The organism is Winogradskyella sp. ABM4_392 (genome assembly GCF_056160445.1).
In genome coordinates this window covers 692,055-807,397 of the sequence record NZ_JBSWXE010000001.1, presented here as the reverse complement: position 1 = coordinate 807,397, position 115,343 = coordinate 692,055, and the positions used below count along the sequence as shown (strand labels likewise).

The 115,343-nt window shown below is 33.7% G+C and carries 110 protein-coding genes and 2 tRNA genes (2 of these 112 cut by a window edge); 56 read left to right on the top strand and 56 right to left on the bottom strand.

Features of this window, described 5'->3' with window-relative positions:
• On the bottom strand, positions 1-447 hold the 5' portion of the coding sequence (gene trmB / locus ACXAFS_RS03510; RefSeq protein ID WP_475305342.1) for a tRNA (guanosine(46)-N7)-methyltransferase TrmB. It extends 228 nt beyond the left edge of the window; the window shows 447 of its 675 coding nt (coding positions 1-447); it begins with the start codon at positions 445-447; the stop codon falls past the left edge of the window.
• A gap of 65 nt (positions 448-512) precedes the next feature.
• Between trmB and ACXAFS_RS03505 the strand changes: the two genes are divergently transcribed.
• Positions 513-1,556 (top strand): glycosyltransferase, encoded by a 1,044-nt coding sequence (locus ACXAFS_RS03505; RefSeq protein ID WP_475305340.1) that lies wholly within the window; start codon positions 513-515, stop codon positions 1,554-1,556.
• On the opposite strand, the gene ACXAFS_RS03500 is transcribed toward ACXAFS_RS03505, so the two are convergent.
• Together ACXAFS_RS03500 and ACXAFS_RS03495 are read right to left on the bottom strand one after the other, a co-directional pair.
• Positions 1,539-2,582 carry a sensor histidine kinase gene (locus ACXAFS_RS03500; protein WP_475305339.1) on the bottom strand — a complete coding sequence of 348 codons (1,044 nt, stop codon included), beginning with the start codon at positions 2,580-2,582 and terminating at the stop codon, positions 1,539-1,541. The genes ACXAFS_RS03505 and ACXAFS_RS03500 overlap by 18 nt on opposite strands.
• Positions 2,582-3,265, bottom strand: a complete 684-nt coding sequence (locus ACXAFS_RS03495) for a response regulator transcription factor (protein WP_475305338.1) — start codon at positions 3,263-3,265, stop codon at positions 2,582-2,584. The genes ACXAFS_RS03500 and ACXAFS_RS03495 overlap by 1 nt, the downstream gene beginning before the upstream one ends.
• Before the next feature lie 229 nt (positions 3,266-3,494).
• Here ACXAFS_RS03495 and ACXAFS_RS03490 point away from each other — a divergent pair, with 229 nt between their 5' ends.
• Entirely contained in the window at positions 3,495-5,687 is a 2,193-nt protein-coding gene (locus tag ACXAFS_RS03490) for a T9SS type A sorting domain-containing protein (protein ID WP_475305337.1), read from the top strand.
• Between the two features lie 73 nt (positions 5,688-5,760).
• Positions 5,761-6,741, top strand: coding sequence for a LuxE/PaaK family acyltransferase (locus ACXAFS_RS03485; protein ID WP_475305336.1), 981 nt, complete (start codon positions 5,761-5,763; stop codon positions 6,739-6,741).
• Between the two features lie 107 nt (positions 6,742-6,848).
• On the opposite strand, the gene tyrS is transcribed toward ACXAFS_RS03485, so the two are convergent.
• Entirely contained in the window at positions 6,849-8,144 is a 1,296-nt protein-coding gene (tyrS, locus tag ACXAFS_RS03480) for a tyrosine--tRNA ligase (RefSeq protein WP_475305335.1), read from the bottom strand.
• Positions 8,145-8,227: 83 nt separating this feature from the next.
• On the opposite strand from tyrS, the gene ACXAFS_RS03475 reads away from it, so the two are divergent.
• Positions 8,228-9,250 carry an NAD-dependent epimerase/dehydratase family protein gene (locus ACXAFS_RS03475; protein ID WP_475305333.1) on the top strand — a complete coding sequence of 341 codons (1,023 nt, stop codon included), beginning with the start codon at positions 8,228-8,230 and terminating at the stop codon, positions 9,248-9,250.
• A 1-nt stretch (position 9,251) separates the two neighbouring features.
• On the opposite strand, the gene ACXAFS_RS03470 is transcribed toward ACXAFS_RS03475, so the two are convergent.
• The 3 genes from ACXAFS_RS03470 to ACXAFS_RS03460 all read right to left on the bottom strand — a co-directional run bounded on the left by ACXAFS_RS03470 (position 9,252) and on the right by ACXAFS_RS03460 (position 11,886).
• Entirely contained in the window at positions 9,252-9,701 is a 450-nt protein-coding gene (locus ACXAFS_RS03470; protein WP_475305332.1) for a DUF4296 domain-containing protein, read from the bottom strand.
• Positions 9,702-9,811: 110 nt separating this feature from the next.
• The gene (locus tag ACXAFS_RS03465; protein WP_475305331.1) at positions 9,812-11,155 is read right to left on the bottom strand and encodes a dihydroorotase; all 1,344 of its coding nucleotides are present in this window, start codon (positions 11,153-11,155) and stop codon (positions 9,812-9,814) included.
• A 5-nt stretch (positions 11,156-11,160) separates the two neighbouring features.
• Positions 11,161-11,886 (bottom strand): polyprenol monophosphomannose synthase, encoded by a 726-nt coding sequence (locus ACXAFS_RS03460; protein WP_475305330.1) that lies wholly within the window; start codon positions 11,884-11,886, stop codon positions 11,161-11,163.
• Positions 11,887-12,023: 137 nt separating this feature from the next.
• Between ACXAFS_RS03460 and ACXAFS_RS03455 the strand changes: the two genes are divergently transcribed.
• Both ACXAFS_RS03455 and ACXAFS_RS03450 read left to right on the top strand, forming a co-directional pair.
• Positions 12,024-12,674, top strand: coding sequence for a DUF4271 domain-containing protein (locus ACXAFS_RS03455; protein ID WP_475305329.1), 651 nt, complete (start codon positions 12,024-12,026; stop codon positions 12,672-12,674).
• A gap of 16 nt (positions 12,675-12,690) precedes the next feature.
• Positions 12,691-13,440: a uroporphyrinogen-III synthase gene (locus tag ACXAFS_RS03450; protein WP_138432849.1), complete on the top strand. Its 750-nt coding sequence runs from the start codon at positions 12,691-12,693 to the stop codon at positions 13,438-13,440.
• Between the two features lie 72 nt (positions 13,441-13,512).
• Here the strand turns inward: ACXAFS_RS03450 and pckA are convergent, their stop codons facing one another.
• Complete coding sequence (gene pckA, locus ACXAFS_RS03445; RefSeq protein ID WP_475305327.1) at positions 13,513-15,132, bottom strand: phosphoenolpyruvate carboxykinase (ATP); 1,620 nt, start codon at positions 15,130-15,132, stop codon at positions 13,513-13,515.
• 64 nt (positions 15,133-15,196) lie between these two features.
• The gene (locus ACXAFS_RS03440) at positions 15,197-15,586 is read right to left on the bottom strand and encodes a DUF423 domain-containing protein (RefSeq protein WP_475305326.1); all 390 of its coding nucleotides are present in this window, start codon (positions 15,584-15,586) and stop codon (positions 15,197-15,199) included.
• 81 nt (positions 15,587-15,667) lie between these two features.
• Between ACXAFS_RS03440 and ACXAFS_RS03435 the strand changes: the two genes are divergently transcribed.
• Complete coding sequence (locus ACXAFS_RS03435) at positions 15,668-17,032, top strand: saccharopine dehydrogenase family protein (RefSeq protein ID WP_475305325.1); 1,365 nt, start codon at positions 15,668-15,670, stop codon at positions 17,030-17,032.
• A 50-nt stretch (positions 17,033-17,082) separates the two neighbouring features.
• Positions 17,083-17,553: an Lrp/AsnC ligand binding domain-containing protein gene (locus tag ACXAFS_RS03430; protein WP_475305324.1), complete on the top strand. Its 471-nt coding sequence runs from the start codon at positions 17,083-17,085 to the stop codon at positions 17,551-17,553.
• A 51-nt stretch (positions 17,554-17,604) separates the two neighbouring features.
• Here the strand turns inward: ACXAFS_RS03430 and ACXAFS_RS03425 are convergent, their stop codons facing one another.
• The 5 genes from ACXAFS_RS03425 to ACXAFS_RS03405 form a co-directional block, all read right to left on the bottom strand.
• A complete protein-coding gene (locus tag ACXAFS_RS03425; RefSeq protein ID WP_475305323.1) occupies positions 17,605-18,300 on the bottom strand; it encodes a zinc metallopeptidase in 696 nt (231 codons plus the stop codon).
• Positions 18,301-18,392: 92 nt separating this feature from the next.
• Positions 18,393-19,493, bottom strand: a complete 1,101-nt coding sequence (ald, locus tag ACXAFS_RS03420; protein WP_475305321.1) for an alanine dehydrogenase — start codon at positions 19,491-19,493, stop codon at positions 18,393-18,395.
• Between the two features lie 397 nt (positions 19,494-19,890).
• Positions 19,891-20,232 carry a hypothetical protein gene (locus ACXAFS_RS03415; RefSeq protein WP_475305320.1) on the bottom strand — a complete coding sequence of 114 codons (342 nt, stop codon included), beginning with the start codon at positions 20,230-20,232 and terminating at the stop codon, positions 19,891-19,893.
• Positions 20,233-20,261: 29 nt separating this feature from the next.
• Entirely contained in the window at positions 20,262-20,795 is a 534-nt protein-coding gene (locus ACXAFS_RS03410; RefSeq protein WP_475305319.1) for a hypothetical protein, read from the bottom strand.
• Positions 20,796-20,902: 107 nt separating this feature from the next.
• On the bottom strand, positions 20,903-23,908 hold the full coding sequence (locus ACXAFS_RS03405; RefSeq protein WP_475305317.1) for a leucine--tRNA ligase: 3,006 nt from the start codon (positions 23,906-23,908) through the stop codon (positions 20,903-20,905).
• Between the two features lie 123 nt (positions 23,909-24,031).
• Here ACXAFS_RS03405 and ACXAFS_RS03400 point away from each other — a divergent pair, with 123 nt between their 5' ends.
• The 7 genes from ACXAFS_RS03400 to ACXAFS_RS03370 all read left to right on the top strand — a co-directional run bounded on the left by ACXAFS_RS03400 (position 24,032) and on the right by ACXAFS_RS03370 (position 28,755).
• Entirely contained in the window at positions 24,032-24,910 is an 879-nt protein-coding gene (locus ACXAFS_RS03400) for a cell division protein FtsX (RefSeq protein WP_475305316.1), read from the top strand.
• Positions 24,911-24,915: 5 nt separating this feature from the next.
• Complete coding sequence (locus tag ACXAFS_RS03395) at positions 24,916-25,458, top strand: hypothetical protein (protein ID WP_475305315.1); 543 nt, start codon at positions 24,916-24,918, stop codon at positions 25,456-25,458.
• A gap of 103 nt (positions 25,459-25,561) precedes the next feature.
• Entirely contained in the window at positions 25,562-25,819 is a 258-nt protein-coding gene (locus ACXAFS_RS03390; RefSeq protein WP_475305313.1) for a DUF3098 domain-containing protein, read from the top strand.
• Between the two features lie 26 nt (positions 25,820-25,845).
• Entirely contained in the window at positions 25,846-26,382 is a 537-nt protein-coding gene (locus ACXAFS_RS03385; RefSeq protein ID WP_475305312.1) for an RDD family protein, read from the top strand.
• A gap of 56 nt (positions 26,383-26,438) precedes the next feature.
• Complete coding sequence (locus ACXAFS_RS03380) at positions 26,439-27,233, top strand: undecaprenyl-diphosphate phosphatase (RefSeq protein WP_475305311.1); 795 nt, start codon at positions 26,439-26,441, stop codon at positions 27,231-27,233.
• Positions 27,230-27,940 (top strand): tRNA pseudouridine(55) synthase TruB, encoded by a 711-nt coding sequence (gene truB / locus ACXAFS_RS03375; protein ID WP_475305309.1) that lies wholly within the window; start codon positions 27,230-27,232, stop codon positions 27,938-27,940. Before ACXAFS_RS03380 ends, truB begins: the two co-directional genes overlap by 4 nt.
• An 80-nt stretch (positions 27,941-28,020) precedes the next feature.
• Positions 28,021-28,755 (top strand): hypothetical protein, encoded by a 735-nt coding sequence (locus tag ACXAFS_RS03370; protein ID WP_475305308.1) that lies wholly within the window; start codon positions 28,021-28,023, stop codon positions 28,753-28,755.
• A 49-nt stretch (positions 28,756-28,804) separates the two neighbouring features.
• Here the strand turns inward: ACXAFS_RS03370 and ACXAFS_RS03365 are convergent, their stop codons facing one another.
• On the bottom strand, positions 28,805-29,422 hold the full coding sequence (locus ACXAFS_RS03365) for a thioredoxin family protein (protein ID WP_475305307.1): 618 nt from the start codon (positions 29,420-29,422) through the stop codon (positions 28,805-28,807).
• Between the two features lie 142 nt (positions 29,423-29,564).
• Between ACXAFS_RS03365 and ACXAFS_RS03360 the strand changes: the two genes are divergently transcribed.
• The 3 genes from ACXAFS_RS03360 to ACXAFS_RS03350 are packed head-to-tail and all read left to right on the top strand — an operon-like array spanning position 29,565 to position 31,380.
• Positions 29,565-30,128: a DNA-3-methyladenine glycosylase I gene (locus ACXAFS_RS03360; protein WP_475305305.1), complete on the top strand. Its 564-nt coding sequence runs from the start codon at positions 29,565-29,567 to the stop codon at positions 30,126-30,128.
• A gap of 3 nt (positions 30,129-30,131) precedes the next feature.
• Complete coding sequence (locus tag ACXAFS_RS03355) at positions 30,132-30,710, top strand: hypothetical protein (protein ID WP_475305304.1); 579 nt, start codon at positions 30,132-30,134, stop codon at positions 30,708-30,710.
• A complete protein-coding gene (locus tag ACXAFS_RS03350; protein ID WP_475305303.1) occupies positions 30,697-31,380 on the top strand; it encodes a DUF2490 domain-containing protein in 684 nt (227 codons plus the stop codon). The genes ACXAFS_RS03355 and ACXAFS_RS03350 overlap by 14 nt, the downstream gene beginning before the upstream one ends.
• Here ACXAFS_RS03350 and aat read toward each other — a convergent pair.
• The 3 genes from aat to ACXAFS_RS03335 form a co-directional block, all read right to left on the bottom strand.
• Positions 31,377-32,000, bottom strand: coding sequence for a leucyl/phenylalanyl-tRNA--protein transferase (gene aat / locus ACXAFS_RS03345; RefSeq protein ID WP_475305301.1), 624 nt, complete (start codon positions 31,998-32,000; stop codon positions 31,377-31,379). The two genes, ACXAFS_RS03350 and aat, sit on opposite strands and share 4 nt — an antisense overlap.
• A 259-nt stretch (positions 32,001-32,259) precedes the next feature.
• Positions 32,260-32,637 carry a DUF3127 domain-containing protein gene (locus ACXAFS_RS03340; RefSeq protein ID WP_475305300.1) on the bottom strand — a complete coding sequence of 126 codons (378 nt, stop codon included), beginning with the start codon at positions 32,635-32,637 and terminating at the stop codon, positions 32,260-32,262.
• Between the two features lie 43 nt (positions 32,638-32,680).
• The gene (locus ACXAFS_RS03335) at positions 32,681-33,550 is read right to left on the bottom strand and encodes a flavin reductase family protein (RefSeq protein ID WP_475305299.1); all 870 of its coding nucleotides are present in this window, start codon (positions 33,548-33,550) and stop codon (positions 32,681-32,683) included.
• Between the two features lie 123 nt (positions 33,551-33,673).
• Here ACXAFS_RS03335 and ACXAFS_RS03330 point away from each other — a divergent pair, with 123 nt between their 5' ends.
• Complete coding sequence (locus ACXAFS_RS03330; RefSeq protein ID WP_475305298.1) at positions 33,674-34,825, top strand: sensor histidine kinase; 1,152 nt, start codon at positions 33,674-33,676, stop codon at positions 34,823-34,825.
• A gap of 79 nt (positions 34,826-34,904) precedes the next feature.
• Positions 34,905-35,261 carry a hypothetical protein gene (locus ACXAFS_RS03325; protein ID WP_475305297.1) on the top strand — a complete coding sequence of 119 codons (357 nt, stop codon included), beginning with the start codon at positions 34,905-34,907 and terminating at the stop codon, positions 35,259-35,261.
• Here ACXAFS_RS03325 and ACXAFS_RS03320 read toward each other — a convergent pair.
• Entirely contained in the window at positions 35,258-35,650 is a 393-nt protein-coding gene (locus tag ACXAFS_RS03320) for an HIT family protein (RefSeq protein ID WP_475305296.1), read from the bottom strand. The genes ACXAFS_RS03325 and ACXAFS_RS03320 overlap by 4 nt on opposite strands.
• Positions 35,651-35,754: 104 nt before the next feature.
• The gene (gene greA / locus ACXAFS_RS03315) at positions 35,755-36,228 is read right to left on the bottom strand and encodes a transcription elongation factor GreA (protein ID WP_475305294.1); all 474 of its coding nucleotides are present in this window, start codon (positions 36,226-36,228) and stop codon (positions 35,755-35,757) included.
• A gap of 137 nt (positions 36,229-36,365) precedes the next feature.
• On the opposite strand from greA, the gene ACXAFS_RS03310 reads away from it, so the two are divergent.
• Positions 36,366-36,800, top strand: a complete 435-nt coding sequence (locus ACXAFS_RS03310; protein ID WP_475305293.1) for a hypothetical protein — start codon at positions 36,366-36,368, stop codon at positions 36,798-36,800.
• A gap of 73 nt (positions 36,801-36,873) precedes the next feature.
• On the opposite strand, the gene ACXAFS_RS03305 is transcribed toward ACXAFS_RS03310, so the two are convergent.
• The 8 genes from ACXAFS_RS03305 to ACXAFS_RS03270 form a co-directional block, all read right to left on the bottom strand.
• Entirely contained in the window at positions 36,874-39,318 is a 2,445-nt protein-coding gene (locus ACXAFS_RS03305; RefSeq protein ID WP_475305291.1) for a TonB-dependent receptor, read from the bottom strand.
• 297 nt (positions 39,319-39,615) lie between these two features.
• Positions 39,616-40,020, bottom strand: coding sequence for an alternative ribosome rescue aminoacyl-tRNA hydrolase ArfB (gene arfB / locus ACXAFS_RS03300; protein WP_475305290.1), 405 nt, complete (start codon positions 40,018-40,020; stop codon positions 39,616-39,618).
• A gap of 2 nt (positions 40,021-40,022) precedes the next feature.
• The gene (locus tag ACXAFS_RS03295; RefSeq protein ID WP_475305289.1) at positions 40,023-41,579 is read right to left on the bottom strand and encodes a DUF4301 family protein; all 1,557 of its coding nucleotides are present in this window, start codon (positions 41,577-41,579) and stop codon (positions 40,023-40,025) included.
• The gene (locus ACXAFS_RS03290) at positions 41,576-42,145 is read right to left on the bottom strand and encodes an AAA family ATPase (protein WP_475305287.1); all 570 of its coding nucleotides are present in this window, start codon (positions 42,143-42,145) and stop codon (positions 41,576-41,578) included. The genes ACXAFS_RS03295 and ACXAFS_RS03290 overlap by 4 nt, the downstream gene beginning before the upstream one ends.
• Positions 42,106-42,738 (bottom strand): nicotinamide riboside transporter PnuC, encoded by a 633-nt coding sequence (gene pnuC / locus ACXAFS_RS03285; protein ID WP_475305286.1) that lies wholly within the window; start codon positions 42,736-42,738, stop codon positions 42,106-42,108. The genes ACXAFS_RS03290 and pnuC overlap by 40 nt, the downstream gene beginning before the upstream one ends.
• Positions 42,722-42,982 (bottom strand): hypothetical protein, encoded by a 261-nt coding sequence (locus ACXAFS_RS03280; protein ID WP_475305284.1) that lies wholly within the window; start codon positions 42,980-42,982, stop codon positions 42,722-42,724. Before ACXAFS_RS03280 ends, pnuC begins: the two co-directional genes overlap by 17 nt.
• Positions 42,983-42,984: 2 nt before the next feature.
• Positions 42,985-43,707, bottom strand: a complete 723-nt coding sequence (locus ACXAFS_RS03275) for a phosphoglycerol geranylgeranyltransferase (protein WP_475305283.1) — start codon at positions 43,705-43,707, stop codon at positions 42,985-42,987.
• 10 nt (positions 43,708-43,717) lie between these two features.
• Positions 43,718-44,344 (bottom strand): 4'-phosphopantetheinyl transferase family protein, encoded by a 627-nt coding sequence (locus ACXAFS_RS03270; RefSeq protein WP_475305281.1) that lies wholly within the window; start codon positions 44,342-44,344, stop codon positions 43,718-43,720.
• A 133-nt stretch (positions 44,345-44,477) separates the two neighbouring features.
• Between ACXAFS_RS03270 and ahcY the strand changes: the two genes are divergently transcribed.
• Positions 44,478-45,794: an adenosylhomocysteinase gene (gene ahcY / locus ACXAFS_RS03265; RefSeq protein ID WP_475305279.1), complete on the top strand. Its 1,317-nt coding sequence runs from the start codon at positions 44,478-44,480 to the stop codon at positions 45,792-45,794.
• 296 nt (positions 45,795-46,090) lie between these two features.
• Here the strand turns inward: ahcY and ACXAFS_RS03260 are convergent, their stop codons facing one another.
• Positions 46,091-48,178, bottom strand: coding sequence for a S46 family peptidase (locus ACXAFS_RS03260; protein WP_475305278.1), 2,088 nt, complete (start codon positions 48,176-48,178; stop codon positions 46,091-46,093).
• Between the two features lie 82 nt (positions 48,179-48,260).
• On the opposite strand from ACXAFS_RS03260, the gene ACXAFS_RS03255 reads away from it, so the two are divergent.
• The 3 genes from ACXAFS_RS03255 to ACXAFS_RS03245 are packed head-to-tail and all read left to right on the top strand — an operon-like array spanning position 48,261 to position 50,727.
• Positions 48,261-49,403, top strand: coding sequence for a methionine aminotransferase (locus tag ACXAFS_RS03255; RefSeq protein ID WP_475305909.1), 1,143 nt, complete (start codon positions 48,261-48,263; stop codon positions 49,401-49,403).
• A 55-nt stretch (positions 49,404-49,458) separates the two neighbouring features.
• Positions 49,459-49,947, top strand: coding sequence for a hypothetical protein (locus ACXAFS_RS03250; protein ID WP_475305277.1), 489 nt, complete (start codon positions 49,459-49,461; stop codon positions 49,945-49,947).
• Positions 49,948-50,727: an amidohydrolase gene (locus ACXAFS_RS03245; RefSeq protein ID WP_475305275.1), complete on the top strand. Its 780-nt coding sequence runs from the start codon at positions 49,948-49,950 to the stop codon at positions 50,725-50,727.
• Here the strand turns inward: ACXAFS_RS03245 and ACXAFS_RS03240 are convergent.
• Both ACXAFS_RS03240 and ACXAFS_RS03235 read right to left on the bottom strand, forming a co-directional pair.
• A complete protein-coding gene (locus ACXAFS_RS03240) occupies positions 50,711-52,327 on the bottom strand; it encodes an Ig-like domain-containing domain (RefSeq protein ID WP_475305274.1) in 1,617 nt (538 codons plus the stop codon). The two genes, ACXAFS_RS03245 and ACXAFS_RS03240, sit on opposite strands and share 17 nt — an antisense overlap.
• Positions 52,328-52,383: 56 nt before the next feature.
• A complete protein-coding gene (locus tag ACXAFS_RS03235; RefSeq protein ID WP_475305272.1) occupies positions 52,384-53,064 on the bottom strand; it encodes a ComF family protein in 681 nt (226 codons plus the stop codon).
• A 65-nt stretch (positions 53,065-53,129) separates the two neighbouring features.
• Here ACXAFS_RS03235 and ACXAFS_RS03230 point away from each other — a divergent pair, with 65 nt between their 5' ends.
• Entirely contained in the window at positions 53,130-54,014 is an 885-nt protein-coding gene (locus tag ACXAFS_RS03230) for a hypothetical protein (RefSeq protein WP_475305271.1), read from the top strand.
• Positions 54,015-54,076: 62 nt separating this feature from the next.
• Complete coding sequence (locus ACXAFS_RS03225; RefSeq protein ID WP_475305269.1) at positions 54,077-55,618, top strand: glycine--tRNA ligase; 1,542 nt, start codon at positions 54,077-54,079, stop codon at positions 55,616-55,618.
• A gap of 67 nt (positions 55,619-55,685) precedes the next feature.
• Here ACXAFS_RS03225 and ACXAFS_RS03220 read toward each other — a convergent pair whose 3' ends face one another.
• Positions 55,686-59,114: a hypothetical protein gene (locus ACXAFS_RS03220; RefSeq protein WP_475305268.1), complete on the bottom strand. Its 3,429-nt coding sequence runs from the start codon at positions 59,112-59,114 to the stop codon at positions 55,686-55,688.
• A gap of 134 nt (positions 59,115-59,248) precedes the next feature.
• Between ACXAFS_RS03220 and ACXAFS_RS03215 the strand changes: the two genes are divergently transcribed.
• The 7 genes from ACXAFS_RS03215 (at position 59,249) to ACXAFS_RS03185 (ending at position 68,481) form a co-directional block, all read left to right on the top strand.
• Positions 59,249-60,010 (top strand): exodeoxyribonuclease III, encoded by a 762-nt coding sequence (locus ACXAFS_RS03215; RefSeq protein ID WP_475305267.1) that lies wholly within the window; start codon positions 59,249-59,251, stop codon positions 60,008-60,010.
• A gap of 23 nt (positions 60,011-60,033) precedes the next feature.
• Positions 60,034-60,993 (top strand): OmpA family protein, encoded by a 960-nt coding sequence (locus tag ACXAFS_RS03210; RefSeq protein WP_475305265.1) that lies wholly within the window; start codon positions 60,034-60,036, stop codon positions 60,991-60,993.
• Positions 60,994-61,228: 235 nt separating this feature from the next.
• The gene (locus ACXAFS_RS03205) at positions 61,229-62,266 is read left to right on the top strand and encodes an aldo/keto reductase (protein WP_475305264.1); all 1,038 of its coding nucleotides are present in this window, start codon (positions 61,229-61,231) and stop codon (positions 62,264-62,266) included.
• Positions 62,267-62,448: 182 nt separating this feature from the next.
• Positions 62,449-64,857 carry an efflux RND transporter permease subunit gene (locus ACXAFS_RS03200; RefSeq protein WP_475305263.1) on the top strand — a complete coding sequence of 803 codons (2,409 nt, stop codon included), beginning with the start codon at positions 62,449-62,451 and terminating at the stop codon, positions 64,855-64,857.
• A 34-nt stretch (positions 64,858-64,891) separates the two neighbouring features.
• Positions 64,892-66,325 carry an asparagine--tRNA ligase gene (gene asnS, locus ACXAFS_RS03195; RefSeq protein WP_475305261.1) on the top strand — a complete coding sequence of 478 codons (1,434 nt, stop codon included), beginning with the start codon at positions 64,892-64,894 and terminating at the stop codon, positions 66,323-66,325.
• A gap of 75 nt (positions 66,326-66,400) precedes the next feature.
• Entirely contained in the window at positions 66,401-67,864 is a 1,464-nt protein-coding gene (gene rpoN, locus ACXAFS_RS03190) for an RNA polymerase factor sigma-54 (protein ID WP_475305260.1), read from the top strand.
• A gap of 8 nt (positions 67,865-67,872) precedes the next feature.
• Entirely contained in the window at positions 67,873-68,481 is a 609-nt protein-coding gene (locus ACXAFS_RS03185) for a hypothetical protein (RefSeq protein ID WP_475305259.1), read from the top strand.
• Here the strand turns inward: ACXAFS_RS03185 and ACXAFS_RS03180 are convergent.
• The 8 genes from ACXAFS_RS03180 to ACXAFS_RS03145 form a co-directional block, all read right to left on the bottom strand.
• Complete coding sequence (locus tag ACXAFS_RS03180; RefSeq protein ID WP_475305258.1) at positions 68,476-69,174, bottom strand: porin family protein; 699 nt, start codon at positions 69,172-69,174, stop codon at positions 68,476-68,478. The two genes, ACXAFS_RS03185 and ACXAFS_RS03180, sit on opposite strands and share 6 nt — an antisense overlap.
• 89 nt (positions 69,175-69,263) lie before the next feature.
• Entirely contained in the window at positions 69,264-69,725 is a 462-nt protein-coding gene (locus ACXAFS_RS03175; RefSeq protein WP_475305256.1) for an ExbD/TolR family protein, read from the bottom strand.
• Between the two features lie 12 nt (positions 69,726-69,737).
• Positions 69,738-70,400 (bottom strand): ExbD/TolR family protein, encoded by a 663-nt coding sequence (locus ACXAFS_RS03170; RefSeq protein ID WP_475305255.1) that lies wholly within the window; start codon positions 70,398-70,400, stop codon positions 69,738-69,740.
• Between the two features lie 6 nt (positions 70,401-70,406).
• Entirely contained in the window at positions 70,407-70,847 is a 441-nt protein-coding gene (locus tag ACXAFS_RS03165) for a hypothetical protein (protein WP_475305254.1), read from the bottom strand.
• A 15-nt stretch (positions 70,848-70,862) separates the two neighbouring features.
• Positions 70,863-71,633: a MotA/TolQ/ExbB proton channel family protein gene (locus tag ACXAFS_RS03160; protein ID WP_475305252.1), complete on the bottom strand. Its 771-nt coding sequence runs from the start codon at positions 71,631-71,633 to the stop codon at positions 70,863-70,865.
• Between the two features lie 75 nt (positions 71,634-71,708).
• A tRNA-Ser gene (locus ACXAFS_RS03155) sits at positions 71,709-71,796 on the bottom strand.
• 75 nt (positions 71,797-71,871) lie between these two features.
• On the bottom strand, positions 71,872-72,897 hold the full coding sequence (locus ACXAFS_RS03150; RefSeq protein WP_475305250.1) for an asparaginase: 1,026 nt from the start codon (positions 72,895-72,897) through the stop codon (positions 71,872-71,874).
• A 1-nt stretch (position 72,898) separates the two neighbouring features.
• Positions 72,899-73,666, bottom strand: a complete 768-nt coding sequence (locus ACXAFS_RS03145; protein WP_475305248.1) for a TatD family hydrolase — start codon at positions 73,664-73,666, stop codon at positions 72,899-72,901.
• Between the two features lie 48 nt (positions 73,667-73,714).
• Between ACXAFS_RS03145 and ACXAFS_RS03140 the strand changes: the two genes are divergently transcribed.
• Both ACXAFS_RS03140 and ACXAFS_RS03135 read left to right on the top strand, forming a co-directional pair.
• The gene (locus tag ACXAFS_RS03140; RefSeq protein WP_475305246.1) at positions 73,715-74,167 is read left to right on the top strand and encodes a retropepsin-like aspartic protease family protein; all 453 of its coding nucleotides are present in this window, start codon (positions 73,715-73,717) and stop codon (positions 74,165-74,167) included.
• 48 nt (positions 74,168-74,215) lie between these two features.
• Complete coding sequence (locus tag ACXAFS_RS03135) at positions 74,216-74,842, top strand: response regulator (RefSeq protein WP_475305244.1); 627 nt, start codon at positions 74,216-74,218, stop codon at positions 74,840-74,842.
• A gap of 497 nt (positions 74,843-75,339) precedes the next feature.
• On the opposite strand, the gene odhB is transcribed toward ACXAFS_RS03135, so the two are convergent.
• Both odhB and ACXAFS_RS03125 read right to left on the bottom strand, forming a co-directional pair.
• Positions 75,340-76,557, bottom strand: a complete 1,218-nt coding sequence (gene odhB / locus ACXAFS_RS03130; RefSeq protein WP_475305243.1) for a 2-oxoglutarate dehydrogenase complex dihydrolipoyllysine-residue succinyltransferase — start codon at positions 76,555-76,557, stop codon at positions 75,340-75,342.
• A 39-nt stretch (positions 76,558-76,596) separates the two neighbouring features.
• A complete protein-coding gene (locus ACXAFS_RS03125; protein WP_475305241.1) occupies positions 76,597-79,359 on the bottom strand; it encodes a 2-oxoglutarate dehydrogenase E1 component in 2,763 nt (920 codons plus the stop codon).
• A 114-nt stretch (positions 79,360-79,473) separates the two neighbouring features.
• Between ACXAFS_RS03125 and ACXAFS_RS03120 the strand changes: the two genes are divergently transcribed.
• Positions 79,474-80,016, top strand: a complete 543-nt coding sequence (locus ACXAFS_RS03120; protein ID WP_475305240.1) for an alpha-ketoglutarate decarboxylase — start codon at positions 79,474-79,476, stop codon at positions 80,014-80,016.
• A gap of 8 nt (positions 80,017-80,024) precedes the next feature.
• On the opposite strand, the gene ACXAFS_RS03115 is transcribed toward ACXAFS_RS03120, so the two are convergent.
• Entirely contained in the window at positions 80,025-80,372 is a 348-nt protein-coding gene (locus tag ACXAFS_RS03115; protein WP_475305238.1) for a hypothetical protein, read from the bottom strand.
• On the bottom strand, positions 80,372-81,346 hold the full coding sequence (locus ACXAFS_RS03110) for a polyprenyl synthetase family protein (RefSeq protein ID WP_475305237.1): 975 nt from the start codon (positions 81,344-81,346) through the stop codon (positions 80,372-80,374). Before ACXAFS_RS03110 ends, ACXAFS_RS03115 begins: the two co-directional genes overlap by 1 nt.
• A gap of 153 nt (positions 81,347-81,499) precedes the next feature.
• Here ACXAFS_RS03110 and ACXAFS_RS03105 point away from each other — a divergent pair, with 153 nt between their 5' ends.
• The 8 genes from ACXAFS_RS03105 to ACXAFS_RS03070 all read left to right on the top strand — a co-directional run bounded on the left by ACXAFS_RS03105 (position 81,500) and on the right by ACXAFS_RS03070 (position 92,638).
• Positions 81,500-82,111: a TetR/AcrR family transcriptional regulator gene (locus ACXAFS_RS03105; protein ID WP_475305236.1), complete on the top strand. Its 612-nt coding sequence runs from the start codon at positions 81,500-81,502 to the stop codon at positions 82,109-82,111.
• 3 nt (positions 82,112-82,114) lie between these two features.
• Positions 82,115-83,527: a TolC family protein gene (locus ACXAFS_RS03100; protein WP_475305235.1), complete on the top strand. Its 1,413-nt coding sequence runs from the start codon at positions 82,115-82,117 to the stop codon at positions 83,525-83,527.
• A gap of 12 nt (positions 83,528-83,539) precedes the next feature.
• On the top strand, positions 83,540-84,712 hold the full coding sequence (locus tag ACXAFS_RS03095; RefSeq protein ID WP_475305233.1) for an efflux RND transporter periplasmic adaptor subunit: 1,173 nt from the start codon (positions 83,540-83,542) through the stop codon (positions 84,710-84,712).
• 34 nt (positions 84,713-84,746) lie between these two features.
• Positions 84,747-88,292 carry an efflux RND transporter permease subunit gene (locus ACXAFS_RS03090; RefSeq protein WP_475305232.1) on the top strand — a complete coding sequence of 1,182 codons (3,546 nt, stop codon included), beginning with the start codon at positions 84,747-84,749 and terminating at the stop codon, positions 88,290-88,292.
• A 115-nt stretch (positions 88,293-88,407) separates the two neighbouring features.
• The gene (aspS, locus tag ACXAFS_RS03085) at positions 88,408-90,162 is read left to right on the top strand and encodes an aspartate--tRNA ligase (protein ID WP_475305230.1); all 1,755 of its coding nucleotides are present in this window, start codon (positions 88,408-88,410) and stop codon (positions 90,160-90,162) included.
• A 45-nt stretch (positions 90,163-90,207) separates the two neighbouring features.
• Entirely contained in the window at positions 90,208-91,989 is a 1,782-nt protein-coding gene (locus ACXAFS_RS03080) for a chloride channel protein (protein ID WP_475305228.1), read from the top strand.
• 112 nt (positions 91,990-92,101) lie between these two features.
• Entirely contained in the window at positions 92,102-92,347 is a 246-nt protein-coding gene (locus ACXAFS_RS03075; protein WP_475305226.1) for a hypothetical protein, read from the top strand.
• A gap of 99 nt (positions 92,348-92,446) precedes the next feature.
• Complete coding sequence (locus ACXAFS_RS03070; RefSeq protein ID WP_262901999.1) at positions 92,447-92,638, top strand: cold-shock protein; 192 nt, start codon at positions 92,447-92,449, stop codon at positions 92,636-92,638.
• Positions 92,639-92,687: 49 nt separating this feature from the next.
• Here ACXAFS_RS03070 and ACXAFS_RS03065 read toward each other — a convergent pair whose 3' ends face one another.
• Both ACXAFS_RS03065 and ACXAFS_RS03060 read right to left on the bottom strand, forming a co-directional pair.
• Positions 92,688-93,140, bottom strand: a complete 453-nt coding sequence (locus tag ACXAFS_RS03065) for a protease complex subunit PrcB family protein (RefSeq protein WP_475305224.1) — start codon at positions 93,138-93,140, stop codon at positions 92,688-92,690.
• A gap of 11 nt (positions 93,141-93,151) precedes the next feature.
• The gene (locus ACXAFS_RS03060) at positions 93,152-93,601 is read right to left on the bottom strand and encodes a nucleoside deaminase (protein ID WP_475305223.1); all 450 of its coding nucleotides are present in this window, start codon (positions 93,599-93,601) and stop codon (positions 93,152-93,154) included.
• Between the two features lie 80 nt (positions 93,602-93,681).
• On the opposite strand from ACXAFS_RS03060, the gene ACXAFS_RS03055 reads away from it, so the two are divergent.
• Together ACXAFS_RS03055 and ACXAFS_RS03050 are read left to right on the top strand one after the other, a co-directional pair.
• Entirely contained in the window at positions 93,682-94,704 is a 1,023-nt protein-coding gene (locus tag ACXAFS_RS03055; protein ID WP_475305222.1) for an energy transducer TonB, read from the top strand.
• A gap of 21 nt (positions 94,705-94,725) precedes the next feature.
• The gene (locus ACXAFS_RS03050; RefSeq protein WP_475305220.1) at positions 94,726-96,498 is read left to right on the top strand and encodes a 1-deoxy-D-xylulose-5-phosphate synthase; all 1,773 of its coding nucleotides are present in this window, start codon (positions 94,726-94,728) and stop codon (positions 96,496-96,498) included.
• On the opposite strand, the gene ACXAFS_RS03045 is transcribed toward ACXAFS_RS03050, so the two are convergent.
• Both ACXAFS_RS03045 and ACXAFS_RS03040 read right to left on the bottom strand, forming a co-directional pair.
• A complete protein-coding gene (locus ACXAFS_RS03045) occupies positions 96,472-96,642 on the bottom strand; it encodes a hypothetical protein (RefSeq protein ID WP_475305219.1) in 171 nt (56 codons plus the stop codon). The two genes, ACXAFS_RS03050 and ACXAFS_RS03045, sit on opposite strands and share 27 nt — an antisense overlap.
• Before the next feature lie 84 nt (positions 96,643-96,726).
• Positions 96,727-98,067, bottom strand: a complete 1,341-nt coding sequence (locus ACXAFS_RS03040; RefSeq protein WP_475305218.1) for a deoxyguanosinetriphosphate triphosphohydrolase — start codon at positions 98,065-98,067, stop codon at positions 96,727-96,729.
• Between the two features lie 249 nt (positions 98,068-98,316).
• Between ACXAFS_RS03040 and ACXAFS_RS03035 the strand changes: the two genes are divergently transcribed.
• Together ACXAFS_RS03035 and ACXAFS_RS03030 are read left to right on the top strand one after the other, a co-directional pair.
• On the top strand, positions 98,317-99,594 hold the full coding sequence (locus ACXAFS_RS03035) for a hypothetical protein (RefSeq protein WP_475305216.1): 1,278 nt from the start codon (positions 98,317-98,319) through the stop codon (positions 99,592-99,594).
• 67 nt (positions 99,595-99,661) lie between these two features.
• Positions 99,662-102,505, top strand: coding sequence for a TonB-dependent receptor (locus ACXAFS_RS03030; RefSeq protein ID WP_475305215.1), 2,844 nt, complete (start codon positions 99,662-99,664; stop codon positions 102,503-102,505).
• A gap of 82 nt (positions 102,506-102,587) precedes the next feature.
• Here the strand turns inward: ACXAFS_RS03030 and ACXAFS_RS03025 are convergent, their stop codons facing one another.
• Positions 102,588-102,944: a toxin-antitoxin system YwqK family antitoxin gene (locus ACXAFS_RS03025; RefSeq protein WP_475305214.1), complete on the bottom strand. Its 357-nt coding sequence runs from the start codon at positions 102,942-102,944 to the stop codon at positions 102,588-102,590.
• Positions 102,945-103,231: 287 nt separating this feature from the next.
• Here ACXAFS_RS03025 and ACXAFS_RS03020 point away from each other — a divergent pair, with 287 nt between their 5' ends.
• Entirely contained in the window at positions 103,232-105,517 is a 2,286-nt protein-coding gene (locus ACXAFS_RS03020) for an inorganic phosphate transporter (RefSeq protein ID WP_475305212.1), read from the top strand.
• A 146-nt stretch (positions 105,518-105,663) separates the two neighbouring features.
• A complete protein-coding gene (locus ACXAFS_RS03015) occupies positions 105,664-106,515 on the top strand; it encodes an OmpA/MotB family protein (RefSeq protein ID WP_475305211.1) in 852 nt (283 codons plus the stop codon).
• A 94-nt stretch (positions 106,516-106,609) separates the two neighbouring features.
• Here ACXAFS_RS03015 and ACXAFS_RS03010 read toward each other — a convergent pair whose 3' ends face one another.
• On the bottom strand, positions 106,610-107,113 hold the full coding sequence (locus ACXAFS_RS03010; RefSeq protein ID WP_475305210.1) for an RDD family protein: 504 nt from the start codon (positions 107,111-107,113) through the stop codon (positions 106,610-106,612).
• Positions 107,114-107,225: 112 nt separating this feature from the next.
• On the opposite strand from ACXAFS_RS03010, the gene ACXAFS_RS03005 reads away from it, so the two are divergent.
• The gene (locus ACXAFS_RS03005) at positions 107,226-107,945 is read left to right on the top strand and encodes a DUF6503 family protein (protein ID WP_475305208.1); all 720 of its coding nucleotides are present in this window, start codon (positions 107,226-107,228) and stop codon (positions 107,943-107,945) included.
• A gap of 3 nt (positions 107,946-107,948) precedes the next feature.
• Here ACXAFS_RS03005 and ACXAFS_RS03000 read toward each other — a convergent pair whose 3' ends face one another.
• Entirely contained in the window at positions 107,949-108,518 is a 570-nt protein-coding gene (locus ACXAFS_RS03000; protein ID WP_475305207.1) for a DUF3109 family protein, read from the bottom strand.
• Between the two features lie 90 nt (positions 108,519-108,608).
• Between ACXAFS_RS03000 and ACXAFS_RS02995 the strand changes: the two genes are divergently transcribed.
• The 3 genes from ACXAFS_RS02995 to ACXAFS_RS02985 are packed head-to-tail and all read left to right on the top strand — an operon-like array spanning position 108,609 to position 110,013.
• On the top strand, positions 108,609-109,190 hold the full coding sequence (locus ACXAFS_RS02995) for a MarC family protein (RefSeq protein WP_475305206.1): 582 nt from the start codon (positions 108,609-108,611) through the stop codon (positions 109,188-109,190).
• A gap of 11 nt (positions 109,191-109,201) precedes the next feature.
• The gene (locus ACXAFS_RS02990; RefSeq protein WP_475305205.1) at positions 109,202-109,405 is read left to right on the top strand and encodes a hypothetical protein; all 204 of its coding nucleotides are present in this window, start codon (positions 109,202-109,204) and stop codon (positions 109,403-109,405) included.
• On the top strand, positions 109,402-110,013 hold the full coding sequence (locus tag ACXAFS_RS02985; protein WP_475305204.1) for an FAD-dependent oxidoreductase: 612 nt from the start codon (positions 109,402-109,404) through the stop codon (positions 110,011-110,013). The genes ACXAFS_RS02990 and ACXAFS_RS02985 overlap by 4 nt, the downstream gene beginning before the upstream one ends.
• On the opposite strand, the gene ACXAFS_RS02980 is transcribed toward ACXAFS_RS02985, so the two are convergent.
• The 5 genes from ACXAFS_RS02980 to ACXAFS_RS02960 form a co-directional block, all read right to left on the bottom strand.
• Positions 110,003-111,610: a S41 family peptidase gene (locus tag ACXAFS_RS02980; protein WP_475305202.1), complete on the bottom strand. Its 1,608-nt coding sequence runs from the start codon at positions 111,608-111,610 to the stop codon at positions 110,003-110,005. The two genes, ACXAFS_RS02985 and ACXAFS_RS02980, sit on opposite strands and share 11 nt — an antisense overlap.
• Positions 111,611-111,633: 23 nt before the next feature.
• A complete protein-coding gene (locus ACXAFS_RS02975; RefSeq protein ID WP_475305201.1) occupies positions 111,634-112,062 on the bottom strand; it encodes a deoxycytidylate deaminase in 429 nt (142 codons plus the stop codon).
• Between the two features lie 85 nt (positions 112,063-112,147).
• Positions 112,148-112,756, bottom strand: a complete 609-nt coding sequence (locus tag ACXAFS_RS02970) for a HupE/UreJ family protein (RefSeq protein ID WP_475305200.1) — start codon at positions 112,754-112,756, stop codon at positions 112,148-112,150.
• Between the two features lie 110 nt (positions 112,757-112,866).
• On the bottom strand, positions 112,867-114,255 hold the full coding sequence (locus ACXAFS_RS02965) for a tetratricopeptide repeat protein (RefSeq protein WP_475305198.1): 1,389 nt from the start codon (positions 114,253-114,255) through the stop codon (positions 112,867-112,869).
• Positions 114,256-114,371: 116 nt separating this feature from the next.
• Positions 114,372-114,453 (bottom strand) — tRNA-Leu (locus ACXAFS_RS02960).
• Between the two features lie 143 nt (positions 114,454-114,596).
• Here ACXAFS_RS02960 and ACXAFS_RS02955 point away from each other — a divergent pair.
• Positions 114,597-115,343: the 5' portion of a ribose-phosphate pyrophosphokinase gene (locus ACXAFS_RS02955; protein ID WP_475305197.1), read on the top strand. It continues 195 nt past the right edge of the window; 747 of the gene's 942 nt are visible here — the first part of the coding sequence; it begins with the start codon at positions 114,597-114,599; its stop codon lies beyond the right edge, outside the window.

Below are 115,343 nucleotides of genomic sequence, written 5' to 3'. Positions count from 1 at the left end.
TTTCTTATAACGCTCTAAAAACTGAATATTAGTTAATCTGTGCTTTGTTCTTTTGTATTTAATCTGTGGATCTGGAAATGTAATCCATATTTCATCAACTTCATTGGCCTCAAACACGTACTCTATAAGTTCTATTTGAGTTCTTATAAAGGCTGCATTGTTTATCTTTTCTTCAATCGCTGTTTTTGCTCCTCTCCAAAATCTAGCTCCTTTTATATCTATACCAATAAAATTTTTGTTTGGGTAACGCTGTGCCAAACCAACAGTATATTCTCCTTTGCCACAGCCTAATTCTAACACCAAAGGGTTTTCGTTTTTAAATACCTTTTCTCTCCATTTACCTTTTAAAACGAAATTACCACCTGTCAGTTCGTCTCTGGTTGGCTGAAATACGTTATCAAAGGTTTCGTTTTCTTTAAATCTCTTGAGCTTATTTTTACTTCCCACGTTTTACTGCTTATTAATAATTTGGTAAAATTAAGGAAACATTTTAAGCTTTATCTTTGCTTTTAATGAAAAGGATTTTAGTTGCTCCATTAAATTGGGGTTTAGGGCATGCAACCAGAAGCATTCCTATTATAAATGCTTTAATAGCAAATAATTTTGAACCTGTCATTGCCAGTGATGGTGAAGCTCTTAGATTATTGCAAAAAGAGTTTCCCAAACTTCAGGCGCTAGAACTTCCTTCGTACAATATTACATATTCTAAAAAAGCTAATAGTTTTAAACTAAAACTCATTAAAGATTCCCCAAGTCTATTAAAAACAATAAAAAGAGAAAAAAAAGTTACCGAAAGTCTTATAAAATCTGAAAATATTTCAGGAATTATTTCAGACAACAGATTTGGAGTTAGAGATAAAAGTATTCCTTCGGTATTTATCACACATCAATTACGTGTGTTAAGTGGAAATACAACATGGCTAAGCTCTAAGCTTCATCAAAAAATCATTTCAAAATTTGACGAATGCTGGGTACCAGATCATACAGGTACAAAAAACTTGAGTGGAGACTTGGGACATATTGAAGGATTTAATTCTACCATAAAATACTTAGGCCCTTTGAGTAGATTTGAAAAAAAAGATTTAGAGAAAAAGTATGATCTTCTAGTAGTTTTATCTGGACCAGAACCTCAACGCTCATTTTTAGAAATAAAACTTCTTGATGAATTACAGTTCTATGATGGTAAAATTTGTTTTGTAAAAGGCCTTATTGAAAACGAACAGCGTAAAACACAAATCAACCATATTACAACATACAATTTTATGACAAGCACTGAGCTTGCAAAAGCTTTGAATGAAAGTGAACTTGTTTTAAGTAGATCTGGCTATACATCCATTATGGATTATGCAAAACTTGAAAAGAAAGCGTTTTTAATACCTACTCCAGGGCAGTTTGAACAAGAATATTTAGCAAAGAAATTTGCAGAAGAACAAGTAGCTCCTACTTGTAAACAGAACGCGTTTAAAATTGAAATGCTAAATGAGATTGAAAATTATTCAGGATTTAAATATTTGCAGTACGATCTTAACTACAAAAAATTATTCGGCCTTTTCTAAAGTAAAAGAAAATTCACTACCTACTCCTAACTCACTCTCCACATACATCTTTTCCTCATGAGCCTCGATAATATGCTTTACAATGGACAAGCCTAAACCTGAGCCACCTTCTTTTCTAGATCCACTTTTATCAACTCTATAGAAACGCTCAAATAAACGAGGTACATTTTCCTTTTTTATACCTTCACCATTATCTGTTACTCGGATGATAGCTTTATTTTTTATAAGGTTTTCTATACTTACCTCAGTAGTTCCCTTTTTTCGTCCGTATTTTATAGAGTTTACTATTAAATTGGTAAGCACTTGCTGAATACGCTCCACATCTGCATAAACATAAATTGGATTGGGATAATCCATATCAAAAGTGAGAGTAATCTCTTTCTTTGCTGCTTTCATTTCAAACAGCTCAAAAACATTCTGAACGAGTTTAACAATATCAAATTTCTCTTTGTTAAGACTTAGATCACCTACTTCGAGCTTAGTAATCATATCTAAATCTTTTATAATATAAGTTAAACGCTCAACACCTTTACTTGCTCTTTGTAAGTACTTTTTTCTGATTTTTTCATCTTCAATACCACCATCTAAAAGTGTATCTATATAACCTTGAACGGTAAATAAAGGAGTTTTAAGTTCGTGTGAAACATTACCGATAAATTCTTTTCTGTATTCTTCTCTAACTTTTAAGGTTTCAATTTCAATCTTTTTATCTCTGGCGTATTTATCAATCTCTTTGGTTAACGTTCCCATATCTGTTGTTATAGGTTGTTGCCTCAGACTTGTTGATTCCAAGAGCGTTAAGTCATCATATATTTTTTTTACTCTTCTGTAGATGAAATGCTCAACTCGGTATTGAATAATTGTAAAACACAGCGGAAAACAGATTATTGGAAAGAATATAACCTGCCAATTAAATGTATGATAGTAATATAAAAAAACACTCACTAGGAGTGTTGCAAAAAACGTAACATACAATGATGTTCTAATAGCGAACTTGTATGTTTTTTTTAGGTTTTTTTTCTGCATTAGTCTACAAACTTGTACCCAACGCCTTTTACTGTTTTGAAAGACTTATCTCCAATCTTTTCGCGAAGTTTTCTAATATGTACATCTATTGTTCTTCCACCAACAACCACTTCATTACCCCAAACTTTGTCTAAAATTTCTTCGCGCTTAAAAACTTTACCAGGCTTTGTTGCTAACAAAGATAATAATTCAAACTCTTTTCTAGGAAGAATAATTTCTTCTCCCTTTTTTGTGATCTTGTATTCTTCTCTATTGATTACTAAATCTCCAATTTTAATAGATTCGTTTGGATTATCAGTGTCTTTTAGTCTTCTTAATAACGCTTTTACTTTACTAACAAGAACTTTTGGCTTTATAGGCTTTGTGATATAGTCATCAGCACCTGCATCGAAACCAGCAACTTGAGAATAGTCTTCACCTCTCGCAGTTAAAAATGTAATAATGGTATTGTTGAGTTTAGAATCTTGTCGAATACGTTCACAAGCCTCAATGCCATCCATCTCAGGCATCATAACATCTAATATAATTAAATGTGGTTTGTGCTTCTTAGCTTTTTCAATAGCCTCTACACCGTTTTCTCCTGTAATAACCTGGTAACCTTCTGAAGACAAGTTATAACCTACAATTTCTAAGATATCTGGTTCATCATCTACCAATAGTATCTTAATATCCTTTTTTTTCACTGTTAAGATAATTTTAAGCTAGCGTAAAGATAAAATATATCTTATTAAGTAAGCCCTTCATCCAAATTGATAACAATTCTCTAACATTGAATTTCAAGGCTATGATTTTAAAACAATTAACAAAAACCAGATGTTAACTTATTGTAAAAAAGCATGTTGTTGATAAAAACATCCTCCAAAACTCAGTATTTGTTAGTATATTTACAATCTAATTTTTTAAAAATCAATTATGAAAAAACTTTACTTTTTATTATTTGTATTTTCATTAACTACTTTGTCTTATGGACAAACTTCCGACTTATATTTCAGTATGGTCGCAGAAGGTTCATCAAACAACAAGTTTATTGAAATATACAATGGTACTGGTGCTGCAGTCAACTTAGACAATTATGCATTTCCAAATGTTTCTAACGAACCTTCTGTTCCTGGAGAATATGAATTTTGGAACACTTTCCCTGCTGGAACTATGTTAGCTGATGGTGATGTATTTGTTATTGCACATGGATCTGCTGATCAAGCAATTCTTGATGAAGCTGATATGACATTTAACTTCTTAAGTAATGGCGATGATGGTTTTGCTCTTGTAGCAAATGATGGTACGTGGAATGATGCTGATATGGATGGTAATATTGATGCTGGAGAAATGACTGGCTTTACAATCTTAGATTGGATTGGAGACTGGAATGGTGATCCAGGAAGTGGCTGGGAGGTTGCCGGTGTTGCAAATGGAACTCAAAATCATACACTGACCAGAAAAACATCTGTTTGTGGACCTAATAACGACTGGGCGGCTTCTGCTGGTACTGATGCAGCTTCTTCTGAGTGGATAGTAGGAGATATAGATACTGGATGGGATCAATTAGGTTCTTACACAGGCTGTGTTTCTGACCCTTCTTTAACTATTACTTCACCAAGTGATGGACAAGTAATAGACTCTGGTACAACTAGTGTTGATATAGCTATTGATGTTCAAAACTTTGTTGTGGGTAATCCTGGTACTGGTGATGGTCATATTCATTGGACTTTAAATAGCGTTATGCAACCAATGAAGTATAATACAGATCCTGAATCTATAATGGTAACTGATGGTGAATCTTATACTATTTACATGGAATTAGTAGATGATTCTCACCAACCTATTGTTCCTGCTGTAAACCAAACTATTACATTTTCTGTAGCTTATCCTTGCGATTTACAGATCGGTACTATCGTTGAAACTTGCGACAATATTACACCTGCTACAACTGATACTTATAATGTAACTTTAGATTTTACAGGTGGTGGAACAACCACTTACACTATTGATACTGGTGGTGTTGGTACAGTTGGTGGTGACAACCCAACCTCTATGGCAATGGGTACCATTACTATTTCAAATATTACTGAAGGTACTGATTTTACAGTAACTTTTACAGGAGACCCAATGAATAGTGGTTGTAACTTTACAAGAAACATAAACAGTCCAGACTGTGACCCTGAGTTAACTTTACCGCTTTATGAAGGTTTTGACTATACTGTTTCTTCTAATCTAATTGATGCTCCTAATTGGAGTAACATATCAAGCAGCACAGACGAAATATTAATAAACGGACCAGGTGGTTTAACATATCCTAACTTAGCATCATCTAGTCAAACAGGAAATCATGCAACATTTGATGGTGGTGGTAGCGATTCCGCAATTGAGTTTGCGGCTGTTTCTACTGGTACTGTCTATGCTTCATTCTTAATGAATGTTACAGACAACTCTTCTGTAACTACTCCAGGATACTTCGCTTTATTAGGAAGCTTTGATGCTAGATTATGGGCTGTACCTGTGGTTCCACCTAGTGCACAAGGTGGTGGAGGTCAATACCAAATAGGAATTTCTAATGTTAATACAGCTCCAACTGGTGCTGCTTTAGACCCTACGGTATTATCTACAGGATCTACTGTTTTAATAGTAATGAGTTATGACACTGATACTGGTGTTATGAATGCATGGGTAAACCCAAGTGATGCAACATTTGGTTCTGCTTCTGCTCCATCTGCTGGTGCTACTGACACTGATGCATCTCCTCAAACAAATATGAATCAATTTGCTTTGAGACAAGATTCTACTTCGGAAACACCATTTATATTGTTTGATGAATTGAGAATTGGAACATCTTGGGCAGACGTTACACCTGTAACATTATCAAATAACGAGTTTAATTTAGATTCGCTTACTATTTACCCTAACCCAACTAATACAGGGTTTGTAAATATTAAATCTACTAACACTGATGCAATGAGTGTACAAGTATTTGACATTCTTGGTAAGCAGGTTAAGAATGAAACTTTAACTGACAATACGTTAAATGTTTCAAATTTAAATACTGGTGTATACATTTTAAAGATTACTCAAAACAATGCTACTACGACTAAAAAATTAGTTATTAAATAATCATTGTTTTTAATCATAAAGAAAGCGCAGCTAAGATTTAGCTGCGCTTTTTTATTTTCAATACTTTTGCAAAATGATTTCTAAAGACACTATTTTTAATATTAAGACCAATGCCGAATTTGAGGCATTAGCACTTGATATCTTTAGATTTCAATTTGAAAACAATGCGATTTATCGCTCTTTTTGTGATTTATTATACAAACATCCATCTGATGTAAATAGTCTTACAGAGATTCCCTTTTTACCAATTCAATTCTTTAAAACACATGAGGTTTTAAGTTCTCAAAATAAGGTTGAAAAAATATTTACCAGCTCTGGTACTACAGGAAGTACAACCAGCAAACACATAGTAACTAATCTAAATATTTATGAAGAAAGCTATCTAAAAGGCTTTCAACATTTTTATAATAATATTGAAGATTATGCGGTATTGGCTTTGTTGCCTTCTTACTTAGAACGAGATGGCTCATCACTTATCTACATGGTAGATGATTTAATACAGAAATCTAAACATCCAGAAAGTGGCTTTTACCTCAATAATCTAGAAGACTTATCAAAGACACTTAATAAGCTTGAAGCAAATGGCCAAAAAACACTTTTAATAGGTGTTTCTTTTGCTTTATTGGATTTGGTTGAACAGTTTCAATTCAACTTAAAACATACTATTGTAATGGAAACTGGTGGCATGAAAGGCAGAAGAAAGGAAATCATTCGTTACGAACTTCACGATAGACTTAAATCAGGATTTGGCGTAGACCAAATCCATAGCGAATATGGTATGACAGAACTTTTGAGTCAGGCATATTCTAAAGGTAATGGGATTTTTGAGTGTCCTCCTTGGATGAAAATTTTAACCAGAGATACAGAGGATGCTTTAACAATATTACCTTCAAATAAAACTGGTGGTATCAATATTATAGACTTAGCCAACATTAATTCCTGTTCCTTTATTGCCGCCCAAGATTTAGGTAAAACTTCTGAAAATGGACAGTTTGAAATCATCGGCAGATTCGACAACTCTGATATTAGAGGCTGTAATTTAATGGCTTTGTAAGGTTTTCTAATCCATTACGACTATATAAGTGCTATCGAAAAGAAAGATTTTTTCAATAGTTGATTGATTGGTTAGATGGTGCCCAAAAGAGATTTTGGGCACTTTTATTATTCAACCTTTATTATGTAAGTGTTTTTCTTCCCTTTATTAAGTATAATGTAGGTATCGTTAATTAAGTCTTCTGAAGTTAACTGATAATCTTCTTTTACTTTTTCTTTATTAACTGAGATAGAATTTTCTTTTAAAGCACGTCTTGCTTCTCCATTAGAGTTTAAAAAATTGGTTTTTGCAGCCAATGCGCCAATCATGTCTAAACCTTCATCAAATTCTGCTTTAGAAATATACGCTTGAGGCACTCCTTCAAAAACATCTAAAAATGTAGCTTCATCTAAAGTCTTAATATCTTCCTTAAACGTCTTACTAAACAAGATGTTTGAAGCTTTAGCTGCATTTTCATAATCTTCTTTAGAATGTACCATAGTGGTTATTTCTTCAGCTAACTTCTTTTGTAATGCTCTTAAATGTGGAGCTTCACTATGAGTTTCCACAACTGCATTAATGTCTTCCTCCGTTAAGAAAGTGAAAATCTTAATATATTTTTCAGCATCCTCATCACTTGAGTTTAACCAATATTGGTAGAATTTATAAGGCGAAGTTCTTTTAGCATCTAACCAAACATTTCCACCTTCAGACTTACCAAATTTAGAACCATCGCTCTTTGTAATTAATGGACAAGTAATTGCAAAACCTTTACCATTACCTATACGACGTATTAGCTCTGTACCTGTAGTTATATTTCCCCATTGGTCACTTCCACCCATTTGTATTGTACAGTTATTCTCTCTATACAAATGCAAAAAATCATAACCTTGTACCAGTTGGTACGTAAACTCCGTAAAACTCATACCATCATTAGAAGATTCTCCTGAAATTCTACTTTTTACAGAGTCTTTAGCCATCATGTAATTTACAGTAATATGCTTACCAACATCTCTGATAAATTCTAGGAATGAAAATTCTTTCATCCAATCATAATTGTTTACCAAAACTGCCGAATTAGTAGCATCACTTTCAAAATCTAAGAAGTGAGATAATTGCTTTTTTATGGATTCCTGATTGTGTCGTAGCGTTTTTTCATCTAACAAATTACGCTCACTGGATTTACCAGAAGGATCACCAATCATACCTGTTGCACCTCCAACCAAAGCAACTGGTTTATGTCCACAACGCTGGTAATGCGCCAACAACATAATTGGCACCAAATTACCGATATGTAAAGAATCTGCTGTTGGGTCAAAACCAACATATGCACTTCGCATAGTTTCTAGCAAATGTTCTTCTACTCCAGGCATACTTTGGTGTAACATGCCTCTCCATTTTAATTCTTCGACAAAATTTTTCATTCTTAAACTCGTGTAATTTGATGTTGGCAAAGATATGTTTCCACTTTAAAAGACAAAAGACAATTTTAACGTAATTTAGCCTTATGATTTTAGTTACAGGAGGAACAGGGTTAGTAGGCTCACATTTGTTGTTTAAGTTGGTCTCTAATGGGCAAAGTGTTCGAGCAATCTACAGACGTGAAAAAACATTAAAACGTGTTGCTCATGTTTTTAGTTATTTTTCGGATAATGTGGAAAATCTATTTAATACTATCGATTGGGTAGAAGCTGATCTCAATGACATCCCAAAACTTCAAAAGGCTTTTGAAGGCATTACACATGTTTATCATTGTGCAGCTTTTGTTTCTTTTGAACCCGACAAATACCATCAATTACGTAAAATAAATATTCAAGGCACTGCAAACATTGTTAATCTGTGTATTAGTTATTCTGTTAAAAAACTATGTTATGTAAGTTCTATTGCTGCTATTGGACATCATGAAGATGCATCAAAACTTATCACTGAGCAAACGGCTTGGAATCCTGAAGAGGATAACAGCGTTTATGCCATTACCAAATATGGTGCAGAACTCGAGGTTTGGCGAGGCACACAAGAAGGGATTGATGCTGTTATTGTAAATCCTGGAATTATACTAGGTGCTGGTTATTGGAAAGGTGGCAGCAGTGGTAATTTATTCAGAAAAATACATGAAGGCATGACATATTATGTAAACGGAGTTGTTGGGTATGTTGATGTATTTGATGTAGTAAATACTATGATTTCCTTAATGGAGAGTAACATTAAAAATGAAAATTACATTTTAATTGCTGAAAACCTCAGTTTTAAAGATTTTCAACACAAAGTGGCACAAAGTCTAGATGTAAACCCTCCTAAGAAAGAAGCTAAGCCTTGGCTTTTAAATATTGCTTGGCGTTTGGATTGGTTAAGACACAAATTAACAGGTTCTAGAAGAAGTTTTACAAAGCAAACTGCCAAATCTGCTACAAGCATTACCAAATACGATAACTCTAAAATTAAAAATGCAATAGGTTTTGAGTTTAAGTCTATTGGCCAATCAATTAAAGAAGTTTGTGAGTTGTATCTAAAAGATTTAAAACTGAAGTAAATTAATTACTGACCTCTTTTTTTAAAGCTTTTTTTATAGAGTCTTTTTGTTTGTCATTTACCCTACTAATAGAATCTCTTCTACGCTTGGCTTTTTTACTTTTCTTTTTCTCTAAATCTTCAAACCTTTCTTTATCTTTCTGTAATCTGCTTTTTACCTTTTCTACCATAGACTTATACAAATCCGTATCAAAAGCATAGTAAGCATTACTCTCAGCAAACTGAGCACTATCGATTTTGTGTTTATTTAAAACATATGACTCTGGCACAATACCTTTATCTTCTAATAGCTTTCTATTAACTCCTTTAGCCGCATTAATGACATATAGATCATAAAGAATATTTTCCATCTTATCTGTAGAAATGAGATTATTTGGCTTTGGAGGCTTACTTTTATTATCACAAGACACTGCAAAGACAAAAATAACTAGTATGTAAAGGAATTGTTTCATGTCTTAATCTTTATTGTTTTCAATGATCACACTCAGACTGCGCTCAGTGCAGGTTATGGAACATCCTATCTTCATTTTCGCTGGGCAGTTTAAGATTAATCATGGATGTTTTATCTATTGAAAGTTAATCGCTTTGCAGCTTTAACGTTTAATACTTTAAAATTGTTGTATACCAACTTACCATTTAAAATAGTATGTGTTATTCTGCTTTTAAAGGTATTACCTTCAAAAGGAGACCAACCACATTTGTACAAAATATTTCCTTTATTAACCGTCCACGGACTATTGGCATCTACTATGACTAAATCTGCGTAATAGCCTTCTCTAATGTAGCCTCGCTTCTCAACATCAAAAAGAATAGCTGGATTATGACATGCTTTTTCTACAATCTTTTCGATTGATATTTTTCCTTGATGGTGCATTTCTAATAATGCCACCAAGGCATGTTGTACTAATGGTCCACCAGAAGGAGCACTTGTATAAGGGTTACTTTTTTCTTCAATAGTGTGAGGCGCATGATCTGTTGCTATAACATCTATTCTACCATCTAGCAGTGCTTTAAGCAACTGTTCTCTATCCTTAGCTGTCTTAACAGCTGGATTCCATTTTATATGACTACCTTTTTTCGCATAATCTTCATCAGAAAACCATAGATGATGGATGCATACCTCTGCGGTTATCTTTTTATCTTTTAGAGGAATTTTATTTGTAAACAAATTGGTTTCTTTTCCTGTAGACAAATGAAACACATGTAATCTAGCTCCTGTCTTTTTTGCCAATTCAATAGCTTTAAAAGATGACAAATAACAAGCTTCTTCACTTCTTATGATTGGATGCATTTCCATAGGAATGTCATCGCCATATTCCGCTTTATACTTCTCAAGGTTTTGTCTAATAGTACCTTCATCCTCGCAGTGCACTGAGATAACCATATTTGTACTCGAGAATATTTTCTCTAAAACTTCTGGGTCATCAACTAACATATTTCCGGTAGAAGATCCGAGAAATAATTTTAATCCTGCAACGGTTTTAGGATCTACTTTTAATATTTCGTCTAAATTATCATTGGTTCCTCCAAACATAAAGGAATAGTTAGCGTAAGAAGTCTCTGCGGCAATAGCAAATTTTTCTTCTAACTTTTCTACAGTCGTCGTTTGAGGCTTAGTGTTTGGCATTTCTATAAAAGATGTAATACCACCAGCCAATGCAGCCTTAGATTCGGACTCTATATTAGCTTTATGTGTTAAGCCAGGCTCTCTAAAATGCACCTGATCGTCAATCATACCAGGCAAAACGTAGTTGCCCTCAGCATCAATAACAGTTATATCAGCAGATTTAACACTAATAGAACTGTCTATTTCTTTTATAATTTGGTCTTCAATAAGTATATCACCTTCAACTATTTTGCCTTCGTTGACAATTTTAGCATTTTTTATGAGGGTTTGTTTTTTCATGCTTCTTATGACTTAGTGAATAAGCTTTTTAATTTTAAACTAATGACCCCAAAAATGGCTTCAGAAATAATACTTCCGCTCATTTTAGATTTCCCTTTAATTCTATCTTTAAAAATAACAGGAATTTCAACAATTTTAAAACCTTTTTTATAGGCTTTGAATTTCATTTCTATCTGAAAAGCATAGCCAATAAATTTTACTTTGTTTAAGTTGATGGATTCTAAGACTTTTCTCTTATAACAAATAAAACCTGCTGTAGAATCCTTTACTTTCATACCAGTTATTAACCTTACATAACGTGAGGCTCCATAAGACAACAATATTCTGGATAACGGCCAATTAACAACCGTAATCCCTTTAACATATCTTGAACCAACAGCAATATCGGCACCGTTTGCGACACAAGCATTGTACAGCTTTCCTAGATCATCTGGATTATGAGAAAAATCGGCATCCATTTCAAAAATAAACTCATACTTACCTTGTAATGCCCATTTAAAACCTGAAATATAAGCTGCTCCTAAACCACTTTTTTTATCTCTTTGTAGCAAGTGGAGTTGAGTTATGTACTCTTGCTGTATAGACTTTACCTTATCTGCAGTACCATCTGGTGAATTGTCATCTACAACTAAAACGTGAAAAGACTTGTCTTGTGAAAACACAGCATTTAAAATAGCTTCAATATTTTCAATTTCATTATATGTTGGGATTATGACAAGTGCGTCAGACATTTATATACTTTTAAAACACGTTTTTGTTTTGCCGATAGAATTTTGACAAATGTAAAGTTTTTAGTGGATTAAAAACTGTTATAAGTTTATTAAGATTTTAATTATGGTTACCTTTAATTTCTTTATAACTTAGCACCATGAGGAATTTTATAACTCACGAATGGTTTACAATTTTCACTGTTTTTGGAATCTTTGCACTTGCTGTTGCTAAATTTCTAAACGCACTACGTTTTAGTGATTTTATAGCTATTGTAGGGAATTCAAAATACCTCAAAATCTACAGTAAAGATCAGAAGTTTATAGATCCTTTTGATGGTTTGTTATTTATCAATCTCGCTTTTTCAGGAAGCATATTTTTATTTTTCAGCTATTCTACTTTTGTTTCACCATTAACATTTGAGTTAATTTCTTTTTTAAAATTACTGTTAGCCGTCGCAACTGTTGTGATAATTAAGACCTTATTAGAACGACTTATTGCTAGTCTTTTTGAAATTGACAGTATTATTGATGCATACTTATTTCAAAAAATCACTTTTCTTAATTATTCTGGCTTGGTTTTAATTATTACTAACTTACTGTTGCTCTATACAGTTACAAATCCTAAAATTGTAATAATTACATCTTTTATTGTGATTTTCTTAATAAATCTCATTGGTTTTATAACTTCATTTAAAAACTATCAAAAATTAATAAATCCCAACTTTTTCTATTTTTTATTGTATCTTTGCGCTCTCGAAATTGCGCCTTATGTGCTTTTATATAAGGTAATTAGCGAGTATAACTTATAAACAAAGGGGTTTACATATGAAAGTGAAGACGATTTTAGTATCGCAACCAGAGCCTAAAATAGAGAACTCTCCGTACTTTGATTTGCAAGAAAAGCAAAAAGTTAAGGTTGACTTTAGACCTTTTATACATGTAGAAGGTGTTTCAGCAAAAGATATCAGACAACAAAAAATAGATCTTAGTAAGTTCACTGCTATTATACTTACTAGTAGAAATTCTGTAGATCATTTCTTTAGAGTAGCTGATGAAATGCGCTTTAAAGTACCTGATACTATGAAATACTTCTGCCAGTCTGAAGCTGTTGCCTACTATTTGCAAAAATATGTAGTTTATAGAAAGCGTAAAATCTATGTTGGTAAGCGTACTTTTGAGGACTTAACTCCTTTAATCAAGAAGTACAAAGATGAATCGTTTCTATTACCTACAACAGATAAAGTAAAACCGATTATACCTGAAAATTTAGATAGCTTAGGTGTTAACTGGAAACAAGCTACATTTTATAAAACTGTAATTAGTGATTTATCTGATTTGGCTAACGTTTACTATGATATTTTGGTATTCTTTAGCCCATCTGGTATTGAATCTTTATTTCATAATTTCCCTGACTTTAAGCAAAACGATACGCGTATTGCTGTTTTCGGAAATACAACAATAAAAGCTGTTAAAGAAAAAGGATTACGTGTAGACATTGCTGCACCAACTCCTGAAACTCCATCTATGACAATGGCTTTACAGAAGTACATCGACAGCGTTAATAAAGGAAAATAAGTATTAAAATATTTATATTAAAAAAAGCGATTCTAAATTAGAATCGCTTTTTTTATTTATAATTCTTGAATTTTAATATCCATATCGTTGAGGACCTCCTCTTCTTATTTCTTCTGAAGCATCTGACTCAAATTGCTTAAAGTTTTCCCTAAAAGAGTTAGCTAATTTAAAAGCCATTTTATAATATGCCTCATCATCATTCCATGTAGTTCTTGGACTTAATACTTCTGTTGGTACGCCAGGACAAGACCTTGGCTGTGCTACACCAAATACAGAGTGAATATGATAATCTTCATAAGTATAATTACCCAATTCACCATTTAATGCTGCAGTAATCATTGCTCTGGTATACTTCAGTTTCATACGTGTTCCTACACCATAAGGACCACCTGTCCAACCTGTATTAACCAACCAAACGTTTACACCAGCCTCTTTCATTTTCTTACTTAACATATCTGCATACTCTGCAGGATGCAATGGCATAAATGGAGCTCCAAAACAGGCAGAAAACGATGGTTGCGGCTCTACAACACCAGCTTCAGTACCAGCTACCTTTGCAGTATATCCAGATATAAAATGGTAAGCTGCTTGCGCAGGAGTTAACTTAGAAATTGGAGGTAATACACCAAAAGCATCTGCTGTTAAAAAGAAAATATTCTTAGGATTAGATGCGTAAGAAGGAGTTTTAATATTATCTATGTGATAAATAGGATAACTTACCCTTGTGTTTTGTGTGATTGAGCTATCGAAATAATCGACTTCACCATTTTCTTTAAAAATTACATTTTCAAGGATTGCTCCTGGTTTAATTGCTCTATAAATGTCTGGCTCTTTTTCTTCAGACAAGTCAATAACTTTTGCATAGCAACCACCTTCAAAATTAAAGATAGTGTTTTCTGCTGTCCAGCCATGCTCATCATCACCAATTAATTTTCTATTAGGATCTGTAGACAACGTTGTTTTACCTGTACCTGAGAGTCCAAAGAATATAGCAGTTTCACCATTATCACCAACATTTGCTGAACAGTGCATTGGTAAAACATTTTTTTCTACTGGCAGTATAAAGTTTAAGGCAGTGAAAATACCTTTTTTCATTTCACCTGTATAAGCAGAGCCTCCTACTAAGGCTATCTTTTTTGTGAAATTTAATATTGAAAAGTTACCTTGTCTTAACCCATGATTTTCAGGATCTGGACACGAATATCCTGGAGCACAAAGCACTAACCACTCTTCTTCAAAATTCTCTAATTCTTCTGCTGTAGGTCTTAAAAACATGTTGTAAATAAACATATTAGACCATGGATATTCTGTTACAGTTCTTACATTCATTTTGTATTGAGGATCAGCACAAACGTAACCATCTCTAACAAAAATCTCTTTGCCGCTTAGATAATTTTCAATTTCATTTTGTAAATAATCAAAATGCTCTGGCGTAATGGCCTTATTAGATTTTCCCCACCAAATTCTGTCTTTGGTATAATCGTCTTGCACTAAAAAACGATCTTCAGGAGAACGGCCAGTAAACTTACCAGTATTTACGGCCAAAGTACCATTAAGTGTTTCTTTACCCATTCCATTTTCTACGGTAATGGCTTGTAATTTTTTTGGTTCTAATTGATAGTGGATTGTGGCATCTTTAATGCCATATTTTTCTAACGAAATCGTTTTCGTTGAAGGTGTATGGTTTACCATAATTTTTGTGTTGTTTAGGACGCAAAATTATAACTTTATTTTAAAAAGACGTTGTTAAAAGCCATTAATCGACCTTATTTCTTATAATACCGATTAACATCATTGCCCAAGCCAAAATTAACAATAACCCTCCTATAGGTGTAATCATTGCAATAGTCTTAAAATTAAAACTTGAAAGGTCGTTTGTTGCCAAACCATATATAGATCCAGAAAAGAATAAAAGACCAACGAGCACCAAGTAAAAAACTATTTTTTTAGTCTTTAAATTAACAAAGGAAGTACCACCAAGTATGAGAAGAAAAAAGGCATGGTAGATTTGATAACGTACTCCTGTTTCAAAAGTTTTTATTGCATCTGCATTGACTAATTTTTCTAAACCATGAGCTGCAAAAGCACCTAATATTATTCCTAATATTCCTAAAATTGAACCAGCTACTAATATCTTTTTGTTCATAAGTAAAGTTAGATTTTGGTTTCTTATACTTGCCGTATTTATTACATTCGTGTTTTACAAAATTAGTCATATAAAGCTACTATGCGAAAGATTTTAATCATTGGTGCAGGAAAATCTTCATCATACCTTATAAAATACTTACTAGACAAGTCCGAATCTGAAAACCTTCAGATAACTATAGGAGATTTAAATACAGATAATGCAAAAAAACTAGTAGGTGAAAACTCAAAAGTCAACATCATTCACTTAGATGTTTTTAAATCAGACTCAAGAAGCGAAGCTGTTAAAAACGCAGATATTGTTGTTTCTATGTTGCCTGCTCGATTTCATATTGAAGTAGCCAAAGATTGCATTACCTACAAAAAACATATGGTAACTGCATCTTATGTGAGTAAAGAAATGCAAGATCTAGATGAAGACGCCAAGGCAAACAACCTTATTTTTATGAATGAAATAGGTGTTGATCCTGGTATAGACCATATGAGCGCCATGCAAGTTATAGACCGCATTAGAGATAATGGTGGTAAAATGATTTTGTTTGAGTCGTTTACTGGAGGTTTAGTTGCTCCTGAAAGTGATGACAACCTATGGAACTATAAATTTACATGGAATCCACGAAATGTCGTAGTTGCAGGACAAGGTGGTGCTGCTAAATTTTTACAGGAAAATCAATTTAAATACATTCCGTATGGCAGGCTATTTAGGAGAACTGAATTTTTAGATATTGATGGTTATGGTCGTTTTGAAGCCTATGCTAATAGAGATTCTTTAAAATATCAACATGTTTATGGGTTAGATCATGCTCGTACGCTATATCGTGGTACCATGAGACGTGTTGGTTTTAGTAGAGCCTGGAATGTTTTTGTACAACTAGGTATGACTGACGATAGTTATACTATAGACGATAGTATTAATATGAGCTATCGCGACTTTGTAAATGCCTTTTTACCATATAGCCCAACAGATTCTGTTGAACTTAAATTTAGACATGCGCTTAAAATTGATCAAGACGATATTGTTTGGGATAAGTTTTTAGAACTCGATCTTTTTAGTGCTGATAAAATGGTAGAATTAGATAAAGCTACTCCAGCTCAGATTCTACAGAAAATTTTAATGGATAGCTGGACGCTAGATCCTGAGGATAAGGACATGATAGTAATGTACCACAAATTTGGGTACGAGATTAATGGAGAAAAGCGTCAAATAGATGCTACTATGGTTGTGGTCGGCGAAGACCAAACTTACACTGCCATGGCTAAAACGGTAGGCCTACCAGTAGCAATGGCTACAATGGATATCTTAAATGGAAAAATAAAGACACCTGGAGTACAAATTCCTATTTTTAAAGAAGTTTATACACCTATTTTAGAAGAACTAAAAACTTATGGTGTACAATTTAAAGAAAAGAAAGTACCATATTTAGGCTACAATCCTCTTAATCTTTAAAATTTATAATCCTTTTCTTATTTTTAACTTTCGATTTAAAAGAAGAAATCATGAAAGTTAATGACAAAGGCATATACATAGATGGTATTGACAAGAAGATTCTAAGAGCCTTAATGGAAGATGCCAGAACTCCAATTTTAGAAATTGCGCGAAATGTTGGCATCTCTGGAGCTGCTATACATCAACGACTCAAAAAACTAGAAAAATCTGGACTTTTGGCAGGTTCTAAGTTTATTATCAATCCAAAAGTTTTGGGCTACACTACTATGGCCTTTGTTGGTGTATATTTAGATAAAGCCGTAAGTAATCCTGAGGCTGTAAAACAACTTCAACGCGTACCAGAAGTTATAGAGTGCCATTACACTACTGGAGAATGGAGTATTTTCATTAAAATTCTCTCCAAAGACAATGAACATTTAATGCATTTACTTAATACCGAAATACAAGGCATAAAAGGTGTTTCTAGAACCGAAACTTTTATTTCCCTTCAACAACAGATTAGCAGACAGATAAAAATATAGGCAATAAAAAAGCCCTGTTTTTCAGGGCTTTTATTTCTATTCATGATACAACTAGTCCCTCGCAAATACACGAAAAGCCCAATATAATAATGAGGCTAAAGCACCTATTGCAGCTACTAAATATGTTCTAGCAGCCCATTTAAGGGCATCTTCAGAACCTTTATATTCATCTGGAGTTACCATATTTTTAGCTTTTAACCAAGCTAATGCTCTGTTACTTGCGTCATACTCCACAGGAAGTGTAATAAAACTGAATAAGGTTGCAAATCCCATCATTCCTAATCCTGCTAATGCCACCCAATAACCAAGCCCTACTCCTGCTGCAGCACCAAGTCCTAATCCTATTATAACGACCCATTGAGACATACCTGATGTTACGCTAACAATTGGCACCAACTGAGAGCGCATTTGTAAATAACTATATGCTTGTGCATGTTGGACAGCATGACCAACTTCATGAGCAGCTACTGCAGCTGCAGCTGCATTTCTTTGATTATAAACAGCTTCGCTAAGGTTTACTGTCTTATTTTTTGGATTATAATGATCTGTCAACTGACCAGCTGTAGAAATAACCTCAACATCATAAATGCCGTTGTCGGCTAACATTTTTTCGGCAATTTCTCTACCACTCATCCCATTCCGCAACTGTACTTTGGAGTATTTCGCAAACTTTCTCTTAAGTGTGCTACTAACTAACCAACTTACTAGCATTATCGCTCCAATTAATAACAAATATCCTGTACCCATAGTATTTTTTTAAATTTAGTATTGTAAATGTACTAAATGAATAGCAAATAATACGCCAAACTATAGTTAAGAAATTTTGTCAGTAAAAGGTGCTACATCGCATCTACAGACCAATTGAAAGCTTCTGCAATCTCTTCGTAAATAATTTTACCGTTGGCTATGTTAATTCCTTTTCTTAGCGATTGGTCTTTAGCACAAGCTACTTCCCAACCTTGATTGGCTAATCTAAGCACATAAGGTAAGGTTACATTTGTTAACGCTAAAGTGGATGTGTAAGGTACAGCACCTGGCATATTTGCCACACAGTAATGCACAACATCATCTATTATATAAGTTGGATTTTCGTGAGTGGTTGGCTTTGTAGTTTCAACACAACCTCCTTGATCTACAGCAACGTCCACTATTACTGTTCCTGGTCGCATGTCTTTAAGCATATCTCTAGTGATTAAGTTTGGCGCTTTTGCTCCTTTTAATAATACACCACCAACTATTAAATCGTGATCTTTAATACGCTTTCTAATGTTGAATTCGCTAGAAAATTCCGTAACCACATGGTTTGGCATTACATCATTAACATAACGTAGTTGCTTCATATTAATATCCATTATAGTAACATGAGCACCCAAACCTGCAGCCATTTTAGCAGCTTGTATACCAACAGTACCAGCACCAAGCACTAATACTCGTCCTGGTGGCACTCCAGGTACTCCGCCAAGTAAGACACCTCGTCCTTTAATTGGTTTTTCTAAATATTTTGCACCTTGTTGAATCGCCATACGACCTGCCACTTCAGACATTGGTGTGAGCAATGGTAATGAGCCATCTTCGTCTTCAACTGTTTCATAAGCAATACAAACTGCCCTGCTTTTTAACATCGCCTTAGTTAAAGGTTCGCTAGACGCAAAATGAAAATAAGTGAATACCACATGATGCGGTTTAATAAAATCATATTCAACGGCAATAGGTTCCTTTACTTTTACAATCATTTCGGCAGAAGCGTAAACTTCCTCTATCGTATCCAGAATGGTAGCTCCAACCTCTTTGTAGTCTTCATCAAAAAAGCCACTGCCTAAACCAGCATTTTTTTGGACATAGACAGTGTGGTCATTTTTAATAAGTTCATAAACTCCTGCTGGTGTCATACCAACACGGTTTTCGTTGTTCTTGATTTCTTTTGGGACTCCGATTTTCATATGCTGTGTGTTGTGGTTAATAGCACTATGAAATACACTCAAAAAATCTAGCTATCCAAATATTAAGGTGAAATGAAAGTCATTTTTACGAAATTATTATTTTGAAGAACGAATTTTGAATTATTCGAAATAAAACACTGTTTTTCAACACAATACATCAATAGATGAAATTATTATTTTTTCGATGAAGGGGAATCAACAATGTCACATAAAGTATTTTCGAAGCAGAAAGAAAAAGTACATCCTCTGATAGTTCTCGATAGTTCTGCAGAGCTTGTCGAAGTGCAAAATCGCTTATAGCAATTTCACTCGAACTGACGAAAACGAAAAACAACAGAGCGTCACATCGAGTGTTTCTGAGGCACGAAGAAAAGTATCGAGATGTTAAAGACGAAACTTAATCAACAGCTAAAGAAACATCTTCAACACGTTCATTTTTAAAAACAATAAGTAAATACTCTTTTTGAGAAGAAAAGAAACTTGGTGGATTTCCGATGTTATAAATAAAAGCGTCTTTTGATGTATTTAGTTTTGAATCTGGCTGACCTAAAATTTCAATAATTTCACGCTTTGTTTTGCTTGATAAAATCTGAGATTCAATGATATCATCTACCATTTCGTAGCGTTGTAATGGTTCAGTTTTCCACACTTTTGCATCAAAAGGTTTCTCTAAAAGATTTATAAGAATAAAGGCTATAATAACAGCAGCCAGAAAAAAAAGACCAATGCGCTTAATCATGAATTAAAGATACTAAAAAGTCTTAGTTCTTATTCTTTAATTAAATGTGCAGATTGTACTACAGTAATAGGATAACTTACCACATCTATTGGGTCATCTCCTTCAGTTTTAGACTTGTTAGTTTGTGCTTTTCCTGAAAACGTAATTGTGAAATCCATTGACTCCTCGTTGAAGCGCTCTGTAGTAGTTAAGATATTTCCTTGCACTTCAAACATAGAATATAGCGTTCCATTAATAAACTTAGCATCCAGCAAAATACCATTGTTCTCGTCTACAACGTATTCCCCTTTTTCTGCATTCTTTTCTATCAAAGTATAATCGCGTTCCTGGCGATTTCCTTCCACAATATATACTAAGGTATATTTATACTTTCCAATAGAATCAGTTGGTTGCAAATGAAATTCCATCTGCAGTTTTTGTTCACCTGCTGAATTGGTAATCGTTAAATCTCCTTTGTAAATACCAAAATAATCTTGCGGAAATTCAAGTGCTTTTTCTTGTGCATTTAAATGCATACACAATAGAATTAATGCTACTTTAAGTATCATTCTTAGACCTTTCATGTTTTACTATTATTCGCTCTAACGCATTAGCACTTATTTTATCTCAATGTAGCTTTCCTTTGGCTGGTTTTAATTAATTATGAGATTCCTGCTTTCGCAGGAATTGGTTACCCAACAATATTCACAATCTTACCTGGAACCACGATGACCTTTTTAGGTGTGCGACCTTGTAATTGTTCTTGTGTTTTTTCGTTTTCTAAAACGGTTTTTTCTATCTCCTCCTTGCTCATATCTAATGGCAATTCTAACGTAAAACGCATTTTACCATTAAACGAAATCGGATAATTTTTAGAACTCTCTACCAAATGCTTTTCTTCGAATTTTGGGAAAGGTGCTGTTGAAATCGATGTTGTATGACCTAGTTGTTCCCACAATTCTTCAGCAATATGCGGCGCGTAAGGCGACACTAATACTAATAATGGTTCTAAGATTTCTTTACTTGTACACTTTTGCGCTGTTAACTCGTTTACCGCAATCATAAAGGTAGAAACCGATGTATTAAATGAGAAATTCTCGATGTCTTCCTCAACCTTTTTTATGGTTTTATGAAGCGTTTTTAAAGCCTCAGCCCCATCCGACTTCCCCAAAGGGGAAGAGTCAACCAGTAACGCTCCATTTTCTCCTTGATGGAATAATTTCCAAAGTTTTTTAAGGAATCCGTGTACTCCTGTGATACCTGCTGTATTCCAAGGTTTGTATTGCTCTAATGGTCCAAGGAACATTTCGTATAAACGTAAGCTGTCTGCACCATAATCTTCTACAATATCATCTGGATTAACAACATTGTACTTTGATTTTGACATTTTTTCGACGTCTCTAGATACTTTATATGCTTCATTATTTGTAATAAAAACTGCATCTTTAAAATCTGTTCGCCAATTTTTGAAGTTTTCAATATCTAATTCATCAGAAGCATTTATCAATGAAACATCAACGTGTAATGCTCTTGTGTCCCTTTTAGGGAATTTTATTAATTCAAAACTTTTCTCAAATTCTTCTTCACTCATTACTGAGAGAAACTGGCTTTTAAGATTGAGTTCAATATACTCTATTCTTTCATCCACTGGAAGAGACTCGATTTTTTCAATTAAATCATATGAAATAAAAACATCTCTTTCAAAACCAACATTCTCATTTTTTGAAACATTAATTTTATCCTTCAAAAATTGATGAACAAAAGCACTAGTACCAAGTATCATCCCTTGGTTAATCAGCTTTTTAAATGGTTCATCCACTCCAACAAACCCTCTATCGTATAAAAACTTTACCCAAAAACGTGAGTACAATAAGTGGCCAGTAGCGTGCTCGCTACCACCAATGTATAAATCTACATTTTCCCAATATTTTAGAGCCTCTTCAGTTGCAAAGGCTTCGCCTCTTTTGGCTTGTTCTTCCATATAACGGAAAAAGTACCAAGAGCTTCCTGCCCAACCTGGCATTGTGTTTAATTCTAGTGGGTAGATGCCTTTAGATTCTGAAACAAGTTCAGAATGACAAACTGTATTTGTATTGGTGTCCCAAGCCCAAACGTCTGCACGCCCTAATGGTGGCTCACCTTCTTCGGTTGGTAAGTATTTTTCAACTTCTGGTAAGGTTAATGGTAAATGTTTTTCATCTATCATTTGCGGCATACCATCCTTGTAATACACTGGGAAAGGTTCGCCCCAATAACGCTGACGAGAAAACACCGCATCACGCAAACGGTAATTGGTTTTTCCTTCACCTTGACCGATTTGCTCTAATTCGAAAATAGCGCGCTTAGTAGCTTTCTTATAGTTCATTCCATCAAGGAAGTCGCTATTGGCAATTTTAACATTATCCTTAGATGCAAAAGCTTCTTCAGAAATATCGACACCTTCAAAAATATTTGGTATCGGAATATTGAAGTGCTTAGCAAAATCGTAATCTCTTTGGTCTCCGCAAGGTACAGCCATAACAGCTCCTGTTCCGTAGCTTGCCAATACGTAATCGCCTATCCAAATCGGAATAGGTTCTTTGGTAAATGGATGCTCGGCATAAGCACCTGTAAACACACCAGAAATGGTTTTTACATCTGCCATACGGTCGCGCTCACTACGCTTTGCAGTGGCTTCTATGTAGGCTTCAACCTCAGCTTTTTGTTCGTCTGTTGTAATTTGCGACACAAGCTCGTGCTCTGGTGCTAACGTCATAAACGACACTCCGAAAATGGTATCAGGTCTTGTTGTGAAGACTTCAATAGTTGCATCATAATCTTTTACATTGAAAGTTACTGAAGCACCAACCGATTTTCCAATCCAGTTTTTTTGGATGTCTTTAAGCGCATCTGTCCAATCAATCGTATCTAAACCTTGAAGCAAACGTTCTGCGTAAGCCGAAATTCGCATACTCCATTGGGTCATTTTTTTACGGATTACAGGATGACCACCACGTTCTGAAACTCCATTTACAATTTCGTCATTGGCTAAAACGGTTCCTAAAGCAGGACACCAATTTACTTCGGTTTCTGCTAAATAGGTCAATCTATATTTTAAAAGGATATCTTGTTTTTCAGTCTCTGAAAAAGCGTTCCATTCTTCAGCAGTAAACGGATTAATATCATCATCGCAAGCCGCATTTACATTGACATTTCCTTCAGCTTCAAACATTTTGATTAAGGTGTCAATATGTTCTGCTTTGTTGCTATCGTAGTTGTACCATGACTCAAACAACTGAATGAAAATCCACTGGGTCCATTTGTAATATTCCGGATTACTAGTGCGTACTTCTCTACTCCAATCGAATGAAAATCCGATTTGGTCTAACTGACGACGATAGGTTGTAATGTTAGCCTCAGTCGTTACTGCAGGATGCTGACCTGTTTGTATTGCATACTGTTCTGCAGGTAAACCAAACGAATCGTAGCCTTGTGGGTGCAATACATTAAACCCTTTATGACGCTTGTAACGTGCATAAATATCACTTGCTATATAACCCAGCGGATGCCCAACGTGCAAACCAGCTCCACTTGGGTAAGGGAACATATCTAATACGTAATATTTTGGTTTATCACTGTTGTTAGACGCTTTAAAGGTTTCGTTTTTTGCCCAGTAGTCTTGCCACTTTTTCTCTATGTCGTTGAAGTTGTATTTCATCTTCCTGTTTTCCTTGAAATAAGGTGCAAATTTAGTGGTATTACAACACAATAAAAAACTAAACGTTGTATTACTCTACATAAGCATTTTCTTTTTTATTTTTACATCATTAATCCGCACTATATGGCATCATCTTTTGACAAGTATCAAAAACGAAAATTAATTTCTTCATACATCTCTGTAGTTATCAGTATTGCATTGGTTTTATTCCTGTTAGGCTGTCTTGGTCTTTTGGTTATTAACTCTAAAAAAGTAGCTGATCATTTTAAGGAGCAAGTGGTGATGACGATTTATTTGAATGATACTGCAAAAGAGGTTGAAGTGAATCAGCTAAAGAAAAGTTTAGCAATGGCAGAGTATTCTAAAGAAGCTGTCTATGTCTCTAAGGAAGAAGCTGCTGAAATGATGAAAGCTGAAACAGGTGAAGATTTTATGGATTTTGTAGGTTATAATCCGTTAAAAAATTCAATTGATGTTTACTTAAAAGCTGATTTTGTAACGACAGAAAAACTAAGTGAAATCTCTGAAAGTCTTTCAACAAAATCGTTTATTGAAGAAATAAGATACGATAATGACCTCGTAGAATTGATGAATGATAATGTAAAAAAGATTAGTGTTTGGGTACTTATTATTAGTGGCTTGTTTACACTTATTGCTGTTTTACTAATTAATAGTTCTATTCGTTTGGCTGTATACTCAAAGCGATTTATTATAAAAACCATGCAAATGGTTGGTGCGACGAAGAGTTTTATTCGCAGACCATTTGTTTGGAAAAGCGTTCAACTTGGTGTCGTTGGTGCTATTGTTGCTTTAGCAGGTATGGCAGTTGTACTGTATTATTTAGATCAATATTTCCCAGAACTAGAATTGCTTAGAAATACTGTTATGATCGCAGGTCTTTTTCTTGGTGTTTTTGTGTTGGGTGTAATCATCACTTGGATTAGCACCTTTATTGCCACACAACGTTTCTTGAATTTAAAAACGGATCAGTTGTATTATTAAGTGTAATGAAGTTCTCCTTAGACAAATTAGTTGCACTACCTTTTATTTATTTATTCGCTCTTCCTTTTCTCGATTCTGCGTTTAAGGATTATGAAGGTGAAGACAGCTATGATTGGGATATAAAAATCTATATTTCAATTTTTATAGTTTCTTTATTTATCATAATGTTTTTTGTCCTTTATCATTCACAAGAAAATGACAAGACTATTAAGCTTCTCAAGAGCTTTGCCTATGGAGTATTTTTTTCGTTTTTGGCAACCTTTTATATAAATATAGTTAAAGATCAAACTATATTTCACATTAATAAATCTTTTGCCAAAAAAGATTTAAAAGAAGAGTTTGTTATAATCAACACTTGGTCAAATGAACAAAAAAATCGAATTACCATAGAATCTGTTAATAATGATTACTTCTTTATTGCTGAAGATAAAATATCACTGAATAATCTTTCAAATATCAAAAAAGGAGACACAATTACAATTAATATGAGTATTGGACTTTTAAACAAACCCTTTCTACGTTCGGGAAAACTAGAAATATTGAAATAGGTTTAAAAAGGTTCCATTTGAAATGACAGAATATTAAATTTAGATTCTCTTAACGCAAAAGTTTTAAATAAAACTATTACTTTGCATCTACAAAGCAATTGGTATGGGCGAAAAGAAACGCAAAGAACAATCTAAAGCAGAGTTTATCTTCGGAAAAAAGAACTATAAGTTTATGCTCATAGGTTTGGCATGTATTGTTGTTGGATTTATCCTTATGTCTGGCGGAGGAAGTGACGATCCTAATGTTTGGAATCCAGATGTGTTTAGCTGGAGACGTATTCGCTTAGCACCTACTTTAGTGCTTATAGGTTTTGGATTTCAGGTATATGCCATTCTATTGAATCCTGATAAAAAGAAATAATGCCTATTGGTAGTTTTAAATTAAGAGTGATAGCTATTGCATTAGATTTAGTTATTGTCTATCATTTTTTTATTGGAATTTTATCTCAACTATTTATAAGCAGTGTATTTTTTAATTATTCAAAAAAAGAATTACTAACCTCAATAGCATTAACACTATTATTTCCTATTTATAAAATCATAGCCGAATGGAAATTTGGTTATACTGTCGGTAAAAAAATCGTTGGTTTAAAAATAGTAAACACCGAATTTCATTCAATTTCTCTAAAAGCTTCATTAATCAGAAACAGCTATTTGGTTTTGTATTTTGCTATTCCAGGCATCTTTCTTTTACTATCGTACAACACATTTTTCAACCACCATTCAGGTGGCGATTATATTGATATAGCTATTTCTGGTATTGAACGACTCTTTAAAGGCTTTATAGCACTCGTCATTTATCTTATTTACAACCTAGTTTGGTGTTTTTTCGTATTTCTAACTTCTGTTTCTGCGGCAGACAGTGATAAAAAGCAGACCTTGTTCGACCAGTTGTCTAAAACCCTTGCTGTGGCTTCAAAGTAAAGTTTTGATCCTTCTTTTTTTGGATTTTGTTAATTGTTAATTGATATTTGTCACCTATGGAAGTTATTGATGCTATTATCTTAGGGATTGTACAAGGACTCACAGAGTTTTTACCTGTATCCTCCAGCGGTCATTTAGAATTAGGAAAAGCCATTCTTGGCGACAATTCTTTACCTAAAGAAAGTCTATTATTTACAGTAGTACTGCACTTTGCAACTGCACTTAGTACTATTGTTATTTTTAGAAAGGATATTATAGATATCATAAAAGGTATCTTAAAATTTGAATGGAACGAAGATTTACAATTTCTAAGCAAAATTGTAATCTCCATGATACCTGCTGTAATTGTTGGTTTGTTTTTTGAAGAACAGCTCGAAGCACTTTTTAACGGTAACATTTTACTTGTTGGTGTTATGCTTATTGTTACTGCAATTCTACTATTTATGGCAGATAGAGCTAAGGACACCAACAAAAATGTAACTTTTAGTAATGCGTTTGTTATCGGTATTTCTCAAGCGATTGCCATGTTGCCTGGTATTTCTCGTTCTGGTGCTACAATTTCTACGTCTGTACTTTTGGGTAATGACAAAACCAAGGCTGCACGTTTTTCATTTTTAATGGTAGTCCCTTTAATTTTTGGAAAAATTGCTAAAGATATTTTGGGTGGAGAAATCACTTACGACAGTGCCAACTTTACAACACTAGGTATTGGCTTTATAGCTGCTTTTGTAGCAGGATTATTTGCTTGCAAATGGATGATTGCTTTGGTAAAACAAAGTAAACTCACTTACTTTTCTATATACTGCATCATAGTCGGTCTTATTGCTATAATCTGGTCATTTGCATCATGAAAACTTTAGAAGATTATAAAGAAGGTCAGGTTTTATTGATTGATAAACCACTAACCTGGACCTCATTTCAGGCCGTAAACAAACTACGTTGGGCCATTAGAAAATCGTATTCGATTAAGAAAATAAAGGTTGGACATGCTGGTACTCTAGATCCGCTTGCCACGGGTTTATTAGTGATTTGTACTGGTAAAATGACTAAACAAATTAACACCTTTCAAGGTCAGGAAAAAGAGTATACAGGTACTTTTGTTGTTGGTAGCACCACTCCATCTTATGATTTGGAAACCGAAATTGATGCTACCTTTCCGATAGAACATATTTCGGAAGACTTAATTCACCGAACAACCAAACAATTTATTGGTAAAATTGAGCAATTTCCACCAGTATTTTCAGCGATAAAGAAAGATGGTAAACGCTTGTATGAATTTGCCAGAGCAGGTGAAGCTGTAGAAATTAAATCGAGAGAAATTGAAATTTCTGAATTTGAGATTACAGAAATAAATACCCTTGAAAGTATTTTAACGCTCAATTTTAGAGTAGTATGTAGTAAAGGCACTTACATTCGTTCGCTTGCACATGACTTTGGAAAAGCCTTAAACTCTGGAGCACATTTATCGGTTTTAAGACGTACACGTATTGGTGATTTTAAGGTTAAAAATGCACTAAGTCCTGAAGATTTTATAGCTACACTTCCACTAGATCAATGATTTAACAAGGGTTTAGCACTGTGATTTAAACTTTTTCATGGTTATATTCGTATATCTAAACACACAAATCTCTAATAACTTTGAAGTTTATTGAACAACATAAAGCTGCAATAATTACATTCCTGCTTACAGGAATTGTGGTCTTAGGTATGTTTAGTATTCAACTAAAACAAAAAGGCAAACTTATTACCGAAAGCTATTACGAGATTTTACCAGAACCAGAAATCACCGAAGAAGAGCAAGAACTAATTGATGCGCTAGATGGTAAGACTACCAACAAAGCATTTAACGAAGACCAGGAGTACAAAGACATGATGCGCAACTTTAAAACTATAAGCGCAAATGATTTTGAACGTACCACCAAAGCTTTAGAAGATGCAAAAGCGAGTGATATTTCAGAAGAAACTAGTATTAATAAATCATATGCCAACAGTAATGCATATGCTTTAAATTCTGAAGAAACAGAGTCTTATAAAAAACTTCAGGAAGAATTAAACAAACGTTTAGAAAATAAAAAAATAGCAGACGAACACGCTAAAACTAAAAGTACACTTACCTATTCTCTAGTTGGAAGAACTATGCAAGACTATGATATTCCGCGTTACTTATGTGAAAGAGGTGGTAAAATCGTGGTAAATATTGTGGTAAATGGAAAAGGTATCGTTACCGATGCCTCTGTTAATGGGTCTTCAAATTCCAGCAACCAATGTTTAATAAATCGTGCTTTAGAATACGCTAAAGAAGCATTATTTGATTCCTCTGATAAAAACGAACAAATAGGAACTATTACATTTTTGTTTAGAGGAAAGAATTGACTTCGACTACGCTCAGTCACCAGTTAAACTAACCCTGTATGATACTAATTTAACTTAAAAGACTAACTAAATCTTCAATTGTAGATTGTCCTTTATCCTTATTGTACCAACGTTGTAAATCTTCTTTAAATTCTGGTGTTAGTTTTCCATGTTGCGCTTTGTAAACATTAACCATTTCTGTAGCTATTGAAGGTCTTGGCCCAAAAGTATTTAACACTTCTAATGTTTCATTATCAATCGCAATTAACTTTGGTATAGCTTTACCTCCATTGGTTAAAAACTGATTCATTAAGGCTTCATTATCATCTCTCAGCACTACTTTATAATCTATATTTTTATTTTGCTCAGCCACCTTGTTAATTACAGGCATTATATGCGCTGCGTCTCCACACCAACTTTCGGTTAGTACTAACCAAGTTACATTTTTGGTATATGCTGTGATTTTTTCAATAACATCATCAAATAGCCTAACCGTTTTATCCCAACGCTTCATGCGTCTGTCATTCATTTTTGTATAATTTGCTAAGGCTTCCGTTTTTTCATTACCTGTTGTTGATTGTTGTTCAACAAGAGAGGCAACTAAAGTTCGGTATTCATCGTAGCTCATTGATTTATTTAAACTTTCCTTGATGATATCTGTAATCATTGTGTTTTCTAAAATTTCCATCGTGGTAAAACTAATTGGTTTATAACTCAGTGATGTTATTGTTTTAACTTTTTTGATTTTCAGTTTACAAAAATAGTGCTGATTGCCCATAAATTATGTGACACTTGTTACCTTAGTAGCATAAAACTCTAAACCTTACAAAATGACAAAACACAGATGCGGTTGGTGTGTTGGCGATCCGCTTTACGAAGCCTACCATGACCAAGAATGGGGAGTTCCTGTTTATGATGATGATACGTTATTTGAGTTCTTAATTCTTGAAACCTTTCAGGCTGGTCTGAGTTGGATTACTGTTTTACGCAAGCGCGAAAATTTTAGAAAAGCTTTTGATAATTTTGACTACAAAAAGATTGCAAATTATAAGCAAAGTAAAATTGAAAATCTACTTCAAAATGAAGGCATCATTAGAAATAAATTAAAAGTAAATGCGACAGTAACCAACGCTCAAGCTTTTATGAAAATACAAGATGAATTTGGAAGTTTTTCAAAATATATATGGGATTTTGTAGATGGTAAGCCTATAAAAAACAGTTTTAAAGATTATAAAAAAGCACCTGCAAATACACCTTTGAGTGATGCCATAAGCAAAGACCTAAAAAAAAGAGGATTTAAATTTGTTGGTACCACTGTAATCTATGCGCACATGCAAGCTACTGGTATGGTTAATGACCATGAAGTATCCTGTTTTAGATATAACGAAGTTTAAAAAATGAAAACAAAAACACTCCTCGTTTTAATGTTTATTAGCCAATTCGTTTTTAGTCAAACTAAAAATGAAAAGGAAGAGCGTATAACTAAATCAGAATTTCCTTCTGCTGCCATTGCGATTCTAAACAATCTACCTGAGGGCTGTAAACGTTTAAAATTTTACAAAGAAACTGATGGTGAAAAGCAAAGTTTTGAGGTAAAATTCAAATACAAAAGAAAGCGCTACAGCCTAGAGTTTTCTAATGATGGTATCATCGAAGATCTAGAAGTTCTTACCAAATTCAAAACTATAAACGAAGAAAAAAAATCTAAAATTGAAGACTATTTTACATCTAGCTTCAGCAAATACAAACTCATAAAGGTGCAAAAACAATTTGTCTACCATTCAGAATTAGATGCTTTGACTTTTGTCAACGACATATTGGACAACACCTCAGCTGAAGCACCAAACTTTGAAATTATCGCTGAAATTAAAACTGAAAAAAAAAGAGATATTAGAGAGTTTACCTTTAATAAATCTGGCGAGTTTGTAAACTTCAGAATTTTAAACCCAACCTCTTACGAGCATGTCTTATACTAAAACACTTTTAGTTTTATTGGCATGTTTTGCAAGCCTTAACACGTTATTTTCTCAATCTGATTTTGAAGGTTTAGGTGAAACGAGTTTTGCTGTAAACACAGATATAAATAATAATTACAAAATTAACTTTGCTGTTCGCTCTCGTTATTATTTATACCTAGAAGACAATTTTAGTTTTGAAAACAGACAACTAGACTTTGTACATTTTTCAACATTAAACTTAGATTATAATCATTCTGTTAGCTTAGGTATACAATACCGAATACGAGAATCTATAGATGGAGGTAGTAATGAGCTACGTTTAACGCAACAGTTTAATCATACAAAAAAGAACGAAGCCTTACGATTTGGACATCGTATACGATTTGAACAACGTATTTTAGAAGATTTAACCATATTAAGATTACGATATCGTTTTGCTTTAGATTTTCCACTTAATGGTGAAAAATTAGATATTGGTGAGGCTTATTTTGTTGGTTCTATGGAAGCACTATTAAGCAATAGTAAAAATAAAAAACCAGAACTAGACCATAGAACAACGACTCAATTTGGATGGTTAGTTTCCGAGAAGTTGAAGCTTCAATTCGGTATAGAATATCGTTTTGAAGCCTTTAATCTTAGCACTGAGCAAAAGCTGTTTCTTTTAACTTCTGCCATTCTTAAAATTTAAAGGTATTTCAAAAATTCTGATCTTGGAATATGCTTAGCACCTAAACTTTCGAGATGCTTAGTATGTATCTGACAATCTATTAAATGGTAATTTGAATTTTGAACAAAGGTTATAAATCCGGCTTTACTTGCATTACTGACTTTAGCAAACATGCTCTCTCCACAAAATACATTGTTGCCTAAATCTACACCATAAAGTCCACCAACTAACTTGCTTTTTTGCCATACCTCAACTGACTTAGCGTATCCTAATTGATGAAGTTTAATGTAAGCCTCTATCATTTGTTCTGTAATCCAAGTACCATTTTGCCCTTCGCGTTTTGCTAAGGCGCATTCCTCAATAACCGTTTTAAAGTCTTTGTTAACAGTAACTTTAAATTCACTCTTTTTCAAAATCTGCTTCATACTCTTTGAAATTTTTAAATCTTTAGGAAACAACACAAATCTTGGGTCTGGTGACCACCATAATAGTGGTTCTTCGTCTTCAAACCAAGGGAAAATCCCACTATAATATGCATGTATTAATCGCTCTGATGACAAGTCTCCACCAATGGCTAATAAGCCTTCAAAAGAGGCTTCAGATACGTCTGGGAATTCTATTTTATCGGTTAAAAAGTGCATTATTTAAGCTTTTAAGCGATTTTTACTGTTAAATAAAGGGCTTGGTTTTGATAGTATAAGAATTTTATTGATATTTGACCTGATCTTTATTAAATAAATTTTTTGTTCATCATTGCTTTTTTTTAAGTTTGTTTGTGAAGATCAAAACCTAAAACCACAATACTAAGTCCCAATTAACCATTGGGACTTTTTTATTAAAAATAAAAAAGACTTGTTTATTTAAAACAAGTCTTTTCAATATTATTAAAACCCTTTCTTATTAGAAAGGCAAATCATCATGATCATCTTCATTTAAATCACTTACAGGCTCAAAAGCTTCTGTTGGTGGTACAGGTGGCATATCTCCACTAGGTGCATCAGCTTGCAATGCTTCTATTCTCCATCCTTGGATAGAGTTAAAATATTTAGTTTCTCCTTGTGGATTCACCCACTCTCTTCCTCTAAGGTTAATATTAACCTTAACCTGCTGTCCTACCTGATAGGTATTTAATAAATCTGTTTTATCTTGAACAAACTCTATCATAAGGTGTTGTGGGTATTGCTCTTCTGTTGTTACTACAACCTCTCTTTTTCTAAACCCATTACTTCCAAAAGTTTGAGTTTCTCCAATTACCTTAATACGTCCTTGTACTTCCATTTTTGTTTAATCTAATTTTATTTTCCTTCTATATTAATTGAATTTACGAAAGTAATAACTTCCATGCACTTTCTACATCTCCGTAGCTTAAATAATTTCTTGCCAGTTTATGTTTTTCTCTATGCGTCGCAGTTTTTATATCTGGATAACGCTCACTAATATCATTTACAAACTGCTTAACCTCATCTTCTGTTGGTAACTTATCGACATTGGCTAACATACCTAAATTATTTCCAGTTAAAATCATGCTGTTTCTAACATGTTCTGGTAAATTATCTACTCCGATTCCCAATGCTCGTAAAGGTTTTGGGATTTCAAAAAATCCATTTTTTGCTCTACTATAATAACTACCTCCTGCTCTAGCAACCAAGTCTAATGCTTCTTGATTTACTGTATTGTCTTCATTCATTACTTCTTCTGAAATATGAAGTTTTATAACCTCACAAATAACCAAATTTCCTGCTCCACCTTCTGTCCCTAACTTTACAACATCATTAACTTTACATTCCATTTGAATTGGAGATTCAGCGACTCTAAAAGGCTTAACTTCATCTGAAGCCAACATCGTTAAACCTGCTTTTTCAAACTCATTAACACCTTCAGGATATTCTGTACTACTCAAAGACATTTGATGCACAATATCATAATTGACCACATTAATCACCACTTCGTTAACCGCTTCAACATTTTCTAAAGTATGCTTCGTAGTATTATCTCTTACTCTTCTTGCTGGTGAAAAAATTAAAATCGGAGGATTTGCACTAAACACATTAAAGAAACTAAAAGGCGACAAATTAGGATTGCCATCTTTGTCTATTGTACTTGCAAAGGCAATAGGTCTAGGTGCAACTGCGCTTAGCAAATAACCGTGTAATCTACCTGTAGATAGGTCTTTGGGATTAAATGAAATCATGTAGCTTGCTGATTTTCAACAAAGATAATTATATTGCCACGTCAATGAAAGTGTTTTGCCTCTGTATCTAAACAATATTATTAACAGTTTTACATTATATTTAAAAAGAAATTGCAATAACTAATGACCTTTAGCTCAAACCGAAATCTTATCCGTTGGATTATTATTTTCTCTTCTTTTATTATTGTAACTCTAATTCTTTGGAATACGTATGTATTCTTCCAGAATTTTAAAGCTGAAGAACGCAATAAGATGAAAAATTGGTCTTCTGCGCAAAAAGAGGTTAGCCTTACAGGTGATTTAGATGACGATTTTAGTGAGTTAGCTCTAGAAATTATTTCTAGTAATAAAACCACGCCAATGATTAATGTACGGACTGATGGAAGTATGGATTGGAGGAATATTAATGAGGAAAAAGCAAAAGATTCACTTTACTTATTAAGTTTAATTAAAAAGTATGAAAAAGAAAATCAACCTATAGAGATTAGATATCAAAACAAAGTACTCTCAACTTTATACTATGGCAACTCGCCTCTACTAAATAAATTAAAATACTATCCACTAGCATTATTATTGATTATACTATTGTTTGCCGCTGTGGTTTATTTCTTTTACAGAAGTACTAAAACCGCTGAACAAAACAAGCTTTGGACTGGTATGGCCAAAGAAACGGCCCATCAAATTGGCACTCCGCTTTCTTCTTTAGTGGGTTGGACAGAAATTTTGAAAACCGAAAATGTAAAACCTGAATATATTGCTGAAATTGAAAAAGACATTGACCGTCTGCAAACAATCACAGATCGTTTTAGTAAAATTGGCTCTGCACCTACTTTAGAAACACTAGATATTGTTGAAGTTACGACATCATCTTACGAATACTTAAAATCTAGAACTTCAAAACTTATTAATTTTGAAATTGAACATCCTGATACTGAAATTCCTGTAAATCTCAATGCACAATTATACAGTTGGACAATTGAAAACTTAGTAAAAAATGCCATTGATGCCATGAAAGGTAAAGGAGATTTAAAACTAAGTATTTCTCAAATTGAAAAGCAAGTATTTGTAAATATTACTGACACTGGCAAAGGGATTCCTAAACAACTATTTACTAAAATTTTTGAACCTGGATACACTACAAAAAAACGTGGCTGGGGACTTGGTTTGTCATTAGCTAAACGTATTATTGAAGACTATCATAAAGGAAAAATAAAAGTTACTGAGTCTGAAATTGGTAAGGGCACAACTATTCAAATTAGTTTAAAAACGATGTAAGCTAAAAGAAAAGCTGAACATCACCCTTTAGTTAAACAATTCATATTTAAGGATTTAAAAAAATATTATAAATTTGGGTATGGGATCGTCAAAATACTTTACGCTTAAAGAGGCCAGACTGAGTAATAACTGCCCAGAATGCTACTCTAATGATGGTTTGGAAATTACCTTTAAACAAAAATTGACTGAAAATATCTTTTACAAAGCTATAACTTCTGAAACCTCCCATCACATACACTGCTATAATTGCAACTCTGCTATTTTTCCTGTACGTTGGACAGATGATATTGAGCGTGTTGTAAACTATCAGCAACGTGCTGTAAAACCTAGACCAAAATCTATAAAGCTAAAACCACTAGCGTGGATATTTATCTTTTTTGATTTGCTGATTGTAACGGCAGTAATCTTATTTGCAACAGGTGTAATTTCTTTTTAGCTAAAGTTATCAGCTATTTTTTTTGCTGTTGTTTCAAACTCTTCTGATGTTAACTTTTCTTTCTGAGTAAAACGTGCATTTTCCATAGTATGAAGCGGTATTAAATGTACATGTACATGTGGTACTTCTAGACCAATAACAGACATCCCAACACGTTGGCAAGGAATTACCTTTTCTATCGCTAAAGCTACACGTCTTGAAAACTGCATTAAACCCATATAAGTTGCCTCGTCTAAATCAAAAATTTTATCAACCTCTTTTTTAGGAATACAAAGCGTGTGGCCTTTTGAGTTAGGGTTAATATCTAAAAACGCATAAAAGTCAGCTGTTTCTGCTACTTTGTATGATGGAATTTCACCGTTTATAATTTTCGTAAAAAGTGTGGCCATTGTTAGGGTATTTTCAATACTTTATAAAGATAAAAAGATTCCTTGACTAAGGAATCTTTTTATCTATCTTATAATTCTGAGACTTCTTTATTTAAAGAAATATATTATCTAGATATCTCAAGAATATCAAATTTCATTATACCATTAGGTACTTGTATTTCTGCAACATCACCCACAGACTTTCCTAGTAAACCTTTCCCTATTGGTGAGTTCACAGAAATTTTACCAGATGCTAAATCTGCTTCACTTTCAGCTACCAAAGTATAGGTCATCTCCATTCCGTTGGTTTGGTTTTTTATCTTCACTTTAGATAAAGCCAATACCTTAGAAGTATCTAATTGAGACTCATCAATAACGCGAGCGTTAGCTAAAGTTTCTTCCATTTTAGAAATTTTCATTTCTAACATACCTTGTGCTTCTTTAGCTGCATCATACTCAGCATTTTCACTTAAATCTCCTTTGTCTCTAGCCTCTGCAATTGCCTGAGACGCTTTTGGACGCTCTACGTCTTTAAGATGATTTAATTCTTCTCTTAATTTTTTTAATCCTTCCGCTGTATAATAAGATACTTTACTCATAATTCATTCGTTTTAATAAAAGATGCTGAAGTAAATTCAGCATAAAAAAAATCTCGCGTCAACGAGATTACTTTGCAAATATATAAAATATTTACTGCATAGCTTAAATAATTGTAAATTGAGCCTCAAAATTTAATATGAAAAAACTGGTTATAATCCTCTCATTAATAGTGATATCGTGTGGTAGCGACGATAACATAAACAGCAACTGTAACTTCTTATTTGATGCCGGAGTTAACTTAACAGTAAACACCAATTTACCTCAATTTAATCAATTACAATTTAATGGTAATGCTGTCTACGTTGCTAACCAAGGAAATAATGGTATTTGGTTATACCGTTTAACCTCTTCTACACTTTATGCTTGGGATGCTGCTGATCCGAGTCGCACACCTTCTGCTTGTTCAACTTTAACATTTGTAAGTGGTGATATTGTAGAGTCTAGTTGTGAGGATGTTAACCAATATAGTCTATCAACAGGTCTTGGTTTTGAAGGAAACACATTACCATGTACACTAAAACCGTATAGAGTTGATGATTTGGGAAATGGCCAATATTTGGTTTCTAATTAAAAAATTGATTCTTTAAATATAAAACCCTGTAAGCTAGTGTTTACAGGGTTTTTATATTAAAATTTTACTCTCACTAAAAATTCAAAGTCATACCAACCAAGAAGTTAGTTGTAGCTTGAGGATAAAAACCTGCTCCTTCAATAGTTGTTACTACATTAGGATCTGACCATGTATCATCATAAGTGTAATAGTAACCGTTAGATATATACTTTACATTAAATATGTTGTTTACTAATCCTGTGAACACGATAGAATCAAAAATAGGTTGAGATTCTTCAGTACCTTGAAATGATAATTTGTAACTAACATTAAAGTCGTTAATAAAGTAGCTGTCTAGCATAGAAGCACCAGCTTCAGTATTACTCATGTATTGCTCACCAACATATTTACTTAATAAAGCCATTTGTAAATCTTGTACTGGTTGAAATACAATTGCATTTGCTGCTACAAGTTCTGGCGAAAACGAGATATCAGTTTTGCCTAAGTTTTGTAATTCGCCATCAAAATCGATAATGGTTTCCTTGTTCTTGTTAGAGCTCAGCGTTACATTAGGCTGCAAGGTTAATTTTGGTGTTACCGGAATTATAGCTTCTAACTCTAAACCTAAACGGTAGCTCTCACCACTATTGGTACGTATTGGATTACCAACATCATCTAACTGACCAGACAACACCAATTGCTCATTATACAACATATAATAAGCATTCGCATTAAACGTAAAATTTCCGTTTTTGTGTCTCCAACCTAACTCAAAGTCGTTAAGTCGCTCTGGCTCAATATCGTTATTGCTTTCAAAATCGGTACGATTTGGTTCTCTGTTGGCTCTGGCATATGAGAAATAAAGGCTGTTGCCTGCATTTAATTCATAGGTTATACCTGCTTTTGGATTGAAGAATGTAAAATCCTTATTAACTTCAAAATCTACTAAGTCAGATGTATTTCCGAAGGTTTTATAGGTTACATTTCTAACTTGTAAATCTCCGTAAAGGCTTACTTTATCATTTATCTTATAGTTAGCTTTTGAGAATACTGATAAATCATTTTTTAAACTATTACCATCATAGTAACGGTCTCTAATTTGGCTTTGACTGGCAAATTCAGCCCAAATAATTTCACCAAAATGATCTCCATCATAATGGCTAAAAGAACCACCAAAAATTAAATCGATATTAGCATCTTTATAGTTTGCAGTAGCATTTATAACATAAAAATCATTGTCTAACCAACGACGACGAATAAGGTCTGTGGTATTTACTACTTCACCATTAAAGTCTAATGCTTCTAAACCATAATCTGCAAAATCTTCATCTTCTTTATACTGCTCAAAATATCCACGACCATAGGTATAGTTTAAGCCAATAGTTGTAGACCAGTTATTGTTGTAACGTTGATTCCAATGCAATTGATAATGATCTTGACTGTAATTATCTACCTCGTTATCATAAAATTGAGTATTGCCATCATCATCAGTATAAATACCAGCAACATTAAAGGTTCTATCATTTCTTAATACATCTAAATCCTCTAAACCATACCAAGCTTGATACGTTACTTCTTTACCACCAAAAACAACTGCTTTGATTAAAGTATTGTCATCTACGTAAGCACCTTGTAAAAAATACGATTTTAAATCTGCCGAAGCTCGGTCGATGTAACCATCTGAAACGATATTAGACAAACGACCAGCAATTTCGATATGATTGTTTAACAATCCTGTGCTAAACTTTACCGTATGCTTTCTGGTATTATAACTACCAAATGAATTTGAAATTTCGCCATAAGCATCCTTTGCAACAGCATCTGTAAGCACATTGATACTAGCACCAAAAGCACCAGAACCATTAGTAGATGTACCAACACCACGTTGTAACTGTAAACTTTCTACAGAAGATGCTATATCTCCTAAATTAACCCAAAACGTTCCTAAAGATTCGGCATCATTATAAGGTATACCATTAATAGTTACATTGGTAGATTGCGGACTTACACCTCGTACTCTAATACCTGTATAACCTACACCAGCACCTGCATCTGTTGTGGTTACTACAGATGGTAAAAAGTTTAACAACACAGGTATGTCTTGCCCTAAATTGCGTTTTGCAATCTCTTCTTTAGTGACATTTGAGTGCGTAATTGGCGCTTTTTCCTTTACACGTACAGCTTTTACTAAAACTTCGTCTAGTTTTCCAAGTTGTTCGTTAATTTCTACATTTAGAATTAGGTTTCTATCCAAAATAATTGATTTCTGAATTGGGTTTGGAGCCATATAGCTAAACACTAATTCGTATTCACCTTTAGGAAGGCTCAATACATATTTACCTTCAAAATCGGTTTGTACACTTATTTCAGTACCTTCTGCGTACACACTTACTCCAGGCAAAGGTTCCTTATCAATTGTTACGATACCTGAAACTGTAAATTTTTCTTGTCCATAAGCTGAACAAAGGCTTAAAATAAAAATGAAAATTGTTAATCTCTGTCGTTTTGTTTTTGAGAGATTGTTGAATAAATTTTTCATACGACTATAGTTTTATAATCGAATAAAAAGAGGTCATTATTCTTTGTTAAAAATTGGTTTTGTGATGATAAGATGCTGAAACAAGTTCAGCATGACAAGTCATCTTAAATTCCTAAACAGCATTACCTGTTCTAGGTTCAATGGGTATGATCTCAGCCACTTATTGGCACCCCTTTTTTGAGAACGCTGCAAAGATATGTCACATTTAAATATTAGCAAATGAAAAACTGCAATAATTAAAACTTCTCGATACTATTCTTCATACTTCAGAATCACTCGAAGTGACGAGCTTTTAAGTCAATCGATTTTAGGTGGTTTTCTATTTGCCTTTTTTTCAGCGTTTTTGCGTTTGGTATCGAGTCGCTTTCGTTTTACAGCTTTGGGTACTTTGGTAGGCTTGCGCTCTTTTTCTTCTTTTAATCCTTCAACAATTAGATCTAAAAACTTTTGAGTAACTAATGCTTTGTTTCTAAACTGACTTCGGCTTTCGCTAGAATCTAAGATTAAAACACCTTGTTTATTCAATCTATTCTGAAAAAATTCGGTTAAGCGTGCTTTTTCGTCATCAGTAAACTGTTCTGAATCTTCGAGATTAAAATAGAGCACTACTTTTGAAGCTACTTTGTTGACATTCTGTCCACCACTACCTGAGCTTCTGACAGCTTTATAAGTTAATTCAGATTTTAAGGCTTCAACATCCACAATTAGTCTATTTGATGTGGAGCCTTTAATAAATCATTTACTGTTTTTACTGGGTTGAATGTAATGATTGGCACCTCAACAAAAATGGTGTTCCAATGTGCCATACTACCATTCCAAAGTCCAGGTAATTCTAATGCTTTAAGATCTTTTCCAAATTTTGTTTTCGCTGTAATAAATGCTGCATTATGATCCACAAAATCTTCTAAATCAAACTTTTCTCCTTTGTAGTTTTTTACACCACAAACCAAATCTACCGGATTAAAGTGTGTTGCATTGGTTAGAATCTCCTTCTGATTTTTATTCTTTAGATTTATTTGTGCTGACTCTACAATTTGCAATGATAAATTACCATAGATATCTCTTACCCAAAAAGGTCCACCACCTGGTTCACCCTCATTCTTTACCATACCACAAATTCGAATAGGTCTATTAAGTTTTTCTTTGAGGTATTCAATCTTATATCTATCTAAATATTTCTTGTATTCACCAGAAATTTTAACACACATTTCATTGGTTAAAAAAGTTTCAACCTTTTCAAATTCTTTATCTGAAATACTTTCTTGATCTAACACTCTAAGACACTCAAATGACTCGGTTTGAAGCTTCAGTAAAATTCCAGCAAGGATCTTTTTATACTTTGCAACCTCTTCTTTGTATTGTTTTACAACCACATTATCTATATTCTTTATGAATATAACATCAGAATCTAATGCATTTAAGTTTTTTAATAATGCACCATGTCCAGATGGTCTAAAGAGCAGTGTATCATCATCATTTCTAAAGGGTAGATCCTTTGGATTAACTGCTATGGTATCTGTAGATTCTTGTTGGTAAGAAAATGAAATATTGAATGATACTCCTGTGTTTTCTTCAACATATTCTTCAATACGTCTAAACTCTTCTGTGAATTTATCTCTGTAATTCTCTGAAATTGTAAAATGAAGTTCGGCTTTCTTATCATTTGAAGCATACAATGCTGCTTCGTACAAGTGCTCTTCAAACGCTGTTGAAATATAGCCGTTTTTGTACTTGTGGAATGGAAGTAACCCTTTTGGGGAATTTCCAAAATTAAGTTCGTCTTCACCAAGCATTATTTGAACAAAATGGACTGCCTTGTCTTGTGTAGATAAGGTTTTGAAATCAATTCCTTTTTTATGTAAACGTTCTAAAACCTGCTCATAAAATGGAAATTTCTCTAAACCAACCAGAAAGAATGCTAAATCCTTTGAATCATTCTTATTGATAAAAGAGTTTAACGATTCTTTTTGAGGATTATAATCCTTTAAAAACTTAAATAAAAATTTAAACATCCTAGTGGCAGCACCAGAAGCAGGCACAAATTTTAGAAGTGACAGGCCTTCTTTATTAGTATCAAAATGCACAATAGCTTCTTCCTTTTCTTCATCTGATAAAGCTAATATGCCATTACCTATGGTAGCTGCTGCTGCAATATTTGTAAATGGAATTCCGGTTTTAAATAATTCTATTTGAGACTCTACCTGATTTAGTGTAAGTCCCTTAGCTTCAATTTGTTTAATGTCGTTTTTTGTAAAACTCATTTTCTGTTTTTAAGTAGGTTATCAATATGTTCAACAGCTGTTTTTAAGCGCTCTTGTTTGTTTCCTTTTAACAGAACATATGGTCTGTCGTATTTAATTAAAGCGTTTTCAAATGCTTTGAACATTCGTTCTCTTTCATTGGGTTTATCTCTTAAATCGTCTTTTTCCCAAGGCGTGTCAATATAGGTCAAAAAATAGAGGTCATACGAATTTTTTAGAGCATGTGCTTCTAAAATCGGGTCACATGTACCAGAGTAGTATGCTTCGCTATAGACCTTAGTTTCAAGTATATCTGTATCACAAATGAGTACTGAATCTGTTTTTTGTGCCAAGTCATTCTCTAATTTCATTTGGCCAATAGCTATTGGTAATAAATCGTGAGGCTCACAGGTTTTTCTATCGTTGTTCCATTTATTTTGAAGATACTCTCGCGCATATTCTGGCACCCAAACCGAATTATAATGTCTGGCCAATTGCCTAGACAGTGTTGTTTTACCAGTAGATTCTGGACCAAATAATACAACTTTTATGCAGTTCCTTGGTTGCTGTTTAAGTGCTTCTTCCATGCTAAGTATCCGAATATTGCAATAATTGTAAAGCCAAGATATTGAAAACTAGTGAAAGTAAATCCTTTATAAAAATATAAAGGCACAGAAATAATATCTCCGATAATCCAGAAGATCCAGTTTTCAATTTTTCGTCGTGCCATTAACCACATACCAACAAAGAAAATGGCTGTTGTAATGGTATCTACATACGCTACCCAACCATTCCATTTATCAAAAGTTTTATAGACTATAAAAACAAAAACTAAGGTTGCTAAAAAGATACCCAAGCTTAGTGATTTTTCTTTCGATGTGGTTCTCGAAATTGGTGTTACGTGTGTTTCGTCAACCTTTCGAGTCCAAACGAACCATCCGTATACACTCATAGCAAAATAGTATGCATTAATCATCATATCACCTAGTAGCTCCCACTTTAGTAATAAGTATACGAATATGATGGTACTTATCATTCCTGTTGGAAAGACCAAAATGTTATTTTGCTTAGAAAACCAAACCGACAAAAACCCAAATACGACTGCAACGATTTCTAATACGATGTCCGTTGTAGCATATTCAGCATATTGTGAAAAGAAAAAATCAAAAATTTGGCTCATAATCGCTTCTGTTAGTTTTTACTACTTTCATAGTGAGTACGCTAATATCTGTATTTTCAAAAGACGTTTTAATTGCATCATTTAAAAATGGCATTAACTCATCAAAGTCTCCAAAAATCTGTGTGCTTAATGGATTTTCTAAAACCGTAAATTTTGAAGCTCTTAGCACCTTGATAAAATCTATGATATGTGCTTCGTAATCGTCTTGTAATGGTGATAAGGTTAAGTCTATTGATATTTGCATGATTACAATTTTATCTGTTCAAAAAAATGTTTGTTAGTCTCAAAGGCTGTGCCTATAACCACAAGATTGGCGCCTGCTTTATAAGCAGCTTCTAATTCGGTTTTAGATCTAATACCTCCACCAACAATAAGCGGTATATTTAAAGTGTTTTTTACTGCTGAAATAATTTCAGGTTCAATAGGATGTGTTGCTCCGCTTCCAGCTTCTAAATATATAAGTTGCTGGCCCAATAATTGACCAGCTTTGGCTGTATCTACTATATGTTGCTTATTCGATCTACTTAATGGTTTGGTATTGCTTACGCGTTCTACAGCAGTTTGCCTTCCGTTTTCAATAAGAATATATCCTGTTGATAGTACTTCAAGTTGCGTTTTAGATAGTTTTGAAACTGCTTCAACATGTTTACCAATGAGATAATCTGGATTTCGACCAGAAATTAAAGACAAAAATAGAATACCCTCAGCTTCATCTGTAATTTGTGTTACATCACCAGGAAACAATATTACAGGTAGTGTTGTGTATCGCTTAATGGCTTGTACTACAGATTCAGTAGCTCCTTCATCTACTTCACTTCCACCAACAAAAATGTGAGTTGCTATAGATTGATTGATTTTTGTTATAACACCTTCAATAGTGTCTAGTTCCGTTTTATCTGGATCGATTAAAACTGCAAGTAACCTTTTGCCTTCTGCTATAGACTTTTTTATGTGAGAATAGATGGCCATAGATTATAGATTAAGGAACGACGTATGCACAAGTAAAACCTTCAAACTCTAAAAACGCAGTATTGTACCTGTATTTCCTGTCTTTATAATCTATCCAAGCAATGGTTTCGCTATCTTTGAACGTGAATGGAATCACTAAAAAATGTTCTTTAAAAAGCATTCCTGGCGTAGCAAAAAGCTTATACAACGATTCCTTAATTCCCCAAATTACAGTAAGTTTATTAATGTAATCGTCAGCAGATTTATCTAGATAATTAAACTCGTAGTCCACAAACTTGTGTGCAATAACTGCAATTTTATCGCGCTGCATTTCAATATCTATACCGACTTCTTTATCGCTGACAATAACTCCTGAAAACGTAAAACTGTGTGTTATAGAAATATGCTTACCGTCTTTAAGATGTGGTTTTCCATTATCATCATAAAACAAATCTTGATCTGTATAACCAAACTCATGAAGCAAATGCCTTACACTTAAAAAACCGCGTTGATGTAGTTCGCTTTTCATACCCAACACGCGTTCAAGACTTTGTGGTTTTAAATCTAGAGGTTGAATTAAATCGGAATAGGACTCTTCAATCTTCCAGATTTTAACAGTAGTTTGTGAGTTTACACTAATGGATTTGTACAGTGGCATTTAATATTGTAAAACCTATTGATTATCTTTGCACTGCCTTAGGCAGATTTGGCATTTTTTGGTAAGCGAATTTAACCATTTCAATGTTAAACCCAAAGGCAAGAACCATTTTAAAAATTTGAGAAAAAAGAATATGAGTACAAAAACAATTCCTTACGTACCAAACAAGGTAAAGGACATGTCGTTAGCGGCTTGGGGAAGAAAAGAGATTGAATTAGCCGAAGCAGAAATGCCAGGTTTAATGAGCTTACGTGAAGAGTATAAAAACGAGCAACCTTTAAAAGGTGCACGTATTGCAGGTTGTTTACACATGACCATACAAACTGCTGTTTTAATTGAAACTTTACAAGCGTTAGGTGCAGAAGTAACTTGGAGTTCTTGTAACATTTTCTCTACTCAAGATCAAGCTGCTGCTGCTATTGCTGCTGCAGGAACTGCTGTTTATGCTTGGAAAGACATGACTGAAGAAGAATTTGACTGGTGTATAGAGCAAACTTTATTTTTTGGAGAAGATCGTAAGCCATTAAACATGATTCTTGATGATGGTGGTGATTTAACTAATATGGTTTTAGATAAATATCCAGAATTAGCTTCTGGCATCAAAGGTTTATCTGAAGAAACTACAACTGGTGTACACCGTTTATACGAGCGTGTTAAAAACGGAACATTACCAATGCCTGCTATTAACGTAAACGACTCAGTAACAAAATCTAAATTTGATAACAAATACGGTTGTCGCGAAAGTGCTGTAGATGCTATACGTCGTGCAACAGACGTGATGTTAGCTGGTAAGCGTGTTGTTGTTTGTGGTTACGGAGATGTTGGTAAAGGTACTGCAGCGTCTTTTAAAGGTGCTGGAAGTATCGTAACAGTAACTGAGATTGATCCAATTTGTGCGTTACAAGCGGCTATGGACGGTTTTGAAGTTAAAAAATTAGAAACTGTTGTTGGTAATTCAGATATCGTAATTACTACAACAGGAAATAAAGACATTGTACGTGCAGAGCACTTTAAAGCAATGAAAGATAAAACCATAGTATGTAACATTGGTCATTTTGATAACGAAATACAAATAGCTTGGTTAAACGACAACTACGGAAACACTAAAAACACGATCAAACCTCAGGTAGATAAATATACTATTGATGGTAATGATATTATTGTTTTAGCAGAAGGACGTTTAGTAAACTTAGGTTGTGCCACTGGTCACCCAAGTTTTGTAATGAGTAACTCTTTTACTAACCAAACGTTAGCACAAATAGAGCTTTGGAATCATTCTGATAAGTATGAAAACGAAGTATATATGCTACCAAAACATTTAGATGAAAAAGTAGCTGCCTTACACTTAGAAAAAATTGGTGTAGAGCTTACAGAGCTTAAACCAGATCAAGCTAAATATATTGGTGTAGAAGTTGAAGGTCCTTTTAAACCTGAACACTATAGATATTAAAAAAGAACGCTCGAGCTTCTAGATTTTTAGAACGCTGCGCTTTTAGAATATTAGACAAAATCCCAAACATTTCTGTTTGGGATTTTTTTTGTTTCTAAACTTTTACATAAAGTCATTTCGAGTGATTTGAGAGGAACGAGCGAATTTTATCGAGAAATTATAAGTTTTAGAAATTCTCGATACAAAATTCTTTGCAAGAATTTCACTAGAACTGACGTATCAACTTCAGTGTATTTTACAAAAAAACCTCACAAACATGAGTAATTATGAGGTTCAATTTTATAAACAAAATATTGCTATTTTTTCGGATGCACCAAAGTCATTTCATCAATTAAGTGTTTTGCACCAGCATATTTATCAACTATGAAAAGTACATAGCGTAAATCTACCATTATGTTTCGGCAGATTTCTGGGTCATAGTTCATATCACTCATTGTACCTTCCCAAACACGGTCAAAGTTTAAACCTACTAAGTTCCCTTCGGCATCAATGGCTGGACTACCAGAATTACCACCAGTTGTGTGGTTTGTTCCTAAAAAGCACACTGGCACTTTTCCGTTTTTATCAGCATAAGGACCATAATCCTTTGTGTTGTATAGGTCTAAAAGTTTCTGTGGCACATCAAATTCATAATCGCCTGGTACATACTTTTCCACAACACCTTCTAAATAAGTTACAGGACTGTAATAGACAGCATCTCTTGGCGAATACCCTCTAACCTGACCATAAGTAACACGCAACGTACTATTTGCATCTGGGAAATAGCGCTCGTTTGGTAAGGCTTTCATTAAAGCCGTCATATACTCAGTTTGCAATGCTGAAATAATTTCATTTTTTTGTTGAAAATCTGCATCTATACTATTAAAAAATTCATCAATGATAGGTTTAGCATAAGCATAAGCCGCATCATCATTTAAGTTTTTAATTACAGATTCAGCATCGCCTTCTAATAATTTTAAAGCTGAATCTAAATCCGTAAATGCCGTTTTATCATAGATTGAAGCATCAACTGGTTTTCCATATAATGGCATCACATTTAAGTACACACCTTTATCTACACTGGCATCAAAGTTTTTCAGAATGCCTTCAAAACGACCTTTTAGACTTGCTTTTGCACGTTCTAAACTTTCAGGATTTGCCGATAGCGCTTGTTCAACCTGATACGCTCTAAAGGTCATTTGCATCAATTCACTTGTTACCAAAAACACTTCAACAAAATTTCTTCGTTTAATATTTATTGGACCAAATTCTTTATAAAGCTTATCAAACTCAGGTAAAATATGACCATACTTTGCTTCTAATCCTTTTTCTTTTAAGGCTTTTTTAAAGGTGTCTTCAAATTCACGACGCTTAGCTACAGCATCACTTTTTTCGATACCTAAGTTTTCTCCAATCCATTTTTTCCAAGCATTTGCAATTCTGGCTTGTTTAGACGCATACTTAATACGCACCTCATCGCTGGCTTTCATATTGGCATCAATAACTTTTAAAGCCGCTTCTCTAATTTCGATATTTGTTGGATTGAATTCCTTAGTTATATGCTCAATCGCTACAGCTGGTAAATACTCATTAGTACGACCAGGAAAGCCAAAAACCATTGTAAAATCGCCTTCTTCAACTCCATCTAACGACACAGGTAAAAAATGCTTTGGCTTGTAGGGCACATTATCTTTGCTGTATTTTGCTGGTCTGTTATTCTTATCAGCATATATTCTGAACATAGAAAAATCGCCTGTATGTCTCGGAAACACCCAGTTATCTGTATCGCTACCAAACTTACCAATACTACTTGGTGGCGCACCAACTAATCTGATGTCTTCAAAACGCTCAGTTACGAATAAGAAATACTGATTGCCTTTGTAAAACGACTTTGTTTTAACGTCTTGCCAGTTTTCTTTTGGCCAAGATGCCATTGCAGCATTGCTGTTTCTAGTGATTAAAGATTGCTTTTCCTTTTCGGTCATTGCATCGTTTACACCATTTAAAACAGTATCTGTAACATCGTGAATGCTTACAATAAACTCAATAAACAACCCTTCATTAGGTAGTTCTTCTTCGAGCGACATTGCCCAAAACCCATTTTTTATATAATCGTTTTCTAAAGACGAATGCGACTGAATCTGGCTAAATCCACAGTGATGATTGGTAAGTACCAAACCTTTATCTGAAATCACTTCGCTGGTACAACCACCATTAAAATGACCAACAGCGTCCTTAAGACTAGAATTGTTAACATCGTAAATGTCTTTGGCAGTTAATTTACTACCAAGGCTTTGCATTTCGTCTTCATTCATTCCTTCTAAAAGAGAGGGAATCCACATACCGCCTTGCTGAGCAGACACGTGAAAAACAACGAAAAAACAGAGTAATTTTATTAATCGCATAGTATATATTTTATTGATTTTGTAAAGATAGCAAAAGCACATTTTATATCTTTAAAACCTTTCTATTTAACGAGATATTATGATCGCACACCAATCTAAACTACCCAATGTAGGCACTACCATTTTTACCGTAATGAGTGCATTGGCCAACGAATATAAAGCCATAAACCTATCGCAAGGCTTCCCAAATTATCCTAGTCCGCAAAGATTAAACGATCTGGTTACCAATGCTATGAACAGTGGCTACAACCAATATGCTCCAATGGCTGGTAATCTAGATTTGCGCTTGGCCATTGCGAATAAATTCCAACAACTTTACAACACAAGTTATCATCCAGATACCGAAATCACGGTTACTGCTGGTGCAACTCAGGCTATTTACACTATCATTTCGGCATTTGTAAAGCCGAATGACGAAGTCTTAATTTTTAAACCTGCTTACGATTGTTACCAACCTGCTATTGAAGTTAATGGCGGAAAGACGATTCCTATTCAATTATCTGCACCAGATTATAGTGTGAATTGGGACGAAGTGGCTTCAAAAATTTCGTCTAAAACGAAGATGATTATCATCAACACACCTCATAATCCTAGTGGTACCATTTGGTCTGAAGACGATATGCTTCAGCTTGAAAAATTAACCAAAGACACCAACATCATCGTTTTGAGTGATGAAGTATATGAACATATTGTTTTTGATGACGAACAGCATCATAGCGCTTGCAAGTTTTCGGATTTAAAAGCACGAAGTTTTATTACAGCTTCCTTCGGAAAAACATTTCATAATACAGGTTGGAAAATTGGCTACTGCTGCGCACCTGAAGATTTAATGAACGAGTTTAGGAAAGTACACCAATTCAATGTGTTTTCTGTGAATCATCCTGCTCAAAAAGGCATTGCAGATTATATGGCTGATGCCGAAACCTATCTTGGTCTGAATAATTTTTTTCAACAAAAACGAGATTTATTCTTGAATTTAATTGCAGAATCTCGTTTTAAATTTACGCCTTCAAAAGGCACGTATTTTCAGGTGTTGGATTATTCTGAAATTACCGACGAACACGATGTGGACTTCGCAAAACGTTTGACGAGAGAATTCAAAATAGCTTCAATTCCGCTTTCAGTATTTAATGAAAACAACAAAGACAACAAGGTACTTCGCTTTTGTTTTGCTAAGACCGACGAAACTTTAATAAAAGCTTCAGAAATTTTATGCAGAATTTAAGTTACTTTTTGTTATGTTTTGTGTCTTAAGTACAGAATCATAAACAAATTCAACAATGAAAAATTACATTATACTTTTATTATTAGCGTTTTCTTTAACCGGTTTTGCTCAAGAAGTAAAGCAAGGTGAAAAAACATATGAAGTAAAAAAGGAAAAAATATTTTTGAATGGAGAAGACGTTACCGAAACTTTAAGTACCGAAGAAAAACAGATAATTTTTAAAGAAGCTGCAATTATTTCAGAAAAACTAAAAAAAGCTGAAAACGCAAAAAAAGCAGCAGAAAAACTAGAAAAAGAGAAGAAAAAAGCTGAAAAAGCGCAAAAAAAGGCTGAGAAAGCGCAGAAGAAAGCTGAGAAGGCATTAAAGAAAAAAGAAAAACTTCAGAAGAATTATAAAAAGGCGCAAGACAATCTTAAAAAAGCCCAAAAGAAATACGAAAAGTTAAAAAAGAAAGGTAAATTGTCTCCTGTAGATGAAGGTAAGTGGTTAGAAAAAATAGAAAAACTTACTAAAAAAGTAGACAAAGCCAAAGGAAAATTATAAATGACAAACGACACTCTAAACGTTGCATTAGTACAAACCACTTTAGCTTGGGAAAACCCAAAAGCTAACAGAACACATATAGAAGATAAGGTCAGCTCCATTACAGCTGACCTTATTGTTTTACCAGAAATGTTTAGCTCTGGTTTTACTATGAATACATCTGAGGTTGCAGAAACTATGGATGGTGAAACCATAACCTGGTTAAGAGCATTATCTAAAACTAAAAATGCAGCGATCGTTGGTAGTTTGGTCATTAAAGAAAATGAGAATTACTATAATCGGCTAGTATTTGTTGAGCCAAACGGAACGTTAACTACTTACGATAAACGACACACATTTACCTTAGCTGGCGAACATAAGGTATACACTGCTGGCACAGAAAAAATCATCATCGATTATAAAGGTTTTAAAATTTGCCCTTTAGTATGCTACGACTTACGTTTCCCTGTTTGGGCAAGAAATTCTGAAGATTATGATGTACTTATTTATGTGGCCAACTGGCCAAAAGTGCGCATTGCAGCTTGGGATGCGCTTTTAAAAGCACGCGCTATAGAAAACATGGCTTATTGTATTGGTGTAAATCGTGTTGGATTAGATGGCAATAATTACGAATATTCTGGGCACTCTGCAGCTTATGATGTTTTAGGAAACCGTATGGATTCGATACCAGAAAGCACAGAAACTATTGAAGTCGTAACTTTAGAAAAATCTCATATTACCAAATACAGGGAAAGACTTGGTTTCCTGAAAGACAGAGATACGTTTAGTCTAAAAGTGTAAACTCGTAAACAAAATCGAAACTAGCCCTAACCTCATCAAGCTGAGCAGAAGGCATATAACTCACACGCTCTGGCTGTATGCCTAATAAGTAATTTCCTGTATCGTATTCGCCATTTTTATTAGTGTCATAAATTACTCTAATATCGTACAGTTTGGGCACCACATTAGTAAAATCTACCACTGGTGATTCTGTAGTGTAACGCTCGTATTCCACTTCTCCCTGATTATTTACCATTTGAACAATTAGTGGAAACTTAGCGTTAATTAATTTAACCCTAACATTTCCATACTCAGATTTCATTTTAGAATTAATAGCATCCACTATAGTATCTTTATTCGTATTTCCGTAGAAATCGGTAAATGTTCCTGGCAATATTTTAATCGTATATTTTTGACCTTCCTCTTTTTTGAAAGGTACCTTAAATTGATTTAAAATAGAATCGTATTCTGTTTCAAAACTTACTGCAATAGAATCTTTATCTATTAAGCTTATTTTAGAAACATCTATTTTTTCTAAAGGTGTGGATGGCTCTAGAGTAAAATGTTTATCATAGTTTAGACTTCTTGACGAAACTATTTTGGTGCTTAATGTATCAGCATCAAGATTTCTAAAACGATGCTTAAATGTATCTACATATTTTTCATTAGAAACAACAAAGAACGTAGTATCAATTTCAAACTTTGGCTTGTACCAATAGTAAAGTGTATCTGTAACTTTATCTTTTGTAATTCTGGTTGAATACCCTTCTGGTGTGTCTCCCAAAACTTTTATACGCATGTTTTCATAACTTCCTTCGTATGGAAAGATAATTTTGGTTTCGCCTGCTTGTTTTGGCTTTACAGCTTTAAAATTCACCTCTTCCTTGAAAAGAGTTAGCTTAAAATTTTCATCTGTAGGCACTGTTATAACATCTTCATAAAACCCTATCTTATCATTTTTTTGATCAAAGGTGTAATTACTATTCTTATCCTTTAGAGCTATTAATTTATAGGTGCCAGCTTTTATATTATCAATACTAAAAGTGGTAAGACTATCTAAAGTATTGGTAATATATCTTGGTTTTTCTTTATAAACTATTGAGTCAGAATATGTAGAATCAACTTCATACAACATTACTGAAATAAAAGTTTCAGGTTTCTTGAGAAGTGCATCTTCAACATAGCCTTTTACCGAAAGTGAATCTATAGTTTCGCCTGTTGAAAACACATAGCGATAATATGAATAAGGATTTTCTTCATTATTATCTACAATACTTTCACCAAAATTAAAAGCATATGTGGTATTAGGCTGTAACGTATCTTTTATTTTTATTGAAATATACTTGCTTGCACCACCCATTGGATAAACTATTGGATCCACATCCATAGGTGGCGAAATTATAAGCTGCTTTCTTAAATCTTTAATTTTAACATACTCATCAAAGGTTATTCGTATTTCGCTGCCTTTAAAATTGGTCGAAAAATTCTTCGGACTTTCACTTATTATTACTGGTGGATCTACATCTTTCTCTCCTCCTGAAGGAGAACCACGATTTGCACAGCTAACAATTACTAATGCTATGGAAACAATGCCTAAAATTCGTGTGAGATATGACCGCATTTAATAAGAATTATTTTGCACAAAGAAACAATTTTTAAACTTTAGAAACGAAAAAATCAATCGGCAATTGCCATAGTAGCAAGACTTAACTTAATATTATCAATTTTTAACAATTCTGTTGCACAAGCTTCTGCAGTTGCACCTGTGGTGATTATATCATCTACAAGTAAGATGTTCTTTCCTCTCAACGATAAGTCTTCACTGATTGCAAAAACAGCTCCATCATCATTCCATCTAGAAAGTCTACCTTCAAACACTTTGGTTTTGGTGGGTTTTGTCTTTATGAGTACGGTATCATTATAGTCGGCATTTATAGCTTCAGCTATTGCTTTTCCGAATTGCTCAACTTGATTATAACCTCGTTGTCGCAACTTAGTTTTGTAAAGTGGGACAGGAATTACAACATCAATTTGATTATATTCCTTTAAAGTTTTTAATTCTGCACCGAGCCACCTCCCAAGAAAACCACTTATATTTTGATGTCCTCTATATTTTAAGTTATGAAGCAGTTGCTGCACAACTCCTCTTTTTGAAAAATGCAGAAGAGCTGTTGCTTGTTCTAGTTTTACACGTCCATAAACTACTTTCTTAACATTATCAGCATTATCAAAATGAAAATTTGTAACTGGTAAATCATGTCTACAAATAGTACAAATCACTAATTCGTTATCTGATAAAGAGTTATTGCAAGCTTCACAGACTAGAGGAAAGAACAAATTCAACAAATTTTTTACCATTTAATCGAATAAAATAAAAATGCAGTTCAATATACTCTAATTTCGTGTCAACTAAGAAACTAATAATGATAGTTAACCCACAATTATTTAACTACAGATTAATTATAAGTTCTTTATTGGTTGTTTTAACAGTTTTAGGAGTCTATAGTTTTTCAAACTACAAATCCATTAAATCCTACGAAGACTTTCTAAAACAAGAAAAAGTTTTGATAGAAAAAGAGCTATCAGAAATTTTAGTAAGTTATGACGAACTAAGCCAAGATTATGATCTTATGTCTTCGCAGCTCCAAGAAGCAAAACTAGAAACTAAAATTGCTTTAGATTCTTTAAGATTATTAAAAAGTGACTTATCAATAATCACAAAGTTTAAAGATCAGCTTTCAGTTTTAAAAACTAAAAGCAAGGTACTATTGTCTACTGTAGATTCTCTTAACTCTGCCAATCTTAGATTAGAGAGAGAGAAGCGCTACGCTATGAATACCATCAAAAATAATAACCTGACCATCAATGCTTTGGAGGAGGCCAATGATTCTCTTAACGAAACCATTGATAATGCTGCTGTTTTAAGAGCCAACAAAGTTAATGTTGAAGCCCTTAAAATTAATAACACAAAAAAGAAAGTTACTCTAAGAGCCAAACGTGTTAATGCTATGGATGTTTGTATAGCACTTACAGAAAATCCGTTAACAGAAAAAGGTGATAAAGAAATTTACATTCAAATTGTAAGTCCAGATAACAATGTTATTGCAGATAAAGGTGAAGTGTTTTTTAGTAATACCTCTCTAATCTACAGTAAAAAAGAAATTGTGAATTTTGATAACAAAAACCTAGATATTTGTACTACTGTAGCGACTTACAAAGAAGATAGACCTCTTAAAAAAGGTACTTATTTTATCAATGTTTTCCATGAAAACAGAAAACTAGGAAGCACTAGTATAGAATTAAAATAAATCAATCTCATTATTTTTAAAAAACCGCTCAATTAATTTGAGCGGTTTTTTATTTTTGTGCCATGGCAAATGACGATAAATTCAAAAAGGTAATCTCTCATGCAAAAGAGTATGGTTACGTATTTCAGAGCAGTGAAATCTATGACGGTTTAAGTGCTGTATACGATTATGCGCAAAACGGTGCAGAATTAAAGAAAAACATCAGAGACTATTGGTGGAAAGCCATGGTACAAATGCATGATAATATTGTAGGTATCGACGCAGCAATATTTATGCACCCAACTACTTGGAAAGCTTCTGGACACGTTGATGCGTTTAATGATCCTTTAATTGACAATAAAGATTCGAAAAAACGCTACAGAGCCGATGTTTTAGTTGAAGACTATTGTGCTAAGATTGAAGCTAAAATCAATAAAGAGATTAAAAAAGCTGAAAAACGTTTTGGTGATGCCTTTAACAAAGAAGAATTTGTATCTACAAACGGTAGAGTTCTTGGTTACCAGGAAAAAATTGATTCTATTCTTAAGCGCTTAGGTCAATCTTTAGAAAAAGAAGATTTAGCTGATGTTAAGGCTCTAATTGAAGAACTAGAAATTGCCGATCCGTTAACAGGAAGTCGTAACTGGACAGACGTTAAGCAGTTTAACCTTATGTTTGGTACTAAGCTAGGAGCTTCTGCAGATACTGCAATGGACTTATATCTTAGACCAGAAACAGCACAAGGTATTTTTGTAAATTTCTTAAACGTTCAGAAAACTGGACGACTAAAAATTCCTTTTGGAATTGCTCAAACAGGTAAAGCTTTTAGAAATGAAATTGTTGCAAGACAATTTATCTTTAGAATGCGTGAGTTTGAACAAATGGAAATGCAATTTTTCATTAAACCAGGAACGCAAAAAGAGTGGTTTGACTACTGGAAAGAAACCAGATTAAAATGGCATAAATCTTTAGGAATGGGAGATGATAATTATCGTTTCCACGACCACGAAAAATTAGCACACTACGCAGATGCTGCTACAGATATAGAATTTAATTTCCCATTTGGTTTTAAAGAATTGGAAGGTATTCACTCACGTACAGATTTCGATTTAAAACAACACGAAGAATACTCTGGTAAAAAGCTACAATACTTCGATCATGAAGATAATGAAAGCTACACACCTTATGTCTTAGAAACTTCAATAGGTCTAGACCGTATGTTCTTAGCTGTGTTTTCTAACAGTTTACAAGACGAAACTTTAGAGGATGGCAGCGAAAGAACAGTATTAAAGCTTCCTGCTGTTTTAGCACCAACTAAAGCAGCCGTTTTACCATTAGTAAGAAAAGATGAAGGATTGACCAAAATGGCAAAAGACATTGTTGACGATCTTAAGTGGGATTTCAATGTGGTTTATGACGAAAAAGATGCTGTAGGCAGACGCTACAGAAGGCAAGATGCTGCTGGTACACCATTTTGTATTACGGTAGATGGCGAAAGTTTAGAAGACAACACAGTAACCATACGTCACAGAGATACTATGGAACAAAAGCGTGTTAAGGTTGAAGAATTAAGAGATATCATCAAAAAAGAAGTTGATGTTAAGGAATGGTTGATGAAAATGTAATAATCATCAACATATTTTATATAAACAAAAACTCATAGGTCTTTTTAGATTTATGAGTTTTTTTGTTTTAGAAATAAGCCTTCAACTGAATAGTTCCTGTATGGATAGTTTTAGATGTCTCGGTTTTACGACCAAAGTAATTGAGGTTTAAATCTAAAAACTTAGTCAGCTTCTTTTGTGCCAATAAACTCCATGTGAAGTTTTTTCCTGGCTGTAAACCTTCTAACATTTGGTATGCTACAGGTGTATTAGGATTGCCTTCATATTCATTTTGAAACAAATTGAATTCACCAGTTAATGCAATTTTTGCAGCCTTATTGTAGGTAAAAGAAAATCCATAATTGTTCTGTGATAATGCCTCTAAACTTCCAATAGTATTTTCTTTTGAAGTGTATTGATAGAAGACATCAAACTGCGCATTCTCACTAAACAAATAGGATAATTTAGGTTGAAAACGCTCTTCTTCAATCAGGTAATTTCTGTTGGCAAAGTTTTCACTAAGACTTTCATCTGTTCCAAAACTTGCCTGCGCATTTGCCAACCAATTGGTGGCGAATTTGTGATTAAAATTAAACTGATGATTGGTGAGTTTATTTTCCTGAAAACCTATAGACAACAGACTTCTACTTGTATTGGTTAAAAACGTATAAGATGTGGTATAGCGCTGTTTTCCTCTGTTGTAAAAGAATACGTTTCTCACACTATTATTTAAAGCTAATTGGTTGTCCTCATCAGCTTCAAAAGGATTTAAATTAAAATTATTGCCTACTCTTCTAATCTTTCTATCAATAAGATAAGATGTTTGATTATAAAAATGTGAAAAAAACTTTTTGGTTTTATCTTCAGAACCGCTCCATTGCATCGGATTTATGGTCAACGTCTGGCTCAATCTATTTTGATGCGTTCGCACAAAAACCTGGTTTGGCAATAATACGCGTATGTAATTGCCTTGGTCAGTAAATTGGGCTATTTCAAACTCATTGAGTTCTTGTATGCCATTTTCATTATAGTCAATCCATGTGTAAGCTCCTTGTCCGGCTTCGACCTCTACATAAGTAAAATCTTGCTGTGGCAACGTCCCTGAATTGGTTTCAAAACTTGTGTTCCAAAGCACAAGATTATTAAACAGTTTTTGATTGTAGTTTAATCTACTATTTAAACTCTGTTCGTCTTCAGAGGTATCGTCTTCAGCCTTCAAACTTCTATAGTTCACAAAGAGCTGTAGATTGGTATTTTTATTTTGAATTAATCGCGACTTAAGATAATAGGTATTTGAAGCATTTACACGCTCTAGATTGTTATTCCGTAAACTATCATTAAAGCGTTTTATATAACCAACCTCAGCATAGACTTTAGTACTATCACCAATTCCAACAAAGGTTTCGTATGCTGAAAATCGCTGACTCAATGGTGTCAATGAATCGGTAGCTATAACGGTTTGCTCATTGTCCTCAGTGGCAAATTTTGCACCAACCCATTTATTGTTTTTGGCATATACCACACGATTATAAGATCTCAAAAACGTTGAACGATTAATAGTGCTTTCGCTATTAAGAAAACTTGAATTTGTAAAAATCCTAAAGTTACCCAATCGCAGATCTGCCATAAGATTATGACGACTTCCATTAAAATTATTAGCGTAATCTAAATACTCAAAATTATAAGAAGCCAATCCCTTATTAGCATGTGATAATTGCAATCCTGAAGTGAGCAAAAGTTGATTTCCTAAAATAAAATTTCCTTGGTCATCTCTGTTATCATCAAGATTCCAATCGCGATTAAATTCGGCTCTATACAAACGCTGAATGGTTCTAAAATTCTCTTGAATAAAATCGGCATCAACTAATGCAGACAAATTCCAAAGGCTATCGTGTTTAATTAACTTTTGATTCACTTTGAATTTCCCAGCAAAACCATCATTGTCATCATCATCTAAACTCGAAAATAAATTGATATCATTTTTACTTCCTGCCAATTCAAAAAACACATCTGTTTTTTCGGTAGGCTGGTAACGACCATTGAGCACTGCAATTTGCAAGCGTTCTGGCGCTACGAGTTGGGTAACAGGTTCGTAATTTCCTTGCGGAACACCACCAATTGGCGCAACGTATTCAAAAATATTGCTCACAGCATTATCGTTACTCAGTATATAGTTTCCCTGATTTGCACCAACCAAGGTAAACCGAACTCGGAATAACTGGTCTTCTGGATTTTGAGAAAAGACAAAAATTTCCTCACCACCGACAATCTCTTTTCGGTACAAAATTCTGTTTTCAGAGAAGGTTTCTTCTGTTGCTGATGGCGCCACCATCAAATCCGTATCATCACCAGCATTAGCTAAAATTTCCGTTTGTTCTGTTGATAGATTTTGCTGTAATGGCTGATTTTTGGCATCACTTTCAGAATACACAGAAACGTTTAACTGTAATTTTTCGGTTTCAAAAGTACTACCACCAAACACAGTAAATCGCGAATAATTTCGCTCGCTAAACTGGTAATCTACAGTAATACGCATTTCGGAAGTGATTGGATAGGTTGAGTTGAAAATGATTTCACCAGCATTATAATCGATGATGTAATCATTGTTTTCTCCACGCTCTAAAGGCACACCATTAACATAAACAGTTTCGCTACCAGAAACAATAAGCACAAACAACTCATTATTTGGTCCTCTTAATTTGTAAGGTCCTTGATTGCCTTCTTGAGCCGTAAATTGGGTTGTTGTAAACTGACCTCGTACGAGTGCACCAGAAGCAAAAACCGACGTCTTGTCACTCAAATTAGCATTTACCAACAAACCTTGCACACGTTTAGAGAAGTTAGCATAATAACTTTTGGTGTTTACCAAATCGATATCACCTGCTCTTATGTTCCAATTATCACTAAAAAGCTCTATAAAAACTTGATCAAACTCATCTAATCGCTGAGAATATCCACTTTCTTGCAACGGAATATTAGCATCTTGTATCGAGGCTCTAAGAGATACCTTGTCACTCAACTTACCTGAAATTTGCAAATCGAGTTCACTATTTAAAACAGAATTTTGATTATTCCCAATCGTTACACCTCTGGAAATACTACCCGAAGTGGTTAAACCATCAAAAGGAGTAAAAACATTTTGGCTTGAAGAATTTTCAAGCTTGTACAGAGTTTCAATCCCAGGAATAGATCGATCTACAATAATATCATCGTCGAGCTGTTTGTAAACCTTGGTTATAAAATCTGGATAGCGTAAATATTCAATATCAACAGAATCTATTTCAACCTGTTGATTAAATTTCAAAATAGACTTTGAAAAATCAACGTTATAAAGTGCAGCATCCAGAACCACTCCTTGCTTAGTTTTTATAATAAATTTTGAAGGATTTATACTTACAGAATCAATACGAACAGAATCTGCAACAGCAACGCGTATTTTCTTATAATTACCTGATTTTTCTTGGGCAAAACCCCAAAAACACATCAATATTGTAATAAGAAATAGCGCTTTTTTCATCTAAAATAATAACTGCCATACCTCTAAAATATTTTATCGTTAAAAGCAGTATAAATTTATAGTGTAAAAGTACTCTATTATTTATTTTAGCAGAATACCGAGAAATTTATCAAAAATCAGGAAATTAAATCAACATGAAAATAGCTTCTTACAATGTTAACGGCATAAGAGCTGCCATAAATAAAGGATTTTTAGATTGGTTAGAAGCCACAAATCCAGACGTAATTTGTTTACAGGAAATTAAAGCTATGGAAGAGCAGCTTGATTTAGACTTGTTTTCAGAAGCTGGCTATGAAAACAACTATTGGTTTAGCGCTCAAAAAAAAGGTTATAGTGGTGTTGCTATTCTTTGTAAGAAAGAACCAAACCATATAGAATTTGGTACTGGTATAGAATCTATGGATTTTGAAGGGAGGAACCTTAGAGTAGATTACGACAATGTGTCTGTTATGAGCATGTATTTACCTTCTGGGACTAACGATGCTAGGCTATCGCACAAGTTTGAATATATGGATTTAATTCATGATTATTTAAACGAGTTACAAAATGAAAAACCAAACCTTGTGGTGTGTGGTGATTATAACATTTGCCACGAGCCTATAGATATTCACAACCCAAAAATGAAAGGTGTATCTGGTTTTTTACCTGAAGAACGCGAATGGCTAGGTAATTTTATTGATAGTGGTTTTATTGACAGTTTTAGATACTTACACCCAGAAAAACAAGAATTCTCATGGTGGAGCTACAGAGCTAATGCCAGAGCTAATAACAAAGGATGGAGATTAGATTATGCAATGGTGAGCCAACCTTTACAAGAAAACATAAAACGAAGCGTTATACTCACTGAAGCAGTGCATAGTGATCATTGCCCAATTTTATTAGAATTAGATTTATAAACACTCTCAAATCAATAGCAACCATGATGAAAAAACTTTCATTAATAGCCATTTTACTTATTACGATGACCTCTTGTGTGTCTAAAAAAATATACACTGAGTTAGAGGACAAATATGCCAATCTAAAAAAGGATAACAGAGCCTTATCTGATGAAGTAGAAGCACTTTCTGCAGACAGAAACAAATTAACTAATGACCTAAACAGCCTGCAAGCTGCCTATGACGAGGCTGTAAAAGAAAGAGACCAGTTACGCTCAGACTATGCTGCTACAAAAACTAATCTCGACAATTTAAAAGCATCTTACGATGCATTAGAAAAAAACAGCTCAGCTGAAATTGCCAAAAACTCTCAAAAAAACAGAGAACTTTTGGCGCAATTAGAAGCCAAGGAACAAGCCCTTGCTGCCGAAAATGAGCGTTTAGAAAAATTAAAAAAAGAACTTGAAAGCAGATCGCAACGTGTTGCAGAATTAGAAAGCGTAATTGCTGCTAAAGATGCAAACATGCGTGCTTTAAAAGATGCTATTTCTAAAGCCCTAACTAACTTTGAAGGTAAAGGTCTTACTGTAGAACAACGTGATGGTAAAGTATACGTATCTATGGAAAACAAATTGCTTTTTGAGTCTGGTAGCTGGTATGTTGGTGCACAAGGAAAACAAGCCGTAAAACAACTAGGAAGCGTTTTGGCAGACAATCCAGACATTGCTATTTTAATAGAAGGTCATACAGATAATGTACCTTATAAAGGCAATGCGCAATTAAGTGGCAACTGGGATTTATCAACTAAGCGTGCTACAGCTATTGTAAATATATTAAGAGAGAATTCGTCCATAAACCCTGAAAACTTAACAGCAGCAGGTCGCGGAGAATATGCACCAGTAGCCTCTAATGACAGTGCAGAAGGCAGAGCAAAAAACCGCAGAATTGAAGTAATCTTAACACCAAAACTTGATGAGATTTCAAAATTGTTGAATGATATTTAATCATAATCATGTATTGATCACTGAGCGTTGGTCACTGAGCGAAATCGAAGTGAGTCGAAATGAGACAGCAATCATTTCATACTAAAACCTTAACATAGATTTAGACCTTTCGTGTTTTACAACATGAAAGGTCTTCTTATTTTTGTAATAGCATTGTCATTGCGAGCTAAGCGTGGCAATCTTTATAAAAATTTAAGTTTAATTAATAAGATTCCCACTTTCGTGGGAAGTAAGCATGAAATACACAACCTTACCAAATACAGATATAAAAGTTAGTAAAATATGTTTAGGCACCATGACTTGGGGCAATCAAAACACTCAAGACGAAGGTTTTGCCCAAATGGACTTGGCTTTAGACAAAGGTGTTAACTTTTTTGATGTCGCCGAATTATATCCTGTACCAGCAGAAGCAAAAACTTATGCAGAAACAGAACGCATTATTGGTAATTGGTTTACAAAAACTGGTAATAGAGATAAGGTTGTTTTAGCGACTAAAATTGCTGGTCCTGGCGATTATACTGCTCACATAAGAACTACTGGTTTTAGCAAACAAGCATTAAATGAAGCTGTAGACAATAGTCTAAAACGCTTACAAACAGATTATATTGATTTGTATCAATTACACTGGCCAGAACGTAATACAAACACATTTGGCGTGAGAGATTATGTTCATAATACTAATGATGGTTGGGAAGATAATTTTAATGAAATTTTACACAATCTTGATGAAATCATCAAATCTGGAAAAATAAGACAAGTTGGTTTATCTAACGAAAAAGCTTGGGGAACAATGCGCTACTTAGAAGAATCTAAATACAATAACCTACCAAGGATGATTACCATCCAAAATGCATATTCTCTTTTATGCAGAGCTTTTGAAGGTGATTTAGCAGAAATTGCTCATAGAGAAAACATTGGCTTATTAGCCTATTCACCTATGGCATTTGGTGTTTTATCTGGTAAATACATCAAAGGTACTGCTGCAGATAATGCAAGGTTAAAACTTTTTCCAAGGTTTGCTAGGTATAGTAGCGACCAGGCTACTGAAGCTACTAAGCGATACTTACAAATAGCTGAAGATAATAATATATCTTTAGCACAAATGTCTTTAGCATTTGTTAACCAAAGACCTTTTGTAACAAGTAATATCATTGGCGCTACAAGTATAACACAGCTTGAAGAAAACATTGACAGTATAAACATAACCTTATCAGATGATGTGCTAAAAGCTATTAATGATGTTCATGCTGTTATTCCTAATCCAGCGACATAAATTTCATATTAAGTTTTAGCATAAGTCCTCTAAAAATTAAGAGGACTTATAACTTTTATTTCTAAATATTTCAACTATTATATTAGTGTTAATTCCTTAGCTAATCCTTAGGTTTTTTCTACCTTTGCGGCTCGTTTCAAATAAAGGTATTATTTGATACCTAAAGACGCAGAAATTTATACATGTTTAAACTGTTGACTACTGGATTTTGGGAAGGTGTTGCGAGGATTATTCTTCGTAATAAAATCTTTATTCTTCTTGTCATAATATTAGCTACTGTGTTTCTAAGTATGCAATGGAAACACATGCGCTTTACTTACACAGAAGCCAATATGTTGCCCGATGACCATGAAGTCAACCTCATATACAACGATTTTTTAGAAGTATTTGGAGAAGAAGGTAATCTCATTGTCTTAGGTGTCAAAGATTCTAGTGTATTTACGGTTAAACAATTTAATGCATGGAACAAGCTTGCAGAGTCCTTTAAACCTTATGACGAAGTTGAAACTGTGCTTTCAATAAAAGATCTTCAAAAACTGGTAAAGAACAACGAAAAGAAACAATTTGATTTAATTCCCTTCGTAAAGGATTCTGTATCTAGTCTTGAAGAAATAAACAAACTACAAGAAGACCTTTTTAAGAAATATCCATTTTACGATAACTTTTTATTTAATGCAGAAAACAAAACACTTCGTACTGCAATTTATTTAAAAAAAGACATCGTTAATACGTCTGCAAGAAAAGACTTTATCATAAATATTCTTGAAAAAAGAATACAAGAATTTGAAGCAAAACATCCTAAGCTAGATGTCAAGGTCTCTGGTATGCCATACATCAGAACATTAAATTCTCAAAACATTGTTGACGAAATTCCGATTTTTATTGGTGCAGCTTTGTTTGTGACTTCTTTAATTTTCTTTTTATTCTTCAGGTCTTTTAGAGCGACGTTTATATCACTAATTGTTGTTTGTATTGGTGTGATGTGGACCTTTGGAATACTCGGTTTACTTGGTTATGAAATTACAGTGCTTACAGCTCTAATTCCTCCATTAATTATTGTTATCGGTATACCAAACTGTATTTTTTTAATTAATAAATATCAGCATGAGGTAAAATCGCATGGTAACAAAGTAAAGTCGCTACAACGTGTTATTACCAAAGTTGGTAATGCTACCTTAATGACTAATGTTACTACTGCTTCTGGTTTTGCAACGTTTATCTTAACCGAAAGCAAACTACTAAAAGAATTTGGTATCGTAGCATCGCTGAGTATTTTGGCAATTTTCATACTCTGTTTACTTATCATTCCGATAATGTACACGTTTTTGCCTTATCCAAAAGAGCGTCATTTAGAACACTTAAATAAGCGTTGGATTGGTGGTTTTGTAGATTGGATGGAACGTATGGTAAAACACAAACGTATTACCATCTACGTTACTGCATTTATACTTATCATGGCAAGTATGATTGGTATTAATCAAATGATAATCTCTGGTAGTTTGATTGAAGATATGCCGAAAAACAAACAGTTCTTTAAAGACATTCGTTTTTTTGAAGAAGAGTTTAACGGCATAATGCCTTTAGAAATAATGGTAGATACTAAGCGTAAAAAAGGCGTTATGAAATTGGCGACTTTAAAACGCATTAATGAGCTTGAAGAACTTATTGAAGAAACACCAGAACTTTCTAAGCCAATATCTGTTGTAAGTTTGGTAAAGTACAGCAAACAAGCTTACTTTAACGGCAACCCTAAATATTACCAATTACCTACCAGTCAAGAAAACAGTTTCATTCTGTCTTATGCTAAAAACTCATCATCTGATGTAGATTTGCTTAAGAATTTTGTAGACAGCACAGGGCAATATGCGCGTATTACTACCTTTATGAAAGATATTGGTACGGATAAAATGGAACGTATTCAGGAAAATCTTCAGAATAAAATAGATAAAGTTTTCCCTAAAGAACGTTACGAAGTTACTATGACAGGTAAAGCTTTAGTGTTTCAAAAAGGCACAAAATACCTTGTAAGAAACCTAGTTATTTCATTAACACTTGCTATCATACTTATATCGCTATTTATGGCATATTTGTTCCGTTCGTTTAGAATGATTATTGTATCACTTATCCCTAACTTGTTACCATTGTTAGTAACAGCTGGATTAATGGGTTATTTAGGTGTACCTATTAAGCCGTCAACAATATTAGTATTTAGTATCGCTTTTGGTATTTCGGTAGATGATACCATTCACTTTTTAGCAAAATACAGACAAGAATTACAAGCTAACCATTGGAAGATTAAAAAATCAGTTTATGCTGCATTAAGAGAAACTGGTGTAAGTATGTTTTACACATCAATTGTTCTGTTCTTTGGATTCTCTGTATTTACCATATCTAGTTTTGGTGGTACTGTAGCTTTAGGAGCTCTGGTTTCAATAACATTATTGTTTGCAATGCTATCTAATTTATTATTATTACCATCGTTACTATTATCATTAGAACGTAATATTGCAAACAAGACAGTTCTTAAAGAACCTTCAATAGATATTATACCTTCAGAAGACGATAACGAAGACGCTTTTAAAAACGATTAGAAGAATTATCTTTGCATTTTCAAAATAAATTAAAATGACAACAAAAACTGTATCAGAATTATTATCAGCAGATATCACTTTACAAGATGTTACTGTAAAAGGATGGGTAAGAACATTTAGAGCAAACCGCTTTATAGCCTTAAATGATGGTTCTACAATAAATAATATTCAGTGTGTTGTTGATTTTGAAAATTTTGATGAAGCACTACTAAAACGTATCACAACTGGTGCTGCTATTCACGTTAAGGGTGAGTTGGTAGAAAGTCAAGGTAAAGGTCAATCTGTAGAAATACAGGTAAAAGAACTTGAAGTGCTCGGAGATTCTGATCCTGAAAGCTATCCTATTCAACCAAGAAAACATGGATTTGAATTTTTGAGAACTCAAGCTCACTTACGTACAAGAACTAATACGTTTAGTGCTGTAATGCGTTTACGCTCTTCGTTATCTTTTGCTATTCATAAGTATTTTAACGAAAATGGGTTCTATTACATGCACACACCAATTATAACTGGTAGTGACGCAGAAGGTGCTGGTGAAATGTTTAGAGTAAGCACTCTAGACCCTAAAAATCCACCATTAACTGAAGATGGAGAGGTTGACTATAAAGAAGATTTCTTTGGCAAAGAAACCAACCTAACGGTTTCTGGACAATTAGAAGCTGAAACTTATGCGATGTCTTTAGGTAAGGTGTATACTTTTGGACCAACCTTTAGAGCCGAAAATTCTAACACGTCTCGTCACCTTGCAGAATTCTGGATGATAGAACCAGAAGTGGCTTTTATGGACTTGGCTGGTAATATGGATTTGGCAGAAGATTTCTTAAAATCTGTTTTAGGCTATGTGCTAGAAAACAACAAAGAAGACTTAGAGTTTTTAGACAAGCGCTTACAAGATGCCGAAAAATCGTTACCTCAGGTAGAGCGTAGCCCAATGAACTTGATAGATAAAATTAAGTTTGTTGTAGACAATAACTTTAAACGCGTAAGCTATACAGAAGCTATAGATATCCTTAGAAACTGTAAGTCAAACAAGAAGAAGAAATTCAAATATATTATTGAAGAATGGGGAGCAGACTTACAATCTGAGCACGAACGTTATTTGGTTGAAAAACACTTTAAATGTCCGGTAATCTTATTCGATTATCCTGCAAACATAAAAGCTTTCTATATGCGCTTAAATGAAGATGGAAAAACAGTAAGAGCAATGGATATACTTTTTCCAGGTATTGGTGAAATGGTAGGTGGCTCTCAGCGTGAAGAACGTTTAGATGTTCTTAAAGAAAAAATGAAGGCATTAGACATTCCAGAAGAAGAATTATGGTGGTATTTAGACCTTAGAAAATACGGTACAGCTGTACACTCTGGCTTTGGCCTTGGTTTTGAAAGACTCGTAATGTTTGCAACAGGAATGGGCAATATTAGAGACGTTATTCCTTATCCAAGAACACCGCAAAACGCAGAGTTCTAAAAATATTATTAAACCTGTAAGGTATAAGTTACCTCACAGGTTTTTTTCTTACTTTTATATTCAACAGAAATTTCAATGTCCCTAAAACAGTATTTACAATTTAAGTTATCCCAGAAGCTATCTCCACAGCAAATTCAACTCATGAAGTTGATACAGCTTCCTACACAAGCTTTTGAGCAACGTTTAAAGCAAGAACTTGAAGAAAATCCTGCTTTAGACACTGGAAAAGACGAGCCTTCTGACGATAATTTTGATGAATTTGATAACTCTGTTGACGACTTTAACGATAACGATTCTATTGAGGCTGATGATATTAATATCGATGAGTATCTTAGTGATGATGAAATACCAGATTACAGAACTCAGGCCAACAATTACAGTTCAGACGATGAAGAAAAGAGTGTGCCATATGCAGCAGGAACATCGTTTACACAACATTTAATCAACCAACTTAATACCTTTAGACTATCTGAACAGGAAGAAGAAATTGCTTATTTCTTAGTCGGTAGTGTGGATGAAAGCGGTTACATAAGACGTTCTTTATCAGACATTACAGATGATTTAGCATTTACTCAAAATGTATTTACATCAGAAGAAGAAGTTGAAAAAGTACTTAAAGTTGTTCACCAGCTAGATCCTGCAGGTGTTGGTGCTCGTAATTTGCAAGAATGTTTAAGTATTCAATTAAGCAGAAAAGAGCAAAATCCAGATGTAGAATTAGCCAGTAAAATTATAGATAAAGCCTTTGAACAGTTTACTAAAAAGCATTATAAAAAATTAATGCAAAAATTTAGTATTGATGAAGAACAGCTCAAAGATGCAATTGAAGAAATAGAACGCCTTAACCCAAAACCAGGTGGCTCTTATGCTGGTAACAACAAAATTGTAGAACATATTGTCCCGGATTTTGCTATTAAAATTGTTGATGGTGAATTAGAATTAACCCTTAACGGTAGAAATGCACCAGAGCTTCATGTATCCAGAGAATACAGCAACATGCTTAAAGGCTACAAAGACACTAAAGATAAATCTAAAGCTCAAAAAGATGCTGTGCTCTTTATAAAGCAAAAGTTAGATGCTGCAAAGTGGTTTATAGAAGCTGTAAGACAGCGTCAGCAGACACTTTTTGTTACCATGAGTGCCATTATGCACTATCAAAAAGAATACTTTCTTACTGGCGATGAGCGTAAGCTTAGGCCAATGATTTTGAAAGATATTGCTGATGAAATTGAAATGGATGTTTCAACAATTTCAAGAGTTGCAAACAGCAAATATGTAGACACACCTTACGGAACAAAGCTAATAAAGGAATTCTTCTCGGAGTCTATGACTAATGACCAAGGTGAAGAAGTCTCTACCAGAGAAATAAAAAAGATTTTAGAAACGGTAATTGAAGAAGAAAACAAAAAGAAACCTTTAACTGACGAAGCGCTTTCTAAAATCTTAAAAGAAAAAGGTTACCCAATTGCTAGACGTACAGTTGCGAAATACAGAGAGCAATTAGATATTCCGGTTGCTAGATTAAGAAAAGAACTATAATTGTTTGGATGAAAAATTTTCTTCTTAAAAGCATATCTTTTGTTTTTCATCCTTTGATTATGCCTTTGCTTGGTGTTATGTTTTATTTTCACAAAACACCTCGATACATTCCAAAACCTATACAGAATGCTAAAATTTTCTCTATAGTTATTCTTACAATAATACTTCCTATCTTATTGTTTTTTCTACTTAAAACTATAAATAAAGTAGATTCTATTTATTTAAAAAGCACGAAGGAACGCCTCATACCTCTACTTATTAATTGTGTCATTATTACCTTAATTTTAATACGAGTTTTAACACCAAATGAGATTGTAGAACTTTACTATTTCTTTTTAGGAATATTATGCTCTACACTTGCTTGTTTTATAATGGCAGTTTTTAAGATTAAAGCAAGCATACACATGATTGCAGCTTCTGGTTTCTTTATGTTTGCTGTAGCTATTGGTCTTCATTACAAGATAAATATTAACGGAACTATAGCATTAATGATGATTATTCTTGGTGCTATTGCAACATCTCGTTTGCATCTTAAGGCACATACCAACCAAGAACTTTTTATTGGTCTAATAACCGGTTTATTTCCTCAGATATTGTTTATGAAATACTGGTTATAAAATATAGAACATTAGACCAATTTTAAAAGCACTCATATCTAATATTTCACCATCTAATTTTGCGGAATCTTCGAAGATAGGATTTAGTCCATAATATGCATGTATATTCCAAGTATCGTAACCAACACTCAAAGTTAACCCATACTGTAAACGATTAAAGTTGTCAATATTAGACAGCTTTACACTACCTTGATCACTTTTAAATTTAGTTGAATTGTAAAAAAGGTATCCTACTTTAAAGCCTGGATAAATTCTTAAAAATTTGTAATCGGTTGGGCTAGACTTTCTCCACCTAAGCTCAAACGGGACTTCCAACAAATATGTCGTAAACTTGTTCTTTGAAACATTAATTTCACTTTCATCAATTACATTAAATGAAACTTGATTATTAACTTCAGTAATGGCAATATTTTGATTATACGAATTGGTAGATAACCCTAAACCCAAACCTAAAGCAAAGGTTCGTTTGTCGTTAATAGGCATATCTCTAATAAAACCGAAGTGAAATCCTGTTGAAAACCCACTTTGACTTACGTCACTAGGTTTTTTATTAAGTAGATTATAAGTCACAGAAATATAAAACTGATCTTCGCGATAGTTTTTATACAATTCAGACTTTTCCCTATCATCATTATTTTGCGAAAACCCTAAAAAGCTTGTAATGAATAAGACAACTAAAATAGTATTCTTCATAAAGATAAAACTACAAAATCTTTATACGATATAAAACAAAAACGTCCTGATTACTCAGGACGTTTTATTTATAAAAACTAAGACTATTTTTATTCAGCTTTAGCGTTAGCAATATACATTACTTTTAATGTATTTGCCTGTCTAAGCTCTTGCTTAATATCAGAAACTAAACCAGCATGTGTGTCTTTATCAACTTTAAGACCAACCACAAATTTTGGCTGTAACTCTTCAGTTAATTCTTGCTGTGCAGCAATAACACTTGCTTGTACTTCCTCTACTTTAATGATTTTATCATTAAATTGTATTACTGGCTCTGTACCCAATTGTTTAAATTGAGCACTAGGTTTACCAGCATAGATAAAAGCAGTTCTATCTTTCTTAAGCTTCTCTACCTGATCTGCGCTTGGTAATCTATTCTCTATCATTAGAGAACTATCGCGCATTACAGTTGCTACCATGAAAAAGAAAAGTAACATAAATACAATATCTGGTAAAGATGCCGTTGAAATAGCTGGCAAATCTCCTTGTTTTCCTTTTTTAAACTTTGACATAATTGTTACTTTTTAACTTTTATCTGGTTCTGCTTCAGACAATTTCATAGGGAATAACTTTTTAATGGTTTCAATACGACCATTTAAAATTGTATCCTTACTAAATTGGTTCTTCTCTTTCTCTTCTAACATCGCTTGGTAAACTTTATCAACACCTCGATACTGTTTTAAATTACCATACAAACGTTTTGCTTCTCTTTCTCTTAAGAAATTATAGGCTGCTACAAGTTCGTTTTGTACATCTATGTATTTCTCGTAAGAAGTCTCTCTGTCATGCTTCATAGAAATGATTGCCTTGTCAGGATGATCTGATGATGCTCTATCACCATGTTGTTCAGAATTTAAACGTTTTCCTTTACAGTAATCACATCGTTCACCTGCTGCATTAGTTCCACCTCCGTTATCTAAAAAGTCTATTGCAGCTTGTCTTAAATCCTTTAATTCCATTTGCTCTTCTTCTACAAGCAGTTGGTTATTACGGTTTATAAGAACTGTAAATAGGTTTTTTTGTTTAATAATAGGTGGTTCTACTTCAGAGTCGTCAATAGGTGGCAAACTTCTTAATAAACCTTTGTCTTTTTCTATTGTAGTAGTTACAAGGAAGAAGATAAGTAGTAAGAAGGCAATGTCAGCCATTGAACCTGCATTAACTTCTGGTGCTGCTCTTTTTGCCATACCTTATTATTTACTTATTACTTTTTTAACTCCTGAGAATATCATTGCTAATGCCGCAACTATAATCAACACATAGAATGCTGTTAAACCAGCACCTACCATATGTGATTGACCTTCTGTTGCAAATCCTTCTTGCAGTTTATATTTCATAGTGTCTCCACCAGAAACTACATAAGAGATAATTAAGACAGCAGCAAATGCTCCCACACCTATTAACGTGTTTTTTAGTCCAGACGTATTTGTGAAAAGATTTTTTATTACAAAAACCACCACAAACGCTAAAACTAGAATCAGGATGATGTAAGCGATGTAAGCCATAGGGTCTACAAGACCGGCATTTTCGCCTGTTTTTATTGATTCGTCACCAGCAGCAATAATTCTCACTAAGGAAACAATCCCAGCCAGACTTAAAATTGCGGCAACTATTTTTAATATTTTATGTAACATAGTTTATATGATCTTTTATTTTTTGTGTCTTACTAATAAGTCCATCAATGTAATTGATGCATCTTCCATGTCATTTACAATACTATCTATCTTAGCGATGATATAGTTGTAAAATATTTGAAGAATAATAGCCACAATAAGACCAAATACTGTTGTTAAAAGTGCTACTTTAATACCACCTGCTACTAATGATGGCTGCATGTCACCTGCTGCTTCAATCTTATCAAAGGCCTGAATCATACCGATTACCGTACCCATGAAACCAAGCATTGGTGCTAATGCGATGAATAATGAAATCCAAGACACGTTCTTTTCTAACTGACCCATTTGCACACCACCATAAGCTACTACAGCTTTCTCAGCAGCATCGATATCTTCGTCAGCTCTATCTAAACCTTGATAGAAAATTGAGGCAACTGGTCCTTTTGTGTTTCTACAAACTTCTTTAGCAGCTTCAATACCACCAGATGCAAGTGCATCTTCTACATTTTGAGTTAATTTTTTAGTGTTTGTAGTTGAAAGGTTTAAAAAGATAATTCTCTCAATAGCGATTGCTAAACCAAGAATTAAACATAATAATACAATACCCATAAAGCCTGGGCCACCTTCAATAAAACGCTTTTTTAATTCTTGATGGAAACTCAAATCTTCACCTGCTGCGTCATCAGCATCTTGAGTTACTGTAGTGATAGTTGCTGTTGTACTTGCTAATGTTGTTGCATTGGCATTAACAGTTCCGATAGCCATTAAACATGTTATGGCAAGAATAGAAAATAATCTTTTCATTGTTCTTAATCTTAATTTTATTAGTTAAAGTGTTAAAGATAAAAAAAATAATGTAACAATCGCCTAAAATCTATGCAGAGAGGAAGGGATTCGAACCCTCGATACCCTTTTGGAGTATACACACTTTCCAGGCGTGCGCCTTCGACCACTCGGCCACCTCTCTCTAAATTTTATCAAAAAATTACGGTGTGCCAAATAACGAAAAAAACTTTAAACACTAAAATTTGTATCGTTAATTTTAAGTCATTTCGCCACGTAGCGAAATTTCATATGTTTTTTTGAATTCTGATTGTGGTATATTCTCTCCTAAAAGATACATTAATTTAGTAATGGCAGCTTCTGTAGTGATATCTTTACCCGAAATAACTCCAATAGATTTTAATAAAGAACTTGTTTCATATTGTCCCATATTAACACTTCCTCCTGCACATTGCGATACATTAATTATATGAAGACCTTGAGATATGGCGTTTTTTAATAATTCTACAAACCAATCTTCGGTTGTTGCATTGCCTGCGCCATAAGTTTCTAGGATTAAACCTTCAAGTGTTTTGCAGTTTAATATAGTCTCAATTAAAGCCTTTGAAATACCAGGAAATAACTTTAAAATACCAACATTCGTGTTCATTTTTGTTCGAACAATCAATTGGTCTGTTGATTTTGCATTCAACAAATACTCCTTATTAATATTAAGGTGTACTCCAGATTCTGCTAGGTTAGGATAATTAAAAGACTCAAAAGCTTCAAAATGCTCTGCATTTATCTTGGTTGTTCTATTACCTCTGTATAATTTGTATTCAAAATAAAGCCCTACTTCTTTAATAACTGGCAAACCATCTTTTTGTAACGATGCCATTTGAATAGATGTTATTAAATTCTCCTTAGCATCAGTTCTTAGGTCACCTATTGGCAATTGCGATCCTGTAAAAATCACTGGCTTTGACAAATTCTCTAACATAAAACTCAGTGCTGAAGCAGAATAACTCATAGTGTCACTACCATGTAAAACCACAAAACCATCAAACGATTGATAATTAACTTCAATAATTTGAGCAATATCTGCCCAATACTTAGGATTCATGTTAGAAGAGTCTATTGGCTCTTCAAAAGAAATGGTTTCGATATTACAATCTAATAGGCGAATCTCAGGAATACGTGTTAAGATGCTATCAAAATCAAATGCTCGTAACGCTCCTGTATCGGCATCTTTTATCATACCAATTGTTCCTCCTGTATATATTAATAAGATATTAGGTTTTTGCATACTATATACCAAATACGTGTTTTGAGTTTTGGGTTGTAATGTTAGCGACATCTTCGATGCTCATTCCGTAAAGTTCGGATAATTTTTCTAATACCTTAATAATATATAAACTTTCGTTTCGCTTGCCACGATATGGTTTTGGAGCCAGATAAGGCGAATCTGTTTCTAACACAATGTGTTTTAAATCAATTTCATTTATAAACTGATCTATTTTCCCATTCTTAAAGGTCACCACTCCACCAATACCTAATTTCATATTGTAAGATATTGCTCGGTGTGCCTGCTCTAATGTACCAGTAAAACAGTGAAAAATCCCAAAAAGGTCATCTGATTTTTCTTGTTCTAAAACTTCAAAAATCTCATCAAATGCTTCTCTGCAATGAATAACGATTGGTAATTTGTATTTTTTTGCAAGATTTATTTGATACTTGAATGCTTCAATCTGTATATCTAATGTTGATTTGTCCCAATATAAGTCAATTCCTATTTCACCTACAGCATAGAATTTCCTTTGAGACAACATGTCCTCAACATGTGCCAATTCTTCCTTATAATTTTCTTTTACATGAGTAGGATGCAAACCCATCATTAAAAAAATGTTCTCAGGAAAATCTTTTTCGAGCTGAAGCATTGCTTCGGTATAAGTAGAGTCTATTGCAGGAATAAAAAAACGTGAAATATTAGAGTCCAAAGCACGCTGAATCATAACTGCTCTATCGTCATCAAAAGCTTCACTATATAAATGTGTATGTGTATCTGTAATTATCATTTGCCAAAAATAATCGTTTAGAATATTATATTTACACAAATTTTTAAAATGGAAACGTTAAAAGACTTTCTAGAAGGTAAAGGTTACTCTAAGATAAAACTCAAATTGACTAAGACTAATCATTTTGAAATAAAGGCTACTATTAATGGAGTTAAAGGGCGTTTTATTTTAGACACTGGAGCTTCAAGTAGCTGCGTGGGTTTTGAAGCCATAGAAAGATTTAACCTTAGAGTAAAAGATTCCGAAATTAAAGCTGTTGGAGCTGGTGCTTCTAATATGACTACTCAAATTTCTAATTCTAATAACTTAAAAATTGGTAAATGGAAAAAAAACAGAGTCGCTTTGATTCTTTTTAATCTTTCACATGTTAACAACGGTCTAATTAATCATAATGCAGATCCTGTTGATGGTATTATTGGTGCCGATATCTTAAAAAAGGGAAAGGCAATTATCGATTATGATAAAAAATACCTCTATTTAAAACTTAAAGAAATTTCTTAACCCAGAGATTCTTATTATATTTAAACTCCCTAGTTGAATAATAGCTTAATGAGCCCTACCATCATAATAGCAGATGACCACCCTTTGGTGCTAAAAGGTCTTCAAGATTTTTTACACGAGAAAGAATATAATGTCCTTGCCAGTGCAAAAAACGGCAAAGAAGCTTTGGCATTAATAAAAGCTCATGTACCAGACATTGCAATTCTAGATATTAAAATGCCCTTTTTTACTGGTTTACAAATTGCAGAAAAATGTAAAAAGGCAAATCTTAAAACCAAAATAGTCCTTATTACTTTTGAAAAAGATGAGAAAATATACACCGAAGCCAAATCTTTGGGTGTTTACGGTTATGTGTTAAAAGAATTTGCATTAGACGAAATTGAAAACTGCATTGCTTCAGTGATTAAAGACAAGCCATATTTTAGTCCTGAACTTTTAGCTTACATAGAAGTTGATAATGGACCTGAAGAATTAAAAAACTTGACAAAAACGGAGCTCAAAATCTTAAAATTAATTGTAGAAAATAAGACTGCAAAGGAAATTGCAGAGCATTTATTCATCTCTCCAAGGACTGTAGAAAAACACAAAAGCAACACTATCAGAAAGTTAGGTATAGAAAAAACACCTAATAGCTTGTTAATTTGGGCAAAAGAGAACCAAAACTATATTTCTTAAAAAATACGTAAGGTTACGTATATTATCACATTATTTTATTTCAGAAATTTACACTGTTATTAATTAAGGGTTAATAACGAGCTATTAATTAGTTCTTAGGGGATTATTTGAGCCTTGGAGTCATCCAAGGCTCTTTTTTATGAAAAAAACTCAAAAAATACGTAAGGTTACGTATAGTATTGCATTATAATTATTCGGAATTTTACAGAGCTATTAATCAATGCCTCAGATTATAATCTCAAAAAGCTCTGGGCTGAACTTAAAGTTCAGAGCTTTTTTTAAAAAAGAAACATCATGGAAACAATGAAAGATAATACTGCAAAAAGGGATAAGGTATTTATGATTCTATTAATTGTAAGTTCTGTTATAGTTATCTCCGCGAATATAGCTGTTAATTTTTTTAGTTAATTTTAGTTAGTTACTCTTTGTTAGTTAGGAGTAAAAAAAGCGCAATTAGTGATTAATTGCGCTTTTTTAATATCTAAATTTTCAAAAATCTACATTTCTAAAGCTTTCTTTGGATTATTATCCATTAATAACTCTACAGGATTTTCCAAAGCTTCTTTAACAGCCACTAAGAATCCGACAGATTCTTTTCCATCAATAATTCTATGGTCATAAGATAAGGCCACATACATGATAGGTCTAATTTCAACCTTTCCATCTATCGCTACTGGTCGCTCTACAATGTTGTGCATTCCTAATATACCACTTTGTGGAGGATTAATAATTGGGGTAGATAACATACTACCAAATACACCACCATTAGAAATAGTAAATGTACCGCCTGTCATTTCATCAACAGTAATTTGACCATCTCTAGCTCTTAACGCTAAACGCTTAACTTCTGCCTCTACACCTCTAAAGGTTAGGTTTTCTGCATTTCTAATTACTGGCACCATTAAACCTTTAGGTCCAGAAACCGCAATGCTAATATCGCAGAAATCATAAGAAATCATTTCTTTACCATCGATCATTGAGTTTACAGCAGGATACATCTTTAATGCTCTCACAACAGCCAAGGTAAAGAAACTCATAAAGCCTAAACTTACACCATGCTTAGTCTTAAAGTCTTCCTTGTATTGTTTACGTAAATCAAAAATTGGAGACATATCAACCTCATTAAATGTGGTTAACATGGCAGTAGTATTTTTTGCCTCAACTAAACGCTCAGCAACTTTACGACGCAACATTGACATCTTACTACGTGATGTTCCTCTGTTTCCACCTGTTGGTGTACCCATAGATGGTATAGCATTTACTGCATCATCTTTAGTAATACGACCATCTCTACCTGTTCCTTTTACTGAACTAGCATCAATTCCCTTTTCGTCTAATATCTTTTTAGCTGCAGGACTTGGTGTACCTGTTGCATAAGTCTTAGATTCTGCTGTTGGCTTAGGCTCTTCTTTTTTAGGAGCCTCTTCTTTCTTTTCTTCTTTTGCTGAATCATCACTTCCACTACCTTCTGGCTTCTCAGCACTTGTATCTATTAAACATACAACTTGCCCAACAGCAACAGCATCTCCTTCTTCGGCTTTTAAAGTAATTGTACCACTAGCTTCAGCAGGCAACTCTAACGTTGCTTTATCACTATCAACCTCAGCAATAGCTTGGTCTTTTTCTACATAATCTCCATCTTCTACTAACCATTCTGCAATTTCTACCTCAGTAATTGATTCGCCTGGTGAAGGCACTTTCATTTCTAAAATCATGCGTTTATTGTATTTAACCTTGTTTTGGTTTAATTATTCTTACTTTCTTATTTGGTTATTTTTTTTCTTATCAAAAACGTAATCGATAACTTCTTGATGTCTTATTTTTGAACGAACAGAACTTCCTGCAGCAGGAGCTCCATACGGTCTTCTACTAGCAGCTCTCCAAGTTCTTGCCTCATCTAAATGCATCATCATATGACCATAAGCTCCCATATTTCGTGGTTCTTCTTGTGCCCAAACAACATCTTCTGCGTTTTTATATTTACCTATAATGCTTTTTATTTCGTCTATTGGTAAAGGGAATAATTGCTCTATTCTCACTAAAGCAACATCTCCTCTTCCTAACTTTTCTTGTTCTTCTAAAAGATCGTAATAGAATTTACCTGTTACAAAAACTAATGTTTTAACTTTATCAGCTTTGACACTTGTATCATCTATTACGGTTTGAAAACTTCCGTTTGCAAATTCTTCTACAGTAGAAATTACCTTAGGATGACGTAGTAAGCTTTTTGGTGTAAACACAATTAATGGCTTTCTGTAATTAGCCTTCATTTGTTTACGTAACAAATGAAACATATTTGCAGGTGTTGTACAGTCTGCAACAAACATATTGTCTTTTGCACACAATTGTAAGTAACGTTCCATACGACCCGAAGAGTGCTCTGCACCTTGACCTTCATAACCATGAGGCAATAACATGACTAATCCGTTAGACGTTTTCCACTTATCTTCACCAGAAGATATGTATTGATCTAACATAATTTGAGCACCATTACTAAAATCTCCAAATTGTGCTTCCCAGATTGTTAAAGTGTTAGGACTTGCCATAGCATAACCATAATCAAAACCTACTACACCATATTCTGATAATAATGAGTTATAAATATTGAATTGTCCTTGGTTGTCCGACACATTTTTTAGTAAGATAATTTCTTCTTCACTGTCTTCTACTTTTACAACAGCATGCCTGTGAGAAAAAGTACCACGCTCTACATCTTGACCAGAAATTCTAACATTAAAACCTTCAGCTAATAATGAACCATAAGCCAAATGTTCTGCCATTGCCCAGTCTAATCTATTTTCATCAAACATAGTTTGACGCGATTCTACCAAACGCTGAATCTTTCTGATAAACTTTTTATCTTCTGGTAAATTAGAAATAACCTTTGTAATATCAGAAAGTAGTTCTTTTGAAACTTTTGTGTCTACTGGCTTCATCATTTCACTTTCGTCCACACGTTCAAAATCTTTCCATTGCTCGTGCATAAAAGGAGAGATTTTAGTCTTTTCTACCTTACGAGAATCTTCAAGCTTTTCTTCTAATTTATCCTTGTAATCTTTTTCAATTTTAGAAACATGGTCCTTATCTATTACACCTTCAGCAATTAGTCGCTCTGCATAAATATCCCTAGGGTTTTTATGCTTTGCAATTGCTTTATATAATAGTGGTTGTGTAAACTTAGGTTCATCACCTTCGTTATGACCATATTTTCTATACCCTAATAAATCTATAAATACATCACGCTTAAATTTCATTCTAAAATGAAGCGCAAACAACGTTGCATGTACTACAGACTCAGCATCATCTGCATTAACGTGTAATACAGGAGATAAGGTTACCTTACCAACATCTGTACAATAGGTACTAGAACGACCATCTAAATAATTTGTAGTAAAACCAATTTGGTTATTAACTACAATATGTACAGTTCCGTTTGTTTTATAACCATCTAATTGTGCCATTTGTACAACTTCGTACACTAGGCCTTGACCAGCAATTGCAGCATCACCATGAACTACAATTGGTAAAACCTGTGAGGCATCCTCAATTTCCGGCTTGTCTTGTTTTGCTCTAGATATACCTTCTACAACTGCACCTACTGTTTCTAGGTGCGAAGGGTTTGGAGCAATACTTAGGTTTATCTTTTTACCAGAGTCAGTTTCGCGATCACTTGTCCAACCTAAGTGGTATTTTACATCACCATCAAAAATCTGTTCTTCGTAATCTTTACCATCAAACTCACTAAAGATATCTTTAGCAGATTTTCCAAAAATATTTGTTAGCGTACTTAAGCGGCCACGATGTGCCATACCCATAACAAACTCTTTCACTCCGTATTCTGCCGCTGTTTCTATCATAGCGTCTAAAGCAGGAATAAGAGATTCGTTACCTTCTAAAGAAAATCGTTTTTGACCTACATATTTAGTATGTAAGAAGTTTTCAAATGAAACCGCCTCATTTAATTTTCTTAAAATGTTTTTCTTTTGGTCTGGCGAAAACTGAGGATGATTATCATTAACATTCAGTTTTTCTTGTATCCACTGAATTTCCTCTGGTTTTCTTATATACATATATTCCACACCAATAGAATCGCAATAAATACGCTCTAAGTGATCGATAATACTTTGTAAGGTTGAAGTGCCAATACCTATAATTTCTCCTGCTGAGAAAACAGTATTTAAATCACTTTTAGAAAGTCCGAAATTCTCTATTTCTAAAGTTGGTGCGTATTTTCTTCTGGCTCTTACCGGATTGGTTTTTGTAAACAAATGTCCTCTGTTTCTGTAACCATCTATAAGCTTTACAACCTGAAACTCTTTTTGAAGCTGTTCAGGGATTTGAGGAGAAACACCTTCTACTATTTCACCATCCATTCCATAATTTTCTGACCCGAAATCGTAGCCTTGAAAAAAGGCACGCCAACTCGGTTCTATGGCATCTGGATTTTTAAGATATTGGTCGTATAAATCAGCAAAGTATGCTGTATGTGCTGCGTTGAGAAAGGAATATTTATCCATTATTTTTACGAGACGTTGTCGTTTCAACAAAATTTCTTCAAAAATACAACTTTTAGTAGATAAACTATCTGTTTTATTATATTTATAACAAATAAGGATTTAAGAATTATTAAGATGATAAAATTTAGATTAAAGACTGCTAAAAAAATGATTTTAAGTAGTGCTCTTTTATGTTTTTTTGTGATTTCCTCAAATGCACAAAGCATTAGTGACGATGAAGGTTTTTGGCAAAATGTTCAATTTGGAGGTGGTGTAGGCTTAAACTTTGGAGATGGTTTTTTTAGTGCAGCTATAGCTCCTAATGCTTTATATAATTTCAATCCTTATGTAGCCACTGGTGTGGGACTCAATTTTCAATACAGCTCGCAACGTGATGTTTTTAAATCTACAGTCGTCGGAGGTAGTGTTATTGGCTTGTTTAATCCTTATAGAGAATTACAACTATCCACTGAGTTTGAACAGCTTTATGTAAACCGTGATTTTGACGAGCAGTTTGTAAGCAATGTAGATGATAGCTATTGGTACCCTGCGCTTTTTTTAGGCATTGGTTACCGAAATGGAAACATCACTTTTGGTATACGATACGATGTGTTATATGATGAAGACAAAAGCATACAAAACCAAGCATGGATGCCTTTTGTAAGATTTTGGTTTTAAAGGTCTGACTAATATTTATTCTTATACCAAACTTTTTGCCACTCTCTTTGAAGTATAAGAAAAGTAACATCTTCTGATAATTTAACAACATCTTCACCATCAAGTAACCTAACCTGCTTTTCAGAGACATCAACCTGATAAAGCAAATTAAGATAGTCTGAGAATTTGTGCTGAATAAGATGAAGAACAGCATCTTGCAAAACTAACTTAAGACTAGTTGGTAACGTATCTTCATTAAATTCTAAATCAACATTTGCAAAAAGCAAGTCTTTATTTAGCTGAACTATTAACTTCTTATATAGCTTTAATTTGTTTGCCTCAACTATTAAATCTTCAAAATTTACAGGCAATGCCATTATACGCGTCTATTCATTAATTGCTCACCAAACAATTGGAGTATTTGTTTTTTGCCATTAGAAATATTTAATTTCTCTAAAACACTAAACGCTTTTTTGGTATAATCTTTAACAGCAAATTGCGTGGCATCTGTCGCACCAGAAGCATTAAAAAGCAGCTTTACTTTCTCAACTTTTTCTGAATCAGATACTACTGTACTATTCATTAAATCTAGTAAGTTAGATTTTTCAGCTTCACTACCTAATTCCTGGGTTTTGAGATACAGATAGGTTTTCTTGTGCTCTAAAATATCGCCACCTACTTGTTTACCAAATGTTTCTGGGTTACCAAAAGCATCTAAGTAATCGTCTTGAAGTTGGAAAGCAATACCAAGATAACGTCCAAAATCGTAAATCAAATTTTGATCTTCTGCTGAAGCTTCAGCAACAATAGCTCCCATTTTCATGGCAGCTCCTACCAAAACAGCAGTCTTATACTCAATCATTTTTAGATATTCTGGTATTGTGACGTCATTACGGGTTTCAAAATCAATATCATATTGTTGACCTTCACAAACTTCTAAAGCTGTTTTACTAAATAATTTTGCCAAGGCCTGAAAGATTTTTGGCTCGTAGTTTTCAAACAATTGATACGCTAAAATAAGCATGGCATCACCTGAAAGAATTCCTGTGTTTATATCCCACTTTTCATGAACCGTCTCTTTCCCTCTACGTAATGGAGCATCATCCATAATATCATCATGTATCAACGAGAAATTATGAAAAACTTCCACGGAAAGTGCCGCATTCATTGCCAATTCTGCCTTACTACCAAAAATATCAGCAGTCATTAAAGTTAATACTGGTCGAAGACGCTTTCCACCTAACTTCAATATATAATTTACAGGTTCGTAAAGATTTACAGGTTCTCTATTTATAGCAAAATCCTCTAAATACTTAATAAAGGACTTCTGATAAGCTTCAATGTTTTGCATAAGACAAAAATAAGGCTTTCGTCATATTTAAAGCTAAAGTTAACAATGTTAAATAATTATTAAAACTTTGGAAACTTTTTTTGTTTTTAAAGTTTCCATAAGTATTTTTGCCCTCTAGTTTAATAAGATAGTCCGTTTATACGGAGCACATATATGAGAGAAAAAATAATTGATAAAGCCACTGAACTATTTCTTACACTTGGGTTTAAAAGTGTAACCATGGATGATATTGCCAATGAATTAGGTATATCTAAGAAAACGATTTACGTTCATTTTCCTAACAAAACAAAACTGGTAGAATCTACAACATTACATATGTTTGAGACTATATCTTGTGGTATTGACCATATCTGTTCGTTCAAGAAAAATCCAATAGAAGAGATTTACCAGATAAAAGCTTTTGTAATGGATCATCTTAAGGACGAAAAATCTTCACCACAGTATCAACTACAAAAATATTATCCAAAAATCTTTTCCTCACTTAAACTAAAACAGTTTGAGGTTATGCAAAGTTGTGTAATTGAAAACTTGAACAGAGGCTTAGAACTTGGCTTATACCGAAGTAATATAGACGTAAAATTTATATCAAGAATATATTTTAATTGTATGATGACCCTTAAAGATCAAATGGTATTTCCACTTAAAGACTTTTCTATGAAAACACTTATGGACTACTATTTAGAGTATCACTTAAGAGGCATTTGCACACCAAAAGGTTTAGAAAAACTAACAGAACTATTAGAAATCAATCAAAATCAACAATAACCAATGAAAAAAACAATTTTAACTCTAATTGTAATAACCATAGTTTCGTTGGGTTATTCTCAAGAGCAACCAACTAGCTTTTCGTTACAAGAAGCTATTGATTATGCATTAGAAAATAACCGACAAGCTAAAAATGCAGCTAGAGATATCGACGCTGCCAAACAGCAAAAATGGGAAACTACAGCAACTGGTTTACCACAGCTTAATGCAACTGTAAACTATCAGAATTTTTTAAAGCAACAGGTTTCTCTTTTACCTAACGAATTTTTTGATCCTTTTAGTCAAATCAGAAACCTTGATGAATATTACAGTGAATTATCTTCACCTAGTGGTATACCAGAAATCCAACCTGGTTTTACAGAGGTCATATTCGGAACAAAACAAAATGTAAATGCTACGGCTACTTTAAGTCAATTAATTTTTGACGGATCGTATTTGGTAGGGCTTCAATCTGCAAAAGTGTTTTTGGAAATTTCTAAGAACGCAAAAGATAAAACTGACCTAGAAGTAAGGAAGGGAGTTATCAATGCCTATGGCAATGTACTTCTGTCTGAAGAAAGTGTTATTATCTATGAAAAAAATATTGCTGTACTTCAGAAAAATTTAGATGAAACCACTAAAATTTATGAAAATGGTTTAGAAGAAGAAGAGAGTGTAGAGCAATTACAAATTACGCTTTCTAATCTTGAAAGTAGTCTAAACAATGCCAAGCGTCTTAGAGGAATTGCTTACCAAATGTTCAATATTACTTTAGGTATAGACTATAATACTGATGTTACACTAACTGAAAATCTCGAAGATTTAGCAGAAAAAAATATTTCTCTTGAAAGTTTAACACAAGAAAATGATGTTACATCAACTGTAGACTACAAAATTGCTGAAAACGATAAGCGTTCAAAAGAACTCTTATTAAAATTAGAAAAAAGTAAAGCTTTACCTCAACTTAGCGCATATATCAACGGAGGATATCTTGGATTTGGAGATGATTTTTCTTTCTTGGAAAAAGAACAGGATTGGGCTGGTTTTTCATCTTTTGGTTTCAACCTTAACTTGCCAATATTTAGTTCTGGTGGAAGAAGCGCTGCTACTCAACGTGCAAAAATTAATTTAGAAAAATCTAAAGACGACCTCACCGAAACCGAGCAACGTCTAAAGTTAGAAATTGAAACTGCAAGAAGTAATTACAAATTTGCTACTGAAGATTACAATAATAAAAAGCAAAATCTTGCTCTAGCAGAGCGTATCGAAAGAAAAAATCAAACCAAATTTTTTGAAGGAATTGGATCTAGCTTTGAGTTAAGACAAGCGCAGACACAATTATACGCTGCTCAACAAGAATTATTAAAAGCAATGCTAGATGTAATTAATGCAAAAGCTGAGCTAGAAACACTAACAAACCAAACAACCAACTTTTAAATCAATTAAAAAATGAAACATATAATTAAACTAACTCTAGTAACTGTTCTTTTGGTCTCTTGTGGTGGAGGCGAAAAAGCAAAATCTGTAGAAGATTTAATTGCATCTGGTAATTTAGAGCAATTACGAACCAAAAAATCTGAACTAAGCGAACAACAAAAGCAAGTAGAATCTCAGATTAAGGCAATAGATGCAAAAATCAAAGAACTCAATCCGCTACTTAAAGTACCTTTAGTTACAACATTTGAGGCTAAGGAAGAAAAATTTGAACATTTTGTAGAACTTCAAGGTAATGTTAACACCAAACAAAACATTATTATCTATCCAGAATATTCTGGTGTTTTAACTAAGGTTTACGTTAAAGAAGGCCAAAAAGTTAGTGCAGGACAGGCTTTAGCAAAAATAGATGATGGTGGCTTAGGGCAACAGTTGGCACAAATGCAAATTCAGGCGGATTTGGCAAAAACCACTTTTGATCGTCAAAAGCGTCTTTGGGACCAAAAAATAGGAAGCGAAATTCAATACCTACAAGCTAAATCTAATTTCGAAGCGCAGCAAAAAGCTATCAGCCAAATGCAACAACAAATTGGTAAGACTATCGTAAGAGCACCTTTTTCTGGGACTATAGATGATGTTATTACAGAACAAGGAACTGTTGTTGGTCCTGGTCAATCACAACTTTTCAGATTGGTAAACCTTAACTCCATGTATATAGAAACTGATGTGCCAGAAAGTTATTTAACCAATGTTACTGAAGGTAAAACAGTAGAGGTAAATTTTCCGGTTCTTAATAAGAATATGACTGCAACTGTGCGCCAGGCTGGTAATTTTATCAATCCTGCCAATCGTACTTTTAAAGTTGAAGTGGCTATACCAAATTCTGACAAAACCATAAAACCTAATCTTACTGCAAAACTTAAGATTAATGATTACACTAACGAGAAGGCCATCCTTATTCCTCAGAGTATCATTTCAGAAAATGCTGAAGGTGAGCAATATGTTTACACTGCAACTTCAAAAAATGACAGTATAGCAACCGCTAAACGTGTAATTATAAAAACTGGAAAAACCGAAGGAGACTTCATTGAAGTATTATCTGGTCTAGAAAATGGTGCAGAACTTATAGACGAAGGTGCTCGTAGCGTTAAAGACGGACAAGAAGTAAAAATTCTTGAAATAGAATAAAAAAAACAACTAACCAAATTAAAGTCTTTTTATAATGACTGATAAATTTAAAAAAGTATTCAAAGAGTTTCACTTATCATCTTGGGCTATAGATAACAAGACCACGATGTACGTACTCATTGCTGTAATATTAATCTTGGGAACTTCTGCATATAGGTCTATGCCTAGAGAAAACTTCCCAGAGATTAAAGAAACAAAAATCTATATCAGCACTATTTATCCTGGAAACACTGCTGAAGATATAGAGAAATTAATTACTAACCCTATTGAGGACAAAATCAAAACAGTTAGTAACGTAATAGAGATTCAATCTACATCATTAGAAGACTATTCTTCTATTATGGTAGAGTTTGATGAGAATATTTCGGTAGATGCTGCAAAGCAAAAGATAAAAGATGAAGTAGATGTAGAAACATCTGGTGAAGATTGGCCAACCTTTAATGGTGCCAAAGTACAGCCAAACATCTTTGACCTTAGTATGTCTGAAGAAATGCCAATTCTTAATATTAATATTTCTGGAGATTACCCAGTAGATAAACTTAAATCTTATGGTGAGTATTTAGAAGATAAGATTGAAAGTCTTTCAGAAATTAAAGAAGTAGACATTAGAGGTGCCCAAGAAAAAGAAGTTGAAGTTGCAGTAGACATCTACAAAATGATGGCAGCACAAGTAAGCTTTAATGATATTACTGGTGCCATTAGTAATGAAAACATGACTATTTCTGCTGGTAACTTAATCTCTAGTGGACAACGTAGAACTATACGTGTTATTGGTGAAATTGACACACCTGAAGAATTAGAGTCTTTTGTTGTAAAATCTGAAAGAGGTAATGCAATCTATCTTAAAGATATTGCAGAAGTTAACTTTAAAGACGAAGATAAGACAACCTATGCAAGAGAGTTTGGTGAAGAAGTTGTAATGCTAGATGTTAAAAAGCGGTCTGGTAAAAACATGGTTGCAGCAGCAGAGCAAATCGTAGTTATTGTTGAAGATGCTGTAAATAATGTATTTCCTCCAGATTTAAAGGTTACCATTTCTAACGATCAATCCTCAAAAACCATTGGTCAGGTCGATGATTTAGTAAACAACATCATCTTTGGTATTATCTTAGTAGTAACGGTATTAATGTTCTTCTTAGGATTCAAAAATGCCTTATTTGTCGGTTTTGCAATTCCGATGTCCATGTTTATGTCGTTAATGATTCTAAACCTTCTAGGCTATACCATGAATACCATGATACTATTCGGACTTATTATGGGACTTGGTATGTTAGTGGATAATGGGATTGTTGTTGTAGAAAATGTTTACCGTCTCATGGACCAAGAAGGTATGAGCCGAATGGAAGCTGCTAAAAAAGGTATTGGTGAAATTGCTTTTCCTATTATAATTTCAACTGCCACAACTGTAGCTGCTTTTATTCCTTTAGGCTTATGGCCAGGAGTTATGGGACAGTTTATGAAATATTTCCCAATAACCTTATCTGTTGTATTAGGCTCATCTTTATTTGTGGCTATATTTTTCAACTCTGTATTAGTCTCTAGATATATGTCTACAGAAGACAAAGAAATGACCTTCAAACAAATCATTTCTATTTCGGCTGTTGTAGGACTTTTAGGATTATTAATAATCATTTTTGGAGGACCATATAGAGCCTTAGGTAGTGTTATGGTTGTTACAGTAATATTACTTTGGGCATACCGCTTATTCCTAAGAAGTTGGGCAAACGGCTTTCAAAATAAAGTATTACCACGTTGGGAGCGTATCTACGAAAGAACTCTAAGAGCTGCATTACGCGGCAAAAGACCTATCGCAATTACAATTATCACATTCGTATTACTGTTTGTTGCATTTGGTGGCTTTGGAGCCTCAATAGGTAGTCAAAGAACTAAAGTAGAATTCTTCCCAGACAACACACCAAACCAGATTATTGTCTACATAGAATATCCTGAAGGTACAGACATAAAAAAGACAAATGCCATTACAAAAGATATTGAGCAACGTGTCTATAAAATCATCAACCAAGATGCATACATTAATGGAGATTACAATTTCATGACAGAAAGTGCAGTATCTCAAGTTGGTGAAGGTGCAGGTAATCCTATGACAGATGGTGGTTCTCAAGCCGAAATGCCTCATCGTGGAAAGATTACAGCTACTATGCGTGAGTTTAAATTCAGAAAAGGCGCAGACAGTAACGAGCTATACAAAAAAGTACAAGAGAGTTTAAAGGACATTTATCCTGGTGTTACGATTTCTGTTGAAAAAGATCCTGTTGGACCACCTGCTGGAGCACCTATTAACTTAGAACTTTCTGGTGAAGATTATGCAGAATTAATTAATACTGCAGAGAAGATGCGAGATTTTCTTAATACCAAAAGTATTGCTGGTATTGATGAGTTAAAAATTGACGTAAACCGTTCTAAACCATCTATGCAAGTTCTTGTTGATAGAGAAAAAGCTGGTGAATTAGGAGTTTCTGCAGGCCAAGTTGGGCAACAACTAAGAAATGCGGTATTTGGAGCCAAAGCTGGTATCTATAAAGAAGGTGGTGAGGACTACGATATTTATGTCCGTTTTAATGAAGAAAACCGTTATAACAAAAGCGCTATTTTCAATCAGAAAATAACCTTCAGAGATATGGCTTCTGGCCAAATAAAGGAAATTCCTGTTTCTGCAGTAGCCACACAAAATAACACCTCTGGTTTTAGCGCTATAAAACACAAAGACACAAAACGAATTGTGACGTTGTACTCTGCATTAGCGCCTGGTTATACCGATGCTGCTGCTGTTGTAGCAGAAGTTCAGGATGCTATGAAAAGTTTTGATGGCCAACCTGAAGGAGTTGAAGTAGATTACACAGGACAGATTGAAGAGCAAAACAAACAAATGCAATTCTTAATGGGTGCATTTTTTGCAGGACTAGGTCTTATTTTCTTTATTCTTATTTTCCAATTCAACTCTATATCAAAACCCGCTATCATCATGTTGGCTATCTTTTTAAGTTTAATTGGTGTGTTTGGTGGCTTAATTATCACTGGTTCTGCTTTTGTAATAATGATGACTATGATGGGTATCATTTCATTAGCTGGTATTGTGGTGAATAATGGTGTGGTACTTTTAGATTATACACAATTACTTATAGACCGTAAAAAAGTAGAAAAAGACTATGACGACTCAGCCTACTTACATAAAGAAGATTTGCTCGAAGCTATAGTAAAAGGCGGAAAAGCGCGTCTCAGACCTGTTTTACTAACAGCAATTACTACGATCTTAGGTCTTATTCCGCTGGCAACTGGTCTTAACATTAATTTCTTCACATTATTTAGTGAGTTTGATGCTAATATCTATGTTGGTGGTGATAACGTAATTTTTTGGGGACCTTTAGCATGGACCGTAATTTATGGTCTGTTCATTGCCACGTTCCTTACCTTAATTGTAGTACCAATTTTATTCTACTTGGTAACACGTTTAAAAATGAGAATGTACAAAGCAAGAGTTGAATTGTTTAACGAAGATGAAACTTCAGAATCTAATAATTTAGAGATTGAAGAAAACGTTCAACTTGCAATGGATAAATAGAAAACTTTATAAATCCATATAAAGTGATTAATAGCGAGAAGGCCTCAACAATTGTTGAGGCTTTTTATTTTTTTATCCCTTAAGTTGATTAAATTTGCAGGATTAATTTTTGAATATGTACAGAAGTCATAACTGTGGAGAATTAAGAGCCACTCACAACAATACAGAAGTTACACTAGCAGGTTGGGTACAAGGAGTTAGAGATAAAGGTTTTATGATCTATGTAGATCTTAGAGACCGTTATGGTATAACACAGCTTTACTTTGATGAAGATCAAAGCGCCAAAGCACTTATGGAAACCGCTCAAAAATTAGGACGTGAATTTGTAATTCAGGTCAAAGGAAAAGTTCAAGAGCGTACCTCTAAAAACCCTAACATTCCTACAGGTGACGTTGAGATTTTAGTTTCAGAATTAAATGTGCTTAATGGTTCAAAAACACCACCATTTACTATTGAAGATGAAACTGATGGTGGAGATGATTTACGTATGAAATATCGTTATTTAGATATTCGTCGTAATCCTGTAAAAAACAGTTTGGTTTTTAGACATAAAGTAGCTCAAGCTACACGTAACTATCTTTCAGCCGAAGGCTTTATTGAAGTTGAAACACCGTATTTAATTAAATCTACACCAGAAGGAGCTAGAGATTTTGTGGTGCCTTCTCGTATGAACGAAGGTCAGTTTTACGCCTTACCACAATCTCCACAAACCTTTAAGCAGTTGCTTATGGTTGGTGGCATGGATAAATATTTTCAGATTGTAAAATGTTTTAGAGATGAGGATCTTCGTGCAGACCGTCAGCCGGAGTTTACACAAATAGACTGCGAAATGGCGTTTGTAGAACAAGAAGATATTTTAAATACGTTTGAAGGATTAACACGTCATTTACTTAAAGAAATTAATGGTGTAGAGGTTGATAAATTCCCAAGAATGCTATACGATGACGCAATGCGTTTGTATGGTAATGACAAACCAGACATTAGATTCGGAATGGAGTTTGGCGAGTTAAACGACGTTGCAAAACATAAAGATTTTAATGTATTCAATTCAGCAGAATTGGTGGTTGGTATCGCTGTACCAGGCGGAAATGCATATACCAGAAAAGAAATAGACAAACTTATCGATTGGGTAAAGCGTCCGCAAGTTGGTGCTTTAGGTATGGTGTATTGTCGTTGTAACGAAGATGGTACTTTTAAATCTTCAGTAGACAAATTCTACGATCAAGACGATTTAGCAAAATGGGCAGATGTTACAGGTGCTAAAGCAGGCGATTTAATTTGTGTACTTTCAGGAAGCACCAATAAAGTGAGAGCACAATTAAGTGCTTTACGTATGGAATTAGCAGAACGTCTTGGCTTACGTAAGTCAGATGAATTTGCTCCTCTTTGGGTTATGGATTTTCCTCTTTTAGAATGGGATGAAGATACTGAGCGCTATCATGCTATGCACCATCCATTTACGTCTCCAAAACCAGGACAATTAGAATTATTAGATTCTAAACCTGGCGAAGTAAAGGCCAATGCTTACGATTTAGTATTAAATGGTAACGAAATAGGTGGTGGTTCTATTCGTATTCACGATAAAGCAACACAAGCGATTATGCTAAAACACTTAGGATTCTCTGAAGAAGAAGCCAGAGCGCAGTTTGGTTTCTTAATGGATGCTTTTGAGTATGGAGCACCTCCACATGGTGGTATTGCTTTTGGTTTGGATAGACTTGTTGCTATTTTAGGTGGACAAGAAACTATTAGAGATTTTATTGCCTTCCCAAAAAACAATTCTGGTAGAGATGTAATGATAGATGCACCTGCACCAATTGATGATGAACAATTGCAGGAACTCAATTTAAAATTGAATTTAAAATCATAAATATTAAATCCTGCTTCTTGCAGGATTTTTTGTTAGATTTAAAGTATGCCAACGAAGTCCAACTTTTTAAAACGATTACTCATTTGGAGATACAAACATGTCTCCGAAAAGAACTTTGTTTTTTTATTAAGTCTCATCATTGGTTTATTAGCTGGATTGATTTCGGTGTTTATTAAAAACATCACCTTTGCTATTGAAGCTATTTTTGAAAAAGGAGTTATTCTTTCAGAAAATAGCATCTATTTTATTTTACCTATTGTGGGATTATTTTTGGTGTATTTGTTTGTAAAATACATTTCAAAACAACCAAGCGAACATGCCATTCCTTCTATTCTTTTTGCCCTATCGAAAAGAGATGGTATCATTGATAAGAAGAAAATTTATTATCCATTAATCACAGCTCCATTAACCGTAGGTTTTGGTGGTTCAGTAGGTTTGTTAGGACCAGCTATTGCTTCGGCTTCGGCATTAAGTTCTAACTTTAGCAGATTATTGCATATTGATAGAAAAACCAGAAGTTTATTAATTGCCTGTGCAGCAGCTGGAGCTATTGCATCTATTTTTAAGTCACCTATTGCTGCAATTATTTTTGCAATTGAAGTGTTTAGTTTAGACTTAACTTTTGCTTCGTTATTGCCTTTGTTAATCGCATCTGTTTCTTCGGTAATAACCTCGTACTTCTTTCTTGGAGATAGTGTCTTATTTGAGTTTAGTGTTTCAGACAAATTTGTAATTAAGGATACACTTTTTTATATCCTTTTAGGAATTGGAACAGGAGTTGCTTCTATCTATTTTTCAAAAATTTACTTCGGAGTTACGTCAATATTTAATCGGTTTAAATCCGCTAGACAAAAATTAATTGTTGGTGGTTTGTCCATTGGTGTTATGCTCTTTTTTATTCCTCCACTCTATGGTGAAGGTTTTGGATTCATCAACAACCTTTTAATTGGCAATGATATTGAAGCTTTAGGCAATACACCTTTTGATTCGCATTTAGATAATATCTGGATTGTTATAGGCCTTTTATTTGGCATAACAATTTTTAAAGCCATTGCCATGACCACAACATTTGCAGCTGGTGGAACAGGCGGTATTATCATTCCGACTTTAGTGATGGGTAGTGCCTTAGGAAATGTGGTTGCCAAAGTCATTAACAACTGTGGCTTAGGTTTTAATGTGTCTGAAGCTAATTTTACATTAATTGGTATGGCTGGTCTTATCGCAGGTGTACTGCATGCTCCGTTAACTGCCATTTTCTTAATTGCCGAAATTACTGGTGGATATCAACTCTTTGTACCTTTAATGATAACAGCTTCTATGTCTTTTATCATTAATAAAAATGGTTTAGACCACACCATTTACACTAAAGAATTATTAGAAAAAGGTGCGCTTCTCACTCAAAACAAAGACAAAAGCGTACTCACATTAATGAAGTTAGATTCTGTTATTGAACAAAATTTTGTAGAACTACACCCAGACATGACATTGGGAGAAATGCTGAAAAATGGTGTTTCAAAATCGAATCGAAATTTGTTTCCTGTTACTGATGATGAAAAGAACTTTATAGGCATCATTTTACTAGACAATATAAGATCTGTAATGTTTGACCAAACACTCTACAACTCAACTACAGTTGAAACCTTTATGCAAAAACCACCAGAAATCATCTACTATGAAGAGGACTCTATGGAAAAGGTAATGAAGAAATTTCAGCGCTCAAAAGCTTGGAATCTACCTGTAATTAGAGATAATAAATACTACGGTTTTGTATCAAAATCTAAGCTTTTAACAGCTTACCGTCGCGAATTGATTAATTTTACGTCTTAATCATTGTAAAAACTATTTTAGACACTGTCAGGCTGAGCGCAGTCGAAGCCTATTTTAAATTTAAATACTCTAAAACCTTTCGACTGCGCTCAAGGTGACAGTATTATTTAATATGAAAACTATACACATTATCACACTTATAGCTTTTTTAGCATCTTTAGGCAGCATTGTTTGTGGATTAATTTTAGAAGTTGATTACACCGAAAAACTCATAGGCTTTGGAGTATTGGGTTTATTCTTGGTTGTATTCCCATTATTTTCTTACTACAGATGGAAAGGAAAAGATGTTAAGGACTATATGCTAACCAAAGAAAACCTTGACAAAATGCGTGAAAATCAAAGAGAAAACAAGTACTAAATAAGTTGTTTATTTTTAATATTTTAAAATAAAACGATTTATTAACCTTACGTGTTGGTTAATACATTACATTTGTGTTTTAATTTTTATTTATTTATAATGACTGGAACAGTTAAATTTTTCAATGATTCAAAAGGATTTGGATTCATTACAAACGACGAAACGGGAAAAGATATTTTCGTTCACGTATCAAACCTTAATGGCGTAGAATTACGCGAAGGTGACAATGTAGAGTACACAGAAGAAGAAGGCAGAAAAGGAATGGTTGCTGCAAACGTAAGCATTCTTTAAGATATACTTTATTTTTAGTTCAACGCTCAACCTTTGGTTGGGCGTTTTTTTATTCAAAAACTATTGGCAAACTCGTCTTAGGAATTTTCACAATATAATATGGCTGTGTCATAACTGAAGTTGCTATACCATCTGGTGATTTTCTTAACACGTCTACCAACATTTTATCCTTAGTTTCTTGAATAACTAGGTCTAGGCTATGTCCACCCGAATTCTTTACCTCTTCGAAAATCGCAATTATAGTATACTCAGAAAAGTCAATATCTGTTTCCGAAAAACTATCTGAAACCTTATTGACAGCATTTATTTTATTAAGTAGGTCTTTCCATTCTTCTGTAGTTGTAATTACTAAATTCTGTTTCTCTATACCTTCAGCACCAGAACCATGTAGGTTACCTTTTCCAATAAGAATAATATTTTCTTGCTTCATTTTTGCTTGATTTTCTGTCGATTTGCAGTTTAAGGCAAATAATAAAATTACAATTCCAAGTAACTTATGCATAGATTTTTGTTTTAATTCAAATTTCTTTTTTCAATAAAAAATCGCTTCATCAATTCTGAAGCTTCTTCTGCTAAAACACCACTTACAACTTTGGTTTTAGGGTGCAATTTGGTTCCCATAGCTGTAAAACCTCGTTGTTCGTCTGAAGCTCCATAAACTATTTTTGCAATCTGACTCCAATATAATGCTCCAGCACACATTTGGCATGGCTCTAACGTTACATACAACGTACACTTAGTCAAATATTTTCCACCTAAGAAGTTAGCCGCAGAAGTTATCGCCTGCATTTCAGCATGTGCTGTTACATCATTTAGCAACTCTGTAAGGTTATGTGTTCTGGCTATAATCCTGTCTTCAACCACAATAACAGCTCCAACAGGAATTTCGCCTTTTTCATAAGCAACCTCAGCCTCCTGAAGCGCTTTTTTCATGTAATATGTATCGTCAAATGGCTTTATCATTATTGTAAAAATACGATTTCAAAAATCATTAAATTCTATTACGGCAAGAATTTTGATGAAATTAAAGAAAGCTATTAATTATGAGTACTCACTATTCTATTTCTATCCCAAAACCATGCCATGAAGACTGGTCTAAAATGACACCAAACGAAAAAGGTCGATTCTGTAAATCGTGTACTAAAACCGTTGTGGATTTTACAAAAATGAGTCCTGATGCTATTCAGGATTACTTGCACAACAATAAAGGCCAACGCATTTGTGGCCATATAAAACAAAGTCAATTGGATAGTATCAACTTAAGAATTCCTGAAGCTATCATTCATCAAAACCAGAGTTTTCATCGTTTGTTTCTTTTGGCACTTTTAATTTCTATGGGAATGACGTTGTTTAGTTGTGAAGATGAAAATGGACAAAAAAAGAAAATTGAAAGTATAGAAGTTGTAGAAACTAAGACAAAAGTTAAAGATTCTATTATTGATGAGCCTCAAAAAGAGTTGATAAAAAAAGATGATTCAATTGCTATACAATCACCTAAAAAAATTCAAACCGCACCAGAACCAGATTTTCTTGGTTTGGTTATTGTTGAAACTGGCGAGGTTGCAATTGATTCAATTAGCAGTAATGGCTTAGATTCACTAAATGTCAAAAAACCTAAAGAATGTGCATTACCAACAAAAAACGACAGCATTGTAGAACCTATAATTATGGGAAAAATGGAATTGGATACAGACACAGACAATTCAATTATAGGTTTTGTGAGTATTGAGCAACCACCAGAATTCTTGGACACACCAAAACAATTAACCATCAAAGAAAAGAAAACTTACTTTTCAGATCGCATACAAGAAATCGTAAAGGAGAATTTTAATCAAAATATTGGAGACAGTACTGGTTTAAAAGGCAAACAAAGAATTTTTACACAATTTAAAATTAACGAAACTGGAGAAGTAGAAAATATAAAAATAAGATCACCTCATCCTCTTTTTGAAGCAGAAGCCAAACGCGTTATAAATTTATTACCAAAATTTAAACCAGGAAATCAAAGAGGTAAGGCAATTTCTGTGGTCTATAATCTGCCTATAACTTTTGTAATTGAAGACTAGAAAAACTCGTATTTTTGCTTAGTGCAAAATTCACTTTTAAAACATATCAACCTACCCAAAGACTTACGTCAATTAAACGCTGAGGATTTACCTCAAGTAGCTAAAGAATTACGTGAGTTTATTATTAATGTTGTGGCTACAAAAGAAGGGCATCTTGGTGCTAGTTTAGGTGTTATAGAATTGACTATTGCACTACATTACTCCTTTAACACACCTGAAGATTTATTAATTTGGGATGTTGGTCACCAAGCTTATGGTCATAAAATTTTAACCGGAAGAAAAGATCGTTTTGAAACCAACAGACAACTTAATGGTATTAGCGGTTTTCCAAAACGAAGTGAAAGTGATTATGATACCTTTGGAGTTGGACACTCTTCAACTTCAATTTCTGCAGCTTTAGGTATGGCTATTGCATCACAACTTAAAGGTGAAAACAAGCATCATATTGCGGTTATTGGTGATGCTTCTATTGCAAGCGGAATGGCTTTTGAAGGTCTTAACCATGCTGGAGTTACAGATGCTAACCTATTGGTTATTCTTAATGATAATGCTATTGGTATAGATCCAAGTGTTGGTGCCCTAAAACAGTACTTAACCAATGTAAAAAAGGGCACTCAAAAACAAGATAATATTTTTGAAGCCTTAAATTTTAATTATTCTGGTCCTATAGATGGCCATAATTTACCGTTGCTAATTTCTGAACTACAGCGATTAAAAGCTGTAAAAGGTCCAAAGTTTTTGCACGTAATTACCACAAAAGGTAAAGGGCTAAAACAAGCAGAAGCCGACCAAGTAAAATACCATGCACCTGGTAAATTTGACGCAAAAACTGGTGAACTTATTGCAAAATCAAGTACTATTGAACCTCCAAAATATCAAGATATTTTTGGCGAAACCATTGTTGAATTGGCCAGAAAGAACGAAAAAATTATTGGCATTACACCAGCTATGCCAACAGGAAGTTCATTAAAATATATGATGGAAGTATTTCCTAATCGTGCTTTTGATGTAGGTATTGCAGAACAACATGCTGTTACTCTTGCTGCAGGTATGGCGACACAAGGATTAATACCGTTTTGTAATATCTACTCTACCTTTTTGCAACGTGCTTATGACCAGATTATACATGATGTAGCGTTGCAAAATTTACCTGTAGTGTTTTGTTTAGACAGAGCTGGCTTAGTTGGCGAAGATGGCGCAACGCATCATGGTGTTTTTGACTTGGCTTATCTTAATTGTGTACCCAATTTGGTAATTTTTGCACCAAGAGATGCCATTGCTTTACGAAACATAATGTACTCTGTTCAATTAGGAATTGATTTTCCAATTGCCATACGCTATCCTCGTGGCAGAGGCCATCTATTAGAATGGAAGCTCCCTTATAAAACCATTGAAATAGGTAAAGGTGAATGCCTTAAAAAAGGAAAAGATATAGCCATATTATCTATTGGCACTATGGCAAAACATATTGAAGATGCTATTATAGATTTAGATGTTTCGCATTATGACATGCAATTTGTAAAGCCTCTGGATGAAACGTTGTTGCATCAAATTTTTAAATCACACAAAACCATTGTCACCACAGAAGATGGCACCATCGTAGGTGGTTTTGGGAGTACTATTTTAGCTTTTGCTAATACACACAGCTACAAACATCATATTGAAGTTTTAGGAATTGAAGATAAATTTATTGAGCATGGCTCTGTATTGCAATTGCAACAAATACAACAGCTGGATTCCGCTTCAATTAAAAAGAAAGTAGAACAACTACTCTCTATCCTCAACAACAGCTAAATCTGTTTTTCCTTCAACCTGCTCAATCTGCACAGTATCTTTTTTTACTTCTTGATCTTGGACGTTAGATATGTCGTCTAGCATTAATAGGCAAGTCAATACTACTACAAAAATGACTAAGCCTCCGAGTATATTATTTCTCATAAGTAGGTTTTTTGGGGCTAATTATGAAATAAATTAAAACAATATATCGTTAAAAAACAAAATTATTCGATGAAATGCAAATTTTTATAAGATATTACCTTTCAGTTTTTTATGTAATAACATGGCATTAGTATCAGACAATTTTGATATAAATAAGCATACTGAAAGTAAATTATTGTAGAGAGATTCATCAGATAAGCTAACCGTTTCAGGTAAAAGATTTTGTAATAATTTATCGTAGTTAGACAAACTATCATTGTATACATTATGCGCTAAATTCCCATAAGCATTTAACAGCTGATTTAAAATTTCGTAACCTGCAATTTCCTTATTTATAACTTCTTTTGATCGGTATACCTTTTTAATACTTAAATCAATGATATCTTTTATTTGAGCTTTATATTGACTAACATCTAAAAGTGCTGTTTCAAATTTTCCCTCTAAAATATCAGCTTCATGCTTCATAAAAATGGATGCAGCTTCATCAATTAAAGTACTAATTGCCAATGCTCGCAAATAGCTAACTCTGTCTTCGGTTGTTTTTAGAGCATTATAATTTTTGGTTATTATTCTGCCTTTTACAAGTTTTATTAAATACTCCAGAGCATAATCTTCTTCAATCAACCCAAGATTTATTCCATCCTCAAAATCTATAATAGTATAACAAATATCATCAGCCGCTTCTACCAAATACGCTAAAGGATGTCTGTTGAAGCTCACGTCTTTTTCGCTTCTTGATATTAGACCCAAATCTGTAGCAACCTCTTTAAACATGTCTTTTTCACTTTGAAAAAAACCATATTTTTTGTCAACTATATGTTTGGTTGGTTTTTTAGGCAATGACTCCTTTGGGTATTTCATAAAAGCACCAAGTGTGGCATAGCTTAGTCGTAGACCTCCTATTCTTCCTGCTCTACTTTCGGTTAATATTTTGAAACCGTTGGCATTACCTTCAAAATCACATAAATCTTGATATTCTTTATCTGTTAATTTAGATTTGAACTGTGCTCCATTTCCAGTTTTAAAATATGCGCCTATTGCCTTTTCTCCTGAATGACCAAATGGAGGATTACCTATATCGTGCGCTAAAGCAGCAGCTGCTACTATAGCTCCAAAATCGTTAATCTTGTAACCATGTACATTTTCTAGATGTGGGTGCTTTTCTAATAATAATTTACCAACCTGTCTTCCTAAAGAACGTCCAACAACACTTACTTCTAGGCTATGAGTTAATCTGGTGTGAACAAAATCCGTTTTAGATAAGGGCACAACCTGCGTCTTGTCTTGCAAGCTTCTAAATTCTGAAGAAAATATAATACGATCGTAATCCACTTCAAAACCGACACGTGTTTCGTCTTGTTCTTTTCTCAATCGTTTATTTTCGTCACCAAAACGTTTTAAGGACAATAATTGCTCCCAGTTCATACATAAGAATATTAAGATTGCAAGATAAATAATTTGATATATAAATATTTAGTATTTCAACTATCTATTTACACAAATTCTAATGTTATGAAATTGTTTCTAAAACATAAAACTACATAACATTTCACTAACAGTTAACTAACCTTATAGTTACAAATGTTTAATTTTTGATTAACCTCTTTAAGAGAATATCACTCTTTCTTTGCATCACATTAAAAAACCAAAAATTGTTTATTAAAATTTAACTCAATGAAAAAATTACTTTTAATCACGTTAGTAGCTTCTACACTAGTATTCACTAGTTGTTTTAAAGATGATGATGCTCCTTTAATAGTAGAGACTTCTACTACAATAATTAACGAAAACCCAGGTGGTGGGTCAGATGAAGACTGCCCTGTTATTGCCGTAACTGGTGAAATCGCTAATGGTACTGTATGGACAAATGATAATATTTATCAATTAAACCAGAAGGTAGTTATACCTGCAGGTGCAACTTTAACTATCAATCCTGGAACAATTATTAAAGGATCTTCAGGTACTGGGTCTTTAGCCTCTGCGCTTATCGTAGCAAGAGGTGGTACACTTAACGCTAATGGTACTGCAGATGAGCCAATCATCTTTACTTCGACTCAAGATAATATCTCATGTGGACAAACTGCTGGTACAAACTTAGATGAAAATGACAGAGGTCTTTGGGGTGGATTAATAGTTTTAGGTAATGCGCCTTGTTCTTTCTCTGGTGATATTCCAGAAGCACAAATTGAAGGTATTCCTGCAGACGATACATTTGGTCTTTACGGAGGTACAGACGCTAACGATAGTTCTGGTAGCATGAGATACATCTCAATCCGTCATGGTGGCGCTTTAATTGGTGAAGGTAACGAAATCAACGGTCTTACATTAGGTGGTGTTGGTAACGGAACAATCATAGATAACATTGAAGTTGTAGGAAATGTAGATGATGGTATCGAATTCTTTGGTGGTACTTGTGATGCTTCTAACTTATTAGTATGGGCACAAGGTGATGATGCTATCGACATTGACCAAGCTTACTCTGGAACTGTTGACAACGTAGTTGTTGTATTAGGTGACATTTCTGACCATGCGTTTGAAATTGACGGTCCTGAAGGAACAGGTTCTGGTGCGTTTACTTTACAAAATGCTACTATCATTGGTAACACCGTAACTGCTAATGGAGAGTATGCAGACTACAGAAGTAATGCGCAAGGTTATACTGAAAATGTATATGCTTTTGGATTTAAAGCAGAATCTGATGTAGAGTTAGACAATGATGGTGTTGCAACAAACTATAACAATGGTGACTTAACGTTTGGCCCTTGGGAAATAGTATTACCTACAGGTGTTACTGACGTTACTAGTATTTTTGTTAACAAAGCTGAAACAGTTACTGTAACTGGCTTTGGATCTACTGCAACAGCAGTAACAGAAGGTGCACAAACAGTTGGTGCTACTACTTCTAACTTAAGCTGGACCTACTCTAATGTAGAAGGTGGCTTAGGATTCTAATAAACACTTTTCATTCACTCATAAATCCAATGCCTACCAGGTAGGCATTGGATTAATAAAACATTATATGAAACAAATATTAAAAGTCTTAGCTTTTATTATATTTCTATCATTTGGCTCCACTGCTTTCTCTCAAGGTATAGTATCTGGAACTGTAATTGATGGTGAATTCAACGAGCCAATGGCCTTTGCTAATATTGTAGTTAAAGGCACCTCTAAAGGGATTACCACTGATTTTGATGGAAAATATGAGCTAGAGCTAGAAGAAGGTACCTACACATTAGTCTTTTCTTTTGTAGGGTACGCTACTAAAGAAATTTCTGATGTTGTCATTAAAAACGGAGAGGTATTAACCTTAGACGTGTTAATGGAAACTAATTCTTTTGATGAAGTTGTTATTACTACAACCACAAAAAGAAATACGGAAAGTGCCGTATTAAACCTACAGAAAAAGTCTGCAGTGGTGCTAGATGGTTTATCTTCACAAGCAATACAAAGTTCTGGAGCCAGCAATGTAGCTGCAGCTGTAAAAAGTGTTCCTGGTGTTTCTATCCAAGGTGATAAATATGTATTTGTTAGAGGTCTTGGTGATCGTTACACAAAATCTATCTTAAATGGTATCGATATTCCTGGTTTAGATCCAGATCGTAACACGATACAAATGGATTTATTTCCAACCAATATCTTAGACAATGTCATTGTATTAAAATCTGCATCTGCAGAATATCCTGCTGACTTTACAGGTGGTATTGTAGATATTGTCACTAAAGATTTCCCAAGCAAAGCTGAATATTCGGTTTCCTTTGGTGGAGGTTATAACCCAGACATGCACTTTAATGATGCATATTTAACCTCAGAAGGTAGTGATACTGATTGGTTAGGTTATGATGATGGTACTCGCAACGTGCCTATAAACAGATACCAATTTGAAGAAGGTGTATTAGGAAACGGGGTTAATACTGTTACATTAACAACCCTTACTGACCAGTTTGAAAAAGAATTAGCTGCCAAGCAAGAAACTAGTGGCATGAACTATGACTTTGGCTTTACTTTAGGAAATCAGTATGATATTGGAGATGATAAATTAGGTTATCAAGCATCATTCTCTTATAAAAATGAAACGACTTTTTATAAGAATAGATTTGATGGTGCTTACATAAAAAATCCACAAGATACTGCAGATAATGACTTAATTGCTGCCTTAGACTCTAGAGGTTCTGAAGGTATTAATAACGTGATTTTAAATGGTATGTTAGGTTTAGCTTATAAAACAGATAAATCTAAGTTTAAAGTAAATTTACTTCATGTTCAAAATGGTGAGTCAACTGCAGGTTTCTTTAATCAAGTAATCTCTCAAGATGGAACTGGTGGAGGATTAGAGCCTCTAACCAAAAACTCAATTACCTATACAGAGCGTTCTATCACTAACTTACTTCTTACTGGTAAACATAGGTTAAATAGTATGACAGATGATAAGCCATTTAACTTAGAATGGAAATTATCGCCTACTTTTTCTAAGGTAATGGACAAAAACCATAGAATAACACCTTTTCAGCAAGCTGATAATGGTAATTCTTTCTTAAGTCCTTCTGCATCTACCTTACCTATTCAGTTGTGGAGACATTTACTGGAAGAATCATGGGCTGGTAAAGCGGACTTTGACAAAACTGTAGAAATGTTTGGTCGACCTGCCAAAATTAAATTTGGTGGTGCTTTTACATATAAATTCAGAGATTTTAGTATTGATGATTTTACCTTTAACATCAGAGGAGACCAATCTTTTATAGCCAATGGTGATGCAGATAACCTTTTAGCTACAGAAAACATCTGGACACCAGAAACTGATGCAGGTACTTTTGTTGTCTTTACAGATAACTTTAATCCAAGAGATGCTTACGAAGGTGAGCAACAAATTGGAGCCACATATTTTTCTACTGAATTTAATATCACTGAAAAATTAAAATCTGTAGTTGGTCTGAGAACAGAATTCTTCAACTCATTCTATACTGGTGAAGATGCCGACAACGTATTTAACAGAGAATTAATTTTAGATGAATTCGACCTTTTTCCTTCTGCAAACTTTATCTATGCAGTTAATGATAAGTCTAATTTAAGAGCCTCTTACTCTCGTACTACAGCCAGACCTTCTTTTAAAGAAGCTTCTGTAGCACAGATATTTGACCCAATTACAAGTAGGTTATTTATAGGTGATTTGAACTTAGTACCAACATATATCAATAACTTTGACATACGATATGAATACTTTGGTGAGCAAGGTCAAATGTTTGCAGTTAGTGGTTTTTACAAAGACTTTACAGACGTAATTGAGCAAACATTCTTCGTATCTGCTCCAACTCAGCTTACTGTTGGTAACTTAGGTGATGCCGTTGTTTATGGTGCAGAGTTTGAAGCAAGACAACGTTTAGGCTTTATTTCAGAAGGTTTAAACAACCTAAAAGTAACAGCAAATTTCTCTATAATTAAATCTGAATTAACCATGTCTGATGACGAATTTGATGGCAGAGTTGCCTCAGCTAGAGATGGCGAGTCAATTGACAGAAAGAGAGACATGCAAGGGCAAGCACCTTACTTAGTAAATGTTGGTTTAAATTACGACAATAGCGATATTGGTCTACAAACAGGATTGTTTTACAACGTACAAGGTGAAACTTTAGAAGTTGTGGGTATTAGAGAAGTCCCAGATGTGTATACACAACCTTTTAATAGTTTAAACTTTACTTTAAACAAATCATTTGGAGAAAATAAAAGATCTTCAATAGACATTAAAGTAACTAACATACTTAATGACGAAAGATTAAGTGAATACGAATCTTTTGGTACAAGTAATCAAATTTTTTCATTGAGAGAACCAGGAACTGAAATATCGTTAGGGTACACGTTTAAGTTCTAGTTCTTGCACTAACATTAAGTTATATTAAATAAAAAAGGCGCTCTAGATTTAGAGCGCCTTTTTTTATAACATACCGACAATATTAATTGTTAATGGCAACTTTTGTTTTGTTATCCCATTGGTTAACACTCACAATTTTAGAATCAATAAAATCAACTTCTTTTAAAGATTCTCCTTGCCAGAAAAACCATTTTCCAACTTTCTTACCATCTTCATAATTTCCTAATGCTACTTTATTACCTTCTGCATCATAACTTCTCCATTCACCATGAACTTTGCCATCAGCATTAAACGTACCTGTTTGACTTATTTCTCCATTATCATGATAATACGTAACGTAAGTTAAGTCGCCTTTCTTTTCTAACTTTGGCTCTTTACTGTCTTGTGCATAAGAAAATGCTACACTTAACATCATAAGAACGATTACTAAATTTCTCATATTCATTTGGGCTTTAATTAATAATTACATCACAAACATAACATTAATTTTACATTTAAACAACTTTTACATAACATTAAATTAACATTAAGTGTATAATGTTCTGTTTTTCAATATTTTATGACATTTAAAATAATTAACATTAGATAACATTGAATTAAGCTCCCGTATTTACTGTGATACCAATTCTTTATTTTTTTAAACATCAACTCATATCATAACATTTTGGTAACATAACGTTGAAATTAAAAGAAGAAATTTGCGTACAATTATAGTTACTCTTTTAAATGGAAAACCTTTATATCTATATGCTAGCTGCATTAGCATTCTTAGCTGTTGCAGACTTAGTTGTTGGTGTAAGTAATGATGCTGTAAATTTTTTAAATTCTGCTATTGGCTCTAAAGCCGTTTCTTTTAAAACCATAATGATTGTAGCAAGTGTTGGCGTTGCTGTTGGTGCACTTACATCAAGTGGTATGATGGAGGTAGCGAGAAAAGGCATTTTTAATCCTGGGGAATTTATGTTTAACGAAATCATGGTCATTTTTATGGCTGTGATGCTTACAGATATTCTCCTATTAGACTTCTTTAATACACTAGGCCTGCCAACCTCAACTACGGTTTCTATTGTATTTGAATTATTAGGTGCTTCGGTCGCTGTTGCACTTATTAAGATTTACGCTGATAATTCTCAATCTATAATAGATTTAGGCAACTATATAAATAACGAAAAAGCTATTGAAATTATTCTTGGCATACTATTGTCTGTTGTTGTTGCTTTTACGGTAGGTGCCATCATTCAATATGTATCGCGATTATTATTATCATTCAAATTTGAAGAAAAACCAGATTGGTACAGTGCTATTTTTAGTGGTTTTGCAGTAACCTCTATCATGTATTTCATCATCGTAAAAGGTTTAAAAAATGCATCTTTTATGCCTCCTTCGGCTCAAGAGTTCTTAAGCACCAATCCTTTTACTTTTATAGGTATGAGTTTCTTAGTATTTACCATAATGTCAATTCTGGCTATAAAGCTATTTAATGCCAAAATTTATACTATTATTATCATAGTAGGAACCTTTGCATTAGCTGTTGCCTTTGCAGGAAATGATTTGGTTAACTTTATAGGTGTGCCTATTGCAGGTTACGATTCTTTTCAAAAATGGTATGAAGCTTTTCAAACAACAGGTGTTTTGCCTTCAGAATTTAGCATGGAAGGTCTTGCAGGCAAAGTACCAACAAATTCGTACCTTTTACTTATTGCTGGTCTTATTATGGTGCTAACCTTATGGTTTTCTAGCAAAGCTAAAGCTGTAGTAAAAACTTCAGTTGATTTATCTAGACAAGATGAAGTTAAAGAACGTTTTGAACCAAATTACTTATCTAGAAACATTGTAAGGCTTAGTATCGGTCTTAATGACAGCATAAATAAAATTCTTCCTGCTTCTTACCAAAAGTGGTCTGAAAAACAATTTATAAAACCTAGAGTTGTAGTAAAAGAACAAGATAAACCTGCATTTGATTTGGTTAGAGCTGCTGTAAATTTAATGGTAGCATCTGTACTTATTTCTATTGCTACTTCTATGAAATTACCGCTTTCTACAACCTATGTTACCTTTATGGTAGCCATGGGAACCTCATTAGCTGACAGAGCTTGGGGAAGCGAAAGTGCCGTATATAGAGTTGCAGGTGTGCTTAATGTTATTGGTGGTTGGTTCTTTACTGCTTTTAGTGCGTTTGTAGCTGCAGCTATAATGGCTTTTATTTTGTATCATGGAGGTGGTTATGCCTTAGCAGGATTATTAGTATTAGCAATCGTTTTATTAGTAAGAAGTTATTTAGCTCATCGCAAAAGCTCTAAAATAATGCGCGAAGAAGATCAGCTAGAAAAAGCTGAAAGCAGCTCTACACAAGGTGTTATACATGAGAGTGCTTCTAACATTGCTAATGTTGTAAAACGCGGAAACAGAATATACACATCTGCTATAAACGGTCTTGCTGTTCAGGATTTAAAACTTTTAAAGAAAAACAGAAGACAAATAGATAAACTTTCAACAGAAATTGATGATCTAAAGGATAATATCTTCTACTTTATTAGAAATCTAGACGAACCAAGCGTAGCTGCTAGTAATTTTTACATTAATATACTTGGGCATTTGCAGGATATGACTCAATCCTTAGATTATATTTCCAAAGCAAGCCATAAACACATTAATAATAACCATAAAAAGTTAAAGTTTAGTCAGGTTAAAGAGCTTAAAGATTTAGACAGTAAACTCGAAACATTATTTGCAACAACGCAATCTGCATTTGAGTCTAGATCTTTTGAACAAATTGGTGCTGTCTTAGAAGATAAAAACGAAGTGTTTGACTTGGTTAAGGACAAAATACAAAAACAAGTAGAGCGTACAAGAAACGAAGAGTCAAGTCCTAAAAACACCACACTTTACTTTAGTTTATTATTAGAGACTAAAGATCTTTTAACTGCTATGATGAACTTGCTTGAAGAATACTACCATTCTCATGATAGCTCAGTTGAGCCTGCAAAGTTAAGTGCAGACCAAGAAGAGTAAATTAGACTTTATAAAATTTAAGAAGCCTTAGATTCTCTGAGGCTTTTTTTATGACTAATTCTGAAAATTTTGTGCATTTAAACATCCAAAAAATGTATTTGGTCGTATATCTAGATGTACTACATAAACTAATTTAAAATAAAATCATGAAAAAAATTTCAATGCTTTTAGTAGCAACAATCTTGTTAAGTTCTTGTGTTTCCAAAAAGAAATACATGGCTTTAGAACAAGAAAATGGTGAGATTAAGAGTCAACTAACCAAAACCCAAGTAGAAAAAGAGGATTTAGAGAATAAATTCGCTAAAATTCAAGAACGAGTAGACCGATACAATGAAAAAATAAATTCGTTAAGTAGTGATGTAGAAGGTCTTAAGATTGAAAACGACATTAAACTCGATGTTAACAAAGATGGTACAGTTATGTCTAATGAAAGTAAGCGAAAAATGCTTGCCACATTAGAAAACGTGGATCCTACAAAATTAGCTGAAGCAAAAACTTTAAAAGATTCTATGAATTTAGCCATTCAGTACAATCTTGAAAAAACGATGAACAGTTCAGACTTAAATGAAGATGAAGACATTGCTGTAAACATTAACGAAACTGTTGTTATGATTTCAATTTCAGACAAGATGTTATTTAATTCTGGAAGTTATAGAATAAGCAGTAAAGCAAACAACATTTTACAAAAACTGGCAGATGTTATTAATTCTGAAGAAAGTATAGATGTAATGGTTGAGGGCCATACAGATTCTAGAGGTATTAACACAGAAAAAATACAAGACAACTGGGATTTAAGTGTATTAAGAGCAACTTCTGTGGTAAGAAAACTACAGCACAAGTACAATGTAGACCCAGCAAAATTAATAGCGTCTGGTCGTAGTAGCTACCAACCTTTAGTAGATAATAATACTAGAGAAAACCGATCTAAAAATCGTAGAACACGTATTATTCTAATGCCTAATATCGATAAGTTCTTTGCTTTAATGGAAGCAAATTAATTAATCCATTATTTTTATAGAGGTGAAAAAAAGCACTCTCCCGTATAGTTCGGCATTGAGTGCTTTTGCTTTTATAACCTAGGATAGGTGAAAATTATTCTGGTAATTTCCCTAATTGTTCAAGTCCAAGTTCTGTTTCTTTTTTACTATCAAATTCACGAACATCTACTACGTAAGTTTTAGAAATAGAATCATGCCAGCCTTTACCATCCTCTCCTAAAAAAGAAAATTGCTCAAACGGAATAAATCTACATAATGTTCTCACTAAAACAGACTCAAAATTTGGTTCTAATCCGTCATGCGTAACAACTTTTGTTTTTGTAATAAATTTGCCTATTGTTCTACCTTTAGTAAAAACTTCAAATGGAATGTAATACATTAACCATAATAATAAGCCAAATGTATATTCTAAAATTACATTATTATCTAGTAAATCTAAGAAGGCATAGCTGCCAACTAATTCTGAAATAACGCCTATAATTACACCAACCACAAAGGATAAAATGATTATAGCGATATAGTCTATAATAAAATTTGCAAAGCGCATACCTTTAGTAGCTAAAAGCTCGGAAGACACATGGGTTCTGTTTTGATACATAGTTTGATGGTTTAGTTATAGACCAAATATAAACTTCTTCAATTAATCCCAAGAATCAATCTTATGTTTTTAATTGATATATTTTGTAATTTACCCATAAACAACTTTTGTTATGAGATTTCTATTTTTTATCCTTGCTTTTATATCCTCACTTACATCTTTTGCCCAAAACCTTGAGGCTAATCAAATTTTAGAAAAAAGTATCCAATACCATGATCCTGAAGGTAATTGGTCAACCTTAAAAGCTCAGTTTACCGTAGAAATGACAACACCAAAAGCTTCTATACGTACTAGTACAATACGCATAGATTTACCAAAGGAACACTTTAGCGTAAAAGCAACAAGAGATACAACCACAACAATTTACACCATTTCTAAAGGAAAGTGCTATTTGGGATTAAACGGAAAAGACATGGATAGTATCTCTGCCAACGCAAACAATATGTCTTGCGAAAAAGCTGAGCTTTATAAAAACTATTACACTTATTTGTATGGCTTGCCAATGAAGTTGAAAGATCCTGGTACAAATCTTAACAAAACAGTTGAAAAGAAAAGCTTTAAAGGCAAAGACTATTTAGTATTAAAAGTTACCTATGACGAAGCTGTTGGTAGTGATGTTTGGTATTTTTATTTTAACCCTGAAACTTATGCCTTGGAAGTTTATCAGTTTTATAAAACCGATGACCATGGCAAGGTAAAACCAGATTCTGGCGAATATATTTTACTCTCTGAAGAAATGTTGGTAAATGGTATTAAAATGCCTAAAGTACGAGGTTGGTATTATAATAAAGACGATAAATATTTAGGCACAGATACTTTAATAGAAAAGTAAAAACTATTTAAAATTTTTATCCGCTACTTTTTCTAACTCAGCGTACCAATCTTCGCCAAATTTTCTAATCAAGGCTTCTTTTACAAACTTGTAAATTGGCACTTGCAATTCTTTGCCAAGTGTACAAGCGTCATCACAAATCTCCCATTTTTCGTAATTCACTGCAGAAAATTCAGAATAGTCCTTTACTCTAATTGGATAAAGATGGCAAGACACAGGTTTTTTCCAAGATATTTCACCTTGGTTATAGGCTTCCTCTATACCACATAAAGCAGTGTTTTTATCATCAAAAATAACATAAGCACATTCTGCGCCATTAATAAGTGGAGTTTCTAATTCTCCATAAGACGTTTTTACCCACGCACCTTGTGCATCAAGAACTTCAACACCTTCTTTGCGTAAAAAAGGTCTTACTTTTGGGTAGATATCATCTAAAATCTTTGTTTCTTCTTCATCTAAAGGAGCACCAGCATCTCCATCTACACAACAAGCACCCTTGCATGCCGAGAGATTGCACACAAAATCCTTTTCTATAATATCTTCTGAAACTATTGTTTTTCCTAGCTGAAACATGAAACAAAAATAAATAAACTTTACCGTTATTTAATATTGTTAATCCACAATAAAATAAGACCTTTGCGCCAAATTTTAAAAACGAAAGCTATGCAGTTAGAGTTTAAACAAATATTTACTGCTTTTATGGTTTTATTTGCTGTAATAGATATAGTAGGAAACATTCCTATCATCATCGATTTGCGCAAAAAAGTAGGTCATATACAGAGTGAAAAAGCATCATTAATTGCTGGTGTAATTATGATTGTTTTTCTATTTGTAGGTAAAAGTCTATTGAATCTTATCGGTATAGATGTTAATTCATTTGCTGTAGCTGGTGCCTTTGTCATTTTCTTTATTGCATTAGAAATGATATTGGGTATAACGCTTTATAAAGATGACGAAAGTAGTGCAATGACGGCTTCTGTTTTTCCATTGGCATTTCCTCTTATTGCAGGACCAGGAAGCTTAACAACCTTATTATCACTTCGTGCAGAATTTGAAATTGAAAATATCATCGTTGCTGTAATCTGCAATGTCATTGTAATCTATGTAGTTCTTAAAACATCAGCTAAAATCGAAAAGCTAATAGGTAAAAATGGAATTAACATAATTAGAAAAGTTTTTGGTGTAATTTTGTTAGCAATAGCGGTAAAATTATTTGCTCATAATATTAAAATGCTATTAGCCTAAACACTTTTAAGATGAAGATTTTTATCTGGATACTAACCATTATTGCATTAGCACTTATAATTTTTAATGCAACAAAACTGAATTTTGATGCATTACTAACAGGCGAAAGCCAAACAGCTATTATTACAATTTTTGCCGCGCTTTGCGCTATTATATTATTACAAATCCTTAGAATTTCTAAGAAAATTGAAGCTTTAAGCAAAAAAAGAAAATGAGTTTTGATGTACTAATCATTGGTGCTGGTGCAGCTGGTTTATCTTGTGCTTTAGTCTTAGGCTCTGCAAAAGAAAAGCCTTTTGCAAAAGACAAAAAGATTGGTATAATAGCACATCAAAAAAATTCACATCTCCAAACTGCATTATTTAATAACGTTCTTGGTCTAAAACCTGGAACTTTAGGAGAAGGTATTTTAAATGACGGCATTCAACAGCTTGCAGATTTATATCCACACGTTATCCAAATAGATAGTGAGAAAGTAACACAAATAGATCAGAGTTTTGAAGATTTTAAAGTTACTACCAATAAAGGCGAATACCTCTCTAAAATAGTGGTTATTGCTGTTGGTTATACTAATCTATTCACAATAAGAGGTTTAGAAAATTATATTGAACCGCATCCAAGAGCTGCTATAGAAAAAGATAGAATCTGGCTAAAAAACACAGATCATTTAATAGAAAACAACTTATATGTGGCTGGTACATTAGCTGGATGGCGAAGTCAGTTTGCTATTGCCTCTGGCAGTGGTGCTCATGTAGCTACAGATATTCTTACACTTTGGAATGATGGTAAACACACCAAGGTACACGATAAAGTTATTGTTTAAAACTTGGGTATTCGTTACTGAGAAGAATTACTTCTTGCACCATGATGTCTTCTTTATTAAGTACTTCTTCAAAAGAATTATCATCAAACAATTGACGTGCTAAGGTTGCCTTTATAAGACGTCTTATTTCATCATTATAGGCAACAAAGGTAATGTTGGTGCCTTCCTTACGATTTACGTAATCCTGAAAGCGAACAACGATATCATCACTCACCTCATAATTATTTATAAAATCGTATTTGGTAACATCTTGATATACACTTCTGTCTTTATCTAGTTCTTCAAAAACAAAGTATCCAAAATGACCTCGACGTCTTAGATAGTTAATCGTTTCGTTATCAAAAGAACGGTCTACAGGCACAAAAACATCTGGTATAATGCCTCCACCTCCATATACTACTTTTCCCTTTGGTGTTGTGAATTTTAATGAGTCGTCAACTTCAATATTTTCTTCGTCTGCTAATTCACCTGTACGAAGACGTTTATAATAATCATTATAATAAGAGTTATTGTCTCCATTAGTATATGGCCTCTGAATAGAACGACCTGTTGGAGTATAATATCTAGAAACGGTTAAACGCACAGCACTACCATCTCCTAGAGCCATTTCGCGCTGCACCAAGCCTTTACCATAAGATCGTCTCCCAACTATAATACCTTTATCATTGTCTTGCAATGCACCTGCAATAACTTCACTTGCAGAAGCTGAATTTTCATTAATAAGAATATAAATTTCACCATCCTCAAAATCGCCTCTTCTTGTGGCATAAGTTCGTTCTTCTCTTCCTTTTTTGTCTCTGGTGAAGAGTATAAGCTTATCGTCTTCTAAAAACTCATCTGCAATTTGTTCTGCTATACCTAGAAAACCTCCTGGATTATCCCTCAAATCTAGCGCCAATTTTGTAGCACCTTGATCTTGCAAATCTTCTAAAGCTGTCTTAAACTCATTAAAACTCGTTTCCGCAAAACGATTCATCTTTATATAACCCAACTCATCGGTTAACATATATGCAGCATCTACACTTTTAATTGGAATAGATTTGCGTTTAATCTCGAATTCTAAAATTTCATCCTCACTTTTTCGATACACAGTGAGCTTCACTTTAGTATTCTTATCTCCTTTTAATTTTTTTGAAATGTAGTCGTTAGTGATATTTCTACCGTAAATGGTATCTCCATCGGCTAGAAGAATACGATCACCACTCATTATTCCTGCGCTTTCACTCGGTCCATCTTCTGTTGGTTTTATTACTGCTATTGTATCCTTGTATGGATAGTAGTTGATACCAATACCAACAAAATCACCTTTCATGTTTTCAGTGATGCGCTCTAAATCTTCTTTTGGTATATATGTTGAATGCGGATCTAAATTATCTAAAATTCCATTAACAGTAACGTCTACAATACTGTCGGTATTTACCTCATCTACATATTCGTAATCTATGTAATCTATTAGGCGATTGAGTTTGTCCTTTTTACTATTTGTTGTAAAAAGGTTATCAGACGTATCCGTGAAGTTTAACTTTCCGCCAATGACAACACCTGCAGCAATAGCTACACCAATAATAAGTGGTATGTATTTATTTTTTGTTGCCATACTATTTTTTCCAATTGGAAATCTTAGCTTAAATCTTCTATTAACTCTAACTCTATTCCTGCCTTTTTCAAAAATTCTATACCAGAATCATCTTTATAAGATTGAGAATAGACTACCCTTACAATACCTGCTTGGTGTATTAACTTACTACACTCCTTACATGGAGATAATGTTATATATAAGGTTGCTCCTTTACAAGATTGTGTTGACGAGGCTACCTTTAAAATAGCATTAGCCTCTGCATGAAGCACATACCATTTTGTATAGCCTTCATCATCTTCACAATAATTCTCAAAACCTGTTGGTGTACCATTATAACCATCTGAAATAATCATTCGGTCTTTTACGATGAGTGCACCAACTTGTTTACGCTTGCAATGCGAAAGTTTCCCCCATTCTTGAGCAATACGCAAATAAGCTTTATCGTAACGTAATTGTTTTTTATTTGACATTAAGTGTTTTAAACAATGTATTTAACGAATATAATAGGATAGAATTGTATAAACAATTACGCTGTCGTTAAAGTTTTACAAAACTTTAGTGTTTTCCAAACAACTTACTTAGCAACTCGCTTTCTATAATCATAGGAATTACTAAACCAATAACGATTGCTGAAAGTACCATAATCCAATCACGACGTGAAAATCTAAATATCGTCTGGAAAAGAAATCCAAGGAATAAAACTACAAACACAATAATAACCTGGGCAATTTCAATACCTAAGGCAAATTCTATAAGAAGTTCTATTTTGTTTTGAGACTGACCAGCAAACATTTTGAACTCTCTGGCAAAGCCTAAACCGTGAATTAAACCAAAAAATAATGTAGCAAAAAACAACAAGCCTATTTTTTTACCTTTATCTTTTTTACCTGCCGTAAAGACGTTATAAACTGCCGCAATTAAAATGGTGATAGGTATTAAGAACTCAACTAACCCGCCATCTACTGAAACAACACCATAAGCAGCTAACACTAATGATAAGGTATGTCCTAAGGTAAACATAGAAACAAGTAGTAAAACACGTTTCCAATCTTTAAAAACATAAGGCACTGCAAGTACCATTAAAAAAAGAACATGGTCGTAGCCATTGATATCTAAGACGTGGTTAATGCCATACTGTACATTGAACCAAAAATTTTCTAACATAGCTTAAATTTAATTAATTTGGGATAGCCAAAGTTACGATTAATATTGATAAAAAAGCCTAAAGTTAATCTTTAGGCTTTTAATACTAAATCTTAGGAAATCTTTTCTTATTAATCGATAGTTGGCACTTTAACAGATCGGTTGATCCAACATCCAATTTTCAAAGTTTTACCAGCCAACCCACTAAGAAATATTTCTTCTTTAGTTGGTGCTTTGGCCAAATAATTATCTACATATGCTTTTACCGAACTTTCTAAGGTAGGATCCACTCGCGAGGCCTTCTTCGCCTCTTCAGCTGCTAACCAATATATAGCTCTTTGATGAAAATTATCTTTACCACAACTTTTGTCTTTCGCACTATCTGCATACATACTTGCAATGTACAAATGAGGCTTTCCATTTGATGGATTAAGCTGAAGTGCTTCGTATAAAAAGTTTCGTGCTTTAGAATATTGCCCTTTTTCTTTAAGAATAGTACCTATTCTAAACATAATATTGGCTTTTTTATAAGGTCTAGTTTCTCCCTTACCTGCCTTTTCTAAATATTGAAGAGCCTCTTTATCTTTTCCTTTTTTAAATAAGAGTGTTGCTATATATACTTTAGCATCTGCAGATGGCGCTACCTTATCGTATTGCTTTACCAACGTTTCATAAAGATCATCATCTGTACAGTCTTTATGATACATTCTGCTAACAGAACGTTTTAGCCAAATAGAATCGTTTTGATGTATTTCAAAATCCTTAGTGTAAAGTGGGATTAAGTTCTTACAGGTAGCTCTTTTATCTACAATAACATTCATGTTTTTCTGAATAAGCGTATAGTTTTTAAGATAACTTTCGTATGCCTTTTTCTTATTTTCTTCGCTACTAGAGAGCCTTCCGCCATTATCTATTTTCTCAACCAATGCATTTAATTTTTCAGAATAATTCTGAATTTCAACTTCTATTTTTTCGCTAACATCATCATAGTTATCAAACAGCTCTGCGGAAGATTTTTTTCCTGAATCGAATAATTCTACCATCAAAGAAAAATAGGTATATAAACCTTTGGGATGCGTAAAGGTTTCTTTATCTGCATTAAAAGCAGCATCAAAACACTCAAAAAGTTTTAAGGTGGTTTTCCCTAACTCTTCTTTGTGATCGTATTGTAACTGGCAAGCTTTTGCTTCATATTCACCTTGAGGAGTATCATTCTTAAAATGCTCTTTACGAAGTAACCATAAGTCTAACATATCATTTACAAAACTCAATTGAATCTCGCCTTTAGAATTTTCAATTTTATGTTTTAATATCTTTTCTCCATCTGAATATATTGCGAGATTTAAATTTGGGCAATTATTCTTTACATATAACCATGGTTCGTATGCAGCATCATATTTTTTGGCTTTAACAGCTTCGTGAAAAATTGAAAGTTTGGTTTTGCATTCTAATTCAGTTTGAGCATCAATACCGAAACTTAATAGCAAAACCACCGAGAAAACAATGGATCGTAGTTTCATAATAGTGGTTGATTTATAGTTAGTTATTCAATTAAACAAGCCACAAAAAATGTACCAAATCAACCTAAAGCAAAAAAGGCAAGCATAATATTATGCTTGCCTTTTAAAATTATCTGTACTCAAGGTGGGAATCGAACCCACACTTCCGAAGAAACTGGATTTTGAATCCAGCGCGTCTACCAATTCCGCCACTTGAGCAAAACAGGACAGCAAAAATATAAAATATTTTTCTGCAACCAACTAAAAATAGTGGGTTTTATGCTTTTAGTGAGTGAATAATTTTTCTAACTTTGAACGCATTAAATAATCCAACTAACAACGTCTTATAATTACTTTCTCAAATGCCTAATAATACCACAGAAGCCAAGATTTTTACATGCTCACAAAGCAAAGATTTAGCTGAAGAAATTGCAGCTGCGTACGGAGTTAAATTAGGTAACGTTATTACCTCTACCTATAGCGATGGTGAATTTCAACCATCTTACGAGGAATCAATCAGAGGTACACGTATTTTCATTATTGGTTCTACACATCCTGGACCAGAAAATTTAATGGAGATGTTATTGATGATTGATGCTGCCAAACGCGCTTCAGCAAGACATATTACTGCTGTTATGCCTTATTTTGGTTGGGCTAGACAAGACAGAAAGGATAAACCAAGAGTGCCAATAGCGGCAAAATTGGTAGCAAAAATGCTAGAAGCTGCTGGTGCAACTCGTATCATTACTATGGATTTGCATGCAGACCAAATACAAGGATTCTTTGAAAAACCTGTTGATCATTTATTCGCTTCAACAATATTTTTACCATACTTAAAAAGTTTAAATCTGGACAATCTAACAATTGCTTCACCAGATATGGGAGGTTCAAAACGTGCTTACGCCTACTCAAAAGCTTTAAAAAGTGATGTGGTAATATGTTATAAGCAACGTGCTAAGGCCAATGTAATATCGCACATGGAACTTATTGGAGATGTTACTGGCAAAAATGTTGTTTTGGTTGATGATATGGTTGACACAGCTGGTACACTTACCAAAGCCGCAGACTTAATGATGGAACGCGGTGCAAAAAGTGTTAGAGCTATTTGT

Coding starts and splice junctions, on each gene's coding strand:
- ACXAFS_RS03145 (WP_475305248.1), bottom strand. CDS start 73,666: ATGATAATTACAGATACACATACACATTTATATAGTGAAGCTTTTGAT.
- ACXAFS_RS03490 (WP_475305337.1), top strand. CDS start 3,495: ATGAAAAAACTTTACTTTTTATTATTTGTATTTTCATTAACTACTTTG.
- ACXAFS_RS03360 (WP_475305305.1), top strand. CDS start 29,565: ATGACAAAACACAGATGCGGTTGGTGTGTTGGCGATCCGCTTTACGAA.
- ACXAFS_RS03125 (WP_475305241.1), bottom strand. CDS start 79,359: ATGGATAAATATTCCTTTCTCAACGCAGCACATACAGCATACTTTGCT.
- ACXAFS_RS03115 (WP_475305238.1), bottom strand. CDS start 80,372: ATGGCATTGCCTGTAAATTTTGAAGATTTAATAGTTGAGGCAAACAAA.
- aat (WP_475305301.1), bottom strand. CDS start 32,000: ATGCACTTTTTAACCGATAAAATAGAATTCCCAGACGTATCTGAAGCC.
- ACXAFS_RS03405 (WP_475305317.1), bottom strand. CDS start 23,908: ATGAAATACAACTTCAACGACATAGAGAAAAAGTGGCAAGACTACTGG.
- ACXAFS_RS03040 (WP_475305218.1), bottom strand. CDS start 98,067: ATGAACTGGGAGCAATTATTGTCCTTAAAACGTTTTGGTGACGAAAAT.
- ACXAFS_RS03245 (WP_475305275.1), top strand. CDS start 49,948: ATGACAAACGACACTCTAAACGTTGCATTAGTACAAACCACTTTAGCT.
- ACXAFS_RS03120 (WP_475305240.1), top strand. CDS start 79,474: ATGATAAAATTTAGATTAAAGACTGCTAAAAAAATGATTTTAAGTAGT.
- ACXAFS_RS03330 (WP_475305298.1), top strand. CDS start 33,674: ATGACCTTTAGCTCAAACCGAAATCTTATCCGTTGGATTATTATTTTC.
- ACXAFS_RS03070 (WP_262901999.1), top strand. CDS start 92,447: ATGACTGGAACAGTTAAATTTTTCAATGATTCAAAAGGATTTGGATTC.
- ACXAFS_RS03055 (WP_475305222.1), top strand. CDS start 93,682: ATGAGTACTCACTATTCTATTTCTATCCCAAAACCATGCCATGAAGAC.
- ACXAFS_RS03025 (WP_475305214.1), bottom strand. CDS start 102,944: ATGAGAAATTTAGTAATCGTTCTTATGATGTTAAGTGTAGCATTTTCT.
- ACXAFS_RS02990 (WP_475305205.1), top strand. CDS start 109,202: ATGAAGATTTTTATCTGGATACTAACCATTATTGCATTAGCACTTATA.
- ACXAFS_RS03400 (WP_475305316.1), top strand. CDS start 24,032: ATGGCATCATCTTTTGACAAGTATCAAAAACGAAAATTAATTTCTTCA.
- ACXAFS_RS03335 (WP_475305299.1), bottom strand. CDS start 33,550: ATGATTTCATTTAATCCCAAAGACCTATCTACAGGTAGATTACACGGT.
- ACXAFS_RS03045 (WP_475305219.1), bottom strand. CDS start 96,642: ATGAGAAATAATATACTCGGAGGCTTAGTCATTTTTGTAGTAGTATTG.
- ACXAFS_RS03020 (WP_475305212.1), top strand. CDS start 103,232: ATGGAAAACCTTTATATCTATATGCTAGCTGCATTAGCATTCTTAGCT.
- ACXAFS_RS03015 (WP_475305211.1), top strand. CDS start 105,664: ATGAAAAAAATTTCAATGCTTTTAGTAGCAACAATCTTGTTAAGTTCT.
- ACXAFS_RS03180 (WP_475305258.1), bottom strand. CDS start 69,174: ATGAAGAATACTATTTTAGTTGTCTTATTCATTACAAGCTTTTTAGGG.
- ACXAFS_RS03390 (WP_475305313.1), top strand. CDS start 25,562: ATGGGCGAAAAGAAACGCAAAGAACAATCTAAAGCAGAGTTTATCTTC.
- ACXAFS_RS03470 (WP_475305332.1), bottom strand. CDS start 9,701: ATGAAACAATTCCTTTACATACTAGTTATTTTTGTCTTTGCAGTGTCT.
- ACXAFS_RS03395 (WP_475305315.1), top strand. CDS start 24,916: ATGAAGTTCTCCTTAGACAAATTAGTTGCACTACCTTTTATTTATTTA.
- ACXAFS_RS03450 (WP_138432849.1), top strand. CDS start 12,691: ATGAAAGTGAAGACGATTTTAGTATCGCAACCAGAGCCTAAAATAGAG.
- aspS (WP_475305230.1), top strand. CDS start 88,408: ATGTACAGAAGTCATAACTGTGGAGAATTAAGAGCCACTCACAACAAT.
- ACXAFS_RS03270 (WP_475305281.1), bottom strand. CDS start 44,344: ATGCCACTGTACAAATCCATTAGTGTAAACTCACAAACTACTGTTAAA.
- ACXAFS_RS03250 (WP_475305277.1), top strand. CDS start 49,459: ATGAAAAATTACATTATACTTTTATTATTAGCGTTTTCTTTAACCGGT.
- ACXAFS_RS03220 (WP_475305268.1), bottom strand. CDS start 59,114: ATGAAAAAAGCGCTATTTCTTATTACAATATTGATGTGTTTTTGGGGT.
- ACXAFS_RS02980 (WP_475305202.1), bottom strand. CDS start 111,610: ATGGCAACAAAAAATAAATACATACCACTTATTATTGGTGTAGCTATT.
- ACXAFS_RS03160 (WP_475305252.1), bottom strand. CDS start 71,633: ATGAAAAGATTATTTTCTATTCTTGCCATAACATGTTTAATGGCTATC.
- ACXAFS_RS03440 (WP_475305326.1), bottom strand. CDS start 15,586: ATGAACAAAAAGATATTAGTAGCTGGTTCAATTTTAGGAATATTAGGA.
- truB (WP_475305309.1), top strand. CDS start 27,230: ATGAAAACTTTAGAAGATTATAAAGAAGGTCAGGTTTTATTGATTGAT.
- ald (WP_475305321.1), bottom strand. CDS start 19,493: ATGAAAATCGGAGTCCCAAAAGAAATCAAGAACAACGAAAACCGTGTT.
- rpoN (WP_475305260.1), top strand. CDS start 66,401: ATGTCCCTAAAACAGTATTTACAATTTAAGTTATCCCAGAAGCTATCT.
- ACXAFS_RS03425 (WP_475305323.1), bottom strand. CDS start 18,300: ATGGGTACAGGATATTTGTTATTAATTGGAGCGATAATGCTAGTAAGT.
- ACXAFS_RS03060 (WP_475305223.1), bottom strand. CDS start 93,601: ATGATAAAGCCATTTGACGATACATATTACATGAAAAAAGCGCTTCAG.
- ACXAFS_RS03500 (WP_475305339.1), bottom strand. CDS start 2,582: ATGCAGAAAAAAAACCTAAAAAAAACATACAAGTTCGCTATTAGAACA.
- ACXAFS_RS03105 (WP_475305236.1), top strand. CDS start 81,500: ATGAGAGAAAAAATAATTGATAAAGCCACTGAACTATTTCTTACACTT.
- ACXAFS_RS02965 (WP_475305198.1), bottom strand. CDS start 114,255: ATGAAACTACGATCCATTGTTTTCTCGGTGGTTTTGCTATTAAGTTTC.
- ACXAFS_RS03290 (WP_475305287.1), bottom strand. CDS start 42,145: ATGGAAGAAGCACTTAAACAGCAACCAAGGAACTGCATAAAAGTTGTA.
- ACXAFS_RS03475 (WP_475305333.1), top strand. CDS start 8,228: ATGATTTTAGTTACAGGAGGAACAGGGTTAGTAGGCTCACATTTGTTG.
- greA (WP_475305294.1), bottom strand. CDS start 36,228: ATGAGTAAAGTATCTTATTATACAGCGGAAGGATTAAAAAAATTAAGA.
- ACXAFS_RS03185 (WP_475305259.1), top strand. CDS start 67,873: ATGAAAAATTTTCTTCTTAAAAGCATATCTTTTGTTTTTCATCCTTTG.
- ACXAFS_RS03010 (WP_475305210.1), bottom strand. CDS start 107,113: ATGTATCAAAACAGAACCCATGTGTCTTCCGAGCTTTTAGCTACTAAA.
- ACXAFS_RS03165 (WP_475305254.1), bottom strand. CDS start 70,847: ATGTTACATAAAATATTAAAAATAGTTGCCGCAATTTTAAGTCTGGCT.
- ACXAFS_RS03075 (WP_475305226.1), top strand. CDS start 92,102: ATGAAAACTATACACATTATCACACTTATAGCTTTTTTAGCATCTTTA.
- ACXAFS_RS03310 (WP_475305293.1), top strand. CDS start 36,366: ATGAAAAAACTGGTTATAATCCTCTCATTAATAGTGATATCGTGTGGT.
- pnuC (WP_475305286.1), bottom strand. CDS start 42,738: ATGAGCCAAATTTTTGATTTTTTCTTTTCACAATATGCTGAATATGCT.
- ACXAFS_RS03240 (WP_475305274.1), bottom strand. CDS start 52,327: ATGCGGTCATATCTCACACGAATTTTAGGCATTGTTTCCATAGCATTA.
- ACXAFS_RS03305 (WP_475305291.1), bottom strand. CDS start 39,318: ATGAAAAATTTATTCAACAATCTCTCAAAAACAAAACGACAGAGATTA.
- ACXAFS_RS03170 (WP_475305255.1), bottom strand. CDS start 70,400: ATGGCAAAAAGAGCAGCACCAGAAGTTAATGCAGGTTCAATGGCTGAC.
- ACXAFS_RS03410 (WP_475305319.1), bottom strand. CDS start 20,795: ATGAAAGGTCTAAGAATGATACTTAAAGTAGCATTAATTCTATTGTGT.
- ACXAFS_RS03325 (WP_475305297.1), top strand. CDS start 34,905: ATGGGATCGTCAAAATACTTTACGCTTAAAGAGGCCAGACTGAGTAAT.
- ACXAFS_RS03005 (WP_475305208.1), top strand. CDS start 107,226: ATGAGATTTCTATTTTTTATCCTTGCTTTTATATCCTCACTTACATCT.
- ACXAFS_RS03280 (WP_475305284.1), bottom strand. CDS start 42,982: ATGCAAATATCAATAGACTTAACCTTATCACCATTACAAGACGATTAC.
- ACXAFS_RS03200 (WP_475305263.1), top strand. CDS start 62,449: ATGTTTAAACTGTTGACTACTGGATTTTGGGAAGGTGTTGCGAGGATT.
- ACXAFS_RS03175 (WP_475305256.1), bottom strand. CDS start 69,725: ATGTCAAAGTTTAAAAAAGGAAAACAAGGAGATTTGCCAGCTATTTCA.
- pckA (WP_475305327.1), bottom strand. CDS start 15,132: ATGGTAAACCATACACCTTCAACGAAAACGATTTCGTTAGAAAAATAT.
- ACXAFS_RS03035 (WP_475305216.1), top strand. CDS start 98,317: ATGAAAAAATTACTTTTAATCACGTTAGTAGCTTCTACACTAGTATTC.
- ACXAFS_RS03275 (WP_475305283.1), bottom strand. CDS start 43,707: ATGGCCATCTATTCTCACATAAAAAAGTCTATAGCAGAAGGCAAAAGG.
- ACXAFS_RS03210 (WP_475305265.1), top strand. CDS start 60,034: ATGATGAAAAAACTTTCATTAATAGCCATTTTACTTATTACGATGACC.
- ACXAFS_RS02970 (WP_475305200.1), bottom strand. CDS start 112,756: ATGTTAGAAAATTTTTGGTTCAATGTACAGTATGGCATTAACCACGTC.
- ACXAFS_RS03110 (WP_475305237.1), bottom strand. CDS start 81,346: ATGCAAAACATTGAAGCTTATCAGAAGTCCTTTATTAAGTATTTAGAG.
- ACXAFS_RS03150 (WP_475305250.1), bottom strand. CDS start 72,897: ATGCAAAAACCTAATATCTTATTAATATATACAGGAGGAACAATTGGT.
- tyrS (WP_475305335.1), bottom strand. CDS start 8,144: ATGAAAAATTTTGTCGAAGAATTAAAATGGAGAGGCATGTTACACCAA.
- ACXAFS_RS03365 (WP_475305307.1), bottom strand. CDS start 29,422: ATGGAAATTTTAGAAAACACAATGATTACAGATATCATCAAGGAAAGT.
- ACXAFS_RS03465 (WP_475305331.1), bottom strand. CDS start 11,155: ATGAAAAAACAAACCCTCATAAAAAATGCTAAAATTGTCAACGAAGGC.
- ACXAFS_RS03090 (WP_475305232.1), top strand. CDS start 84,747: ATGACTGATAAATTTAAAAAAGTATTCAAAGAGTTTCACTTATCATCT.
- ACXAFS_RS03435 (WP_475305325.1), top strand. CDS start 15,668: ATGCGAAAGATTTTAATCATTGGTGCAGGAAAATCTTCATCATACCTT.
- asnS (WP_475305261.1), top strand. CDS start 64,892: ATGACAACAAAAACTGTATCAGAATTATTATCAGCAGATATCACTTTA.
- ACXAFS_RS03350 (WP_475305303.1), top strand. CDS start 30,697: ATGTCTTATACTAAAACACTTTTAGTTTTATTGGCATGTTTTGCAAGC.
- ACXAFS_RS03505 (WP_475305340.1), top strand. CDS start 513: ATGAAAAGGATTTTAGTTGCTCCATTAAATTGGGGTTTAGGGCATGCA.
- ACXAFS_RS03340 (WP_475305300.1), bottom strand. CDS start 32,637: ATGGAAGTACAAGGACGTATTAAGGTAATTGGAGAAACTCAAACTTTT.
- ACXAFS_RS03430 (WP_475305324.1), top strand. CDS start 17,083: ATGAAAGTTAATGACAAAGGCATATACATAGATGGTATTGACAAGAAG.
- ACXAFS_RS03355 (WP_475305304.1), top strand. CDS start 30,132: ATGAAAACAAAAACACTCCTCGTTTTAATGTTTATTAGCCAATTCGTT.
- ACXAFS_RS03380 (WP_475305311.1), top strand. CDS start 26,439: ATGGAAGTTATTGATGCTATTATCTTAGGGATTGTACAAGGACTCACA.
- ACXAFS_RS03230 (WP_475305271.1), top strand. CDS start 53,130: ATGATAGTTAACCCACAATTATTTAACTACAGATTAATTATAAGTTCT.
- ACXAFS_RS03215 (WP_475305267.1), top strand. CDS start 59,249: ATGAAAATAGCTTCTTACAATGTTAACGGCATAAGAGCTGCCATAAAT.
- ACXAFS_RS03260 (WP_475305278.1), bottom strand. CDS start 48,178: ATGCGATTAATAAAATTACTCTGTTTTTTCGTTGTTTTTCACGTGTCT.
- ACXAFS_RS03030 (WP_475305215.1), top strand. CDS start 99,662: ATGAAACAAATATTAAAAGTCTTAGCTTTTATTATATTTCTATCATTT.
- ACXAFS_RS03000 (WP_475305207.1), bottom strand. CDS start 108,518: ATGTTTCAGCTAGGAAAAACAATAGTTTCAGAAGATATTATAGAAAAG.
- ACXAFS_RS02995 (WP_475305206.1), top strand. CDS start 108,609: ATGCAGTTAGAGTTTAAACAAATATTTACTGCTTTTATGGTTTTATTT.
- ACXAFS_RS03235 (WP_475305272.1), bottom strand. CDS start 53,064: ATGGTAAAAAATTTGTTGAATTTGTTCTTTCCTCTAGTCTGTGAAGCT.
- ACXAFS_RS03140 (WP_475305246.1), top strand. CDS start 73,715: ATGGAAACGTTAAAAGACTTTCTAGAAGGTAAAGGTTACTCTAAGATA.
- ACXAFS_RS02985 (WP_475305204.1), top strand. CDS start 109,402: ATGAGTTTTGATGTACTAATCATTGGTGCTGGTGCAGCTGGTTTATCT.
- ACXAFS_RS03320 (WP_475305296.1), bottom strand. CDS start 35,650: ATGGCCACACTTTTTACGAAAATTATAAACGGTGAAATTCCATCATAC.
- ACXAFS_RS03455 (WP_475305329.1), top strand. CDS start 12,024: ATGAGGAATTTTATAACTCACGAATGGTTTACAATTTTCACTGTTTTT.
- ACXAFS_RS03415 (WP_475305320.1), bottom strand. CDS start 20,232: ATGATTAAGCGCATTGGTCTTTTTTTTCTGGCTGCTGTTATTATAGCC.
- ACXAFS_RS02975 (WP_475305201.1), bottom strand. CDS start 112,062: ATGTCAAATAAAAAACAATTACGTTACGATAAAGCTTATTTGCGTATT.
- ACXAFS_RS03295 (WP_475305289.1), bottom strand. CDS start 41,579: ATGAGTTTTACAAAAAACGACATTAAACAAATTGAAGCTAAGGGACTT.
- ACXAFS_RS03135 (WP_475305244.1), top strand. CDS start 74,216: ATGAGCCCTACCATCATAATAGCAGATGACCACCCTTTGGTGCTAAAA.
- ACXAFS_RS03095 (WP_475305233.1), top strand. CDS start 83,540: ATGAAACATATAATTAAACTAACTCTAGTAACTGTTCTTTTGGTCTCT.
- odhB (WP_475305243.1), bottom strand. CDS start 76,557: ATGATTTTAGAAATGAAAGTGCCTTCACCAGGCGAATCAATTACTGAG.
- ACXAFS_RS03205 (WP_475305264.1), top strand. CDS start 61,229: ATGAAATACACAACCTTACCAAATACAGATATAAAAGTTAGTAAAATA.
- ACXAFS_RS03100 (WP_475305235.1), top strand. CDS start 82,115: ATGAAAAAAACAATTTTAACTCTAATTGTAATAACCATAGTTTCGTTG.
- ACXAFS_RS03485 (WP_475305336.1), top strand. CDS start 5,761: ATGATTTCTAAAGACACTATTTTTAATATTAAGACCAATGCCGAATTT.
- ACXAFS_RS03460 (WP_475305330.1), bottom strand. CDS start 11,886: ATGTCTGACGCACTTGTCATAATCCCAACATATAATGAAATTGAAAAT.
- ACXAFS_RS03065 (WP_475305224.1), bottom strand. CDS start 93,140: ATGCATAAGTTACTTGGAATTGTAATTTTATTATTTGCCTTAAACTGC.
- ACXAFS_RS03225 (WP_475305269.1), top strand. CDS start 54,077: ATGGCAAATGACGATAAATTCAAAAAGGTAATCTCTCATGCAAAAGAG.
- ahcY (WP_475305279.1), top strand. CDS start 44,478: ATGAGTACAAAAACAATTCCTTACGTACCAAACAAGGTAAAGGACATG.
- ACXAFS_RS03080 (WP_475305228.1), top strand. CDS start 90,208: ATGCCAACGAAGTCCAACTTTTTAAAACGATTACTCATTTGGAGATAC.